Below are 115,343 nucleotides of genomic sequence, written 5' to 3'. Positions count from 1 at the left end.
TTCATATTAGTCATGTTCACGGTAAAATGTTGGACTCCATTGGGGTAAACGGTATCGCGGACATCCTGTCCGTACGGCTAACTAGTCAAAGAAAAGATTACCCGGCCAAGATACCCGCACTACGGGTTTACTTTAATGGCTGAATCTTCAGGTTTTTCCAGCGAACTTTAATGCCCCCCCCGTCGTGAATTTGAAGCGCGATAGACCCGTCGGCAGCGCCAATTTTTTCGTCGTGCATATCGACCATTGGCTGACCGTTCAGAAACGTCTGTACATGGTCACCTTCGACGCGGATACGCATCGTGTTCCACTCTTCTGGCTTCAGAATCGTCTCTTTCTCGTCCGGAATCTGTACTAACCAGCCACGGCCATACGATTCGTACACACCTCCCGTATCGTGGTTTTTGGGGGCCACTTCGACCTGCCAGCCGCTTACTTTAGTGCCTTCGATGGTAGAGCGAAAAAAGACACCACTATTTCCATTGGCTTCCTGTTTGAACTCCAGCGACAGATCGAAGTTTTTGTAGAATTTTTCGGTAGCCAGGTAGCCATATTGCTTATCAGGACCGCTTTCGCAGACGAGTTCGCCATTGTCGACGTACCATTTTTCGGTCCCGTAGATTTTCCAGCCTTTCAGATTTTTACCATTAAACAAGCTGATCGTTTTGGTCGGAGCCATGAACGCCAGTGTAGTCAGCACAAGGCCGAAGACAAGGAGGTGTTTCATTGAGTGTAGAAATTAGAGTTAACGAATGGCCTTACTCAGCTCATTCGCGGTTAAACATACGATAGTCATCGCGTTTCTTCAGCAAACAGACCGAAAACAACTATCGATTTGCCATGATCACGCAGACGGGCGCTGGTACCTTAACCGACTGCCCGGTATAGGTTAGTTTACCGGTTTTCTGATCGCGCTTAAAAATGGTGATGTTGTCGGAATCCTGATGCGCGACGAAGACGAACTCACCTTTCGGATCGATCAGAAAGTTACGGGGTGTTTTGCCCTCCGTTGGCTGATCGCCCACTTTCGTCAGTTTACCATCGCTGCCAATGGTGAAAATAGCCAATCCGTTGTAGCCCCGATTCGATTGATACAGAAACTTACCGCTCGGATCAATGTGAATGTCAGCACTCGTATTTGAATCGGTGAAATCAGCAGGTAGCGTTTTAATACCATCTTGGATGAGGGTCAACTCGCCCGTTTTCGGATTACGCGAAAATACCGCTACCGATGAGCTCAATTCTTCGACCAGATAGGCATACTTCCCATTGGGATGAAACGTGAAATGCCGTGGCCCCGAACCAGGTTTTACCGTTGCGTAAGGCGTCGAGGCTGGTTTTACCGTGCTTGCCTTCACGTCTGTTTCAAAAATATTCAGCTTGTCCGTCGTGAGATCGGCAACATACACAAACCGATTATCGGGCGCGAGTGTAGCCGAGTGTACATGTGCTTTGTCCTGCCGTTGCGTATTTGGACCCGTTCCAGCATCCTGAACGCTATCCGTGGCAACTTTCAGCTTGCCATCAGCACCGATGGGCAACACCGCCAGACTTCCTCCGCCATAATTGGAGACGAAGGCCGTTTTTCCCGTCTGATCGACGCTGATGTGGCAGGGACCGCCCCCAAGCGACGACTGACCATTCATGAATTGCAGTTTACCCGTTGCTTTATCAACGCTGTACGAGCTGACACCACCCAGTTTATCGGCTCCTTCATTTACCGAATACAGGTAATTTCCGGATGGATGCAACGCCAGAAAAGAGGGGCTCTTTGCATTCGATACAGCCTGTAGCTGTTGCATCGTCCCCGCTTTCCGGTCGAACTCAAATACGTAAATTCCTTCACTACCCCGAAGCGAATACGTACCAACATACATAATTTCTTTACCTGACTGGGCTTGCGCAACGGCACTCAGGCCAAGCATTGCGCCTAAAAAACAACGGACTACCTTGTTCATAACTGTGATGATATCTGCGTAATAAGTAAGACTTCCCTGTAAACTACCGATGTTGGTCATACTGATTGACGGGTAGTGTACCGGCGAGTTGTTGCCATTGGACCTCGGTAAGAACGCTACTAGGTTGGTCGTTTAGAATGTCGCTTAACTGTTCACCGGTTCGGATGCCTACCACAGCGGTTGCAACAGCCGGATGACGAAGCACAAACTGAATCGCTGTGGCGGTTGAGTTACGGTCGGCGTCAGACAAAGCCGCAATGGCATCAGCGGCCCTCCGAACAGCTTCAGCGGTGTACGTTAGGTACGGCTTAGCTGGCTTATTGACCAACAGCCCTTTCGCCAGACTCCCCCTCGCCAGCACACTGATTTGATGTTCGTGCAGTAGGTCTAGACTGGTTTCTTCCGGTCGGCGGTCCAGCAGGCTGTACTGCATCATTACGCTGACCATAGCTGAGCGATCGATCCACTGCTGGATAACGTTCGGGCGAATCGACGAGATGCCATACTCCCGGATCTTCCCCTGTTGTTTGAGCAGTTCGAAGGCTTCTATCGTTTCGTCGATTGGGTCATCGAGCGTACCGCCATGAAGCTGATAGAGGTCGATATAGTCAGTTTGTAAGCGCTTCAGGCTTTTCTCGACGGCTTGCAGAATGTAAGCTTTTGTCGGGTTCCAGTCCCAGCCGGAGCCATCAGCCCGCCATTGATTCCCGACTTTCGTGGCAAGCACTACCTGCTGTCGAATACCAGCGAAGGCGTTGCCAACGGTCGTTTCGTTCGCCCCCTGGTCATACAAATCAGCCGTATCGAACAACGTAATGCCGTTCTCAAACGCGCTATGCAACAGCGCGATGTTTTGGTCGCTGCCTGTTTCCAGTGACATACAACCGAAGCTAATCTCGCTGACGATCAGGTCAGACTTTCCTAGTGCGTGACTATTCATATGGTACTGTTTCTCTCAGTTACGTCCATTTATTTTTGAAATTTTGGGGGTTCGGTGAGGAAATAATGCAAAAGAATCAGTTTAGATAAAGAACGTGATTAAAAATGATTACGTAGAATCATTTACCTTTGCAAAACGATTGAGGCTCTGAATTGCTTATATCATTATAACCTAACTTTTCGTTACCTCTCAATATCTTAATCAACTCTATGAAACGTGTTTTGATTGTTTTCGCAGCTGTAGCAATGCTTTCTTCCTGCGGTAGCAAAAAGCGGCTGGCTGAAATCAAATCCCTGCAGGAAGCCCGTGATAAGGCTGTTGCATCCTTAACTGACTGTGATCAGCGTACTGCCGACCTGCGTACGCAACTTTCTGCGAAAGACAATGATCTGCAAGGTAAAGACAAACAGGTAGGCGATTTGCAAGCTCAAATCGATTATCTCAAAAAGACAAACACGAACCTCCTCGACCGGATGTCGGATTTGTCGATCGTCAGCAAGTCGGGTGCTGAAAGTATCAAGAAATCGCTCGAAACACTGAACGAGCAAACCAAGTATACCAATAATCTGAACGCCAGTATCCAACGCAAAGATTCGATGAATCTGGCCTTAGTGATGAGCCTGAAACGGTCATTGGACGATATCAACGATCAGGACGTACAGGTTGAGGTGAAGAAAGGTGTCGTTTACGTATCGATTTCCGATAAATTGCTGTTCAAATCGGGTAGTTACGACATCACACCCCGTGCCGAAACGGTTCTGGGTAAAGTAGCGAAGGTCGTTAATGATCACAAAGAGCTTGATATTCTGGTTGAAGGCCATACCGACGCAGTCCCCATTGCAACGAGCGCTATCAAAGATAACTGGGATCTGAGTGCATTGCGTGCCACGTCGGTGGTACGGACGCTGCAAGCTAAATTCAGCGTAGCTCCTGAGCGCATGACTGCCGGTGGTCGTTCGGAATTTAGTCCGAAAGATGACAACACGACTTCGGTTGGTCGTCAGCAAAACCGCCGGACAGAGATCATCATTACGCCAAAACTTGATCAGTTCTTCAACCTGTTGTCGAGCGGTCAGGCAGGCGGAAGCAAATAAGCATCCATTACGCAGACATAAAAAAAGGCCGGAATCATCGATGATTCCGGCCTTTTTTTTATGTCAATGAGCATTAAGCTACTGTAACGGTAAACGAAGCGGTAAAGACCTGCCCCGGCTCAACGTGCTGAATATCTTCCTTTTCCTCGATAGGCTTTTGTGGTCCTTCGCTGTCAGCGCATCCCAACCAGGGTTCGATACAAACAAATGACGCCCCCGGTTTAGCCCAGATTCCTAAATATGGAAACGCCGGATAATCGACCGTCACCGAATGCTCGTGCCTGTCGCTTCTGATGGCTACCCGGCGGGACGCAAGCTCCTTAAAAACCAGCGCATCCTGATCGAACAGATGTTTTGTCAGTGGCAGACGATTTCCTACGGTCGGTACTGGCTTTGTCTCCCCGTTGAAAAATCCGGCTGCCGATAACATGTGCGTTTCTAGCGGCTCCTTCTGGTCGAACTCGATAAAATAATCTTCGTACGCTTCCCCCGGCAAAAAAGGCACGGCAAATGCCGGATGCGCACCTACAGAAAAATAGACCATCTTCTCGTCTTCGTTGACGACGCGATACGTAATGGTCAGCGTTGAATCGGTCAGTTCGTAGATGATCTGAAAGTCAAACTCATAAGGGAAGTGGACCCTCGTTGCGTCACTGGAATGCAATGAAAAGACCGCGTGTGTAGCTGACGACTCCGTTGTCTCAAAAATCGACTGCCGCGCAAAACCGTGTCGCTCGATGGGATACGTTTTTCCGTCGATCAGCAACTGGTTGTTCAGGCAACCACCCACTACCGGGAACAAGTTGGGCGCGTGCCAGCCCCAAACGTCGGGTGCAGCCTGCCAGAGGTGTTCAATACCGCTTGCTTTGTGCAGGATGGATGTTAGCTCAGCGCCCTTAGGGCGGATGGAAACGCGAAGGTGATCGTTTTCTAAAGTCGTCATATCCTGCAAAACTAAAAAAGCCGCTCAATGTTGAGCGGCTTTTCCTGAATTTGGCTACCACCGGGACTGTGGTTTGTTGCCTTGGTTTAGAACCGGAAGTGCGAGAACGCCTTGTTGGCTTCTGCCATACGGTGCGTGTCATCCTTCTTTTTAACAGCTGCGCCTTCACCTTTTGCGGCTGCGACGATTTCGGCTGCTAACCGGTCTACCATTGTTTTCTCACCCCGCGAACGAGCATACTTAATAAGCCATTTCATGCCTACCGCGACTTTTCGGTCTGCCCGTACTTCGGTTGGCACCTGGAAGGTAGCTCCACCGACGCGACGACTTTTAACTTCAACTGATGGCATGACGTTGTTCAACGCCTTTTTCCATGTATCCAGACCACTTTCGCTGGTGCGTTTGGCAACCACGTCGAGAGCATCGTAGAAAATGGAGTACGCCAGGCTTTTCTTGCCTTCGTACATCAGGTTGTTAACAAATTTAGTTACGAGAACCTCCTTGTATTTAGGATCGGGTAATACGTAACGCTTGGGCGGTTTCGCCTTTCTCATGATTTCTTCAGATTTTTGATCTTACTCTGAACGTAGTCTTTCCAGCGTCCAGTCAGTTTTGATGTATGATGTCCTGTATATGATACATGTAGTTACGCACACATCATACTTCTCATAGCATACATCCTACTTACTTATTTTTTCTTTTTTGCTGGTGGTGCACCTTTACCTCCTTTAACGGGAGCCTGACCTGGTTTTGGCCGTTTTGCACCGTATTTCGAACGGCTTTGCAGACGACCGCTTACGCCAGCCGTATCCAGAGCTCCCCGAACAATGTGGTAACGAACACCCGGAAGATCTTTTACCCGGCCACCACGAATCAAGACGATTGAGTGCTCCTGGAGGTTGTGACCTTCACCTGGAATGTATGCGTTTACTTCCCGACCGTTCGTTAACCGAACCCGGGCAACTTTACGAAGAGCCGAGTTAGGCTTCTTCGGTGTCGTGGTGTACACACGCGTGCACACGCCCCGACGTTGTGGGCAGGCGTCAAGAGCCGGCGATTTCGACTTGAATTCAAGCTTCTCGCGGCCTTTACGCACTAATTGTTGTATAGTAGGCATTCTTTAAATTGTTTACAAAAAACAGTCTTCCCGAAATTTGAGGTGCAAAGATACGGAAAACTGTTTGAATGCCAAAGCACAAACCGACTATAAACGATAAAAGACGCTGGCTATCAGAGATATCAGCCCCTGACCGATACCCACCGATGCCTATCGTCTTCTACTTAGCTCCTTGTCAACTGGTATTAAGCCTGACCAACCGGTCCACCGAAGCCACCAGAGGGAAACTTGAATGTATCCGTAGGATTATTGATATCGCCGTACGCTTCTTCAAACCGGCTTACATTCTCGCGCAGGGCTTCCAATAAGCGTTTGGCATGCTCGGGTGTCAAAATAATGCGCGCTTTTACTTTGGCTTTAGGCACACCCGGCATCAACCGGATAAAATCAAGAATGAACTCACTGTTGGAGTGAGCAATCATGGCTAAATTAGCATATACACCTTCGGCAATTTCTTCGCTCAGTTCGACATCAATAGAGTTGTCGGGGTTTTGTTGTTGGGGAGTCATATCAAGCGCTGTTTTCAGCAAAAGTACAGTAAATAATAGGTTGTACTCGCCAGGTAATCACTATTCTTGCCAGGGTTTAAATAAAAACGTTTCGATCTTACCTTGCTTGTCCTGACTGATATAGAAATCAATTGGCGACAGGGCAAACGTAGCTTTGTAGCGGGCAACACCATCTTTCATACCTTTAGGTTCCATCGATACCCAGTTACCCAATCGCCCGGCAATCTGCCCCGTTACGTCTTTCATTTTTTCCGGCGAGATCTGTTGCTTGAACGAAGCACCCATCAATCCATACAGCGAATCCGGCTGATTCGCATTCATAAACCGCTGTGCGAGCTTGGCTAACGAATCGAGTTTGGCCACTTCCGGACCTGATGCGACAGGGGTTGGCTTAGCGGTTTGTGCCGAAACGGCCAGTGAACATAAGCCAAAAGTGATTAGTAAAAGGAGTCGTTTCATCGTATTAGCGTGTGTTTGTACGTCGTAAAAATAAGCCATTTTCTACGGGTAACCAGACGGAGACCGACGATGTCACTTGTTTTTGGTATAAACGGACTACCAGCTAGCCAAACGGAGGTAATGCCTGCCAACAGGCGGTTCATGATCAAACGGAGGGCTATTTTTATGCGGCAACAGGCCATACATGATTCTGTTTATTCGTATATTTACAGAACAATAAACAATCTATTGGGCTATACGCCAAATGAATACGCAATCTGAATTAATTAGTGGTATTTATAATTACTGTGACGCTTGGTGTGAACGCTGTTTGTTTACCAGTCGGTGTCGAAGCTACCAGATTCAACACGAAACAGGGCTGGCGAAACCACAAACGGCTGGCGACGACCTGATTCAGAAATTGACAGACGCGCTTACTCTCACAAAAAAATACGTCGAGAACCTGACTGGCACACAAGGCCAGCATGCGCTAATGGGCGAACAGGCTCAGGCCCTGGAAACAAAGGTTGTCCGGCAATCTGACTTCAGAAAGCATCCACTGGCGTTACTTGCGAACGATTATCTCCGGCAAACCGGCCTTTGGCTCCCGGTCGGAAAAGACTTACTGGAGGAGGCTGGTCAACGGCAAATAGGCGCGGTTGAGCTGGGCCTGCAAACGCAGGAAGACGCGATGCACCTATTGCATACGCTGAAAGATGCCTGGGAGATGATTCGATGGTATCGAACCTTAATTCCGGTGAAGACACTGGCTGTTCTCCGCGCGCTGGCTGAGCCGGTTACTGATCCGCAGCTTAGCAGCTACCATGCAGGCAAAGCTAAATTGATTCTGGTGAGTATTGATCAGTCGCTGCTGGCCTGGGAAACCATCATTCAGTTTTTCCCGGAAGAGACCGATGATCTGCTCGATCTGATGGCCTTATTGAGTCGGTTACGCCGGGAACTGGAGACATTGTGCCCTGATGCGCGAGCCTTTATGCGACCAGGGCTGGATTAAACAACAAGCGACAAAACCATAGAGACTTTGTCGCTTGTCGGTCAACGTTTCATATATCGCTGCTTATTTTTTCAGGATCACAAACTCGACACGCCGGTTTTTCTGCCGTCCTTGGTCAGTGTCATTGGTCGCGATTGGCTTTGCTTCACCAAATCCCTTGCTGGCAACCCGGTCAGGCTCGATACCCTTGCTGATGAAGTACTCACGAACGGCGTCGGCCCGATCCTGCGATAGTTTGGCGTTTATTTCCTTTGACCCTGTGTTGTCCGTATGCCCCTGTACTTCAATGACCAGCTTCGGAGTTTCGTTGAACGTGTTGACCAGACGATCAAGTTCAGGATTCGACTCGGGGCGCAGTTCGGCTTTCCCTACGTCGAAGAAGATGTTGTTGAGTGGGACGGATCGACCCGCTTCGATCGGAATCAAGTTTAAATCTTTGCCTTTAATTTCCTGGAAGCCCTTTGTCTGGGTCAAATCTACATTGTCACCTTCGGCAATGAAGTCCTTGGCAATGGCTCTCATGCTGTACTTCTGACCGTAGGGCAGCACGATTTTGTATTCTCCCGTAACCGGGTCCGATGTTGCTTCGCCCGCTTCGGCCCCGTCCGGCAAGGTCTGATAAACGATCCGGGCTTCGATTGGCTTGCCCGTTTTCTGATCGATCACTTTTCCACTGATCAACGCCACCGGGTCCGGCCGGGTGGTGGTTCCCTTACCAGCGACCTCATCTCCTCCTCCACCCAGTTTACCGGGTTGGTTCGATGGCTGATCATCGCTAAGTTTCACCCGAATAATATCGCCCTTGCCCAGCGTATTCTTGAAGGTCGTCAGGTACGCATAATCGCCGGAAGCCGCTACGGTGTAGTACGCGTCATAGCCTTCCGTATTCACGTCCGAACCCAGATTGACCGGTTTCGTCCAGTGCTTCCAGGTTTTATCGACCCGTTTGGCCACATAAATATCATTGCTGCCCAGCCCACCCTCGCGATTACTCGAAAAATAGAGCGTTGCCCCATCGGGAGCCAGAAAGGGAGTCGTTTCCGTAAACTTCGTGTTGATCTCTACGCCGAGGTCCATCGGTTTTGTCCAGGAGCCGTCTTTCTGCCGAAAGCTGACGTAGATATCATCTTCTTTACTATTTTTTTTCTCGCTGAAGGCCATTAGCAACACTTTCCCGTCTGCTGACATGAACCCGCAATCGAACTGGCCTTTGCTCATGTTCACGTAATTGGGAATATCCATTTTCTGGGGAGGACTCCAACCGCTGGCCGTACGTTTGCTGAGCGAGAAGCCCCGTGTTTCATAGTTCCCGTTCACGTACTGCCCTTTGATAAGCATCGTATTGCCATCGGGCGTAATGCTGTAGGCACAATTGTATTCATCTTTGTTCAACGGGAACCCCATCCGACGGGCGGGACCCCATTTGTTGCTGGCTACATCCAGGTCTGAATACCAGATATCTTGACTTCCCTTCGTACCATGCGTATTATTTGGATGACTGATCCGGGCAAAATACAGCGTCTTCCCATCCGGCGAAATCATCGGATTGATCTCGTTGTACTCTGAATTCACCAGGTTGCCCAGATTTTCGACTTTGGGATTCGGCGACGCTGCGGTTGAATCACGACCTCGCACGGGTTCGCCCGGCGTGGGCTGACCGGGTTGCCCATTGGCTATCGGAGAGAGTACGGCGATAAAAAGACTGGCAGCAACGATACCGTTGGCATTCATACAACTAGGCGAGGGATAGTGGGGTGTTTTACAGGGAAAACGATCATTGATACCAGTTTTGTATACCGAATAACGTATTGTGGGTTATACTACACTACCCGCAACTTCGCAAAACTTAGCAGCAACACTTTTTCGCCGGCTGTCTCGAACTGAATGGTAGCCTTGCGTTCCGTTCCGTTAATATCAACAGCCTTCACCGTACCAAACCCGAACTTGGCATGTTCCACGCGCTGTCCTGCGGCAAGATCGGAGGTGCTGGTAGGCGCAAAATCGGCGGAGGGCGTATGCGACACCGTTGGTTGCGGAGCCTGCGAACGAGCCGTCTTCTGCGCCAGCGACCGGACAAAATTCATTGAACCGGTCGACGTACTTTCGCTCCGGTCACGTTCTGGTCGATCAAAATCAGACCGACTCGGTGCCGACCGCATCTTCGACATTTTCAGGTATTTTTGATCCATTTCCATCAGGAACCGGCTCTGTTCACACATCTTGAGCCGGCCATAATGGTAGCGCGTTTCGGCGTAGGAGAGTGTCAGTCGTTTTTCGGCGCGGGTAACGGCTACGTAAAACAGGCGTCGCTCCTCTTCCAGATCGTTGCGGCTTTCGAGCATCATCTGGCTTGGGAACAGATCCTCTTCCATACCGACAATGTGGACGTTTTTAAACTCCAGCCCTTTGGCCGCGTGAATGGTCATTAGCGTCACTCTGTCGTTGTCGCCATCGTCCTCTTTTTCGTCGGCGGTGGTCAGCAGCGAAACCGATTGCAGGAACGCACTGAGGCTTTTCTCCTCATTATCAGGATTATCGACAAACTCTTTGATGGCGTTCAGCAATTCCTGTACGTTTTCGTACCGGGCCAGCCCTTCAACCGTTTTATCGTCATACAGCTCCTTCAGCAACCCGGATGCTTTGGCAATGTGCGACGCCACTTCGAAGGCATCTTTCTGATCGAGTAACAGCTTAAAACTTTTGATCAGATCAGCGAATCCTTCAATAGCGATCGACGACCGCCCGGCAATATGTTTACTGATTTCGGATACGATCTCCCAGATTGAATCCTCTTTTTCGGCCGCGATCACGCTGATTTTGGCAACGGTGGTGTCACCAATACCACGCTTGGGCAGATTGATGATGCGTTTGAACGCTTCTTCGTCCTGCTGGTTGACCGTAAAACGAAGGTAGCCGATCAGATCCTTGATTTCTTTCCGCTGGTAGAACGACAGACCGCCAATGATGCGGTACTTGATGCTTACCTTGCGGAGGGCTTCTTCAAAGGCCCGCGACTGGGCATTGGTTCGGTATAGAATAGCAAAATCGTTGTTAACGAGCGACCCGTTCATCTTGGCCTCGAAAATGGCCGACGCCACTAAACGCCCCTCTTCGTTATCCGACGATGCTTTGATCACATCGATCAGCGGTCCATCTTCGTTGTCCGTGAAGACGTGTTTCTCCAGCTGATTTTTGTTGCGCGAAATGATTGAATTGGCCGCCTGCACAATGGTTTTGGTCGAGCGGTAATTCTGTTCCAGCTTCACGATTTTGACGTTCTCCTTGCCGTAATCGCGCTGAAAATTCAGAATATTCTCGATGTTGGCCCCCCGGAACGCATAAATACTTTGCGCATCATCGCCCACGATACAGATGTTCTGGTGAACGGCTGCCAGCTTCCGCGTAATGAGGTATTGAGACACGTTGGTGTCCTGAAACTCATCGACCATCACATGCTGAAATTTGTGCTGGTATTTGTGCAGAATATCGAGGTGGTCGCGAAAAAGCACGTTCGTATTGAACAGCAGATCGTCGAAGTCCATGGCATTGGCCGCAAAGCAACGAAGCGCATATTGTTTGTAGATACGACCAATGTGCGGCATCCGGGCGGCTTCATCGTCGGCCAGAATAACCGCATTATTGATGTAATCGTCCGGACCGATCAGTCGGTTCTTAGCTCCCGAAATCCGACCGAACACGCTGTTGACACGATACACTTTATCGTCCAGCGCCATCTCTTTAATGATGCTCCGCAACAACGACTTCGAATCGTCGGTATCGTAGATCGAGTAATTGCTGGTGTAGCCAATGGCTTTCGCTTCAATGCGCAGGATCTTGGCAAAGACCGAGTGAAACGTACCCATCCAGATGTTACGAGCCTCCGTACCGACAACCGTTTCGATCCGTTTGCGCATCTCACCAGCCGCTTTGTTCGTAAACGTCAGCGACAGAATACGGAACGCGTCCGTACCGCTTTCGATCAGGTGAGCAATACGATAGGTTAGAACGCGTGTTTTACCCGAACCGGCACCGGCTATAATCATCAGCGGTCCATCGCCGTGCATCACGGCTTCCCGCTGGGGGTCATTCAATCCAGAAATATAATCAACCATACAAAGACGTTGGATTCCAGACGCTGGATGCTGGATTTAAGAAAAGTCCAGCTTTGGATGTCCAGCATCCAGTGTCTTTATATAACAATCAAAACTACGAAAAAATTTGGTTAGCGACAGCCCGAAAGGCAACTCGCTCTCGATGTCTTTCGATAGAACAGCGCGCTTTGGATCAACCCAGTTTTGACCGTACGGGCCGTTAACGCAAACAGGCCCCCGATGACCGGGAGCCTGCTTTAATCCTGATAGACGATAACAACGTTATTGCTTCAGTACTTTTACTGTCTGAACCTGCTGCTGCGTTGTTGCCTGTAGTAACAACATATTCGGTCCCGGCTGATTGAGCTGAAAATGCTGCTCTTCGACCGCTTCCACGCGCTCTACCGTCCGGCTTTGTAACAACCGCCCCTGTGAATCCGTCAACCGCAACTCAACCGACTGGCCCTCCGCTCCCCGAATCCGCACGCGAAGCAGTTCCTGAACGGGGTTTCCCAACAGTTGCAGCGAAAGGCCACTCCCTGCCTCTACTACCTCCGACACACCCATCCGCGCCCGACCACAGGCGGCTTTTAAATTCCAGCTATAGGAAACCAGTTGCTCACCCTGACGAGCCATAAGCGTAAAGGGCTGCACGTCCGTAGCCGTACGACTCTCGTTATCTACAAACTGATTCGGATTCGTTGTCCAGTCAGTAATGCCAATCGCTTTGAACTCGACAGGTGAACCATCGCCCCCGCTGGTGTTAAACGAAATAGCACCGGTCGTGCAATCGTAGGTGGGCGCGGCCAAGGTGAGCGGGGCATTTTTGGGTGGCGTGCCCGACGAATCGACTACGGTTAGTGTAAAGGTGCCAGAAGCCGCTAAGCTCTTGGTAATATAGCCGAACAAGTACGATGTTACCGTTACAGTATAGATACCTGGTTTAGTGGGAGCCCCCGAAAAATAAGCACTTACCTCCCCGGTCGACGATAGGGTAGCATCGACAAAGTACAAGCCCGGAGGAGTGTTCGCAGCGTTGAATGAGATAGGGTAAAAACTAGCTCCACGGTGCGGATTGGGATCGGTGAAGTGTTGACCGACGTGATACCTGTCCAGCGCTTTCCCTATCGTTAGCGTAAGATTATTGATGGGCGATACAAGAACCGGCGATAAGGCCGCTGGTACAATGCAATTCGTTCGCAGATCGAAGGTGTAGCTGGCGGTATATCCGCTTTGGGTAGCCTGAATAAGAATCGGCTTGGGATCGTTGCGCAGACCTGCTTCAACAACCCCCGTGTTGCTGGTGACTGATGAGCGGGTAATGCCCGGTGCCGTGTAGGTAATGAGTGATCCATCACCACCCGTAGTGAGGAACGTAATAGCACCGGTCGCACAATTGTAGGTAGGCAGACCAAGTTTTAGCGTGCTTTCATCGGATGGGTCTACTACCTTGATTTTGAACGTAGTGGTGACCGGCTGGTTTGGAAAATACTGCGTGGCTGCGGTTACGGTCACCGTGTAAACACCACTTGTCGTAGGGGAACCCACCAGCGAAACGTTCAGATTATACCGTAAATCGCCGTAGCTGTTTTGCGATATGCCAGCCGGTAATCCCTTCATCGACGCCGTCCACTCCGGAAAATAGCGCGGCTGTCCTGGCGTTGGATCGGTGATGTAATTCGCCAGATTAAAATTCTCCTGTTTGAGCACCTGCCCTACGGTGAATGTCTGATCAGGAAGGGCTTGAGCGAGAACCGGCGGTTTAAATTGATACGCACAAGCGCCTGCTAGATCGAAGGTGTAGCTGGCGGTATATCCGCTTTGGGTAGCCTGAATAAGAATCGGCTTAGGATCGTTGCGCAGACCCGCTTCAACAACCCCCGTGTTGCTGGTGACCGATGAGCGGGTAGTTCCCGGTGCCGTGTACGTAATAAGTGAACCGTTGCCCCCCGTCGTATTGAACGTGATTGCACCCGTAGCGCAGTTGTAGGTGGGCTGCGTCAACGCAAGAGTCGACTGCGCTATACTTCTGATAAATGGCAGACTAATAAGTGTGCCAATCAGCATCAATGACCAACTTTGGCGAATTAATTTTCTGTATTTGTTTATCATAACTGACGGTACTAGTGTAAACTATTTATTGAAAGGGGACGTGATACTGGATAAGCGCTCTTTTTTTTGAAAAACAGCTAAAATTACGTGTACAATTGAGCCATGAAAAGTTATTTATTAAATGATATGTATAACCAGTTACTAATACAGGCAATTAGTGTACCATTATTTCAAAAAATATAGTTTCAGGCTCGAAATTTCCTGGAAGATTTAGCCCTTTCGACTGTTAATCACTCACCACCATGACCAAGTCCGACATCTCAGTAATGCCTCAGTTCTTCGACCGCTATATCAATCTGGCCGAAAACATTGACATCATTGACGCGCTTACCCAAACGGCTTCGTACGCCAGCCTGATTCCGCTCGAAACGCTTGACGCTCTCGGCGATCGTCGCTACGCGCCGGGCAAATGGACAGCCAAAGACATATTACAGCATATCATTGACAACGAGCGCATTATGACCTACCGGGCCATGCGCTTTGCCCGTAACGATAAAACAGCATTACCGGGCTATGACGAAGCGTTATTCGCTCAGTTTGCCAACACCAGCCGACGAACGCTTGCTGATCTGTACGATGAGTATGCCCTTGTTCGCCAATCGAGTAGTTGCTTGTTCAGGAGTTTTGATGACGACATGATGCTTCGCACGGGTGTTTGCTTCGATCAAACCATTTCGGCGTTAGCCCTCGGCTACGTCGTCGTTGGCCACGCGCTTCACCACGCCACCATTATCCGGGAGCGGTATCTGCCCTTGCTCGACCAGTAGTTTGCTACGATTGGCCCAAGCGGGAGCTTGGGCCGTTAACCTATGCATCAAGACCAATCTGGAGCCTGGCTCAGCCAAATCAGCTACGCTTTATTTTGGTAGCATATCAATTGGCCTGCTATCGGTGTGAAGGGGGTACAGCATGATCGTTCTGTACCCCCTTTTTCGTATTTTCGCCAAATTATAACCTGAATCAACATGCTAAAGCAAACGTTCTTCCTCTTTTTTCTAACGGTACAGCTCGTCTGTGCGCAGACTAAAACCAAGGTCCTGGTCACCGATCTCACCCGTATTAAGCAGATTGGTGGCATTGAGGTATCACCCGATGGGAAACAGGCCGTTTACACGGTGACGACGATCGAACCGAATCCTGATCAAAAAGAAGAGTATGAGTACAAAACGCACATTTACCTCACCGGACTTAAATCCGGCGACAGCAAGGCGCTGACGCGCGGGGCCGAATCAGCCCGGCAGGCAGTGTGGTCGCCGGATGGTCAACGCATTGCGTTTGTGCGCACGATCAAAGGGAAAGGTCAGATTTTCATTATGCCGCTCAGTGGTGGCGAAGCATGGCAGCTGACGAACAGTACGTATGGCGCATCGAATCCGCTTTGGTCGCCCAATGGCAAGCAGATTGCGTTTACGAGTGGGGTCACAACGGCGCAAATGCTGACCGATTCGATTCTGAATCCCACGAAAAATGGACCGCTCTGGTCGCTGGAGAAACCAGGTTTTTCCAACAACAACTTCATCAAAACCGACAAAAAGATCAAAGCCAATCCCGACGGTTCGCTGGCCGAGATCCGCGCTTATCTGAACAAAGACGTTGAGGACAAAAAGGCAAAAGTCATCAACCGGCTCAATTTCCAGGGTGAATCGACCACCGAGCCCGACATGACGTTCACGCATATGTACGTGACCGATGTAACGGAGGGGGCAACACCCAAAGCGCTGACGCGTGGCTTCTGGTCATTCCAGGCTGCCAACTGGCTGCCAAATGGGCAGGGGTTGCTGGCCGTAACGGATCGTGATTCGCTCAAACATCCCGACCGGGAGCAGGACAACGCGATTGTTTTCATTCCGGCCAATGGCTCCGGCAACCGGACAGTCGTGCTGGCGGAAGCAGGAAAAAGTTACGGGTCGCCGGAAATCTCACCCGACGGCAAACAACTGGCGTTTCTGGTAAGTCCCTCCGAAGGGGTCAATTTTTCGCAGATTGGGTTAGCTACCTTAACCGGCACCACACCATCGAACAGCCAGCTCGTTACCTTCGACCGGGCAGCCAGTAATCTGACCTGGACGCCCATGCCCACATCGGGCAAAGGCAAAAAGGCCGCAACCGGCTATGCCATTTATTTTACCGCATCGGCAAATGGTGGTGCTCCCCTCTATCGGCTCGACCCGGCAACCAAGCAGATTGCGCAACTCACGCCGTTTGAGAGTGGCGTCACCAATTTCGATATTGTCGGCGATCAGGTGGTTTTTGCCAAAACGGAACTCGCCAATCCATCGGAGTTATACCTGACCAATGCAGAAGCCAAAGCGCAAACGAAACTGAGCAATCACAACGACTGGGTTGCCCAACGGCAATTGAGCACTCCCGAAAAACGGACGTACAAAAACTCGCTCGGCCAAACCGTCGATTATTGGATCATGAAGCCCACCTTTGCTGAAGCTGGCAAAAAGTATCCCCTTCTGCTGAACATGCACGGTGGGCCAACGGCCATGTGGGGACCGGGCGAAGCATCGATGTGGCACGAATTTCAGTACATGTGCTCGCAGGGCTATGGTGTGGTATACGCCAATCCGCGCGGATCGGGTGGGTATGGCCTGAATTTCCAGCGGGCAAATATCAAGGACTGGGGGACCGGACCCGCGGAAGATGTATTGGCTGCGGCCACCGATGCGGCCAAAGAAGCGTGGGTCGATACAAGTCGGCAGGTGATTACGGGCGGTTCCTACGCAGGTTACCTGACAGCCTGGATCGTTGGTCACGATAACCGCTTTAAGGCTGCGTTCGCGCAACGGGGTGTTTATGATCTGACCACCTTCCTCGGCGAGGGGAATGCGTGGCGGCTTGTTCCGAACTATTTTGCCTACCCTTGGTCAGCCGAGGCTAAAGTACTGGATGCCAACTCACCCTACAGTTTCGTGCAGGACATCAGAACCCCTTTGCTGATCAAACACGGTGAGAATGACCTTCGTACGGGACCGATTCAAAGCGAAATGATGTACAAGAGCCTAAAAATTCTGGGACGTCCGGTCGAATACGTCCGGATGCCGGGGGCTACGCATGAGTTGAGCCGTACAGGTAATGTTCGTCAGCGGATTGACCGGATGCTTCGGATCTATGAATTCTTCGAGCGGTACGTTGGCCCCGATGCACAAGGACTCACCCAGAAGTAAACAACAGCCGGGAGTAGGGCAGATTTCCACGGCAACGGCCGACCGTCCGCACTACTCCCTACTGCATTTGAACACGTATGAAAGTCAGTTTCTTTCTTCTAGTTGGGGCACTAAGCTCGTTTACCATTCACGCGCAGTCGGTAACAGATTCGCTACAGGTCAAAAACGCAGCTTGGCGAAACACGCGCGTCGATCGGCACGTTGTCTGGCAGGAAGCACATTTTGATAGCCTGTTTAACGCGAAGCAGAACGTAAATCTGATCGTCCTCAAAAACCGACGGAGACGGCCAACAATAGCTTTTGCGTCGGCGGGCGACAGCTTGAAACCAACGAGTTGGTTCGGGCAAAAATTTAAGGCGCTGCTTACCCTGAACGGCACATTCTTCGATACGAAGAAAGGCGGCTCGGTCGATCTGATCAGAATCGATGGTCGGGTGATGGACACGACGCGCCTGTCGGGTAAAACGATGGTTGAACATCAGCAGGCAGCCATCGTGATTGACCGAAACAAGGTGAGTGTGGTCTTCGGTGGGAATCAACCCGGCTGGGACCGTCAGCTAACCGCAGCGAACGTGATGACAACGGGACCGCTCCTGCTTCGGAACGAAAAACCGCACCCGCTGCTGAAAAACGCCTTTAACGATAATCGCCATCCACGCACTTGTCTTTGTGTAGGACCCGGCAAGCGGGTCCTGCTGGCCACGGTTGACGGTCGCCATGCCAATGCGCAGGGTATGAATCTACACGAACTGACCGATTTGATGCGTTGGCTCGGCTGCCGTGATGCCATCAACCTTGACGGAGGTGGCTCAACGACCCTTTGGATAAGTACCGTTGGGCAGGGCAGTAATGGCGTCGTAAATTACCCGTCCGACAGCAAGCAATGGATTCATACCGGCGAACGACCGGTTAGCAACGTTATTTTGATTCGATAAACCAACTATGAGTAAACACGAAGAGGCTCTTCAGGACGCGCCGAAATTTAAGTACTGGAAAAGTCAGGCGGAGAGCAATGGGCTTACGATCAACGCGATCAACGATTTTTACATTCGGCGACGGCATAATGGCGAAATCTTGTTTGCCATGCTCGAAGTGGATGCCGATACACCGGAAGGCGACAAGATCCCGCCCGCCCTTTTTCTGAAAGGTCACGCCGTTTCAATGCTGGTTTGCCTGATCGACAAGGAGACAAAACAGAAATTTGTCGTACTGGTGAAGCAACGGCGCATTGCCGACGGATCACAAACGTATGAGCATCCGGCCGGAATGGTTGACGCCAGCGACGACCCCAGCGATGTTGCCGCGCGCGAACTTGAGGAAGAGATTGGCCTGAGCGTTACCGCAGCCGAACTGACTAAGCTCAACGCCAAAGTCTGGCATCCAAGCACCGGCACCAGCGACGAGGGCATGCACTTTTTCTATATCGAGAAAGAAATGTCGCGCGACGACATTATGGCTTTTCACCTCAAAAGTATGGGCAGCGAAGCCGAGTTCGAGCGCATAACGAGTGTTGTCGCTACCTTACCCGAGTCACATAAGCTCGTTACAAACGTAAACGGTTTACTACTTAATTTTCTCTACCTGCAACATATCGGCGATTACGAGACAATGAAGTTGTTATAACAGATGGTGTCAGGTTACCGAACTTGACACCATCAAGCCACGTCAAAAATTGAGCGGGTCGAGGTTTTTGAAGTGGCCATTCATGCGAATACGCTGTTTGGTACGCTCCATATCGGACACTACGGGCAGAACCGTGTTGAGGTGCTGAATTAGAAAGAGCTGCCGTTCAGCCTCGGTCTCAAGCGTCAGCAGCTCGTACTCCTGCTCGACCGATAAGCCAACTTTGTGAGCGACTTTATACGAGAAATTCGCGCTGGCCGGGTCATAGTCGTTCTCGATCTGTAGTAATTCGTACAGCTGTTCCAATCGCTCTTTCAGGGGCATGGCGTGTGCGCTAAACCCATCGCCCGGTTCAACCAACTCTACCTCTCCACCAGCATAGAGCTTGCCGGCAACGGGATTCTCGAAGTTGACCAGCCGAAAGACCTTGAGTCCTTTCGATTTAATATCCATCCGCCCGTCGTTATAGCGTTTATGCAGGGTTGTCACGTGCATTTCCGTGCCATAACCGGGTAGTTTATTATTGATAAAGGCTGGAATACCGAACGTACGTTCTTCTTCCAGGCATTCGCTGATGAGCTGGCGATAACGGGGTTCGAAGATATGCAGATTTAAATCTTCGCCCGGATATACAATCAGATTCAGCGGAAACAGCGGTAACGTCTTTTCCATAACGCCGATAAGGTACGGGTTTTCAACCAAAAATTGCGTCTGATTCCAAAAAACGCACATTCCGGCTGCGCGCTTCGGCATAAATTTGATCGGCCAGATAGCCCAGACCGGTCACATCCGACATGCAATCCGTCACGACCACAACCTTTGGCACAAGTTCCGGTGCAAAGTCCAGCATCTGTTTCAGGCTGTTGGCAACGCAGTGTGACTTGGCCTCACCCATCAGGTAAACCGTGTCGAACCGGTCCAGATCGGCAATCAGGGCCGTGTTAAGTTGCGACTCGGGAACAGCCGGATCCGAAACCTGCGCCCGGAAGATGCCAAAATGCTCGGACAAGGGGTGAAGTCCTTTCTGAACAGCTACATAATCGCGTTCGCGTTGCCGTGTCCAGTCTTTCAACGCGTCAAGCAGTGTATCGTGCAAAGCGGCTCCACGAGAACCGATCAGGCAATGCTCAGGCCAAATGAAATGCTGAAACTGCCCACTCGATTCCAGCTCATGCACATACTGCCGTGCCTTTTCACCCGCAAAGCAGGGCACCCAGCGCCCCGCATCTACGTCAGCGGCAGAAATTCGGGTAAAAGGATCGGGATGTTGTCCGTTCTCATCCTGCCAGAACAACGGATGAGCAATGTCGATCAGGTGATGCGTATCGAGCGTTACGATAATATGATCGATCTTGTTGGTATGTTGGCGAATCAGGGCCGCCATGCGATCAACGTCCTGCTCGGCCCCCGGCACAAACAAAGCACCGTCGGGATGACAGAAATCGAACTGTGTGTCGATGATTAAAAAAGCGTTTGTCACAAGTCCGGAATTCTTGCCTGAATTAACTGTCTTTGCGGTGCGGAATCACGGTCCAGTGCTTTACACCGGGTTTGTGTTCGTAGATGATGTCGGTGGCAACGTCTTCCAGATTTTCCTCGTTCGTCGTAAAGAACAAACTTTCGGGATGATCATTATCCTGCGTAATTCTCAATTCGTAATACTCGTTGTGGTGTTCGATGTCGTGTTTCTCGACAAGTTTGTATTGAGTCATAACAGCAATGTAGTTTTGTGAGGTATGATTGACAACAGACAATAAACTTAGGCTTTATAACCCGGTTTTCAACGGGATGTTTAGCCAAGAACAGTGATCATCACGGCTCCGGCCACCATAATACCCGCCCCGATGAGCTTACGAAGGATCCCTTTTTCGTTGAAGAACTGGTATCCGAACAGCACGCTTACCAACGCCGACGTCTGGAACAGGGCGAGCGCATAACCCACCTGCATACCCGCCAGCGCGATGTTACTCGCTACCTGCGTAACACCAACGGTCAGGAATAGAGCGAAGTACGTGCTTTTCTGCGAAACCAGCAGCGTTGCCTGTTCCCGCCAGCGTTCCCGACGGGTAAACCCTATCCAGATGATCGTAAATCCGAAGCCAAACAAGCACCAGTAAAAGAACGCAATGGTTGGCGTTGACAGCACAATGGCTTTTTTTAGGAAAGCACCGTCGATGGCGGAAAATACGAGCGCGGCCAGCCTTAGTCTGACTTCGGGACGCTGGAACAGGCGCCAGGAGAAGCCCGTTTGCGGTTGCTTCGTAGCCAGTACCACATAGCTCCCCACCACGATCAGTAGAACACCCACCAGTCCCCACCAGCGCGGAATCTCGTTCAGCAAAAAGATACCGACGATAAGCCCCACCACCGATTTATAGGCATTGATCGGTCCCAATACCGACAGATCGCCGAGATGAAGCGCCTTGACCAGAAATACGTTACCGATCATGGCAAACAGCCCCACCACCAGCATACACGACCAGAACGCGACCGGTAGCCCGGCGAAGCGAAGCTGTGACCAGAACGCCAGACAAACCAGCGCCAGAAAGCCATACGTAGCTGATATGACAAACAGGGGATCCGCAGCCCGATGAGTGAGCTGTTTCTGAAACACATTCGACAGCGGATTGGCCACAATTCGGATCAGGACGGCGAACGTAGTGACGGTAACAACGGTAAGTAACATAGCATATTCGGCGGCAATCAGGAGAATATACACCCAAATCTCCGAAAATCCAGGTCTTTCGGTTAAACTGTCAACCTTTTTTCAGTATACCACTTTCCTGATTAACAAACGTTTCGTACCTTTGCGGTCTTATTTTTGGACCGGGCCACCGGAGCGGAGGAGATACGAGGTGAACACATTACGCGCATACGACATCAACATTGTCGGTCTTGAAAAGAAACGATACGAGTACGACTTCACGTCGGACGACGCGTTTTTTGCTGCGCTGGACCAGGACCTGATTCCGAAAGGCAACGTTCAGACGCACCTCATTCTGGATAAGTCGGAGACGATGATCCGGCTGGATCTTCACATCACGGGCACTGTTGAGCAAACCTGCGACCGGAGCCTCGATGAGTACGATGAGCTGGTCGACACGCAGCAGACGATGCTGCTTAAGTTCGGTGATCATAATGAGGAGTTGAGCGATGAAATCGAACTTATTGAACGTAACACGGCGACAATCAATGTTGCCCGTTACATCTTCGAGTTCATCATCCTGTCGCTGCCAATGAAACGGTTGCATCCCCGTTTTCGGGATGAGGATGACGGTAGCGACGATGAGCAGAATGGTAAATTAATCTACCGCTCTGATGATGAAATGACTGACGAAAACAACCAGCCGCCGATAGACCCGCGCTGGGCGGCCCTTCGTAAATTGAATGATAATTAATTTGACCGTAGAACTGGCCGTTGCCGCCTTATCAGCACGATAACAACCGCAATTGTCAACTTTACAGCTAGAGCAACTAGACAACTTTATAACTAAACAAAATGGCACACCCCAAACGACGCCACTCCAGCACCCGGCGCGATAAGCGCAGAACGCACTACAAGGCTACGGCCGTAACCCTCTCGACTGATGCCCAAACCGGCGAAGTCCATGAGCGGCACCATGCCCACGTTTTCGAGGGCAACTTATTTTACAAAGGACAAATTATCATTGAGAATTACGCTAAAACAGCCTAATTGTCATTCAGTTATAAAGAGTATTTCGCTGACGTCTTCCTGAAGATGAACGCGAAATACTTTTTTATTGCCCGCCACCTCCCTATTTTTACGCATATTTTTTGCAAGCCAGTTTAGCTGGGAGGTATTGAACAAACGGAGTCAATGAAAATTGCAGTGGACGCAATGGGTGGCGATTTCGCTCCCGAGGCAATTGTAGAAGGGGTTATGATGGCCGCTGCTGAATTGCCGGAAAACGTAACTATCGTGCTGATAGGCAAGCAGTCCCTTGTGCAGGAATTAATCCGCAAACACGGTGCAGAGGCCGTTGCCAATGTTGAATTGGTCAACGCTGATGACGTCATAGAAATGAGTGAGCACCCAACCAAAGCGCTCTCCCAAAAACCCAATTCCAGCATCGGAGTTGGGTTTAAGCTTTTGAAAGACGGTCAGGTCAATGCGTTCTGTAGCGCTGGAAATACGGGAGCCATGCACGTTGGTGCCTTATTCAGCATCAAATCCATCGAGGGCATTCTACGGCCTTGTATAGCTGGTTTTGTACCACAAATTACGGGCGGTTACGCCGTTATGCTTGACATTGGTGCCAATGCTGACTGTAAACCTGAGATGCTGGCCCAATTCGGCGAGGTCGGCTCTATTTATGCCCAATACACCTTTGGCATCGAACGCCCGCGAGTGGCACTGATGAATATCGGCACTGAAGAGCAGAAAGGATCGCTGGTAGCTCAGGCTGCGCATCAGTTGCTCAAAGACAGTCGTAAAATCAATTTCGTTGGCAACATTGAGGGTGGAGATTTCTTCGCCGGAAAAGCAGATGTCATTGTCACGGATGGCTTCACGGGTAACACGATGTTCAAACTGGGTGAGTCGTTCTATACGATGGCCGCCGAGCGGGGTATTCGTGATGGATTTCTGGACAAAACGAATTACGAATCTGTTGGCGGCAGTCCCATTCTGGGCGTTAATGGCAACGTAATCATTGCTCACGGCATTTCGTCGCCATTGGCCATCAAAAACATGATTGGTCTGGCCATCCGACAGGTAGAATCCGACGCGTATACAAAGATTGCACAGGCTCTCAGTTAGTTTACAACGGTCCGCCGTATTGGTTTTGGTCTACAGTTTTCTTAATGGCAGGTAAATAAACCGGAAACTGTAAACCGCACACTTTTCTTACTACCGACTTATGAGTAAAGCTGCCATAACAGGAGTCTACGGCTATGTTCCCGACTATGTGCTGACCAACGCCGAACTGGAGCGCATGGTTGATACAAACGATGAATGGATTACAAGCCGTACGGGCATTAAGGAGCGGCACATTCTGAAGGGCGAGGGTATGGGCTCGTCGCATATGGGGGCAAAAGCCGTGGCAGGTTTGCTCGAAAAATTAAGTATCAAACCCGAAGAAGTCGATCTGCTCATCTGTGCCACCACCACCCCAGACTACGTGTTTCCGGGGACGGCAAACCTGATCTGCGACATGGTTGGTATCCGCAATATTGGCAGTTTCGATATTCAGGCCGCCTGCTCAGGCTTTGTGTATGCCCTGACCATTGGTTCGCAGTTTATTGAAACCGGTAAGTACAAGAAAATAGTTATTGTCGGTGCAGACAAGATGTCGGCCATTATCGACTATACCGATCGCGCTACCTGCGTTCTGTTCGGCGATGGAGCCGGTGCCGTTATGCTTGAACCGAATGAAGACGGATTAGGCATCCTCGATTCGATCATCAAATCGGATGGCGTTGGGCAAAACCATTTGTATCAGAAAGCAGGCGGCAGCCGGTACCCACCCACGCACGAAACGGTCGAGAAACGCTCGCATTACGTTTATCAGGACGGTCCCGCTGTGTTTAAATTTGCGGTTAAGAATATGGCCGATGTCTCGGCGGAGATTATGGAGCGGAATAACCTGGCGGGCAGCGATGTAGCCTGGTTAGTACCACACCAGGCCAATAAACGGATCATCGACGCCACGGCGCACCGCATGGGCATTGAGGCCGACAAAGTTATGATGAATATTCATCGATACGGCAACACCACCGCTGCCACGATTCCGCTTTGTCTGTTTGACTATGAGTCCCAGTTAAAAAAAGGGGACAACCTTGTATTGGCGGCTTTTGGTGGTGGATTTACCTGGGGAGCCGCTTACGTGAAGTGGGCCTATTAATTTTCACAGATGATCTATGATAAAAGTAGGGATAACACCTGTTGCAACTTTATCATACATCATACTTTTACATCATACAATTTCAACATGGCAACGACCGCAGACATCCGCAACGGATTAGTCTTGAGCTTCAACAACGATCTCTTTCAGATTACTGACTTTCAACACGTTAAGCCCGGAAAAGGTGCGGCTTTCGTGCGTACCAAGCTGAAAAGCCTAACAACAGGTCGGGTGATCGACAATACGTTCAACTCGGGCGTAACGGTCTATCCGGTTCGGGTGGAACGCCGAAAATTTCAATACCTTTACAAAGACGAAACGGGCTATAACTTTATGGACCAGGAGTCGTTTGATCAGATAAATATCGACGGCAAGCTCATTGACGGCGCTGATCTGATGAAAGAAGGACAGGAAGTTGAGATTCTGATCAATGCCGAAACGGAGGTTCCGCTTACGTGCGAATTACCACCGTTCGTTGAGCTGGAAGTGACATACGCTGAACCCGGTATCAAGGGCGACACGGCCAATAGCCCCAAAAAGCGGGTTGAAGTGGAGTCCGGTGCTAAAATCATGGTACCTCTCTTCATTGAATCGGGTGAAAAAATTCGGGTCGATACCCGCACACGAGACTACGTAGAACGCGTGAAATAAGTTTTTGAGTGATGAATGACGAGTTCACTACGAAGCTTGTCATTTACCTATTCACAATTCGTACTCATCACCGCTCCGGCGATCCGGTCAGCATTCGAAACCTATGAACACACAAGACATTCAACAACTCATCGATTTCATTTCTCAGTCAGGTTTGGATGAGGTAAATATTGAAACGACCGATCTCAAGATCAGCGTAAAACGGTACGGTGCGGGTGCTCCCGTTGCTGCTCCCACACCAGTTGCGCCAGCACCGGCACCTGTCGCTACAGCTGCAGCTCCCGCACCAGCGCCACAGACTGCAGCAGCTGCTCCGGCGGTTGTTGCTACTCCCAAAGCTGATACGTCGAATTATATTACCATCAAATCACCAATGATCGGTACCTTCTATCGGTCGTCTACACCCGAAACGCCTTCGTTCGTTGAGATCGGTGATAGCGTGACGGAAGGGAAAGTGGTCTGCATTATCGAAGCGATGAAGCTGTTCAACGAAATCGAGTCAGAGGTATCTGGCCGGATCGTAAAAGTGCTTGTTGAGAATGCTACTCCGGTAGAATACGATCAGCCGCTGTTTTTGGTAGAACCTATTTAATTTAATTGGTGAATGAGTGAGTGTGTGATTGAGTGAATAGCTTTTCAGAAGTCATTCACTCAATCACACACTCACTCATTCGCTCATTTAGACCATGTTCAAAAAAATATTAATCGCCAACCGGGGAGAGATCGCGCTGCGGATTATTCGGACGTGCCGCGAGATGGGTATCAAAACGGTAGCCGTGTTTTCGACGGCTGACCGCGACAGTCTGCACGTACGCTTCGCGGATGAGGCCGTTTGCATCGGTCCTCCGGTGAGCAAGCTATCCTACCTAAGTATTCCCAATATCATTTCGGCCGCCGAAGTGACCGGAGCTGACGCCATTCACCCCGGCTACGGATTTCTGTCTGAGAACGCTGAATTCTCGCAGATCTGCGCTGATTATGGCATCAAGTTTATCGGAGCTACCGCTGAGCAGATCAATGGTATGGGCGATAAAGCCACGGCCAAAGCGACCATGCGAGCGGCTGGTGTTCCGGTCATTCCCGGCTCCGACGGCCTGCTCGAATCGATCGAAGAAGGAAAGAAATTATCGGCAGAAATGGGCTATCCCGTCATTGTCAAGGCAACGGCCGGTGGTGGTGGCCGGGGTATGCGGATCATTCGGGCAGAGGATGAGTTCGAAAAAGCCTGGAATGATGCCCGTACCGAAGCCGGCGCGGCATTTGGTAACGATGGCCTATATCTGGAAAAATTTGTTGAAGAACCCCGCCACATCGAAATTCAGATCGTGGGTGATCAGTTTGGTAAAGTATGCCACCTCTCTGAGCGTGACTGTTCAATTCAGCGTCGGCACCAGAAATTAGTCGAAGAAACCCCGTCACCCATTGTTTCGCAGGAGCTTCGGGAGCGTATGGGCGAAGCAGCCATCAAAGGTGCTCAGGCCATTGGCTACGAAGGAGCCGGAACAGTTGAGTTTCTGGTCGACAAGCACGGGGAGTTTTTCTTCATGGAAATGAATACCCGGATTCAGGTCGAACACCCGATTACGGAAGAAGTAACGGATTTCGATTTGATCAAAGAGCAGATCAAGGTAGCCGCCGGGGCCGAAATCTCGGGTCGCAACTACACGCCGAAGCTGTACGCAATGGAGTGCCGTATCAACGCGGAAGATCCAGCCAACGGTTTCCGGCCATCGCCCGGCAAAATTACGGTCCTGCACATACCCGGCGGGCATGGCGTTCGCGTAGACAGTCACGTCTACACCGGCTACACCATTCCGCCCAACTACGATTCCATGATCGCAAAACTGATCGTATCGGGTCAGTCGCGCGAAGAAGTCATTACGCGTATGAAGCGGGCGTTGCAGGAGTTTGTGATCGAAGGCATCAAAACCACGATCCCGTTCCACATTAAACTCATGGACGATCCCAAGTTCAAATCGGGTCAGTTTACCACAGCGTTCCTGGAAACGTTCGATTTTAGTAAGCTATAATAGTTGAGGGGAACAGACTTCCTCGCTATTTGGTATAAAAAAGGGGTGTTTTGCTTTGTATAGCAAGACACCCCTTTTTCTATATTTTTACCCTTCATGAACCATCTGGCGACCGCTGATTACGCTGTTTTTTTCATTTATTTAGTTATCGTCGTTGGTTACGGCTACTGGATCTATCACCGCAAACGGCGGGACGAAGTCAATACAAACGATTTTTTTCTGGCCGAAGGGTCATTAACCTGGTGGGCTATTGGCGCGTCATTAATTGCCTCAAACATCTCCGCCGAGCATTTTATAGGCATGGCGGGCTCGGGTTTTGCGATGGGCCTGGCTATCTCCTCCTACGAGTGGTTCGCGGCCGCTGTGCTAGTGATCGTTGCGGTTTACTTCATTCCGATCTACCTCCGCAATCATATCTACACCATGCCACAGTTTCTGGCGCAACGCTACAGCGACACCGTCAGTACTATTCTGGCCATTTTCTGGCTGGTGGTCTACGTGCTGGTTAACCTAACATCCATTCTCTATTTAGGCGCTATTGCCATTGAGTCTCTGGCTGGTATCTCCTTTACAACCTGCACATTCGGACTGGCTATCTTCGCCATTTTCATCACGTTGGGCGGCATGAAAGTAATCGGCTATACCGATGTCATTCAGGTAGTTGTCCTGATTTTTGGTGGGCTGGTCGTCACGTACCTGGCCTTGCAACTCGTTGCCCAGCAAAGCGGCTCAACCAGCATCTGGACCGGATTAGCAACGCTACGGGAGCAGGCCGACAGCCATTTCCACATGTATTTCCCCAAAGGACATCCCCACTACGACGTTCTGCCCGGTATGGCACTGGTGACGGGCGGTATGTGGATCAACAACCTCTCCTACTGGGGCTGTAATCAATACATCGTGCAACGGGCCTTGGGAGCTGATCTGAAGACCGCACGGAGCGGCATTTTGTTTGCGGCCTTTCTGAAACTGATGATTCCCATCATCGTGGTCATTCCGGGTATTGCCGCGTATGTCCTGTACCAGAGCGGTCCGTTCCGGGCGGCCATGACCGATGCGTCAGGCGTGGTGAAACCCGATCACGCTTACCCCGTATTAATGAATTTACTGCCGGTGGGCATGAAAGGATTGGCATTTGCCGCCCTGACAGCGGCCGTCGTAGCGTCGCTGGCGGGCAAGTGCAACTCCATCTCGACCATTTTTACACTCGATATTTACAAGAAGTTTTTCGACAAAAACGCGTCCGAGCAGAAACTGGTCAATGTGGGTCGTTGGGCGGTGATTGTTGCCTTCGCCATTGCCATTGCGCTGGCTCCCATGCTGCGGTCACTCGATCAGGTGTACCAGTACATTCAGGAATACACCAATTTCATTACACCGGGAGTATTCGCGATCTTTTTGCTGGGTTTCTTCTGGAAACGGGCGACAAACCGGGCGGCTTTGACCGTTGCCATTGCGACGATTCCCCTGTCGACACTACTCAAATTCTGGCCGGAAGTAACCGAGCTATTTGGCATTCAGTCCGACCCGATTCCATTTTTACACCGTACAACGCTGGTATTTTGCATCGATATAGCCCTGATGGTCGTTGTCTCACTGACCGGCTCACTCAACGCAAAATGGCTGATTGTCGATCGTCAGATGTTTCGGGTAGCGCCCTCATTCGTAGCGGGGGCCGTAGGGATCTTTAGTATTTTAGCCGTGTTATACGCTGTTTTCTGGTAATCACAAATGACACGACTCCTCCTGATGGCTCTTCTCGTTGCAACAACGTCGGCTACCGCACAACTACGCGAGCGGCTCGATTCGCTGATGCGAGCGACAACGCAGGCGAATCAGCCGGGTTCGGCGCTGCTGGTTGTCCTTAATGGCCAGGAGGTATACCGGAAGGGGCATGGTCTGGCCAATGTCGACACAAAATCGCTTATAACGCCCTCGACAAATTTCCGGATGGCGTCGGTTACAAAGCAGTTCACAGCTATGGGCGTTCTTCTGTTGGAGAAAGACAAAAAACTATCGCTCGATGACCCACTGGCCCGATTTTTCCCGGAACTCAACGGTTCTGTCAGCCGGAAGGTTCGTGTTCGTAATCTGCTGACCCATTCGTCGGGGTTACTGGATTATGAAACGGTCATGAATCCAAACCAGAAAGAGCAGCTTCTTGACGCCGATGTGCTGGCGTTATTGACGGATCGTGATTCACTCTATTTTGAGCCGGGTAGCCAGTTTCGGTACAGCAATTCGGGCTACTGCTTGCTGGCATTGCTCATCGAACGAGTATCTGGACAAGCTTACGCGTCATTTATTCGGCAGCGCATTTTCGAACCCCTCAATATGACACAATCGGTCGTGTACGAAGTGGGAAAGCCGATTCCAAACCGAGCAATGGGGTATGCCCGTAACAAAGCAGGTAAGTTTGTTTTTTCGGACCAGAGTGTTACCAGTGCGACCAAAGGAGATGGTGGCGTGTACACATCACTGGACGACTATCAGAAATGGAGCGACGCCCTGCGACACCATACGTTGCTGAACCTGACGACCGCATTGGCCCGAACGGGTCAGGCTATCGGCTCCGCACCGGGTAGCTTTTATGGTGATGGCTGGTTTTATCGACAACCGGCAAGCCCTGTTCTATTCCACTCAGGAAGCACGTGCGGATTTAACAACTACGTCGTCGCCATACCGGAGAAACAGGTTCTGGTCGTTTATTTTTCCAATAGGGCCGATAACAAAGCGAATGCCGAAGCCCTATTTCGTATTCTGGGCGATGCCGGGCAACCCGAGCTAACCGACATGCTGGCGCTGGACGATCTGACCCGATAATAACTTCTGAGCTAACATCTGCCCTATCCTACTGGTTAACAGCAATAAATTTGTAGATTTACTGTCAAAATTTTCACCTGGCCATGATCAGCGAAACCGCCCCCCTTACCAGCCTCGATCAGTGGGAAGACGACCTACTGAGCCGCTACCCTGAACCGGAGCACAAATCAAAAGAAGATTACCGAAATTATGACTCACCGGAGCGCGACACGGTTCGGGAGTTCTATCGGCTCAACCATACATACCAAACCTACGATTTTGTTCGGGAGAAAGAGCGCGAATTTCTAAAGTTCGACAAGAAGGAACTACCGGTATGGGGTGCGATGGAGTTTTTGAACACACTCGTCGATGATTCCGATCCGGACACCGACCTCGACCAGCTGCAACACCTTCTCCAGACGGCGGAAGCCATCCGCGCCGATGGTCACCCCGACTGGTTTGTGTTGACGGGTTTCCTGCACGACATGGGCAAAGTTCTGTGTCTGTTCGGTGAGCCGCAGTGGGCCGTTGTTGGCGACACGTTCCCCGTGGGTTGCAAGCATTCCGACAAGATTGTTTATCCCGAGTTTTTCGCCAATAACCCGGATACTTACGACGAGCGTTATAACACAAAATATGGCGTTTATGAGCCGAATTGCGGCTTGCGCAACGTGCATATGTCGTGGGGCCATGATGAGTATCTATACCAGATCATGAAAGATTACCTGCCCGAACCGGCTCTATACATGATGCGGTATCACTCGTTCTACTCACAGCACCGTGAAGAGGCCTATAACCACCTGATGGATGAGCACGATCACGAGATGTTCAACTGGGTGCGTAAATTCAATCCGTACGATCTGTACTCAAAGAGCCCAAAGCCGCCGGTTGTCAGCGAATTGAAGCCTTATTACGAAGCGTTGATTGCCAAGTACCTGCCATCGACGTTGCGGTTGTAAGGATAAATAAGTAACCTTGCTCAGAAAAAGAACTACCTACCGATAAAACACCGTATCGATGTATCTGGAAGAACGTATTGAGCAAGTTGAACGACAAAGCGAAACCACCGCCCGCGCGGTCGCTGACCTGACCGTGGACGTACGGGCTATCCGTCATGACCAGACTGAAGGCTTTAAACAGGTCAATTTGAGGTTTAATACCATCGATGCCCGGTTCGATAAAGTAGAACGGCGGCTGGATAGAGTAGAGACCGATATTGCGGAACTAAAGCAGGATGTAGGCACCATTAAGCAGACCTTGCAGTTGGTTCTGACTTACCTGCACGAGAAATTGCCTTGACATAACCAGAAAGGTCCAACTTTGTGGCTACAATTCATTGAGGCACAAAGTACACAGCTAATCTTTGTGTACTTTGTGCCTTGATTTTTTAATTGCTGTCGATGCTGCTCTTCTTCATCGCTCTCTACCTTTTTTCCAATGTGGCTGTCGGGGCCTGGGCTGCCCGACGTGTGACGAACTCCCAGGATTTTGTCCTAGCGGGTCGGCGATTACCCTTGTTTCTGGCGGCCTCTGTTACGTTTGCCACCTGGTTCGGCTCGGAAACGATAATGGGCGCACCAGCCATGTTTGTAGAAGGTGGTTTGTTGGCCGTTATCGAAGAACCGTTCGGATCGTCGCTCTGCTTGTTTCTGGTCGGCGCTTTTTTCGCCCGTCCGCTTTATCGGTTGAGCATCACCACATTCAGCGATTATTTCCGAATTCGGTTTGGCCGGTCGGCTGAGTTATTGTCAGCGTTGATGGTTATCCCTTCCTATTTCAGCTGGATTTCAGCCCAGCTTGTCGCCATCGGTATCGTCTTAAGCGTTGTCACCGACGTGCCCCGCGAATACTGCATTATTGCCAGTGCAACGATCGTGATGATTTATACACTGCTGGGTGGTATGTGGTCTATTTCGGTCACGGATTTCTTTCATAACCTGATCATTATCCTTGCTTTAGCGGTGCTAGGTGTTATGCTGTGGCAGGAAGTAGGCGGTTGGGAAACCATCCAGAAACGAACCCCGCCTGGATTTTTCCGATTCATTCCCCAGTCAACCGGTAAAGACTGGCTTGCTTATGTGGCGGCCTGGATAACTATTGGCCTCGGCTCTATTCCTCAGCAGGACGTTTTTCAGCGGGTTATGGCGGCCAAAACCGAAAACACCTCGGTTCGAGCTTCTTATCTGGCATCGGGCATGTATTTGACGGTAGCCATGCTGCCCCTCTTCATCGCGCTTAGTGCCCGGTTACTACACCCCGACCTTCCCAAAGACAATCAGCTGATTATTCCGAACATGGTCATGCGCCATGGCAGTATGCCGTTGCAGGTGTTGTTTTTCGGGGCCGTTACGTCGGCCATTCTCAGCGTATCGAGTGGCGCGATTCTGGCGCCGGCCACCGTCTTTGGGGAGAACGTCGTCAAGTTTTTTCGTCCCGACATCAGCGATAAAAATTTGCTGAAAACAATCCGCTGGGCAATCGTTGTCATTACGATCATCTGCGTGCTGATGAGTACTACCCGCGACACGACTATTTTCGATCTGGTTGGTGAGTCGTCAGCGTTTAGTCTGGTTTCGTTATTTATACCACTCGCGGCTGGCATCTACTGGAAGCGCGCCAATCTAACGGGATGCCTTTGGTCAATGACGATAGGCTTTAGCGTCTGGCTTTTTTGTTTATGGCTGAAAACGGAGCACTCGCCAATGCTGTGGGGCTTGCTGGCCAGTACGATTGCCATGATCACAGGAAGCCTGCTCAGCCAATCGGCCCAGCGAACCACACAAGCCGTATAATCCCAGACTTGAATCAATCGATTAATTCGTCTATGGTAAAAATTGCGATCATTAGTGATATTCATGCCAACTTACCGGCCCTCAAGGCTGTGCTGAACGACCTCGGCGAGCGGAAAATAGATCAGGTCTTTTGTTTAGGCGATTTGGTTGATTTTGCGCCCTGGCCCAATGAAGTGATTGAGTTGATCAGACAGGAGCGAATACCGACGCTGATGGGTAACCACGACGAGCGAATTGCATTCAATTACCCCATCGTTCCGCTGGCAAAACACAACGGTTCCGAAACGACGGCCAGAACAGCCGCTATTGATTATAGCCGCCAGGTAATCACACCGGAGAATAAAGCCTTTCTAGCCAGTTTACCCCGGCAATTACAGTTGCGGTTTTCCTTCGCGGATGTATCAATCAATGTCCTGCTGGTACACGCCAGCACACGAGCCATCGACGAATACATCTATGCAAACCACGATCCGGACGATCTGAAAGCAATAATGAGCGAGAAAGAAGCGGATGTGCTGATTATGGGGCATACGCACCGGTCCTACATTCGCGCTCTACCGGACGGGTCAGGTTCGTCAGACAAGAGGTTTTCTAAGGTGGCCATAAACTGCGGTTCGGTTGGTCGTTCGAAAGAAACGAATCCATTTGCAACGTACCTGATCATGACTATCTCGGGCGAAAAAACTGCCTTTGGTCCAGATTCGCTAACATTCGATCTGGTTCACGTCACATATCCCATTCGGGAAACCATCGACAGTATCTATGCCAGTACCATTCCTGATTTTTACGGCGACTACCTAGCCGGAATTACGCAGGATTTCCTCTCTGAAACCAAGGTTTGACTGATCAGTTGGTGAAAAAATCGGTAGACTACCCTCTATCTCATACATCCAGCAATCGCCGGTGGTAGTTGATCTGGCCAAGGTGGTACGTCAGGTGCGTTGTTAGATGCACCAGCAAATAGCCGGTCGTGGTCGTCTCGTCAAAAACGAGAATCGGGTATTCCTCGTCAAGTTGCCCGGCGGTCAGCGAATCAAGTGCGTTATCGACAACATGAATCGTTTCGTCAATCTTAGCGACGAGTTCTGTTCTGGGAATGTTCTTTAGCGAGAATTCAAGCTCGCGGTGCCGGACATAGCCTGTCCCGCCCAGTTCGGCACCAACGTAGGTATTCAGATTTCCGATCAGATGCAGGCAAAGATTCCCGGCGGAGTTTGCAATTCCCCGTTCGATGTGCCAGATGACCGACTTGTCTTTGTAGGCGTTTATCTCCTGCTTCAACCGGTTCAAATCCCGGCCAAACAAGGCTTTAAGCGTTTGTATGAGCATTAGTTCAACGGGTTTATTGTAATCCGGGAGTCGCTACCCAAAGTACTGCTGCTCGATCCGGCCAACGTACCCTAAATACGTGGCTGAACTGAACCACGGCTGAATTTTCAGGCCAATGTTTGGGTAAAGATTCAACTGATCCAGCTCCGCGATCGGTTTCCAGGTCAGTTCGAGCGCGGTTGTTTCGGCAGGATTTAGCGCAGGCTCCCCCTGCAGATTTCGAGCCGCAAAAACGACGTGCAGAACGTCATCGTTTCGCTGGGTCAGCAGCATTTCACCGGCCAGAATCATTTCGCTAACATCGACCGAAACGCCTAGCTCTTCCCTGATTTCGCGGATAACGGTTTCGGTTAAGATTTCACCCCGGTCGGGATTACCACCGGGCAACGCGTAAACATCCTGACCGCCATAGTTGTAGCGCATCAGCAACACTTCGGTTTGGCCAGCATTTTGTCGCCAGATGAGGGCAGACGGACGAACTTTCATAAGAGCAATGTATAAAAGAGCGGTCGTCCTTCCCAATTTTTTGTTGGGAAAGGCGACCGCTGTAAAAAAACTCACGAGCTTCGGCTCCGTAAGCTTCGGGATTAATTCAGTTCACGGGTGGTTTCAAACAGGAACCATACCCGGCGTTCGGTTTCGTCGATGTAATTTTCTAGCAAACTTGCCGTCGCTACGTCTTCCGCATCGTCGCAGATCTGGTGCGTATCGCGCATGTTCTTAGCCATTTTTTTGTTCTCTTCGACCAAGTCCAGTAGCATGTCTTTCGGGGCGACAAAATCCTCATCATTGTCTTTTACCCGTTGCAGCTGCGCAATGTGCGCTACCGAACGAATTGTATTGGCTCCCAGCTTCCGTACGCGTTCGGCCAATGGATCGATCGTCGCGAAAATCTGTTCGGCCTGCTCGTCCAGCAACAGATGGTAATCGCGGAAATGTCGACCCGACATATGCCAGTGGTAATTTTTCGTTTTGATGTATAGTGCGAACGAATCGGCTACTAGTCGGTTCACAGATTCAGCCACCTTTTCACGACCTTTTTCTTTCAGATCAGAAGGAGTGTCCAACACTTCGTTTTGATTTATGGCGTTCATGACTTATTGGTTTTGTATCCAGATTTCTCTACTCAGAAAACCCCATGCACGCCCAATTGTTTGTTAAGATTGTCTTAAAAACGAGCCATTGCTTTCTCTGCTACCGTCTTCCCGATGGATAACGACGAGGTAGCAGCTGGCGAAGGTGCATTGACCACGTTGATCGCCTTATCCGTTTCCAGAATAGCGAAATCATCGAGCAGACCACCCGTACGATCGCAGGCCTGCGCCCGAACACCCGCCCCACCCGGCTCTAAATCCGACTCCTGAATTTCAGGAATCAAGGCCTGCAACGCTTTGGTGAAAGCCGCCTTCGAGAATGACCGATACATCTCCCCCAAACCCGTTTCCCAATACCTAACGGCTACCTTCTGAAAACCCGGCCACGATAGCGTTTCGAACAATTCTTTTAGATTGATATCCGACTTGGTGTAGCCTTCCCGCTGAAATGCCAGCACCGCATTCGGACCGGCTTCTACCCCCCCGTGAACCATGCGCGTGAAGTGAACCCCCAGAAAAGGAAAATTCGGATCAGGGACCGGATAGATCAGGTTTTTGACCAGGTATTCCTTTTGCGGTTTGATCTTAAAATATTCACCCCGGAAGGGCACAATGCGCACATCAACGGCTTCGCGCTGGGTTAGCTGAGCGATCTTATCCGAGTACAATCCCGCGCAGTTAACGACCAGTTTCGTTTCGTAACGGGCTTTATTCGTCACGACAATGCTCATACTCGTGCCCGGTGTTACTTGCTCAACGCGTTCGGCCAGCCGAATTTCTCCGCCTAACAGCTGAAATTTTTCGGCGTATTTATCCGACACCTGTTTATAGTCGATGATGCCCGTCTGTGGCACGAACATCCCCGCAACACCCGTGACGTGCGGCTCGATCTCGCTCATTTCGGCTAACGATAGCTTTTTTAGACCGGTCAGTCCATTGCGCTGGCCCCGGTCATACAGCGTGTCGAGTTGAGGCAGTTCTTCCTGCTTGCTGGCGACGACAATTTTACCACAGAGGTCATACGGAATCCCTTCAGCGTCGCAAAAGTCGATCAGCATGTGATACCCCTGAATGCAGTTGGTTGCTTTCAGGCTGCCGGGCTTATAATAGAGTCCCGAGTGGATAACTCCGCTGTTGTGGCCAGTCTGGTGGCGGGCCACAGCCGGTTCCTTCTCAATCAAAACGACTCTTAGTTGGGGTCGTTGCTGTTTTAGTTGCAGGGCTGTTGCTAATCCCACGATGCCCCCGCCAATAATTACTACGTCTGTCATGCCCAAAATGGCTAAATGCCAACGGCAAAGGTACGGCGTAACCGGCGTTTATTGCTATAAAAGGAACGGAACAAACCAGCAACGTCGCTCCTTCCTATTATTCCTATACGTCAGAACGATTAGCCGGGTAATACTACGTTAATTGCCCCTGTACCCAGTCCAGCCCACGCCCGTAGAGCGCGTGAGCGAAGTGAACCCGATTGTCAAAATCCGCATTGCCAGTACGGCCATCGGCCATGAACTGCTGAACGAGTTGGGCATTGTCCATTGCCTGGGGATTTTCGTACTGTGCATCGCTCTCCGTGCGGAATGATGCAAACGGGGCAGAGTCGCCTTCGAAATGCTGGTGGAACAGATGCCCACGCGGTGTCCGGACCGCACACAATATACCGCTCGACCGACTGGTCGATGGGGAAAGGCTACCTTCCAAACCACGTTTGAGTACGATAGCTGCGTCAAAACCGGCCAGTAGTGCCAGTTCAGCCATTTTCATCTGGTACGTGATGTGAAAAACTGACGTTACCAGGATCTGCGCGTGGCAGGGATTCAAAACTTTTTCCAGCGTAGCCAGAAAAGGTCGCTTTATAATGATGTGCCGGCGATCTACCCAGTGATTGAGCGCTGGCGACAACGCTTTCTGGTCGAGAACCCAGCCGTAGCGATCCAGTGGCGTATCAAGTTCGTGATTGCTTTGCAAAAACTGACAGCCCAGATGCATATATAAATCAAGTGCGTTCAGGGTAAATTTCGGACCACTTGAACGGCCAACCATCGAAACAGCGCCGTAACCGCGTTTCTGAAAAAAATGACCCAACAAAGGCGTGATCAGGTAACTGTTATCGACTCCATCGAACGGTTCGGCCAGTTGTACCAACGGGCGGTCAGCACAACTGATTGGGGCAAATCCAGGCGAAAACGTCTGTTCTGCGGCCTTCATCAGTCCCTGATACTCTTCATTGGTTTCATGCCTGACACGCATGATACTAGCCGCCAATCCCCGAAAGGTTTCACAATCACCACTCCCAAACAGGTAATCGCCTAGTTGATGCGCTTCGCTGACCTGCAAATTATGCCCTCGTACTAATTTTGTGGCTATCGGATGCAAACCAACCGGCAAATCAGGACACACTTTATTGATAAAAAAGGTAGGATGCGAAAAAGCACCCTTTCCGATTACCTCTTCCAATGCCATCTCGGCGGGTGACGGTCCCTTCGCAATCAGTGCACCCAGAAAAGCACCCCGTTGGAGTGGATGCGAGGCTGGATCTTCCAGCGCTGCCCGGCATTCGGCCAGTAGCTCAGGCGTAAGCGGCTTACTACCGTATTTGCCAATGCCAATATGTTTAATACCCCGACCTAGTGCGGTATCGACGGGCGCATCTAAAGCTACATTAACGATTGACATACGATATAAAGGGAGGATATGTGTAAGTTCGTAAAAGTAAGTATAACGTAGTGAACTACTTATGTACGGTCAAATCAAGCGTGTGGCTACCGTTGGCGTCCTTATTTTCTTCTCTAGTCGTTAGACGACCCGTGTGCAATCGATCCTACGTTCGGCTTGTACAGTTTAGTGATCCGGTTTTAGTGATCGACGGCTCTATTGAGTAGGGTAACAATATTCAGCGATAAAAAGCGGAAATTAGTAGGTAATGGTGACAAGGGGACAGCGTTTTATTCACGTTCTGCAAGCAGCCAGTACCACTTTAAATTCGCATACTTTAACTGCTGAATAGATAGCAAATTACAGACTCTTAACTATTACTTCAAAATTTTTTCTACATAGTAGCCATATAAATACATATATTATTTTGCATTTACATTATTTATTAAAATTTCACAAAATGACTTACTATCGTTCTGATCAACAAGCCGCATTATTGAACAAAATAACTACTGATGCTCAAAAATCGTTAAACCAGACAGCGCTCAACTCAACTGCGCTATAAAACACTGTCGCCGGGACATACCACGCCAATTTGAACGTTACTATAGGAAGGCATCGATCCAATTCATGAGATAGCCCTGCCTGTGAACTGACAGAAAGCGTGTGTCCGGATATAGCACAACGTTTCCGGTTCGGCATAAACCCGTTACTTTTACACCTAAACTCTTTTTTCAGCATAGATGGCGGAACGCATCACCTACGGCAAAACGTGGTGGGGACAGCAATGGCTCAACGCGCTGACAAGCATTGACATGGCAAATCGGTTGCCCCGGGGCAAAACGTACGCCAACAAAGGGGCTGTGCAGGGATTGACCATTTCGGATAACCAGATCTCAGCCTCAATCAAGGGGTCAGCCCCCCGCCCTTACCGGACCAAGTTAACGGTACAGTTATTTACCGAAGCGGAAAAGGAAAGCTTCCTGACTGAAATCCGGGAAAATCCAGCCATCTTAGCCCAACTCCTTAATCGCCAGTTACCACCCGAACTTATCGAATTCGCGAATCGGCAGGGAACGCAGCTGTTTCCCCATTCATTCAGGGATTTGATTATGGGTTGTTCCTGCCCCGACGAGGCCGTGCCCTGTAAACACCTCGCGGCCGTTATTTATGTAGTAGCGAACGAAATCGATCGCAATCCATTCCAGGTATTCCTGCTGAAAGGGCTTGATATTCTGGCGGAGTTACAGAAAGGACAGCCCGAATCAGTTGCAGGCAGTATGAACACTGTGCTGTCATTTCACGAAATCGGTACCGATGATTTACCGGATGACGAAGACTGGCGACCAAACGATAAAATTCGCGCAGGCATCGACTTTGCCACGATTCCTCCACTGGCCGATCAGTTGCTGGGCCTCCTATCAACCGATGTGACGTTTACCAAAAGTGACTTTCATAAGTCGCTCAGCAAAGCCTATAAATTATTCAGCAAGCCACTGGCCGAAAAGCCCTTCGTACAGTCGGCATCAGCGGATGAACCGCATCCTAACCCGAGCGACAGCATTGAGCTGCAACTCGATGAGGTAATGAAGGTAAAGAAGATCAGCATGTTCAGCGAGCACGGCGATCCCCGTTCCATTGCCGGGTTCACCATGAGCGATCTGACCAACTGGCTCGATAAACTCACCGAAGCCGACTGGCCGGAGATGAGCGATTCCGTGCGGGCACTCTACCTGACCCGCCAATTTGCCGCGGCCTTACTACGGCGGGGGGCTATCGTCCCACAGTTGCTTCGCGTGGGTCCAACGGAAGATCAGTACCGGGTGCGCTGGCTACCCGCTACCCTGAACGAAACGATAAAAGACCTGACCAGCCAACTGGCAACCCAGATTCCACCAACCCTTTTAACGGTACGCTGGCAAAAAGAATGGCTGGCCTTACCCAATGATCAGCAGGTGCTGACACTCTGCTCGTTGTTTTTGCGTCGGGTCATCAAACCTAATACGATTGAACTCTGGGAACGTTGGCCGCTGGAAGATGCCGACCGTTTGTTCTTCGGCGTTGAAACGTTGCGCTTCGAAGGGTTTGGCCGGAAAGAAATGCCACTGGCCATTCAACTCTGGCTCAACGATTTTTTTCTGACCCACAAGCGGTTCGTTCCGATTCTGGCCGTCGAAGACAGCGAACTCGGTGACGAGTTTCGAATTAGTCTGCTCATTCGCGACCGCGAAGCATCCGATACAGCGGCAACACCCGACCAGCCGATTCCGTTGGCTGACCTACTCACAAAAAAGAAACACGAGCGAATTCGGATGGCCGTTTTGCAGGATTTACTGGTTCTGTCGCGGCACTTCCCCGATCTGGCAAAACTTACTAAAATAGGCGCACCTTCTTATCTGGCCTACTCGCCGGATCAGTTTGTGCAGGTGTTGCTGGAAACGCTCCCCCGAATGCAGTTGCTGGGCATTGCGCTGTGGCTGCCCAAATCGCTGCAACATTGGGTCAGACCACAAGTGGGCGCACGACTCAAAGCCAAAGTCACGGACAAGAGTGCCTTCATGCGTCTGGAAGATATGCTCACCTTCGACTGGCAAATTGCCCTTGGCGACGAGATGGTGGGCATTAAGGAGTTTCAAAAGCTGGTCAGTACCTCGAAGGGCCTTGTCAAAATCAAGGATCAATACGTGCTGATCGACCCGGCGGAGCTGACCAAGCTTTACAAACAACTCGAAAATCCGCCCGAGCTAACGGGCTCTGATTTGCTGAAAGCGGCCCTGGCTGAAGAGTACAAAGGTGCCCGAATTGGCTTATCGGCGGAGGTCAGAAAGCTGGTTAAACAGTTCACGGACAGCGAAGCACAACCACTCCCCGACGCGCTAAACGCCACCCTTCGTCCGTATCAGCAACGCGGGTACGATTGGCTCGTCAAGAACACAAGCCTGGGTATGGGCAGTTTGCTTGCTGACGATATGGGCCTGGGTAAGACCATCCAGATCATTGCCTTACTGCTGAAATTCAAGCAGGAAGGCCGTTTTAAAAAGCAAAAAGGGCTAGTTGTCCTGCCGACAACACTACTCACCAACTGGCAGAAAGAGATTGCCCGCTTCGCCCCCGATTTGAAAGCCCGTGTTTATCATGGGTCGAATCGGAAACTACCCGCCGGTACCGGTAAGGAAAACGACTACGATTTACTGCTGACGACCTACGGAGTGATTCGATCAGACCTCGATACGCTCAAAAAACTGACCTGGGCAACCGTCGTTATCGACGAAGCGCAGAACATTAAGAATCCGGACACCGAGCAGACAAAAGCCGTAAAAGCCCTGAAAGCACCGATCCGCATTGCGCTCAGTGGCACGCCCGTCGAAAACCGGCTGTCGGAGTTCTGGAGTATTATGGATTTCGTCAACAAAGGGTATCTGGGCGGATTGGGTAAGTTCAATGAAGATTTTGGCAAGCCCATTCAGCAGGAGCGCGATCACCAGAAACTTGATTTGTTCCGACGCGTAACGAGCCCCTTCCTGCTCCGGCGGGTTAAAACGGACCGTACCATCATCAGTGACCTGCCCGACAAAATCGAGAACAACCAGTTTTGTTCCCTCACGACGGAACAGGCAGCACTCTATGAGAGTGTCGTGCAGGAAAGTCTGCGATCGATCGAAGAAAAGGATGGTATCGCCCGCCGTGGTTTGGTCCTGAAACTGATGACCGCTCTAAAGCAGATCGGCAATCATCCGCACCAGTACCTGAAGCGTGGCAACAATGCGCCAACGCTTTCCGGCAAAGCAACGCTACTCCTCAACCTGCTCGAAAATATTTACGCCAGTTCCGAGAAAGTACTGATATTCACGCAATATCGCGAGATGGGTGAGCTGCTACAGCAGTTTATTCAACAGGCCTTCGGTACGCAACCCTTGTTTCTACATGGCGGAACATCGCGCTCGGAGCGTGATGAGATGGTGGAGCAGTTTCAGCGCAATCGAAGCGACCACACGTTCATTCTGTCGCTCAAAGCCGGTGGTACGGGGCTAAACCTGACGCAGGCAAATCACGTCATTCACTACGATTTGTGGTGGAATCCGGCCGTCGAATCCCAGGCAACGGACCGGGCATTCCGGATTGGTCAGACCAAAAATGTGCTCGTCTATCGACTGATGAACCAGGGAACGCTCGAAGAGAAAATCGATGCCATGATCCGATCGAAGCGTGAACTGGCCGACCTCAGCGTCAAAACGGGCGAAACCTGGCTCGGTGATCTAAGCGATGCCGAACTGAAAGAACTGGTGAGCCTGGGGTAAGTTTCTCATCTCGGCAAATCACCGCGTTTCAGCGCCTTAACGGCATAATCAGCCGCGCGGGCCGATAGTGCCATGTAGGTCAATGATGGGTTCTGGCAGGGTGACGATGTCATGGACGCGCCATCGGTGCAGAACACATTTTTGACGATATGGTGCTGGTTGAACTTGTTAAAAACCGAATTTTTCGGACTGGTGCCCATGCGGGCCGTTCCCATTTCGTGGATGCTCAGCCCTGGATGTGCCTGACTATCGAAGCCGTTTATGTTCGAAAAACCGGCTTTCTCTAACATCGCAACGGCCTGCTCCTGCGCATCTTTACGCATAAGCGTTTCGTTTTCGCGGTAATGCACGTCCATTTTCAGGACGGGTTGCCCCCATTTGTCGGTTACGTCTTTAGTCAGCGAAACGCGGTTGTCTTCGTAGGGCATACATTCACCGAAGGCATCCAGCGTTATTTTCCAGGTACCAAACTGCGTCGCTTTTTCTTTGAAGTCAGCACCAAAACCGTCTTCATGGCGGGCGTGATCCCAGTTTTCGCGATTCGTATATACTTCAAAGCCGTATCCACGCGTGTACTGCTGTGGCCGTTGGCCAGGTAGGTTTCGGAAACGGGGAATGTATAATCCAGCCGGATGGCGACCATAGTAGGCTTTATCCAGATCGTGGTTATAGTCCGCCGTGGCGCCCACGTGAAAGTGGTGATCCATCAGATTACGACCGAGCTGTCCGCTATCGTCCATGCCGTTTGGAAACCGTTTCGAGGTCGAGTTCAGCAGGATATAGGTCGATCCCAGCGCCGACGCATTCAGGAAGATAACGCTGCCGTAGAACTCATGCCATTGGTGCGTCTGCTCATCAATCACCCGGATCCCGGTAGCCCGTCCCAATTTCTCATCATAAATAATCGAGTTGACGATAGAATGCGGGCGAACGGTCAGGCGTTTGGTTCGACGAGCCGCCGGCAACGTGGCGGATTGCGTGCTGAAATAAGCGCCGTAGGGACAACCGCGCATACACAGGTTACGATATTGACATTTGGCACGGCCCAGGTTCGTCTGCTCCTGCGTAGGCGCGGTCAGGTGAGCCGCCCGCGCCGAGATAACTTTCCGGTCCCCGAACTGCTTATTGATGGATTGCCGAAAATGCTGTTCGACGCAATTATCGGGCATAGCGGGTTGAAACTGTCCGTCGGGCAGGTGCGGAAGACCATCGCGATCACCGGCAATTCCGGCGAACTTCTCGACATAATCGTACCAGGGCGCAATGTCTTTGTAGCGAATAGGCCAGTCGGTGGCAATACCCTCTTTGGCATTCGCTTCGAAATCGAGATCAGAAAAGCGAAACGAATACCGACCCCACATCAACGACTTACCACCCACGTGGTAGCCCCGAATCCAGTCGAACGGCTTTTCTTCGACGTACGGATTGTCCAGATCATTGACAAAATGCTGATGTGTGGCTTCCGTGATGGTGAACCCCGTCCGATTTTGCACTGGGTAGCGTTTCAGTACCTCCGTCGGCATTTCCAGATTATGATGCGGAAAATCCCAGGGATTCATGGTAGCCGTGTGGTAATCTGACACGTGTTCAATCATCCGCCCCCGTTCCAGCAGAAGCACATTCAGTCCTTTCTCACACAGTTCCTTGGCCGACCAGCCGCCACTGATGCCGGAGCCGACAACAATGGCATCAAATTTTTTGCCGGATGGAATCGGCGGCTGCGCGGTTGAATTTGAGCGGTTCATGGGGCTTAGCGTTTTGTTGGAACAGACAAAGTTAACCAATCACGGACGGACTTAGTAGCGCTACTCTTGCAGAAAAGCGGCAATTTCCATACCCCACGCAATGCCGATATGAATCAGCAGTCCGCCCCAGATACTACGCGTGCTCAATGCCAGCACACCCAGTAGATAACCGCCAAACAAAGACGATATTGCTTCGCCCAACGGTCGCCCGAAATGAATGGTACAATACCAGACAATCATGGGCAATACGGCCCCGCGTCCCAGCACCCGACTCATGCCGATAACCAGAAATCCGCGAAACAATAGCTCTGTCGGTACGAAATCCCAGCCGTAGCACAGTTCATAAATCAGCATCGTTACCCATTCGGGTACACCAAAAAACTCGTCAGCGTTCGTGTCGTGGTAGGTTGGATAGGAGGCCAGAAAATCCGGCTGAAAGGACGCCAGTGTAATCAGCGGTATCATCAACCCCAACAGAATCAGATACAGAACCAACCCTTTCCGCTTTGGAGCCATGCCGTAAAAATTCGTCGGATTCCGGTCAACAAGTTTGTAAAATACGTACAGCGGCAGCACGATGGTCAGCACCGACTGGAGGTTATGCAGGCAGTAATAGGCGAACGCGTAAATCTGCCCGTTGAACAGCTGGCGGCTCCATTCGCTATGGGCGTAGAAGCCCGAATAGATCGAATAACAGATGAGTGCCCAGCCACTACGCTGCCAGAATTCCCGGTTTCGCCAGATGTCGGACCGCCGGTGGAAGTGGGTCCAGAGCCAAACGCTGACGTAATATGCCGTGGCGTAGAGCAAAAAATACAACACCGGCCAGCGCGGATCACCCTGAAACGTGTCGATATACGAATCTTCGAGGTCGATGTAGTAATTAACGGACAGTAAGAAAGCAGCCCATAGCGCCGTAGCCAAATAAAGGTCGGGTCGAAAGTCGGTGCGGAGATGATCGCGAAGGTCGCGCCAGAGAGTTTTCACAAAATAGTACGGAAGGAAATTGGTTACGGATCGGCGAATAGACTGCAAAATACCCTTATTTTCGGCGCGTCTTTCGACTTTATAGCACTTAGCAAGATATGTCAAAATTTGTCGATCAGGTAGCGTTCATCACGGGTGCCGGTTCGGGCATCGGTCGGGCAACGGCGCTGGCCTTTGCCAAAGCGGGCGCGCAAGTCGCGGCAACAGATGTTAACGAAACAACTGGTAACGAGACGGTTGCTTTGATTCAAAAACTGGGGGGCGACGCTTTTTTTTCAGTCTGCGACGTCGCGGCTCCGGACCAAATTGACGCGGCCATTGAGCAAACGGTCCACACCTACGGTCGGTTGGATATCGGCATCAACAATGCCGGGATCGGCGGACGGTTTGCCCGATTGCTCGATCAGACACCCGATGATTTCAATCAGCTAATGGCGATCAACGTCGGTGGCGTTTTCTACGGCATGCAAGCCCAGATCAGACAGATGTTGAAACAACCCGAAAATGTCCATCGCGACCGGGGAAAAATTGTCAATGTATCGAGTATTGCGGGCGTTCGGGGCATGGCGATGGGCGCACCGTACAGCGCGTCGAAGCACGCGGTCATTGGCCTGACTAAAACGGCGGCCCTGGAATACGTCAAAAAAAACATCCGCGTCAACGCCGTATGCCCGGTTTATACGCATTCAGCCATGGTCGATGACCTGATCAACGCAGCGCCGAACATGGAAGAACGAATGCGTCGAGTTATTCCTATCGGGCGATTCGGACAACCCGAAGAGATTGCCCAGGCTATTTTGTGGCTCTGCTCCGACGAAAATGCGTTTTGCACCGGGCAGACCATTCAACTGGATGGCGGTATGACGGCGGGGTAATGGGTATCAGTTGCGATTGGCCAACTCCTCGATCGTAGTCGGAACCTCGGGTTCGCCTTTAAAAAAAGTACCTTTTTTGCCCTGCGTCAGTGCCCAGCGGTGTAGCCAGGAGATGCCGCCCTTCCCATAAAAATGATCGACCGATTGATAGGCGGTATCGCTCAAAGCTTTCTCCAGTGACACAAATGCGTAGCCGCGTTCTTTTAGTCTGGCCAGCAACGTATCGAGATAATCAGCGTTGATGGCATTGGCGTGGATCAGCAGCGTCTGCGAAATTGGCCGGTCAAAGAGCGAATCGCTCTGGGCTTCGTAATAGGCCACACAGTTCATCATATAGTCCACATAGGTTTTGCCTACGCGGGCAGCCAGCACCGTATCGTTCACCAACAGCGCGTTAGCATAAGCGCGGGAAAACAGCCAGTCCGAATTGTCGATGGTGACCGGTGCTTCGCGGTAACCACGTCGTTTTAGGAAGGCTTCGAGCGAATCTTTCTTGGCCTGCGTATCCCCTTTCCGCAGGTACGGGTGCCGAAAATAGCGGAAGGGTTTACCGCGCTTTTGCACCAGCCCTTTCGTGATCTGCTCGCCACCAATCACATCAGCCTTTAGTTCGTCGAACGAAACAAGGTTGTAATCTTTATGAGCCAATGTATGATTGCCAAGCTCAAGCCCGGCATCCAGCCACATCGACAACAGCTTGATCCTGTTCGGATCGGGTTGCGAGTTGGTCCGCAGGAAATCGCCGATGACAAACCCGACGGCGGGCACCTGGTAAGCCGTTAGGTGACGTAGTATTTTTCGGGTCAGGTTTTGCTGCGCTTCGGAGCTGGTATGGTATTTCGATACCGTTGGCAAATCATCAACCGTGATGGCCATCTGCTTCTGGCCGTTTACCGTTGTCGCCAGCAGGACGAAAATACACGTCAGTAATCGCATAAGATTCCTTTTCGATAAAGCTACTACTTGAAAGTCAATGGTTACGAATGCCGCAGCCATTCCTCTTCCTTGGTCCGCATCAGCGCTTCTTCCTCGTCGGTTTTGTCACCATACCCGCATAGATGAAGCAGACCATGCGCCAAAACCCGGCGCATTTCCTGCTCCGCCGGAACGCCCAGTTGGGCCGCATTGTCGGCTACCCGATCGACGCTGACAAAGATATCCCCTTCGATTTTACCTTCTTCTTCACTCTGATCGAACGTGATAATGTCGGTGTAATAGTCGTGTTCCAGGTAATCCCGGTTGACTTGCAGGACGTATTCGTCGGAGCAAAAAATATAGTTTAGGTCACCTACTGCGTAGCCCTCCCGTTCGGCCTGTTGTTTGAGCCACTGCCGGGTTGCCTGCTTCTGCGGTAGTTTGTAAGGAACGTCTTCGTTGAAAAACCGAATCATATATACGTATCTTTAGCTAAGCTGTCGACCACCACCCAACCCAAATTAAGGCGTAAAGATAAAGACCAGATCACGATGAATCATGTTAATAGCCTATACCCAATAAGAATCCATCCATGAAAGCGATTTATCTCCCTGGTATACACCAGCCAATTCAGTACGTTGATAGGCCAATGCCCACCGCCGGACCGGGCGAAGTGCTCATCAAGCTCAACGCTGCGGCCCTCAATCACCGTGACCTGTTTATTCAGCAAGGGCTATATCCTGGCATCAAATTGCCTGTCATTCTGGGATCTGATGGTGCCGGGGTGGTCGCCGAGGTTGGCGAAGGCGTGGATTCCGTCTGGCGTGGTCAGGCCGTGATCATCAACTGCGGGCAGAACTGGGGTGAGAATCCAAAATTTTACGGTCCTGATTTTCGCATTCTGGGGATGCCCGACGATGGCACGTTTGCGGAGTACGTAACGGTTAGTGCAAATTACATTTACCACAAACCGGCTCATCTTTCATTCGAGCAGGCGGCTGCCATTCCGCTGGCGGGTGTAACGGCCTGGCGTACGCTCATGACACGCGCGGGGCTGGCCTCCGCTCATAGTGTCACGCCCGAAAAAGTGCTGATCACCGGTATTGGTGGCGGGGCTGCTTTATTCGCCCTGCAATTTGCGGTGGGTGCGGGTGCTGAGGTTTGGGTAACCTCAGGCTCCGACGAAAAACTAGAGCAGGCCAAAAAGATGGGGGCCGCCGGGGGCGTCAATTACCGCGAACCGGACTGGGCCAAACAACTCAGTGCCCAGACCGGCGGTGGCCAGGGTAGCAGCCTGACAAGGGGCTACTTCGACGTTATTATTGACAGTGCGGGTGGCCCAAACTTTGCCCGGTTGGTCGACCTAGCGGCTCCGGGCGGACGCATCGCGTTCTACGGAGGAACGACGGGTAACATTACTGACGTCGTTCCGGCCAAAGCCTTTTTCAAGCAACTGAACATCTTCGGATCGACGATGGGAACCGAACACGAATTTGCGGATATGATCGCCTTCGTAAGCGAAAAAAAGATCGTTCCCGTAATCGATGAGATCTTTTCATTGGCCGATACGGAACAGGCCATGAGTAAGATGAACGAGGGTAAACAGTTCGGAAAGATCATTCTGAAAATCAGCGCATAACGATAAACAACCAGAAATGTTTGACTTATTATTGGTCCACTGAATCATTTTTTATCGAAAGATTTCCAGTTATGACTAGTTATCCACAGAGCGAGTGTGGATAACTAGCGTGTTATACACATTTTGGCAATTGATCACTTTTACCATCGATCGTTCAGCCGGTCGCTTTACCTTTGCGGTCATGACTGAATCGATACTCTCTATCGCCCAAACGTTGACCGATCGTTTAGCGGCCCGGCGTCAGTCTGGCCTGTTACGGCAACTGCGCACCGCCGATGGTCTCGTTGACTTTTGCTCGAATGATTACCTCGGCTTTGCCCGTTCGCCGGTGCTCAGAACGATGATTCAGGAAGCGGATTCAACCCATACACGGTTGCGGACTGGTGCGACGGGATCCCGATTACTGGCTGGTCAGACGCAGCTGGCCGACAGCGTGGAGCAGGAGTTAGCGGCATTTTACCAAACCGAAGCCTCACTGATTTTTAACTCGGGTTACGATGCCAATCTTGGGCTGTTAGCGTGTTTGCCGCAGTCGGGGGATACGCTCATCACGGACGAACTTATCCATGCCAGCATGATCGACGGGGCGCGGTTGAGCTACGCCACCCGGTCTCGTTTTCGGCATAACGACCTGAACGATCTCGAATCGAAACTTCAACAGGCTAGTAACTCGACTCAATCGGGTCAGGTATTTGTCGCCGTCGAATCGGTTTATTCTATGGATGGCGATCAGGCTCCGCTCGGCGAACTGGTCCGGCTTTGTGAGCGATATGGCGCGGCATTGATCGTCGATGAAGCCCATGCCACGGGCGTCTACGGACCAGCGGGTGAAGGCCTGGTGGTGGCGCTGGGGCTCGCCGATCGCGTACTGGCGCGGGTGCACACATTCGGCAAGGGGCTGGGCGTTCACGGTGCGGTCGTGGTTGGTTCGGCCTTGCTTCGTGATTACCTGATCAATTTTGCGCGACCGTTCATCTATACAACTGCCCTCCCACCGCATAGCTTACTGGCCATTCGTTACGCTCATCAGTATGTACAGGCAGCAGCAGACACACGTGATCAATTACAGACGATCATTCGTTATTTCCAGCAGCGCGTAGCGAGTGAGCGGCCGGGAACCAACTGGACAAACAGCCCATCACCCATTCAGTGTCTGCTCATTCCGGGCAACGAGCAGGCCCGACAACTTGCTCAGCAGGCCCAGCGGGCAGGCTTTGACGTGCGGGCCATTCTGAGCCCAACCGTACCGATCGGCCAGGAGCGATTACGGATTTGTCTGCACGCCTTCAACACTGTCGACGAAATCGACCGATTGATTACCGTGTTACCTGTAACTCCCTTACCAAACGAATTATATGCTACCTGATCATTTCCCAACCCAACTTATCGTCGCTGGTATCGGTACCGAGATCGGAAAAACTGTTGTATCGGCAATCCTAGTCGAAGCGTTGCAGGCTGACTATTGGAAACCCGTTCAGTCCGGTGCGTTGACCGATTCGGATACCGAAACGGTTCGTCAACTGGTGAGTAATTCAACGGCGCAATTCCATCCGGAAGCGTATCGACTTACTCAGCCGCTGTCACCGCACGCAGCTGCCGATATCGACGGTATTCATATTGACCTTAATTCGCTTGCTCTACCAAAAACGAGCAATGCACTGATTGTCGAGCTGGCGGGTGGTTTGATGGTTCCGCTCAACGATCATGAGTTGAACATTGATCTGGTTCAGCGACTCGGGCTGCCGGTTATTCTGGTGTCCCGTAACTATCTGGGCAGTATTAACCATACGCTGTTGTCCGTTGAGGCTTGTCGCAGCCGCAACATTCCGATTGCTGGTATTATTTTCAACGGTCCGACGGTTACGACTTCGGAATCGTTCATTCTAACTTATACAAACCTTCCCTGCCTTGGCCGAATCGGGCAGGAACCTACTTTTACACAAGATGTTATCCGAAAATACGCCAACCAGTTTACAGAATTTATCGGAACGCGATAAAGCCGTAATCTGGCATCCATTCACCCAGATGCAGACGGCTCCGCTGCCCATTCCGATTGTGCGGGCGAATGGGTCGGTACTCTACGACGCCGATGGCCGAGAATACCTCGATATGGTTGCCTCCTGGTGGGTCAATCTCCACGGACACGCGCATCCATACATTGCCCAACGGGTTTCGGAACAGTTACAGGTGCTGGAGCACGTCATTTTTGCGGGTTTCACGCATCAGCCCGCCGTCGAACTGGCGGAACGGCTACTCGCGTTGTTACCCGCTAATCAATCGAAAGTTTTCTATTCCGACAACGGATCGACAGCGGTTGAGGTCGCCCTGAAAATGGCGTTTCAGTACTGGCATAATCTGGGTGCACCGCGTTATAAAGTGATTGCGTTGGAAGGAGCGTACCACGGCGACACGTTCGGTGCGATGGCAGTAAGTGGCCGAAGTGCATTCACCGCACCGTTTATGCCGTTTTTGTTCGACGTTGAGTACCTGCCAACGCCCATTGCCGGTCAGGAAGACGCGGTGCTCGACCAGGCGAAGAAACTCTTCACAAACGAAGTCGCGGCCTTCATTGTCGAACCGCTGGTGCAGGGCTCCGGAGGCATGGTCATGTACGAGCCGGGCGTTCTAAACGACTTATTTAGTCTGGCTCGTCAGCACGGAACGCTCGTTATTGCGGATGAAGTGATGACGGGATTCGGGCGAACGGGGAAGCTATTTGCCTCGGATCATTTGCGGGAAAAACCGGATCTAATGTGCCTGTCGAAGGGACTGACCGGCGGAACAATGGCACTGGGTGTAACAACTTGCACCCAGGTGATCTATGACGCGTTTCTGTCCGGCGACAAGAGCAAAACGCTTTTCCACGGCCACTCCTTCACGGCTAATCCCATTGCCTGTACGACTGCTTTAGCCAGTATGGATCTGCTGCTATCCGCCGAAACACAGGCCAGCATCCAGCGGATCAGCGAAAGCCATGCGGCATTTGTTCAGAGACTGCGCACGTATTCAACTGTCGATAACATCCGGCAACTGGGCACGCTACTCGCTTTCGACCTAACGGCGGGTGGCCAAACGTCTTACTTCAATAGCATTCGCGATCAGGCGTATACGTTTCTGCTTGATCGGGGGGTGCTGATGCGTCCGCTAGGCAATGTGCTGTATATGATGCCGCCTTACTGTACCACCGACGAGCAGTTGCAGTACGCGTATGCGCAAGTTGAGAAGCTGTTAGCGAGTTTATAACGAATTAGTGGAGTGAGGGAAGCTGGTCGTATGCCGTGTCTCATAGATACGGCATACGAGCTTCCCCACTCCACTAATTCAACTGTCGGGTCGTGTATTGATCAACGATGTCACTCGGGTGGATTTCGAGAACGTTGGCCAGTACCAGCAGAACGAGCGTTCGGGAAGCAATCCGGCGGGAGATTCCCGCTATCGACGCGAACAGATCGACTGTGATGGTATCGTGTTCGCCGAGATGCTGCATGAGCTTATGTTCTTTCTCACCGTAGTTGAACCGAATGTCGCGATCAGCCTGCTCCCCTTTGAGGATTTCACGCACTTCGCGACTAGCCTGCACCGACTTGTCAGCTACCCGGACATAAACTTTCTTCGTTTCGGGTTCGGCCGGATCGGGAATGATGTAATGCGGACGGGTTGGGCTGGGGGGCACCCGAATCACGAGCACTTCACGTTCGTCGTAGAGTTGAACACGATCGATAGTGTAGCTGATTCGCGGGAAGCAATATTTATTGATGGCCCGGACGAGCAGGTATTCGTCCTCATCGGCGTATTTCAGCCCGACAATCTTTTTGTCGTCGCCGATGCCGATCAGCATAATGCCGCCATTCGTGTTAGCGAAAGCGACCACACCCCGGATAATTTTCTCGGGATGGTTCGTTTTCAGTTTGAACTCTAAATTGCTACCCTCTCCCCGTTTGACCAGGTTTTTAAGCGCCTGATGGTCCATATCTGATGGGTTCATCTGGTTGAGCACTGAATTGGGATAAAGATACGTATTTCCGTGAATCATGCAACTATTCGTTGTGTATCTCTATTTTCCGTTAAAAAGTCAGCTTACTCAAACCAACTTTTCAATAAAACAAACCGTTACTAGGTAGTAATTGGTGACTGAGCGACGCTCAATTACTACTTACCTTTGTCTACTTAAATAACACAAAAATGCTGCTAAACGTTGTCTTGGTGCTAGGGACTTTTCTGTTTATGGAGGGTGTCGCATGGTTCACTCACAAATACGTAATGCACGGTTTTCTATGGGATTGGCACCGCGATCATCACAACCATCACAAAGGTTTTTTTGAGCGAAACGACCTCTTTGCGGTCGTATTCAGCCTGACAGCCATTGGCCTTATCCTCATTGGGGTAGATATTCCAACCTTGAATTTTCTGACCTGGATTGGCGCGGGGGTTACGTTATATGGTCTCTTCTACTTTATATTTCACGATGTTATCGTTCACCGACGGGTGAAGATGAAGATCGACACGAGTGGCCGCTACATGCAACGCATCATGCGGGCACATTACGTTCACCACAAAGTTCACACGAAACAGGGTGCCGAAGCATTTGGATTCCTGTATGCGCCCAAAAAATATGATCGGTCGGTAAAGAACACATCGACAGCAAACGCTGTAAAGGAACAGTAAGTGTATATAATGGCTGGATGATCGTAGTCGCCGGTCAGCGACAGATCATTTGATGTAAAAACGAAAGGCGTAACCCACTCATTGGATTACGCCTTTTAATTTTTGATTTGAAGACTGTCCAGCCGGCTCAGTACTCGTCTTCGTTGAAGAAGAAGTCGTCTTTGGTCGGATAGTCCGGCCAGATTTCTTCGATGCTTTCATACGGTTGGCCGTCATCTTCAAGCTCCTGTAAGTTTTCGACAACTTCCAGTGGGGCACCGGAGCGGATCGAATAATCAATCAGTTCGTCTTTAGTGGCAGGCCAGGGAGCATCTTCCAGGTAGGATGCGAGTTCGAGTGTCCAGTACATAGTGTCTTCAGTATTTAATGACTATTTTTCAATGAGGGTGCAAAAGTAAAAAAACGGTTAATATCCAAGCACTTTTCAGCAAAAATGTTTGTAAACGCCTTTAGACCGGCATTTAGGCCATTAACAGTCATTCCTTACTTTTGTTTTAATCTCCAGGCAAATCTGGTTGCGAAGAGAACTTTCAGTTAAAATACACACTTTTCGCACGAGTCAATGCATTTGCCCTTACTATTTTCTATTTACTTATCGCTTTTTGTTCTTACTCTTGATCAAGTCCAGCATGCAAATTGAAGTTTGTGCTTATTCATTTGACTCCTGCCTGACGGCCCAACGCGCCGGAGCCGACCGTATTGAACTGTGTGGTGGCCTGAGCGAAGGCGGCACCACACCCAGTGCCGGCCTGATTCAACTGGCCCGTCAGCAGCTGTCTATCCAGTTATTTGTGATGATACGCCCACGCGGGGGTGACTTTCTCTATTCAGCGACCGAGCTTGATGTGATGCGAACCGACATCGCAGTTGCCAAATCGCTGGGTGCCGATGGTGTTGTATTCGGTATTCTGCAAGCCGACGGCACTGTCGATGAAGTGACGACCAAAGAACTCGTTGATCTGGCCTATCCGATGCAGGTTACCTTCCATCGGGCTTTTGATATGACCCACGATCCGGTAGAAGCGTTGGAAGCCGTCATTCGTACGGGTGCCATCCGCATACTTACGTCTGGGCAGCATCCTTCCGCCGAGTTGGGTGTGGCTGTACTTCGTCAACTGGCCGAGCAGTCCGCCGGACGAATCGAGATCATGGCTGGCGTTGGCGTTTCGGGCCGGAACGCAGGCCAGTTCACGACCATTGGTCTGGATGCGCTGCATCTGAGCGGTAAAAGCAGTCAGCCAAGTCCTATGATTTATCGTCGGCCCAGCCTACAAATGGCGTCGGCTATACTGGGCGAATACGAACGTATCGAAGCCAGTGCCAACGCCATTCAACGCGTGGTGGAGCAGGTTAAGCCCTGATACCTACCAGAATATTCCGTACAGAACAACGACCAGAAATAAAATCAGGCCAGCACCTATTGCAAACGAAGGGGCGACCTTGAACATACTGGCGTCGATAGCCAGCCCTTTTTCGCCAGGCTTCTGAATACCAAGAACAATCATCACCGCTACGCAGATCAGGAACACAAAGCCCATCGTGTCTAGGAAAGGTATTGTATAGACACCATTCGGGTTTGGTACGGCGAATCCGTATGGGGCCAGAAACTCCAGATTGACCAGGTCGGGCAGTACGAATTTAAAAAACAACGAGAGCAGGAAGCCGCCGACAATGGCAAACATGGCTCCTGCCGAGTTCGTCTTTTTCCAGAAGAAGCCCAGTAGAAAGGCGGCAAAAACGCCCGGAGAAACAAGGCCGGTCATTTCCTGAATAAACTGGAACCCACCCTTCTTGTCGATACCCATGAACGGCGAAATAAGAATCGCCATCAGCATAGCCACCCAGATCGTGATTCGGCCGACCTGAACCAACCGCTGTTCACTGGCTTCCGGCGAAATGTATTTTTTGAAAATATCGAGCGTAAAAATGGTCGAGATCGAGTTGGCTTTACCCGCCAGCGACGCAACCACCGCAGCCGTCAAGGCCGCGAACGAAAGCCCTTTCAAACCAGCAGGCAACAGGTTCAGCAATACCGGATACGCGTGGTCTTTATTGACTTCGCCGGTAGCATCCAGCATTTCCTGGTGAAATAACCCATTCTGATACAAGGTGTAGGCGGCAATACCAGGCAAGACAACGATGACGGGCATCAACAATTTCAGAAAGGCCGCAAAGAGAATACCTTCGCGGGCCGTTTTCAGATCCGCCCCAAGTGCGCGCTGCGTAATGTACTGATTACAACCCCAATAGTTGAGGTTCACAATCCACATACCGCCAATCAGTACGGTTAAGCCAGGAAGGGATGAATAATGCGGATTGCTTTTTTCGAAGATCATGTGGAAGTGATCCGACGACTGGGTAAGCATGATGTCAAACCCATTGAGAATTCCTTCCGTACCATTCTGAGTTGACACCAGATTGATCGCCAGGTAGGTCGTCGCCAAGCCGCCCAGGATCAGGAAGAACACCTGAATTACATCGGTATAGCCAATTACTTTCATCCCCCCCAGGGTAATGATAACCGCAAAAACGGCCAGGCCAATCATACAGGCCGTAAAGTTCAGACCCGAAATGGTCGAAACGGCCAGTGCTCCCAGAAACAGAATAGACGTCAGGTTAACGAGAATGTAGAGGAACAACCAAAAGATGGCCATGATCATGGCTACGGTGTTATTGTAGCGCTGGGTCAAAAACTGCGGCATCGTGAAGATGCGGTTCTTGAGGTAAATGGGCATAAAAAAGACTGCCACCACAATCAGCGTAGCGGCTGCCATCCACTCGTAGGTAGCGATTGCCAAACCCATCGCGAACCCATCACCCGAGGCACCAATGAACTGCTCAGCCGAAATGTTAGACGCAATCAGGGAAGAACCGATAGCCCACCAGGTCAGCGACCCTTCCGCCAGGAAGAAGTCGGTGGTAGACATGTTGGCCGAATGTTTTTTCTTGTAAATCCAGTACCCATAGGCACTAACAATAATGAAGTAAACAAAAAAGACTGTGTAGTCTAATGTTTGGAGTTTTTGCATGATTCAGCAGGGAACAGGAAATCGACGTTAATGGGATTTTTCAGGCCCGAAATATACCATATTCCTGATAGAAAGAGACGAGCTTTTTTGCTGACTCTATTGACAAATGGGCAATAATCTCGCTGTTTTGATCAGGATTACCTAAATCGACGTCTAAAATCAGGTTGTCTTACAAAACAATAGCACGGTTTCCCGCGATAAAGACCCGATCGTTGAAGACCAGTTTCAGCGCCTGTGACAGAACAATTTTCTCCACATCCTTGCCTTCGGTAGCCATGTCAGCCGCCGTATGTCGATGGTCAACGTCTTTCACGTTCTGCGCAATGATCGGTCCTTCGTCGAGGTCGTTGTTAACAAAATGAGCGGTTGCGCCGATAATCTTAACCCCTCGCTCGTAGGCTTGCCGGTAGGGGTTAGCGCCAATAAAAGCGGGTAAAAAGGAATGGTGGATGTTGACAATCCGGTTTGGAAACTGGTTGACAAAGCCGGGGGTCAGCACCCGCATGTACTTGGCCAGAACCAGGTATTCGGGTTCATAAATAGCCAGTGTGCGTAGGATTGCCTCTTCGTGTTCCTCACGGGTTTTGCCTTCGTGTGTAACGTAGTGAAACGGGATACCAAACTTGCTAACCAACGGTTGCAGGCTATTGTAATTACTGACAACGGCCAGAATATCGGCGTCCAGCTCATCAAACGCGTAGCGGATCAGCAACTCACCCAGGCAGTGGTGTTCTTTCGTGACCAGAACGACTATATTTTTCTTGCGCTTTGGATTCAGGCGAAAGGTGATTCCCGGATCGGGAAGTGTGGTTTTCAGCTCGTTCAGGAGGGCAGCACTGTCGAATTCACCTTCGAATTCGGTTCGCATAAAGAATCGCCCCGACGGGCTGACATACTCGTCGTTGTGAATAATATTTAGGCCGTGGCGGAATAGAACGCCCGTTACGTGATAAATCAGTCCCTTGTTGTCGGGACCATCCATCAGCAGAATATGCTTTCTGGAATCTTCCATAGTTCATTCGTAATAAATCGGCTAAAAGTAGTAAATGCCAACTGTTTATTCCTTTATTTTGGGCCATTCGTAGCTATATTATGGTAAATCGACGCCGTTTCCTGTCTGTCAGTTCACTGGCTGGCCTCTTTCCGACACTCTCGTTCAACGCTAGTTTACCGACCCCGAATGAGACTCCCGCAGCCGGGCCAATGGTCATTTCAACCTGGAAACAACCTAAAGCAAACCAGGCAGCCCAGACTGTACTTGATCGGGGTGGGCGGGCGCTGGAGGCTGTCGAAGCCGGGGTTCGCATACCCGAAGCCGACCCCGATGACATGAGCGTTGGCTACGGCGGTCGGCCCGATCGCGACGGTCGCGTAACGCTCGATGCCTGCATCATGGATGAGAAAGGCAACGCGGGTTCGGTCGTCTTTCTGGAACACATCATGCACGCGATTTCGGTAGCCAGAGCCGTCATGGAAAAAACACCGCACGTTATGCTGGCTGGTGACGGAGCGTTGCAGTTTGCGTTGTCGCAGGGGTTTAAGAAGGAAAATCTGCTAACGAAAAAGGCCGAAAAAGAATGGCGTGAGTGGTTAAAAACGGCCAAGTACAAACCCATCGCCAACATCGAACGGCACGACACCATCGGTATGCTCGCGATCGATGATCAGGGCAATATTTCGGGTGCCTGCACCACCAGCGGATTGGCCTACAAAATGGCGGGTCGGGTAGGCGATTCGCCCATTATCGGTGCTGGATTATACGTCGATAATGAGATCGGTGGCGCCTGTGCAACGGGCCTGGGTGAGCTTGTTATGCGGACCTGTGGCTCATTTCTGGTCGTTGAGTTAATGCGACAGGGCCGGACACCCCAGCAGGCCTGCGAGGAAGCAGCCCTTCGAATTGTGAAAAAACAAGATTATAAAGACATTCAGGTTGGCTTTTTAGCTGTAAATAAACAAGGAGAGACAGGCGCATTCAGCATTCAGCCGGGTTTTAATTATACCATATCCAAGAATAAACAGACGCAGGTGTTGGACGCCCGCTCTTATTTGAAATAAACAAGTTTGTCTTTTATTGTTTATAGTATTTGATTGCAGGGCTAAACCACGTGATCTCTACTAATCCACAATATCCCAAAACTATCAGCTAATTTGGAATCGGTATTTTCAACATCAAAGCGGAAGTTACTGCTTGAAATCGCCTGGGAGGTCTGTAATCAGGTGGGCGGTATTTATACGGTCATTCGGTCAAAAGTACCGGCCATGGTCGAAAAATGGGATGATAATTATGTAGCGATCGGCCCGTACTTTCCCCAACGGGCAGCCGCCGAATTTGAACCGATTACCGACTCCGATGAGACCGAGATTGGGCAAACTGTTCGCAAAATGCGACAGATGGGCTACACCGTCGAGTATGGCTACTGGCTAGTTACAGGTCGTCCGCGCGTGGTCTTGTTCGATGTAAACAGCATCGGCCAGGATCAGCTAAACTATATCAAAGGGCAGCTCTGGCAGAATCACCAGCTGTCGACGATGAACGTCGAAGATCTGGTGAATCAGACCATTGCCTTTGGTGAAATGGTGCGGCAGTTTATCACCCTGCTGGCAGCCGATCATTCGCGCCGGGTCGACTTTGTCGCTCACTTCCATGAGTGGATGGCCAGCACCGGCTTGCCCGATCTGCGCCGGGACAATGTCAAAGTAGCCACGGTTTTCACCACCCACGCCACAATGCTTGGCCGCTACCTGGCTCAGAACGAAGCAGGTTTCTACGGCAAACTGCCTTTTTTCGACTGGAAACGGGAAGCCCTGCATTATGGCATCGACACGCAGGCAACGGTCGAACGGCTGGCGGCCCTGCAATCGCACGTATTTACGACCGTTAGTGACGTAACCGCCCGCGAGTGCGAGGTTTTTCTCGGTCGAAACCCGGACCTTATTCTGCCTAATGGCCTGAATATTACCCGATTTGCCGCTACGCACGAATTTCAGAATCTGCACGTTCGGTATAAGGAGAAGATCCATGAATTCGTGATGGGTCACTTCTTCCAGAGTTATTCGTTCGATCTTGAGAAAACGCTTTACTTCTTTACATCAGGTCGATTCGAATTCTCGAACAAAGGCTATGATCTGACGCTCGAAGCCCTCGCCCGGCTCAATTTCCGAATGCGGGAAGCGGGTATGGACATGACGGTCGTGATGTTTATGGTGACCAAACAACCCTACACATCGATCAACCCCGACGTGCTGCACTCACGGGCACTCCTCGACGAAATTCAGGAAACGTGCGAAAGCATCGAGAAACAGGTTGGTGAACGACTATTCCTGGCAGCGGCCTCCAACACCGAGAACACCCTGCCCGATCTAAACAAATTTGTCGACGATTACTGGCGGCTTCGGCTCCGGCGCACAGTCCAAAGCTGGAAAACCAAGCATTTGCCGCCGTTCGTTACGCATAACCTGGTACGGGAAGATGACATGACCCGCTTTATTCAGCAGGCCAATCTGGTCAATAACGAATACGACCGGGTCAAAATCGTTTATCACCCTGACTTTATCGCATCGACCAACCCGCTGTTCGGCCTAGATTATAGCCAGTTCGTGCGTGGCTGCCACCTTGGGGTATTTCCAAGCTACTACGAGCCATGGGGTTATACACCACTGGAATGCGTTGTTCGGGGTATTCCGACCGTTACCAGCGATCAGTCAGGCTTTGGTGACTTCATCATGCAGATCATGCGGGACTACGAAAACCGGGGCATCTACGTGATCAATCGCCGGACGCAGAATTTCAACGAAGCTGCCGACCAGTTAGCCAGTGTGCTGTTCCGATTTGTCCGGATGGCGCAACGGGACCGGATCGCACAGCGCAACCGTGTTGAAAGCATTGCCGAGGTCTTCGACTGGAGCAATCTTCGCTCCTATTACGATACCGCACACGATCTGGCGCTGAAACGCCGAAAACCTTAATTCAATGGCTGGTAGCTGCACCATACGGCAGCTACCAGCTACCCTATAACACACATGATCAGAATTGGCATCATCAACGTTTCAGACCGGGCCAGTGCAGGCGTTTACGAAGATATTCCCGGTAAAGCCGTTGTTAAACTCCTGACCGATTGGTTAACCTGCGACTGGGAACCGGTTTACCGGGTCATTCCCGACGAACAGGATCAGTTGGAAGCCACCATGATCGAGTTGGCCGACGCTGAGGGTTGCTGCCTGGTCGTAACAACTGGTGGTACGGGTCCCGCCCTCCGCGATGTAACCCCCGAAGCGACCGAAGCTGTCTGTCAGAAAATGCTCCCCGGTTTCGGTGAACTGATGCGGCAGGAAAGTCTCAAATACGTACCAACGGCCATTCTATCCCGCCAAACGGCCGGCATTCGCAATCAGACGCTAATCCTGAACTTACCCGGCAAACCGACCGCGATTGGTCAGTGCCTATCCGTCGTGTTTCCGGCTATCCCCTACTGCATCGACCTCATTGATGGCCCTTTTCTGACAACAAACGAAACCATCTTGAAGGTGTTCAGGCCAAAGTCATAGGCCGGATTAGAGCCTTCGTTCAATCACTTCGGAAAGCTCACTTTGCCCATCGAAACCGTTGGAACGCCCTGTCGGTCGCCAAATGACGTTGTGCCACCCGCCAGACTTTCATTGGCCAGTACGGCAAACAACACGGCTTCCTTTGCGTCTCCGTTGATACCCAATTCATTCGTTTGACCAAACGAGCAGGTTGGCAATAATTTCCGGATAGCACCTGTCAGCATCGGGTTGTGCGCACCGCCCCCGCTCATGTACACGTGCGTTTCCGTATCATTGATAACCCGCTGAATGGCACTGGCAATCGTATCGGCGCTGAATTGAACTAGTGTTGCCATCAGGTCAGCGGACGATAGATTAGTGGTCTGGCTACGGGTCTGTGCATCGGTTACATAAGCCACGTTAAATACTTCCGGACCCGTCGTTTTGGGGAAAGGAGCGTCAAGAAAAGGATTCGTTCTCAGCGCTTCGAGCAAGGCAGTATTGACCCGACCGCTGGCTGCTAGTTGCCCATCTTCGTCATACGGTTTGTTTAGCAATCGGCGCGCGTAGGCATCCAGGAGCGTATTGCCCGGACCCGTATCGGTCGTAAACACTTTACTGGCATCTCCATCGGCAGGCAGATAGGTGAAGTTGGCAATCCCGCCCATATTGAGCAAAATACGATTTTCGCCCGGCTCAGAGAACATAAAGTAATCGCCATACACGGCCAAAGGTGCCCCTTCGCCCCCTAATGCCACGTGTTTCTGTCGAAAATCGCTGAACGTAATAATGCCGGTCGTGGCCGCAACATGGTCGCCGTCGCCAATCTGGAGCGTAGCATTCGGGAACTTATCACGCCGGTGCTGGCTTTTGGGAGCATGATAAACCGTTTGGCCGTGACTGGCGATCAGATCGATGGCGTTAGGTTCGATGTTCCAGCCGCGTAGACAGTCACTGATCATTCGCCCGTGAAGCCGACCGACGTACGGATTCAGCACACATAACCGTTCAAAATCAATCGTGCGTTTGGCAAAGATGGTCCGGATTTCTTCCTTGAACTCGTCATCATACGGCACCGTTGTAAATTGCTCGAGCACAACCGCAGTCGCTGGACCGTCGCCTGAGATGCGGCACAGCGCAACGTCGAGTCCATCGAGCGAGGTGCCTGACATTAACCCAATGATCCGACGTTCTGATTTTTTAGCAATATCGTAGAGGTGCTGAATCTGCGCGTTCATAAACTGAGTTAGATTCGATGGTCGATCGATACTGGCGCAGTGCCTTTGCTTAACGACCATCATTACGCGAATAACGCATGAATTTCTGGGGAGACGAACAATTTTCCTTTTTTGAAAGCATTCTATTTTCTGCCCTGGGCCAGCCGGTAGACGTACTGGAAACACAGTTTTTGTCGGGTGGTGACATCAATACGTCGGCCCGGGTATTCTGTTCGGAGGGCGTTTTTTTCGTAAAGTGGAATCACGCTGAACAACGGGACATGTTCGGAACGGAAGCTCTTGGACTCGATTTACTCCGTCAAACGGATGCGTTACACATTCCAACCGTGATCGGCTACGGGCAGGAACTCGACAAATCGTACCTGATCCTCGACTACATCGAGCCGGGTACGCCTGATAAGCAGTACTGGGAGACCCTGGGTCAGGCACTGGCGGTACTGCATTCGCACACCCAGCCAAAATTTGGGTTGAGTTTCGATAATTACATTGGCTCCTTACCCCAGGCCAATACACCAACGGTCAATGGGCTCGACTTCTTTTTCGAGCAACGGCTACTGCCCCAGGCGGGTATGGCACTTTACAAAGGATTGCTATCGAAACAGTCGTACGATGCCCTGTTCCGGCTAAAGACCCGCTTACCCGACCTACTGCCGAACGAACGGCCGGCCCTACTCCACGGCGATCTGTGGTCGGGGAACGTGGTGGTTACCGAAGCGGGTCAGCCGGCGTTGATCGATCCTTCTGTCTACTTCGGATTTCGGGAAGCGGAGCTGTCGTTCACGAAATTATTCGGTGGTTTTACGCAGCGGTTTTACGACGCCTACGACGAAGCATTTCCGCTTCAGGACAATTTCGACGAGCGTGTTGCCATCTATAATCTCTATCCGCTGCTCGTTCATGTGAATCTGTTTGGCTCCGGATACGTTAGCGGAGTGGAACGGGTGTTAAACCAGTTTTAAAAAGTAGCCTGCACCACAATTAGATAGGTCTACGATACAGCTGCCATTCTTTGTTTTGGCGACATAACACCGACAGTCGTACGCTGTCGGATACACTACATGGAAATTACTTCTTTCGAGCAATTCGATCTTAACCGACAGTTGCTCAACGCGATTGCCGACCTCGGCTATACCGAACCGACCCCCATTCAGCAAAAAACCATTCCGCTGAGTCTGGGCAATCACGACGTGCTGGGTATTGCACAGACCGGAACCGGCAAAACGGCAGCCTATCTGTTACCTCTGTTGATGAAGATAAAATACGCCCAGGGTTCCATCCCAAGAGCACTTATCCTGGCTCCAACGCGGGAACTGGTCACGCAGATCAACGAAGCGGTCAGTCAGCTAGGCAAATACACCGGCTTGCGGCACGTCGCGCTGTACGGTGGTCTCGGCCCCAAAACGCAGATCGAGAACCTGCGTAAAGGCGTTGACATACTCGTGGCTACCCCCGGTCGATTCATGGATCTGTACCGTTCGGGTGAGATCAATACGAAAGATATTCGGACGATGATTCTCGACGAAGCTGACAAGATGATGGATATGGGCTTTATGCCGCAGATCCGCTCTATCTTGGAGATCATTCCCACAAAACGGCAGAACCTGCTCTTTTCGGCAACCTTCGGCGGACGTGTAGAGCGGCTTTCGTCGGAATTTCTGGAAGCGCCGATTAAAGTTGAGGTGACACCACAGGCATCGACAGCCGACATGGTCAACCAGGTGCTGTATGAAGTACCGAACTTTCGTACGAAGATCAATCTGCTGGATTACATGATCAGTAAAGACGCCTTCAATCGCGTCATTATCTTCGCCCGATCGAAAACGACCGCTGACAATATTTACAAATTTTTGGCACGAAAAGTGGTCGAGACCGACAAGATTCGGGTCATTCACGCGAACAAAGGGCAGAACACGCGAATGAACTCTATGGATGCGTTCAAAGAGGGAAACATTCAGGTCCTGGTTGCGACGGATGTAGCCGCCAGGGGCATCGATGTGGTTGAGGTAAGCCATGTTATCAACTTTGACGTGCCGCTCATTTACGAAGATTACGTGCACCGCATTGGTCGTACGGGTCGGGCAAACCACACCGGCGAAGCCATCACCTTTATGACTATAGCCGAGGAATACCACGTGCAGAAGATTGAAAAGATCATCCGCATGACCATCCCCCGGCAACCGCTACCCGCTCTGGTCGAAGTCACCGAAACGCCTTTTGACGAACAACAGGCTATGCTGCGTGAAATGGACGAGCAACGGCGGAAAGAAGATCCGACGTTTTTGGGTGCCTTTCACGAAAAAAAGGAGAAAAATACACCGAGTGGAAAGGACCGCCTAAAAGCGAAATCGAAGATGACCGGAGCAAAAAAAACCACTTCTCGGCCTACTGGGCCACGTTCTGGCGCTTCGGCACGAAAATCAGGTGGGCCAACAAGTGGTGCAAAACGCTCCGGGGCAAAGGGAGGCCGTCGGTAGTATCAGCGCAATGTACTAACTTGGATTCCCCATTCGTTTTACCCATAATACCAGCAGTGTGTTAGTCAGTATGAACGTCCGGATGAATCTGGTGCAGTGGAGTTTGGTCATGTTGCCTATCTTATCATTGGCACAGCCCAAACAGCTTGTAACGTCAGCGCGGCCTACTGCCACGCGGGCGTTAAGCAGCACAGCAGCTACGACAGAACGCAATACGGCAAAAGCGGAATCGACGGCGTCGGATAGTGCAACCCCGGAATCGGCAGGTTCAGCGAATACGTTGCCTCTTTTTGGTGAACGACCTAAAACTGCCGCTCAAATCGATCAGGAAATTCATTTTCTGAATGACTGTGACCGAAATTTTGCCAGTCGGCCCGAAGCCAGCGACTTTTTTGCGGCCCGTGGCTGGGACTATGTGATGAAGGGTGATCTGGATACAGCGGCTCATCGCTTTAATCTGGCTTGGTTACTCAACGCGCAAAATGCCGATGCGTATTGGGGCCTGGGCGTGGTCTGTTATCAGAAAGACAATACGACCGACGCCATCCGAATGCTGAAGCGAGGGGTAGCCATCGCGGATACCAATACCGTACTGATGACGGATCTGGCGACTCTCCAGATAAAAAATTATCAGGACAAAGCGGATCCGAGTGATCTGGCCGAAGCGGAGCAGTATTTGCAGAAATCGCTGGCCATCGGTCCGGCGCTGGCTACTTCCTACCAGAAATTATCACTGGTCAATTTTCTGAAGACCGATTACGACAAAGCCTGGGAATACTTTCACCAGGCTTATACGCTCGACTTTTCTATTCTGGATCTGACTTACCTGGCCGATCTACAGGCGAAACGTCCCGACCCAAAAGGCGTATTCAAGTAGTTTGTCCAAATGAGGCTGGAACAGCGTTGTTCTGGCCCGTCTAGTTTTCGGTTTCCTCTTCCTGGATTACCTTTTCTTTGGCCCGCTCGAAGGTCACTTTTCCTTTCTCATCCCACTCCGTAATTGTATAGGGCTCGAAGTCCGTATCCCACTGATCACTGGCGTGTTGGGTGAGTTTTTTGCGCATACGACGACCACTCGGACTAATCGGGTAAAATTCCGTCCAACGCCCAATTTTAACGCCATTGTCGTATTTCCCCTCTTCGGCAAGCAGCCCATTTTCGTGGTAAGCCGTATACGTGCCTTTGACTTTACCGTATTCGATCGGGACAATTTCTTTAACTTTCCGGTGGGTCGAATCGTAATACGTTATCCTCGACTCTGCCGGAACCCCCTTTGCCCACCGCGATTTATCTTTTAACATAAACCGGGCATCGTATTTCTCCCAGCGACCATCTTTCATACCTGCGTAATAAAACCCTTCCTCAACCAAATCACCGTTTTGGTAACGCTTGTAAGGACCATGCAACAGGAGCCCCGTCCCTTCATCTTTTATGATAGAACTGGATACCCGATTACTCCGCTGGTAGTAGCGATACACATCCCGGACATACGGCAGTGGTTTGGCGGCATCGTTATCTTTCAGAATATGAAACTCTTCAACTATGGTCCGGTCACCACTGCCCATTTTCGTATAGGCTTTGATCATGGTCAAGCCTTCATATTCGTTCTTCGATACCTTTTTCTTGTCTTTTTTATCAGATTTTAGCTTCTTTAGGTGTTTTATCTTCAAGCCCAGATCAGGCATACCATCGGAGACGAGCGCATCTTTACTGTCTTTCAAGTTGGTGAGATACTCTTCCTTCTTCTCTTTCAGCGAGGACATTGATGGAAGGCCAAGGGACGATGACACCGAAGAAAACGACATAGCCGACGATCCGGACGGCGCCAGAACTGGCTTCGACGCTGTTGTCAATGATGCGGGTTGTGCAGGTTGAGGCTGGGCAAACAATGTTCCCGTCAACGAAAATAAGACAACAAAAGGAAAACGTTTAAATAATACGGTTAACATAACTAGTGTAAACGATTGGTGCCCTAAGTTTGTTAAGTTTGCAACGCTTGGCTATATAGTATTATTTTGTAAATCCGTTTCCGGTGTAACCGGCATTCTCACATAAATAAAGATCGTGGAAAAACAGGCCCGCATTTACGTTGCCGGACACCGAGGTATGGTCGGCTCAGCTATTGTTCGCAAGTTACATGCCGAAGGGTATGAAAATATAATTGTCCGTACCTCATCTGAATTAGATCTTCGTAATCAGGCAGCGGTAGCCAATTTTTTTGCCGAAGAGAAGCCCGAGTATGTGTTTCTGGCAGCGGCTAAAGTTGGCGGCATTATGGCCAATAATATATACCGCGCCGAGTTCCTTTACGATAATCTATTGATCGAATCGAACATCATCCATAGCTCTTACGAAACAGGGGTGACTAAGCTATTGTTCCTTGGTTCGTCGTGCATCTATCCGAAGCTGGCTCCGCAGCCGCTTAAGGAAGAATATTTGCTGAGTGGCTTTTTGGAATCGACCAACGAGCCATACGCGATCGCTAAAATAACGGGTATTAAACTCTGCGAAGCGTACCGAAGTCAGTATGGCTGTAATTTCATCTCGGCGATGCCGACGAATTTGTACGGTCCCAACGACAACTACGATTTGCAGGGATCGCACGTGTTGCCCGCATTGATCCGTAAGTTCCACGAGGCTAAAATCAATGATCAGCCTTCGGTTGAAATCTGGGGGACGGGTTCACCAATGCGTGAATTCCTCCACGCCGATGACCTTGCCGATGCCTGTTTCTACCTGATGGAACATTACAGCGACGAACTGTTTGTCAACATTGGTACGGGTGAAGATGTTACCATTCGCGAACTGGCCGAAATGGTCAAAGAAACGATTGGCTTCGAAGGCGAACTGCGCTGGAACACCGAAAAACCCGACGGTACACCTCGTAAGCTGATGGATGTTTCGCGGCTTCACGCTATGGGCTGGAAACACACAACCGAGTTACGTGAGGGCATTGAACGTACCTACCAGGATTTCCTTGCCAACGAAGTGTTGTACGTCGAGTAGAGACCGGTCCGCCGGTGCGGCATCATTATGTCTTACGAGCGTCAGCAATGGTTTATTTCGTTGATCATTGCTGACGCTCGTAAGACGTAACCAGTCAGTCCAGTCACCTAAACTATTGCTGACGCGCAGGAGACGCATGGTAATTCGTCTCTACAGTTTATTGGCGGGATTGCCGAATACGGTTGCGTTCGCATCGACGTTCTCCACAACCACTGAGCCCGCTCCCACACGGGCGTTTTTCCCGATGGTCACCCCGGCAATGATCGTTGCCCCTGTGCCAATGAAAGCCCCTTCGCCGATCGTCACGCCACTGTTAATGACGCTCCCGGTTCCTACATTTACGTAATCACCGAGCTTGGCCTGGCTTTCAATAACAGCTCCCGATTGAATAATGCAGTGATGACCGATTTCCGAAAAGGGATTGACGACGGCACGAGCCGCAATCAGGTTACCATGTCCGAGTAAGACCATTTTAGACACAACGGCTGTGTCGTGAATAGCATTGACGGGCTGAACCTTACGCCGTTCGTTGAGTAATTTAACCAGCCGTTTGCGAACGCGCGAGTCGCTGATGGCAATGAACGCTTCGCATTTTTGGCCGATAAGCTTCAGGAAGCCATCATCGTCCGTTTCGCCCAGCACCGTTACCTCCCCAAACTCTTTCCCGTGCAGTTCTTTGTTGTCGTCCAGCAACCCATAAACGACAACGTTATTACGCTGGAATAAATCTAAGGCTGTCAGGCCCAGGCTTCCTGCCCCAAAAATTAGCACCGGATTTTCCATATATGGTTTTGTATTAAGTCAATGTGAATAACTGTCCTACAAGGACATTAAACTTGGCAATTTGGTAACATTAGCATAAATCCTACTTCATACATGGAAGGTAAATTCGTCCATGAAATCAAGTACGCAGTTCCGCACCATTGTACTCTCTGACATTCACCTCGGCACTGCCGGTTCAAAAGCCAAAGAGGCCACTGAGTTTCTGCGCAATTATTCGTGCCAGCGGCTCATTCTCAATGGTGATATTATTGATGGATGGCAGTTGAAACAGTACGGTACCTGGAAGAAGAAACATACTGCTTTTTTTAAGACGGTTTTAAAGCAAATCGTTCATTACAACACAAAAGTCATCTATTTACGCGGTAATCACGACGATTTTCTGGATCAGGTGATGCCCCTTAAAGTGGGACGGAACTTCTGTATACGCAAAGATTATATACTGCTGTCCGGCGACAAAAAATTCTACATTACCCACGGCGACGTTTTTGATTCGATCACCTCACAAATGAAGTGGCTGGCCTATCTGGGCGACATTGGCTACACCTTTCTACTTTGGGTAAATAAGTTTTACAATCAGTACCGCAACTGGCGAGGCTTGCCTTACTATTCTCTCTCCCAGCAGGTTAAGAGCCGAATTAAACAAGCGGTTAGTTACATTTCCGATTACGAGCAAAAACTGACGGAGCTGGCCCGCGCCCGTAACTGCGACGGCGTCATCTGCGGCCATATCCACCAGCCCGCCATTCATGACTATGACGGGATCATGTACATGAACTCCGGCGACTGGGTCGAAACGATGAGCGCACTCGTCGAGGACCATGATGGCAACTGGAGTTTGCTCTACTATACGTCTGACAACGATGAAGAAGAACAGCAGCCAGTGCAAGTTGGCCCAGCACTAAGCATTCAGATCGACTAACCTCACCATCATGCGTGTTTTATTTTTAGTTCAGGGCGAAGGACGTGGCCACTTGACCCAGGCATTGTCGCTGGCTCAAATTCTAACGATTGCGGGTCACGAAGTTGTAGGGGCTCTGGTGGGCGTAACAGCCGAACGAAGCGTACCGGCTTTTTTTAGCGAGAAATTTAGCGCACCGATTACGCCAATCTTCAGTCCAGGGCTGGTTTACAACGCGGGCACCAATGAACTCGAACCAACCAGAACAACGATTCGGGCCATTCGGTCTATCCGTCCCTTCTGGCGCAGTTTGAAGCAGGTGCGTGACCACATCGAAACGAAGCGGCCCGATGTAGTCGTTAACTTCTACGAAATGCTCGGTGGCCTGACGTATGCCTTCCTGCGCCCATCGGTCCCGATGATCTGCATAGCGCATCAGTATTTCGCCTTCCACTCTAACTTCCAGCGGCCTAAAGGACAATGGTTCTATCGGCAGGCGTTCAAATTTAATACACGTCTGACCTGTTTCGGGGCGAAGGAATTGCTGGCGTTGTCGTTCGATAAGCAAGCCGATGAGCCGAGCCAGCGTATTCGGGTCGTACCGCCCCTGTTGCGTCAGGAGATCACGGCTATGAAACCCACATCGGGCGATTTTCTATTGGCCTATGTTACGCAGCCAGGTCTGAAGATCGAGCTGGCAAAAGCGCATCAGGAACATCCGGCGGTTTCGATGCATGGCTTCCATTCGGGCGTCAGCGTTCCCGACGAAGTGACTGACGAAACGTTGACCTATCATGCCATTGATGGTAAACGGTTTCTGGAGTTTATGGCGCGCTGTAAAGCGATCGTTACAACAGCTGGCTTCGAATCCGTTTGCGAGGCCGCTTATCTGGGCAAACCTGCTCTTATGATTCCGCAACCGAACCACTTCGAGCAGTCCTGTAACGCAATCGATGGGCAACGGGCGGGCGTTGGCGTGGCTGCTGACCGATTCGACCTGGATAAGTTACTCAGCTATCTACCGCAGTACGATAGTCAGGTCAGTGAGCGGTTCCGGGCGTGGCATGCTCAGGGTTATTTCCTGTTCCTGGCGGCTTTAAACCGCGCCACAACGCCCAAAAGCAAATCGTCGGGTGGTTTCTTCCTCACCCGCGTCCGGCACCTGCTACGGTCGTAAGCTGGTTAGTCACGATCGCCGTACAGGAACTGCAACGGATCGGGGTAGTGAAACGTGTACGCTATCGCTTCGAGCAGTTTGGCCGGGCTGATGACCTTGTATGGAACCGGCTTCGGTGGCTCAACGAACGTAGGTAAGGCGTATCCAAATTCCGAGCAGCTTTTTCGATAGATCGCTTCCCGGGTCGGATGTAGGGGGGCTGCTGCATTATAAACGCCTGCTGGCTTTTGCTGAACAAGAACGGTCAGAATACCAACGGCATCGTCGGGGTGTAGGTAATTGACCGGAACGCTACCGGTATCGACCGTTTTACCCGCAACGTATTTGCCGGGATTACGATCGTATCCCAGTAGTCCACCACAACGCAAAATAGTAACGGATCGCTCCGGTTCGAGTGTCTGTACCAAACGCTCTGCCATAACCAGGCCCGGTGACGGTGATTGTTCGGGTATGGTGATGTCATCTTCAACAACAACCCGGTTCAGATCGGGGTAAACTGATGTTGAACTGACATAAATCACGTGCTGTACCGTCGATTGCTGAACGGCATCGATTATGTGCTGAATCTGTAAGGGGTGAAAATCGTCACCCGTTTTGGCCGCTTTCGGCGGAATATCGATAACCAGCGTATCCGCTTCCAGCAAAGCAGCCAGATCGCCAATGGGTTCAGGATTGAGCAACAATTGGTGGACGTCGATTTTTTTCTGGCGCAACAATGTTACTTTTTCTGCTGTTGTCGTACTTCCTTTGACGACGTAACCCGCCGATAGGAGTTGCTCGGCCAGGGGTAAACCGATCCACCCGCACCCAATGATTGAAACGATTTCCTGACTCATCAAAACGATATACCAAAACTCAGTGTACGAACGTCCGGTCCTTTCCCCTCCTGAAAAACCGGATTCAGGTCATATTTTACGAACAAATTCGTCCGAACGATACCAATATGGGCCACTAAACCATAGCGAAAATCATTGAGGTAAAAGTTCGCATGGTTACGGTCCTTGTCGTTATCCGGATGCTTGATCTTCGTGTAACTGTCGAGCCGGTAACCGACGAAGCCGCCTAAACCAAGGTGAAACACTTTACGCCCCGCTGTATTGTAAAAACTGACGCGTGGCACAACGGGCAATTGCAGGGCAAAGGTTGTCAGTTTACTTTTCTTGAGCTGTTCCGGATAGGGCACAAAGTCAAGCTGGGTAGCTCCCTTCTGGGCTACGACGTTATTTTCGAACATGTAGTTGTTCCAGGACCCTTCAAGGGCATAATAGAGACTGAATTTTGCCCGCTTGCCATTTATCAGGGTTGGCCGCTGCGAAAAAGCGACAGCAAAATAGCGTGAGCCCAACGGCTTTAGGGAATATACATCACTCGGATAAGCGGCCAGCGTTGACTGGGTCAACAACGTGTTCAGACCAATCTGAAAATCGATGCTCCTCGACCATGAGTTTATGCCCCGGCGTACTGTCGACCGTTTGTACTGCTGCCGGTTTTTTACCGAATCCGAGCGAGTCGAATCGCCTGTCCCGTTCAGAACGATCGTTACCCCGTTTTTCTTTCGCGTAACGACGAGCACAGTATCCTTCAGGAATCGGCTCCCATCCTGCTTCGAAATAGCCGTTTCACCGCCTGATACGGAATCCAGCTTCATGCTCATTTCGCGAACGATCTTATTCAGATCATAGTTGGACAAAGCCTGAATGCTGGCTTTATCAGGCGCGTAGATAACCAGACGAGTGCGGTTAGCAAACCGAATGACCAGTGAATCGGCGGGATGTTCGGGTGCGGCCTGCGCGATAAACGCCGGTAGCAGTAAAATTACCGAAGCAATAAGTTTCAGCATTCGTTTCATTCCTTGGCTGATTTATCTTTTTCAATACTATGCTTCAAACCGCTATAGGCACGACCCAGTAAACCGCCCTCGTTGTCACTGCGATCACCTCTGGCAAACACGTCCCCCTGTTTAAACCGTTTTACCTGCTGCCAGATATTACCCGATTTATTATCTTTCTCCGACTGCTTATCCGCGAGGGCTACGGCCGTTTTCTCCTCGATAGAGACCTTGGCTGCCTGACGGGCTGCGACTAATGCTTCGGGTTCGGCAATGGTCACCACAAGGCCGCGTTCCGTAGCTGGCGCTGGCTTTATGGTAGCAACAACTGGCGGCTCCGATACTGTTGGTTGCACGGGCATAGTGGTCGTTGCGACCAGATCACTCGTTTTTTGTTTGTTCTCAACAGGTTTCGTTTGGGCTACAACGGCTTCGCTCTTTCTGTTTTCTACGTTAGAACCAAAACGTCTAACTGGTGCAACAACATGGTCGTTCTTGCTCTTTATCCGTTCCGACACGGGTTGACTCTGCGCTAGCTGCTCGATTGGTTCGGGCTTGATCGTTTCCTGTTCAACTGACGGCTCCGTTGGTACAACTCTGTCGTTACCAGCTTCTGTAGACATGGCTTTGTTGTCTTTTCCAGTAGGCTGCGAGTCTGGTCGATTCTGTCCATTGACTGGTGTGCTACTGGCAATCTGAGTCGAGTCGGGTTTTAGGCGATCGCCTGATGGCCAGTAAAGCCAGCCAAACAGACACACCAACAGCAGACAGGCCGCTGCTGCCATATAGCTCTGAATCGCGGGGTTACGCCAGAACACGATTTTAGTTTCTGTTTTTTTTTGCCCCATCCTCGCCTGTAGCCTCTCGAAAGCATCGGAGCTAGGTTTCAATGACATATCGCCCAGCTTGCGGGCAAACAAGTCATCAATTGGCTGTCTTTCGGTTTGTTTTTTCATAGTTTCCGGTCTGGTCCCGGCGTCCCGGTTCCTGTTCCATTTTCTTTAAACTAACTTGGAGAATCGCTCTGGCCCGGCTTAATTGTGACTTCGACGTTCCTTCCGAAATATCCAGCATCGTCGCTATTTCAGCGTGGGCGTATCCTTCAATGGCATACAAATTGAATATTGTCCGATAGCCATCGGGTAGTTGATTGACTAACCGAAGCAAATCGTTTTCGTTTATGGCTGTATCTGCCCACACATAATCGGGTTCAACCGCTGCGTCCTCAAGGGGTATCTCCTGCCGCCACTGTTTGTTTTTCCGGAGAAACATGAGCGATTCAGTTACCATGATTCGCCGTATCCATCCCTCAAAGCTGCCATCTTCCCGAAACTGTTCAATTTTGTCAAAAAGCCGCATAAATCCGTCAAGCATTACTTCTTCGGCATCGTCCCGATTGGCGCAATAACGAGTACATACAGTCAGCATTTTGCCCGAAAACCGTTCGTAAACGACCTTGTGAGCGCGGCTTTCGCCCCGCTTCAACGCAGCAATCAACTGCGATTCAGTCGTAAAAAACGGTATAAGTCGAAGCATACTTGTTTAGGTTCGTGGACAAGATGTAATAAACGATAGAGCAGGTTGCATGAACACGAAAAAATAATTCATTTTTGCGCGTTTTCCTCTATCTCCCACCGGTGTAGCCCGAAGGCGACTTATTATTTTATAATGGTTTATGATCGGAGCAAAAAAAAAGGGCTTATTAAAGCCCTTTTACATGTTTGATGCCAGCTACATAATGGAGCCAGATAACGCGTGATATTCGAAAATTTATAGGTGCGATCAAGACCATAACAGGCGCTACGACAGCCGCATAAACCCATCCTTCAGGGTCGCCCGCCAAGTAAAATAGCAGGAAGCCTATGACTAAAGCAAACCCACCTGATATAGCGTAGCTTACATACATCGCACCGACAAAATAGCCTGGTTCAACTTCGTAACGCAATCCGCAATGCGGACAGTGCTCATACATCTCATCAAAACCTTTTGGCGAATAAAAGGGCTTGGTGAACAGTTTGCCCTGTCTACATCTGGGACAAAGCCCGTTTAACACGGCCTGTAATTTCGAGACGTCTTTCATGCTCCTGCTTACTATTTCTATACCATAGATAGCCGATAGACGCGACAATGAGGTAAGGCACCACTAATAAATACAAAATGCCAAAATTCAATTCCGATGCGATGACACTACGGCCATTACTGACTGTACTCTCGACCGTTCCACGACACATGGCACACTGCGCCATCAAGTCCGGAACCGCAACTACCAGCATAACCAGGATTAAAATTACTCTCCAGCTTTTCATAACATTTGTTTAGCTAATGGATGTAATACGGTCTAATCATCAGATAAACGATTACGCCCGTAGTACTAACGTACAACCAGATTGGAAAAGCGTATTTAACGGCTTGCTTGTGCTTTATAATTTGCCCACTAAGCGCAAAATAAACCGCCCGCAAAACAAACCAGACAACAACTACTGACAACACGATGTGCGAAACCAGCAAAAAATAATAGACTGGTCTGATCAACCCCTGCCCACCAAATGGCGTCGATTCATTCGTCAAGTGATACAACACGTAACTAACCAGAAACACAGTACCAAGGGCAAATGCCATCAACATCGTCCGCTTGTGCGCTTCGACGTTTTTCTGCCGAATGAAGTAGAAACCAGTAAGTAACAGTACCGACGTTATTGAGTTAATAGCGCCGTTGATGTGCGGCAGATACGTTGTCCACTCGCCGAGGTTTACCTTTTGCCGAATGCCTAACAGAGTGGCAACAGCTAACGGAATGGCCAGCGACAATATATTGATAACGCGGTTAGCCTTTCGTTCCTGTACAGGTTGCAGCGTTTCCATAATCAGAGTAGTTATTCTTTGCCGTATATATCCAGCAATACACGAATTTCAAGCACTAGCCGGTCAACGTCTTCTTTGTCGGTTCCATCGTAGAACCCTCTGACAATCCCCTGCTTATCTACTAATACCAACTTTTGGCTGTGAATAAAAGTTTCGTCGGGACTAGCGTCTTTTACCCCTTTGTCAACTGCCGGGAGATAATAGCCATGCATAGCCAAATCGTAAATTTCAGCCTTGGTGCCAGTCAGAAAATACCATTTTCCTGGGATAGCCTCATACTTCTGAGCATACGCTTTCAGCTGTTCCGGGCGGTCATGTTCAGGATCTACTGTATAGGATAAAAAAGCGATACTCGGGTTAGCCCGGAATATATCCTGAACTCGGGTAAGTTGTGACGAAACTCGGGGGCAGATCGTTCCGCAACGGGTGAAGAAGAAGTCAGCAACGTAGATCTTTCCCTTTACAACTGACTGATCTATACTTTTGCCGTCCTGGTCGATTAACTTAAACGGGGGAATGCGATTGTAAATGGTATCGGTGATCACCTGTCCATCGGCCAGCGTTACTTTACCCATCAAGGGCTCACCTTTCACCGAATCAATCTTGGGGAGATAACGCGGAAGGGTATAGTGATTTTCTGTACCGAACCGCAGGAATACATAAAATAAAGCCGGGATCAGCAGCGTAGCAAGCAGGATCCCGGCTTTTCGAGTGGCCGTCATACCTTAACGTAATTCAAAAATTGAACCGCCTTCGGTCAATAGGGCAATAAGTAACCACACAATAAAAATTACGGGAACAACGATGGCCCAGATAAGGCTTTTTACCTCGTGCTTAAGGTGCATGAACTCACCAACGATATAGAACGCTTTTATCAACGTCATGATAACGAAGATGGATGTTCTTAAACCGCCAGCTTTCATAAAATAAGCCAGTGTAAATTCGACGGCAGTAATGGCTAGAAGTATCCAGAAGGTTCTCCAGATAACACCCGTATCCGCTGGTGGGATCTCGCCAACTTCATGGGTTCCGTGTGTATGATCAGACATGGTGAAAGGTGATTAAACCAGATAAAAGAAGGTGAATACGAATACCCAAACAAGATCGACAAAGTGCCAGTAAAGACCTACTTTTTCAACCATTTCGTAGTGTCCACGACGATCATATAAACCCGTTGCAGCCCGGTAGAAAATCAGGATGTTCAGAATGACACCGCTAAATACGTGTGTTCCGTGGAAACCGGTTATGAAAAAGAACAAGTCAGCAAAAGCAGGAGGACCGTACTGATTTTCGACCAGATTGGCACCAAAGATCGTACGTTGAATGGTTTGACCGTTAACCAGTTCACTAATGGTTGTACCCGTCTCCGTACCATGGATAAAGTGACTCCACTCCCAGGCCTGACTTCCCAAAAAGGTAAACCCGCCCAGAATGGTCCACAACATATATTTCTCAACATCAGCCCGGTCCATCCGATGTCCAGCCTCAACAGCTAGTACCATTGTAACACTACTGAAAATGAGGATAAAGGTCATGATACCTACGAAGATCAAGGGCAGATCGATACCATGCAGAAACGGTACTGAGTTATAAACCTTTTCCGGGGTTGGCCAATAAAGATTCGAAAACTTGAATACTTCACCAAAAATGGCCGGGTCCCAGGCTGGGTAGCTATACCGAATCAGACCGTACGTCACCAGCAACGCCGAGAACGTGAACGTATCTGAGATCAGGAAGAACCACATCATCAGCTTACCGTAGCTTATCTTCATGGGTTCGACACCACCCATCCAGGTTTTTTTGTCGAACACTTGTCCGGAGTCAGTCGTTGGGGAATCGGTCGTCACAGTAGCCGCCATGCGTCTAGAAAGATTATCAATGAAAATAGACTAGAAAGAAAAACAAATACAACCACAAAATGTCTAAAAAATGCCAGTAACCGGCGGCAATTTCCAGTTGATTTAAGCTCTTTGCGTGAATCCGAAACCTAAATACAGCCACCAAAGAAAAAAGTAACACGATCAGGCCCGAAATCAAATGGAACGCATGCAAGCCTGTAAATATATACATGAACGAGCCAGCCGGATTGCCAACGAAAAACACATTTTGATTGACTAACTCAACCCAACCCTGGAACTGCATATACAAAAAGGCGATTCCAAGTGCAAAAGTAATAGTTATCGCTATCTTCAGACTGCCGAAGTTATCTTTTTTTGCAGCTAGATAAGCCCAGTGCATTGTCAGACTACTCGCGACCAGAACAATTGAACTGTACGAAAAGACGGACGGTATCGTATATTCCATCCAGTTTCCTTCGGCTCTCCGAACCAGATACGCACTGGTCATGGCGGCAAAGAGCATAATAATACTGACGATGAACAGCCAAAGAATAAATTTCTTGGGGTTCATCGAGAGCGTTTCTTCCGGCTCCTCAACAAATTTTATGTCATTTACTAATTCACTCATGGTTCCTTAAACTTTGTCTAACAGGTAAACAATCTGTACAACTGGTAAGTACAGCAGCGAGCCAAACATCATTTGTAAAGCCGCTTTATCCGTACAGGTCCTCATTAAGTGAAACGTTTGTGCCAGGAACAAGATTCCGCCAATCATGGCGACCAATGCCGAATTAATTCCGGTCATTCCCAGCAGATAGGGAAGCCAACCCACAGGAACCAGAAATAAGGTATAAATCATTATCCGGAACGCCGTATCAGCATTTTTACCACTCCCCGGCATCATTTGAATACCTGCCTTTTTGTATTCATCGAATGCTAGCCAACCAATCGCCCAGAAGTGAGGAAACTGCCAGAAAAACTGGATGGCAAATAAAATTCCTGGAGCCCAACCAAAATGATTCGTAGCTGCTACCCAGCCAATCATGGGCGGAAATGCCCCCGGTAACGCGCCAACAAATACCGCTATTTGACCCTTCCGCTTAAGAGGAGTGTAAACAAACCCATACAATAGAAGCGACAGAACTGCCAAGGCAGCAGCACGGATGTTAAACACTTCAACGTACAAATAGCAGCCTATGCTGAACAAGATAAATGCAAAAACAGCCGCTTCGTTTACGGACAGGCGACCCGTAGGCAATGGCCGGACGGCTGTCCGTTTCATTACCTTATCGGAGTCTTTCTCTATGATCTGGTTAATAATGTTAGCAGCGCCAGTTATAGCAATGGAAGCAATTACCAACACAGCAATTTTCCACCACTCTACCCTGTCAGCAGCCAAGCAGTAACCAAACACACCGGAGAAAACGACTGCCAGCGTGAGCTTGAGCTTAATTAATTCAATATATGCCTTGACCTTCGCGTTTACGACGCTGGTGGCAATGGTTTTTTCCATGTTAAGCGTTAAATACCTGTGCCGACTGACTAATTCTCTTTGTCTGAATTAATCCCGGCGTCAACTTCAACCATGCAACAAACTGCAAACCAACAATTACTATCGCTAATAATAAATGAATTGGCTGAGCCAACGCTGGAACTCCCAGATAGGCCATGATAACTCCTGTAGCAATCTCTGCAACGACAAAGGCTACAAGCCAAGTGGCAATAGCTGACAACTGCTCATTTCTATTTACTCGACGAAGCTGATAAATAGTGACAAGCTGTAAAGCCAGCACTACCAAAGAAAATGATCGATGCACATAAAATTGCCAATCAAGGTTCTCAATCCAGCTTTCTCGCTGACTGTAGCCTAGTCGTTTAACAACCTCGTCAAGCGATTCGCGAACGAACGTTCCCAACAGAACCTGACTTAGCGTCAGAACCATTGTTATAAGCAAAAGGAAGTTTACTGTCTTATCGTTATCTTTTGTTGCTTGACTATTGACTTGAGGAGAGCTTGAGCGGGCAAAGACGAATAGTAACGAAAAAACGACCAGAACTGCAAGAAACAGATGCAATGTGATCATGTATTGAGCCAGTTCCGTGGCAACTACCCGAGAACCTAACCAGCCATTAGCGCCGATGAGTAAGAAGGCGGCAACACTTCCGAAAAAGACAGCTTTATCCTTTCTTATATACGAATAAGATGCTAATAAGGTAGCAAAAACGAAAAAGCCAGATAAGACGCCAAGTAGTCGATTTACGTATTCAATCCAAGTCTTAACTGCGTTAAACTGAACTTCGCCTTTCAGTTTGGCCCCGTAAATCTGCTGGTAATTTGGTGGTAATTGAGAAACTTCCGTCGGAGGAACCCAATGACCAAAACACTTTGGCCAGTCAGGACAACCCATTCCAGAGCCTGTTCCTCTAACTATACCCCCCGCAAGAATGAGCAGGTAAATGGTAAGTATCGTCAGAAGAGCAAGACTCTGGAATCGTTGTTCTTTTTTATCAATGAGGTTGCTTGAACTGATCATTCAGGTTTTGTGCCTCAATCTCTCTCTCCAGTGAAATCAACTCATTCTCATGAGGAAGGTTAGATTCCGGAGTTTGGGAATATGGCACGTTTTGGGGGATGAAGTCATCCTTTGCACCTGGTTTGCTATAATCATAAGGCCACCGGTAAACGGCTGGAATCTCACCTGGCCAGTTACCATGTCCTGGAACAACAGGTGTTGTCCATTCCAACGTATTCGACTTCCAAGGGTTCTGTGGAGCCACTTTACCTCTAATCAAGCTATTAACAAAATTATAGATAAACACCCACTGCGCCGTGAACGTGAAAATGGCAGCAAGACTGATAAAGCTATTCATGTCAGCAAAGATATTCTTCGTGAAATCGTAGCTAGTAAATGCGTAATACCGGCGAGGGAAACCTGCAATACCGATATAGTGCATTGGGAAGAACACAAGGTAGATACCAATGAACGTCAACCAGAAGTGGATGTAACCAAGCTTCTCATCCATCATCTTACCAAACATTTTTGGGAACCAGTGGTAGACACCAGCCAGTAAACCAAAAGCAGAGGCAGCACCCATTACCAAGTGGAAGTGGGCAACGACGAAATAGGTATCGTGCAATTGAATATCTAGAGCAGCGTTTCCTAGAATCAGACCGGTCAGACCACCCGATATAAAGAACGACACCAGACCAATCGAGAACAACATGGCCGGGGTAAACCGAATGTTACCACGCCATAGCGTTGTGATGTAGTTGAACGCTTTTACTGCCGATGGAACAGCAATGATCAGCGTCAGGAACATGAATATCGATCCAAGGAATGGGTTCATACCCGTCACGAACATATGGTGCGCCCACACAATGAATGCCAGGAAGGCAATACCCATCATGGACGCAATCATAGCACGGTAACCGAAGATTGGCTTGCGTGAGTTCGTGGCAATGATCTCAGATGTCATGCCCAATGCAGGAAGCAATACAATGTATACTTCAGGGTGGCCCAGGAACCAGAACAAATGCTGAAACAAAATAGGACTACCACCCACATTCGGCAATGCTTCACCTTTGATATAAATTTCAGACAAGTAAAAGCTTGTTCCGAAGCTACGGTCAAAAATGAGCAACAACGCTGCCGAGAGTAGTACTGGGAAAGAGATCAAACCAAGAATCGCCGTCAGGAAGAAAGCCCAAATTGTCAGCGGTAATTTGCTGAATGACATACCACGAGTCCGTAGGTTGATAACCGTCGTAATATAGTTGATACCACCTAGTAGTTGAGACACAATGAACATTGCCATACTCACCAACCAAAGCGTCATCCCTAGTTCAGATCCCTTATGCGCTTGTGGTAACGCACTGAGTGGTGGATAAACTACCCAACCGCCAGCAGCAGGACCCGTTTCGATAAACATCGAGAATAACATGATAACACTGGCCAGAAAGAAGAACCAGTAGGATAACATGTTTAGAAAACCCGATGCCATATCACGCGCACCGACCTGTAATGGAATCAAAAAGTTTGAAAAAGTACCACTCAAACCAGCTGTCAATACAAAGAACACCATAATAGTGCCGTGCATAGTCACCAGGGCCAAGTAGAAGTCCTGATCAAGCTTACCTGCCTCGTTGATCCAGCCGCCCAGAATAGGTCGCAGGAACTCTAACTTCATGGCAGGAAAACCTAATTGAAGCCGGAACATAACCGACAGACTAATACCAATTATTGACCATATGATACCCGAGATCAAATATTGTTTGGCAATGGTCTTATGGTCTTCCGAAAAAATGTATGTTCGCCAAAAACTCTGCGGCTCGTGGTGCTCATGTTCTTCGACATGGGCTACGGTCGCCGGATTAGCTGAAGCAGTCGCCATAGTATTTGGTTTGTTGGAGTTTGTAAATTAACGAATCGTAGCTTTAGCTACAGATAGACCACCACCTTGTTTAACAGAAGCCGTTGCACTATCCGATGGAGCTGCCGCCCCGTCAGCTGGTAAATACTTTGCAGCTTTTGCTTTTAAATTAGCAGGAATGCGCACAGCCAAATCCGGTGTTGATGTCAACAGTGGTTTTTGATCTTTACACCAGGCTTGGTACGACGCTTCATCCTCTACAATCAGACGTATACGCATCGAGAAGTGGCCCTGACCACATACTTCCGTACAAGCAATCTCATAACCGAAGTTCTGGTTACCCGTAATATTTCTCATTTCGTCGGTAGTTTTATCAGCAACGAACCAGAAACGTGTTGGCATACCTGGTACAGCATCCATCTTAACCCGCAGGTGAGGAATAAATACGCTGTGCAATACATCACGAGCGCGGATCTTCAATAACACTGGCTTATTGACCGGAATATGCAATTCGGACGTAGAGACGAAGTCATCAAAAGACGACTCATCTGTGTAGTCGATACCCGTTTCGTTATTATTGTCGATCAGTTTGTAATTGTAAGAACCAAGTTTGTTGTTGTCAACACCTGGGTACCGTACAATCCAGTTAAACTGTTTGCCTACAATTTCAAAAACTTGGGCATCCGCCGGTGCTTCTGACATGATATCACGCCATGCCCGCCATCCGGTAAATACCAGAATAGCCATCACAATTGCCGGAACCACGGTCCAGATCAACTCCAGTTTGTGGTTCTCAGGATAATATGCTGCCTTACGTCCTTCTTTGTGTTGATACTTCCACGCAAAAATGAACAGCAGAGCGTTAGTGACGACAAAAGCGATAACGATAATTGCCATCGACAGCCAGAACAGGAAGTCAGTACGACGACCATGCGGGGAAGATGCTTCTGGCAAGAAAAACTGCCGTGCATACATGAAAGACCAGACAGCACCGATCAAGCCGGCAACAAAGAAAATCATGAACATGATTCCGTTGATCTTGTTGCTCAAGCCAATACGGCCTTCTACTGCTGGCCCATTTGCGTTCTTCACAACGGTTGCTATCCGGGATATGACCAGCACGGCCAAACCTAGAAAAACTACCGATAACAAAGCGATTATGTAAACCATGTTGTAAGCGTGTTATTGATTAAATGTCGTGATGTAACGCTTCTTCAAGCATTGGGTGATTTTTCGGAACTAAGTTGGCTTTCGTCAACTGCGAGGAGAGCGACCAGATAAAGCCACAAGCAAAAATCAAGATCATTCCGAATTCAATCGGCCCAAAACCACCGTGTTCGCCTACAGTACCCGGCATTATGTTGGTATAGAAGTCGAAATAGTGACCTATGATGATGCCCCATGCTGCGATCTTAAGAAAGATGTAAGTCCGCTTCGAATCCCTTGTCATTAAAACAAGGAATGGAAAAACAAAGTTTAGAAAGATGTTTATAAAAAACGGAGCTTTATAGATGCCTCCAAAACCGCTGAAACGCTCACGATAATAGATCGTTTCTTCCGGTAAGTTGGCATAATAAATGAGCATAAACTGAGCAAACCACACGTACGTCCAGAAGATACTGAAAGCAAACATGAACTTACCTAAATCCTGTAAGTGACTTTCATTAACCCACTGCATATAGCCGCGTTCTTTGAGCGTCACTACGGTGAGTGTGATTATTGCTAAGCCTGTAACGTGCCAGCTTGCCAACGTATACCAGCCAAACATCGTGCTGAACCAGTGCGTATCGATCGACATGACAAAATCCCAGGCCGAAGTAGATGACGTCACGCCAAATACTAAAAGAAAGGCTACACCATATTTGATGCTCTTTTCATAGTACGACGTGCCACCGTACAGATCTTCCTGAAGCGAGAAGGTCCGCAACCGCTGCCATAGAAAATACCAAAGGCCAAAGTAAACCAAGATACGACCTAAATAGAAGGGCGTATTCAAAAACCCTTTTTTGCCATTGATAATAGGATCAAATTCAGGACTGGTTTTGTCATACAAGCCAGGATGCGTCCAGTGAAAAAGGTCATGGCCAGCAATAAAAAACGTAGCCAGTATTGCAACCAGCATAAACGGCAGATACGCAGGCATTGCCTCAGGAACCCGTTTGAAGGCAACTGACCAGCCCGCTTGAGCTAGGTAGTTGTATGACATGAAGAACATGCCAATAACAGACGCTCCCGTAAAGTAGATAGCATTTAGCCAGACGTTTGCCCAGATCCGTGTAGTCCACTTGTACTCGTGGTGTCCGCCACCTTGTGCTTCATGTGCTCCGGCAGCATGTGCAGCTGCGTGGTGTTCATGCGAACCAGCACCTGATGCCAGAAGATACGCGCCGATTGCTACCAGCGCGACCCCTGCTCCGATGCCGATCAACAATCGACGCTTGGATTCCGCAGTAAATTCAAATTCTTCGTCTAAGGACGGTATTGCGTGAGCCGATGCCATTCTTACTTAGTAGTTAGTAGTGGGAAGCTATTGGATAATTATATCATGAAACTGATCATTCACCAATAACTGCACTCCTGAATTAATTTATCCTTGTTGCAATTTGTGTACGTACTGCACAATCTTCCACCGGTCTTCAGGCGTAATCTGTGAGCCGTGGGGCCACATACGTCCTTTACCATGCGTAATTACGTGGAAAATATGGCCGTCGTTCATTGTTTTGTAGGCGTCTGTTGAGTAGTTGGGAACCCCCTTGTACTCCTTCCCGACCAGTCCGTCTCCTTTGCCTGTTGCCCCATGACAGTGCGAGCAATAACGGGTATACATTAGTTGCCCGTCGGCCATCGACTTCTCCGTTTCAGGAATTGGATTTGTCAGCGTCCGCTCGGCGATAGAAATACTGTCGGCGGGGATGTTGTAGATCATCAAATCTGTTGATGCACTATCACCACCGAACGTAGTATGGTAGTTCGGGCGAGAAACGGTACCTTTTGCAGGAAGACGCATATTCAGACCGTTTTCCCGAACATTGACTGTATTAGGGCGAATCTGACGATAAGGTTCGTAGCCAACAGCGTCATACATGTTTGGAGCAAACTCAAGACCTGTGCTGTTATGGCCTCTTTTGCAGGATGTTCCTCCAAATAGCAATCCAACAATAGCCAGCGCGGTAAAGCTTGTATGTTTAGTTATCATTCTCATTCTGACCATTAGAACTGCTTAACGTTAACTTCGGCAGCACCTGATTTTCTCAGAATCTGCTCTATATCACCTTCGCCGATGTTGTTTTTGCTCAGATCAATCGCCATCGCAAATTTATTGTCGGTAGTTCTCAGGTCATACATTAAAGGTTTCACTGTTGGGCCAAGACCATTCGATACCAGGAAGGTACCAACCATACCCAGAGCACAAAATAGTACTGTTAATTCGAAGATAACAGGTACGTAGATGACCGGAGAATATGAGTCCTTACCACCTACGATCATTGGCCAGTCGAAGCTTTCTGTGTAAGCAGTTAGCAAAAGTGCCGTCGTTGTACCTGATAAAGCAAACAGGAAAGCAGCGATTCCAAGTCGTGAGCGCGGATGTCCAAGAGCAACATCCAGACCGTGAATCGGAAATGGAGAATACACTTCGTGGATACGTACGCCCGCCTTTTTAATATCTTTAACGGCAGTTAGCACGACATCGTCATCATCGAAGATCCCTACTAAAAACTTACCGTTACCATTTACGTCTGACATGATCAGTGATTATTGTTTGTGGTTATAGTCCGAAGTTTGCTATATCTGCTATAGTGATCCACAAACTTCGGACTGCCCGGTTTTTCCGCTCGAATTAGTTTATTCTACGTCTTTGTTAAACGTTGGATTGGCAACTCGCTCGCCTTTCGCCACGCCTGACACCGAAACTGGTAATTTTTCAGAAGACGACTTAATGATCGTTTTGACCTCAGCCATGTTCACTACTGGCAAGAACTTGGCAAATAGCAGGAACAATGTGAAGAACAAACCAAACGAGAAAATATAATCGCTTATATCAAACAGCGTTGGGTGGAACATAGCCCAGCTCGATGGCAAGTAATCACGGTGCAGTGAAGTAACGATAATTACAAACCGTTCGAACCACATACCGATGTTTACAACGACCGATAGCGTAAACGTCCAGACGATGCTCCGGCGGATAGCCCGTGACCAGAAAAGCTGTGGCGTAATTACATTACAGGTCATCATCGCCCAATAGGCCCACCAGTACGGTCCGGTTGCCCGGTTGATGAAGGCGTAGCTTTCAAATTCAACTCCAGAATACCAAGCGATGAAGAACTCAGTTAAGTAAGCAACCCCTACGATAGAGCCAGTAAGCGTGATGACTTTATTCATCGACTCAATGTGCTCTAATGTAATGTAGTCTTCCAGTTTAAACACGACCCGAATGATCAGAACTAGGTTCTGTACCATCGCGAAGCCCGAGAAAATAGCACCGGCAACGAAGTAAGGTGGGAAGATGGTTGTGTGCCAGCCTGGAATTACGGACGTAGCAAAGTCCATACTTACAATGGTATGTACCGATAATACCAGTGGAGTTGACAAACCAGCCAGGATTAAGCTCATGTATTCGTACCGAGCCCAAGTTTTAGCCGAACCGTTCCAGCCTAACGAGAAGGCTCCGTAGATGTAACGGGACACTTTGCTGCGAGCCCGGTCACGAATCGTGGCCAGATCAGGCAATAAACCCATGTACCAAAATACCAGCGAAACCGTAAAGTACGTGCTGATGGCAAATACGTCCCAAACCAGCGGGGATTTGAAGTTTACCCATAGCGAACCGAATGTGTTTGGCAACGGTAGCGCCCAGTAAGCCAGCCAGGGCCGACCCATGTGCATCAGGATAAACGTAGCCGCGCAAATAACGGCGAAGATGGTCATAGCCTCTGCTGCCCGGTTTACGGCAGTCCGCCATTTCTGACGGAACAACAGAAGAATAGCCGAGATCAGCGTTCCTGCGTGACCGATACCAACCCACCATACGAAGTTTGTGATATCCCACGCCCAGCCAACGGTTTTGTTCAAGCCCCATACACCAAGGCCCTCCCACCAGGTCCAGAACACGCAGGCGGTTCCGTAAAGTAGCACAATCACCGAGATGGTAAAGGCAATCGTCCACTCGCGAGTGGGGCTTCCCTCAACCTGTCTGCTGATATCCTCCGTCACGTCGGCGTAGGTCTTACCACCGGTGACAAGGGGAGTTCTTACGGCTGATGTTACATGCGACATATACTTACTTAATTTTCGATTTTTCGATGTACGTTATACGATTTGTGTTGTTACGATGTTTTTATAAAATCATAATAACTCAAGCCGTAATCCTATTTATGCCTGCGATTCCTGACGAGATGCCTGTTTAGGTTCTTCGTCTTTGTTCCGAATTTTGGTCAGGTACGAGATTTGTGGTCTCACGTTAATCTCTTCAAGCACGTGGAAGGCCCGGCCTTGCAGCTCTGTTTCCAGCGTTTGCGCAATCGTACTTTCCGGATTGTTCATGTCGCCGAAAATAATGGCGTTTGTTGGACAAGCTTGTGCACAGGCCGTTTGAATTTCGTCTGGCATTGGCCGACGACGCTCTTTTTTGGCTGTGAGTTTGCCTTCCTGAATCCGCTGCACGCAGAACGAACACTTTTCGATTACTCCACGTGACCGAACTGTTACATCCGGGTTAATGACCATTTTACCAAGATCATTATTGAAGTGGTAATCAAAGTTATCGTTATCGAAATACTTGAACCAGTTAAAGCGACGAACTTTATACGGACAGTTGTTAGCGCAATAACGTGTACCAATACACCGGTTATAGGTCATCTGGTTGAGACCTTCCGTACTGTGGGTTGTGGCCAGAACCGGACAAACCGTTTCGCAAGGAGCATTGCTGCAATGTTGGCACAACATCGGCTGAAACGTTACTTCGGGATTAGCCGATGCAACTTCCAGTTCTTTCACGTCCTCGGGATCGGCATCGCTGCTGTAGTAGCGGTCAATCCGAATCCAGTGCATCTCACGTCGGTTGATAACCTCTTGGCGACCAACAACCTGGATATTGTTCTCGGCCTGGCAACCAATTACGCAGGCACCACAACCGATGCAGGAGTTAAGGTCGATGACCATACCCCACGAGTGGTTTGGCTTACCGTAGCCATTCCAAAGAGAAATATCTGTTGACGCTTTTGGCCCTTCGGACGTTACGACTTTAGGCTCATACCGACCTGCTTTCGGGTTCTTCTGATATTCAGCAAGTATTGACTCCTGAAGAACAGCTTTCCGACCCATCACCGTATCGTGCGTTTGCGTCTGCGCAATCTCGTGCGAACCGCTAGTCTTATCTACTTTCGCCGTGAAAGCGGAGTAGTTCACGTAGCCGTTTGTAATTGAAGCAAACGGGAATGCGTTTTTACCAACACCATTGGCTGATTTACCTCCCTTTTCGCGGCCGTAACCAATGGCTACCGAAACAGTGTTGTCTGCTTGACCTGGCTGAATCAGAACCGGCAGTTCGATTGACTTGCCACCGACACTAACTGTCACCAAATCATTCTGGGCCAGTCCCATGTCGTTAGCTGTCTTTTGCGACAGAGCGGCATAATTATCCCAGCAAGCCTTCGTTACAGGATCGGGCATTTCTTGAAGCCAAGGATTGTTAGCCGTCGAACCTGTTCCAATGCCTACTGTTTCATACAGTGCCAGCTCCATGCCCGTTGTGGGCTTGTAGCGCTGTGCAATGCCAGAAGCCGCTTGCGCAATGTTTCCGGCAAAGGTAGCTCCTCCCACAGAAGCGGTAGCCGAATTTGGTTCAAATACGCCATCGTGCAGACTTTTTATCCAGAATGCATCGAATGAGCTAAAACCAGAAGCCTGAGGATATCGGTTGGTGCGCCAGAAGTTTTTCAGGTATGTCTGAAAATCACTTGGCTTGCCCGCCCATGTCAGTAAGCTTGATTGAAACTGACGGGTTTTGTAGATGTTTGTAATAGCCGGTTGAGTCAGGCTATAGACGCCTTGTTTTGGTTCAGCATCATTCCAGCACTCCAGAAAGTGGGGGGCAGGAGTAATGTATTTACCCAGCGATGCCGTCTCGTCAGCACGATCAGCGAACGAAACTGATAATGCCAATTTAGGCAACGCTTCCGCTAATTCAGCACCACGAGGATGATCGTACACTGGGTTAGCACCGAAGAACAATGCAGCACCAACACGACCCGCTTTCGCTTCATCAATGAAGGCGCTCATCTGCTGGTCGTTACCCTGACGATAATTAACCGGCGCATTGATATCAATTGTCGTACCGTAGCTACCCAACAGGTTGTTAAGTGCATTGACGACAATTTGTACGTTTGGATCGTTTGATCCTGCCACTACCAGCGCTTTACCACGTGAACGAGCTAGTTCATTGGCGGCTTTGTCGAGGTTAGGTACATTGACCGATGCCGTACTGATGGCAGTTCCGCCCAATTTAGCCGCTACTTTATTATACAAGGCAGCAACAACCAGACCTTCCTGCGATGGCTTGATCGCCGTACGGTAATCAGCATTAGCACCCGTCATCGACAAGCCCGTCTCAAACTGGTAATGCCGCGACATGGTTTTTTTGCCTCCGCCTACAGCACCGATTTTCCGACCCTGTGCGTACGGGCGCATGTATTCGATTGGTGCGATCCATGTTCCTAGAAAGTCAGCCCCGACACTAACAATTGTCTGTGCTTTGCTGAAATCGTAAGAAGGAATAACGGCTTTACCAAACGAAGCCTGATTCGCCTGTACAATACCGAACGCGGAGTTGGCATCATACATAATGTGGCGGGCCGTAGGATATTTAGCAACGAAGTCAGTAATAACGGCTTTGGTCGCCGGACTTAAGATCGTTGATGTGACGATCCGAATTGCTCCACCCCGTGCCGCAACTGAGTTCAGCTGACTGACAATTTCCCGGTCGGCGGTAGCCCAATCGATGTCTGCCTCGCCCCGCTTTGGGCCCTTCAGTTTATCAATGTCGTACAATGACAAAAGCGATGCCTGAACCCGAGCCGTAGTGCCCCCTTTCGAGATGCTAGACATGGGGTTACCTTCAATCTTAATGGGCCGTCCTTCGCGTGTTTCAACCAGAATAGCAGCGTAATCGCCCCCATCCGTGTATGTTGACGCGTAGTAGTCCGAGATAGAAGGAAATGTAAATTCCGGTTTGTTGATGTACGGAATTGCTTTATGAACTGGGGTTTCGCAGGCAGCCAGTGTTACAGCGGCCATCCCAAAGCCCATTACTTTTAAAAAATCACGGCGTTGGGTGTTTGAACCACCGAGCAAACCATCAAGGTCATTCGATGAGTCTCCCAGGTCAGGATTCGCAAACTCGCTGTTCGCGTTCTTTACAAACGTTGCATCGTTGCGTAATTCTTCAACCCCTTTCCAATACCGTTTGGTCGTATTTTCTTCCATGCGTGTTGTAATCGGTAAGATACCTAATGGTTGAACCAGCTTATTACAGACAAACCGATTGGCTCAGCCTGCATAGCCTGGTGGATTAATAGTGGCATTTAGAACATTCCAGACCGCCGATATTAGCTACTTTAAGCGGCTCTTTACTTTCTTTACTGTGAAGAGCAACTAACTTATCGTAGTAGGCATTATCTTTTGTGTTGACTTCCGTTTTACGGTGACAGTCAATACACCAGCCCATCGTCAATGACGAGCGCTGCTCGACCACTTCCATTTTTTCGATATCACCGTGGCAAGTCTGGCATTGTACGTTACCGACATTTACGTGTTGCGCATGGTTGAAATAAGCCAGATCAGGCAGATTATGAACACGAATCCACTCAATGGGGCGATTTTGTTCAATAGCTGTATAGATTTTCTGAATCTCAGGCGATTCCTTTTTGATCACGCCGTGACAGTTCATACAGATGTTAGCCGCAGGAATGGTAGCACTCTTTCCTTTATTAACACCTGTGTGGCAATAGTTACAATCGATTTTGTACTGTCCAGCGTGAAGCTTATGTGAGTAAGCAATCGGTTGTTTCGGCGCGTAGCCTTGTTGGATACCAATGCTGTAGGCTCCATCGAGTGTTTCTTTGGTAGCAACCAGAAGGAACAACCAAATGACAATCGAGCGAAGTGTCGAGTTGTTGAAAGCCCCTGACAGACCATCCTTCAACCGTTGACCGAATGAAGAAACCGGTTGTGCACCGTCGACTGTAACCGGCGATACTGCTTTCGATAGTATGGTTACAATTACCAGCAATACACCCAATACGAGTAGCATAACGACGAGCAGCGCAACCAACACGACAGTGAACAGTTCAGAAGGGCCACCGGAAGTACCACCTTGTCCTGATCCTGCACCATTAGTATTTTTGCTACCAGCCTCATCACCAGCTACAGCAGCCTTTTGCGGGCTACTAGCTTGATCGATATACGCCAGGATTCCATCAATGTCAGCATCCGACAAACTTGGAAAACTAGACATTTGTACTTTACCGTTGGCGTTAAAAACCTGGTTCGCATACGCATCGCCCGACGCAATTACTGCCGACGAATTCCGAATCCATTTGTGCAACCATTCTTTACCAGGAGTCCGGCTCTCAATTCCTTTCAAACCAGGACCAACGACTTTCTCATCGGTTACCGCGTGGCATTGCGCACAGTTGTTGGTAAATAGCGTTTTTCCTTTTTCAGCATCACCACCACCGCCCGCAGCTGGCGTAGCTGCAGCCGTAGCACCGCCCGCAGCCGCAGATGAGTCCTGCGCCTTCAACTGGCCGCCATTAATAAACAGCGCCAGCGACAGGGCCATAGCCCCGCAAAACTTAGACAAACGACTCATTGTTAGACATCTATTCATTAAGTTGATCAACATAATCATCACCGACTTTTCATAGGTCCACAAAAGTACGACACGAACGCTGTATAGGCAAAAGTTGGTGTTTAGTTATTTTGTGTTCTCGATTTTATTTATATTGTTTCTAATTAAGAAAGGCAAATCTGTTCTTTTTATGCTAAGCGAACTTCGCTAAACCATATAAACAGCATAAAAAAAGCCATTCGGCCGATCCTTTACACAGATAAGGCCAAATGGCAATTATTAATTATATTCTACAGATGAGAAGGGAGGTTCCGAGCGGATTCGAACCGCTGTACGAGGTTTTGCAGACCTCTGCCTAGCCACTCGGCCACGGAACCTTGTAAGACCGAAAGCGGGATAGCTCCTGGATTCGGGAGTGCAAACATACGGGTTTATCTCTTGTTTTGAAACTAGTGTCGCAAAAAAAATCCCCTGAACCTTCCGATTCAGGGGATTTAAATCCAAAAACAGCGTCAGATTAGTTGCGGCCTTCCAGCTGCTCCTTCAGAGCAGCCAATGCATCAAGGTCACCCAACGTTGCGCCACGATCCGCCTGGTTTGAAGTCGAAGTCGGTTTAGCAGCAGCCGCTTTTGGCTTCTGTTCTTTTACCGGCTCATTTTTCTCCTGCCACGTTTTCGTGTGCGACAACATAATGCGTTTCTCTTCTTTCGAGAACTCCGTTACTTTGAAATCAAGCGTTTCACCAACTTCAGCGAAGGTGCCATCTTCTTTACCAAGATTCTTCAGAGATGAGAAACCTTCGATACCATAAGGCAGTTCGAGCGTCGCCATCTTGTCGTTCTTGCTAATGATCGTGCACCGGTGAATCGTACCAACTGCGAATACGGTTTCGAACGTATCCCATGGGTTTTCTTCGAGTTGTTTGTGACCCAGCGCCAGACGACGGTTTTCGATGTCCAGTTCCAGCACAATAACTTCGAGGTCTTCACCAACTTTGATGAAGTCTGAAGGATGTTTTACCTTCTTGGTCCACGACAGATCCGATACGTGTACCAGACCATCGATACCCTCTTCCAGTTCAAGGAATAGGCCGAAGTTGGTTAGGTTACGAACCACACCTTTATGCTTGGTGCCGATCGCGTATTTCGTACGCAGTTCTGGGCGAGTCCAGGGATCTTCGGTCAGTTGTTTGATGCCCAGCGACATTTTGCGGTCACTACGGTCCAGCGTCAGCACTTGAGCTTCTACTTCATCACCAACTTTCAGGAACTCCTGTGGATTGCGCAGGTGCTGCGACCACGACATTTCGGATACGTGGATCAGTCCTTCTACGCCCGGCATGATTTCCAGGAACGCACCGTAATCGGCTACGTTTACAATCTTGCCTTTTACTTTCGAACCAACCTGGATATCCTGCTCTAAAGCATCCCATGGGTGAGCCTGAAGTTGTTTCATGCCCAGTGAGATACGCTTTTTGTCTTCGTCGAAGTCCAGAACAACCACGTTGACCTTCTGGTCGAGGTGTAACACTTCGGATGGATGGCTGATACGACCCCACGAGATGTCCGTGATGTGCAACAGACCATCGACACCACCAAGGTCGATGAATACACCGAAGTTGGTCATGTTTTTGATCACGCCTTCCAGAACCTGACCTTTCTCGAGGTTGTTCAGGATTTGAGCGCGTTGTGCTTCGAGGTCTTTCTCGATCAGGACTTTGTGCGAAACGACAACGTTATCATTTGCATAGTTGATCTTAACGACTTTAACCTCCATTTTCTTACCAACGAAAATATCGAAGTCACGAATCGGCTTCACGTCGATCTGTGAACCTGGCAAGAACGCTTCAATGCTGAAAATATCAACGATCAGACCACCCTTCGTCCGGCGCTTAACGAAACCATCGATAACGAGATCTTCGTCCAGAGCACGCTGGATTTTCTGCCAGGCTGTGATCACTTTCGCTTTCTTGCGCGAAAGAACAAGCTGACCGTTCGGGTCTTCCTGATTTTCTACGTAAACTTCAATTTCATCACCCATCTTCAGGTCCGGCATATCCCGGAATTCGGAAGCTGGAACCAACCCGTCCGACTTGAAGCCGATGTTGAGCAGTACCTCACGGTCCGTAATCCCAACGACGGTTCCCATCACTACTTCTTTCTCTTTAACCTCCGACAGGGTGTTGTCGTACAGTTCTAGCATCCGGTCACGCTCTGCGTCCGAATAGCCACTTCCGAATCCTTTGTTGTCTGCCCGGTCCCAATCAAATGCCGGCAGTTCGCGTTGCTGCGTTTTGCTCATAAAAAATGTTTCCCTGACCCACTCAGTACATCAGTCCGTGGGTCAATGGCGGACTGACTTTTGGTTTAAAATAAAGTTCCTTGAAAAAGGACTGCAAAGATAGCAATTGCTTCGTTAAAAAAGTTTCGGCGGTGGCAAAAGTCTTTGAAAAAGAGAGCACAACGAAAAGAACAGGACCAAACGGCAAGAAAGACAGATGCACCGAGTACACTCTTTCTTACTGTTTGGTCCTGTTCGCCCGCTTCTTTCGAAACTGTTATTGGAATGCTTTTTCTTTCTTGCTTAAAAAGGGCATCCAGCTTTGTTCGAGCGATCCCGAAAACTCGCGTAGAAAAACCAGGAAGGTCGGTTTGAAGGGCTTCTGCCGCAATTTAAGATTGGCCTCTTCGGGTGTATAGTCCCCTTTCCGGGAGTTGCACCGTTTGCAGGCGGTAGCGAGGTTGTCCCAGCTGGTTTTACCCCCCCGTGATTTTGGCATGACGTGGTCGAGTGTCAGATCTTCCGTTGTTCCACAGTACTGGCAATGGTGACCGTCACGCTTAAAGATATTCTGCCGGGTGAGCATAACGCCCTTGTACGGCAGACTTACGTATCGATGTAACCGGATAACCGACGGCATCGGGAACTCCGCAGAGACGGTTCGGAGCGTGAATTGCTCGGATTCGGCGACGAGTTCGGCTTTATCTAAAAAAACCAGCAAAAATGCTTTAGGAACGGAGCAGATGCTGAGTGCACTGTAATCTTGGTTTAAGACTAATACTTTCCTGCCCATATCGCGTTTAGATGCCTCTGTACGGTAGCAAGTTACAGAGTTATCCACATATCGGCAAGCATTGTGGAAAATTTACTAATCTGTGAATATACACCCGTCAGCCATTGACAATCATCTTCTTCTACTAAATCGATAGATTAGTTATATCCGGATGAGTAGGCGAGTCTGTCGACCTTAGTAGCGTTCGCGCTGCATCTCTCGTGTTACGTCGCGTTCTTTAATGCTGTCGCGCTTATCGAACAGCTTTTTACCTTTCGCCAGCGCAATGTCGATTTTGGCAAAACCACGCTCACTGGTGAACATTCGGACGGGAACAATGGTCAATCCCTGATCCTTTAATTTTTCGGTAAGCCGCTTGATCTCCCGCTTTGTCAGCAGCAGTTTCCGATCACGCAGCGGGTCGTGGTTGTAGTGAGTTCCTTCGGTATACAGCGAAATATTCATCTGACGAATAAAGAGTTCGTCATTATAAATCAGGCAATAGGCGTCCTGTAAGTTTACCTTTCCCTGTCGGATCGATTTAATTTCGGTACCCGTCAGGATAATACCCGCCGTGAACGTTTCTAAAAACGAATATTCAAACGATGCCCGACGATTCCGGATATCAACCTGTTTAACAATAGAAGCAGAGGCCATGGAACAGTATATACGACTTGAGGCTATCCAAAAACACCAGATGGCATCAAGTCAGGTAAATAGTCCGGCGAGGGACTGAAAGTAGTTTGGTAAGACCAAGAACACCGGAAATTGATCAGAGGTTTGCCAGTGCTAAGAAAATTACGTCGTCTGGCACGGGTATAATCATCCGATAAACAGCGATAATGACTGGCATCTAACAGAAACCGCACCGGTCGCCAAATGAAGAACATCTGGTGGCCGATGCGGTTTCTATTGCTAATGGCAGTAGCCTGTTGTCTGCTACTATTTTTTCGTTTGCTTCTCCTTGTATTCTTTGTTCAGACCGGCAAGTACCTTACTGGTCTGGTCACCGGATGGATCGGCAAAGAGGATGCCCCCCCCTTTCGTATAACCCAGCACGAACTCATATTTGTTCTGGGCATTCTGTTTCTTGAGGTAGTCGTAGATCTGGTCGTATAACTGCTTGTTCTTCTCCTGCTCTTCGGCAGCCAGATTTTGCGCAGCCCGCTCCCGGTATGCCATAATATCCTGTTGCTCTTTCTGTAGAGAAGCCTCCGTAGCGCGACCCTGCTCCTGCGTCATGGTAGCCGCCCGTTGCTGAAAGAACGCTACTTTATTTTGCAGATTACGCCCCTTAGATGTCAGGTCGTTTTCAAGTTGGAACCGCTTGCTTTCCAGCACTTTCTGCGTATCCTTGAAAAAGTCGTATTTGGTCAGTAAGGAATCGACATTAACGTAGACAATCGATCTACCCTTTGCCTCGGCAGGAACCGTCACAGACGAAGCCGTTTCGGGCTGGCGATCTTTAAAATGAAGGTAATACAGAACAGCTACGGCAATCGCCAGGACGACATTTAGAATTAATGAGGCATTCTTCACAGGAAAATAGATTGGTTAGTTGCAAGTTTATCCTACAAATGTAGGGGATTTACCAGTTACGAAGCACCATTTACGGTTGATTTACGGTTGCCTGCCGAACAAAGAATCCTGACAAGCCGGCAAAACCGCCCACCAGACCGCTCACCAGAGCGGTTACCAGCATGGGCAACACGGCATTCGTTGTCTTGAAGAGCAATTGACCCATTCGACCCGTAAAAATTCCATCGGTACGCAGATGAATGAGCAGTGCGTAAGCCAACCAGACTAAGGCAACACCCGCAAAACCGTACAGAAAGGAGCGTCCGGCACTTGGACTTCGCCAAAGGCAAATCAGGAACGCGACGATTGCCAGACTCCACCAAGGAAGTATGAGTTGAGCCACTAAACTAATCAGGGCAATAAGCAGAATCTGTATCATAGGCGTAATGCGGCTGGAAAGCCGCACCATTATTTTATTACCAGCGGGTTTCCACCGCATTACTTGAGTGTCATTTTCCGTTTGATTCGGGGATTTTTATCCTGCGCCGATTGCAGATAGACCAGTTCGGTCAGTTGTCCGGTTCGCCACATTTCGATCATGTTCTGATAATGGGGACTTCCCGGATTACCCGACTGACCACCCGGATAGACGCCATATGCTTTGGGAGCCGGACCTAGTTCCACAACCATCCGCCAGGACGGACCAGTCCGTTCGGTCGTGGCATTGACGATCCCGCTTCCTCCGCCAATCTGCACATTCAGAACGCTGAACGCATCCAGGCCAGGCACCAGATGCCGGATAGCGGTGGCTTTATGCGTTCCCCAGGCCCAGGTTGGTCCAATGGGTCCATGCTTTTTGGCCAGCGTATCGCAAGTCGTCTGGAAGCTACTTGTCAATATATCCACCATTGTTTCAGGCGTTGGTGTATTGACGTTATCGAACCAATGCGCTTTCGGTTCCTGCTCGATGAGGTGTAGTGTCCGGTCGAAGCTTGGTTGGCGAGTCAGCAGAGAATCACCCCGATCAAATTCGTCTTTCCAGATCGCGTCACTTAACTGCCGATTCCATTCGGTGAAAATAGTAGCGCCAACAGCACTTGTGTCATTCTGGTAACTCCAGCTTTTCAAAATGGCCAACGCTTTGGCCTGATCACCTGTCAGCGATGATCCCTTGATTGCAGGCAACAGCTTCGGCAGAGCCATGGCCGCCCGTAAATTATGCAGATCGTTTTGCAGTTGACGCATACTGTCGGTCGTGATGCGTTGCATGGCAGTCAGACGCTGGTTGATCCGCATACCACGCTCGGCGGGGGCAAACTGCCAGTTTATATAGTAGGGATAGCTTGGATCGGTCGAGAACTGGTTGGCCGAACTGACAAATCCTCTCGGCGGATTCTTGACGCGCGGGTTTTGGCTTGGTGGAATCCAGCCCTGCCAGTCATGCGCGGGATTCGTACCGTCGAGCAGAAATTTACCCTGTTCTTTCCACTTCAGCGGAAACTTTCCGTTCGGTGAAATAGCAATGTCTTTGTGAACATCGGCAAACACAAAGTTCTGAGCCGGTGCGCCATAATAAGCCAGCGACTGCACGTAATCATCATAATTTTTGGCCCGGTTCAGGAGGTAATAACAACGAAGTTCATCCGTAGGCTCATGCGCAATCCAGCGAGCCGCATAACCCGACGGAATATTCGCCCGAAAGCCCTTCTGACCGCTCTGGTTTACGATTGGGCCATGATGGGTGTAGTAAACCGTATCGATCATATCGGCCTGCCCCTTCACCTTGATCACTTCGAGTCGTCGCCGGACGGGTTTCCAGACACCGCCGTGAAAGTATTCCTGTTTGGTCGCATCCCGAAAGCGGATTTTGTAGAAGTCCAGCACGTCGGCACCCACATTGGTTACCCCCCAGGCAATGTCTTTATTGAAACCAATGATAACCCCCGGCGACCCTGGCAACGATACCCCACACGCGTTCATCGTGGGCGAAACCAGCTGAATCTGATACCAGATCGAGGGTAAGCTAAGTGTTAAATGCGGGTCATTGGCCAGAATAGGATAACCCGTAGCCGATTTTTGCGCACCCACAGCCCAGTTATTACTACCAATAGCCGGATCATGAGCAGGCCAGTTCAACGCCAGTGAGTTGTCGGTAGACGCAGAGTCGGCCGATTTTGGAATCGGCAATGGCTTGAACTCCCATTTCGTACCGGTCGGAATAATGGGATCCTCGTGATCAGGATAGTCGGGAAAAAGATCATTGGTGATAGCCGCTCCGAATTTTTTCCGGACATTGCTCATTTGCAGATCATCAGCTCCGCTCGCCAGGGTGCTGGTCATGGCTTTTAGCAGCAGCGCACATTTTAAAGGCGACCACGGCTCGGGGGCATAACCAAGCAATTTGTACTCAATCGGATAGTCGGCCGGTTTGAGTTTGTTTATCCAGGCATTGACCCCGGCAGTGTAAGCCTCTACAATTTGTTTTGAAGTTGGATCGCTCATCATCGCTTTCAGGGCACGTTCAGCGCCATAGACCATGCCAATTTCTCGGTTGAATCGATCGAGCGGTAAGGCTCGTTCACCGACAATTTCGGCAAGGCGACCCGAAGCTGCATGCGTCTGAAATTCCATCTGCCAGAGTCGATCGCGAGCGGTCAGATAGCCCTGAGCGAAGTACACATCATAATCGTTCTGGGCAAAGACGTGCGGCACCGCCATATCATCGAAGACAACGGTAACGGGCGCTTTGGCCCCTTCTACTGTTAGTTCCTCATCGGACGTAGCCACCGATTCGGCATTTTGCCAGAAGCCGACAAAGGGGCTCAGCAACGGGCCAAACGCCGGAATGCTACCCCAGGGGCGGTTCAACGCCCAAATAAATACCAGTGTGATCAACGAAAGAACAATAGCTTTTGCGTAGCGCATGAACGGGAATAAGCAATGGGAGGGAATATCTTTTACAATTTTACTAGTACATCCACCAAATAAAAAGTATTCTTTTCCTTATCGCGACAAATCTTTCTACATTTACTCCAAATTATAGGTTCGCAGCCTGAGTGCACCCATTTGTCGCATACCGGCATACGCTTTCACGAAACTACCGAACCCGGATTCGGAACACTGTTTTAGCGATAGTACCATTATCTGTACAGTATAGCTAGTCAATATATGAAAGATCTGGTTCTGGCTGAAGATACTCTTCAGGATGTTTATCCAAAGCAGTGGACATCACGTGAAGAAGTCGGTGAATCGCCATTGCGTGATCCTGCTCTCGCCAAAGCGCTGCGGTATCAAACGATCAATACACTCCGCGATGAGAAGCAGACTATCCTGCGCCATCTGGGTCTTCAGTCGCCTGAAGAAAGACTGGCTCTGAGCGAATATGGGTCCGTTGTGCTCACTGGCCTCCGTCAGCTTTCAGCCCAGCGTCGCCTGGTGTTTCTTCTACGTTCTGACAGAGGGCTGACCAATGAGGAAATAGCCTCGCGACTCCAGATTTCTGTCGTCATGGTAAACGCGCAGTACTACCACGCCTGTCGCTTCTTACGTGATTATTTACGGCAACACGCGGGTATCGAAGCCATGATCGTGTGGTTGGCCGTATTCGTCAATTAGCCGTATCCTGTTTCATTTTCTGGTCATGATGTACACGCCCCGCTTCGGGTGGTGTATGGAATTTCTATGGCTCTTCTGCCCGGCAACAGGCCTACGTTGTGCACGATACCGGTCCCGGTTCGTAGAAAAAAGATCGAACTAAAAAAGAAAGTGTACTTTTGAGCGTTCCATCCGGCCAACGGTATGCGTGTTAACGTTCTACTTATTTGCATGATTGCCACCGCCTTTACCTCGTCATTACCTACAGGGTTCGATGTGCAGGGGCACCGGGGATGCCGGGGGCTGATGCCCGAAAACACCATTCCGGCCTTTCTTAAGGCGCTCGACCTTGGCGTAACCACGTTAGAGCTGGATGTCGTTATCAGCAAGGATCGACAGGTCGTTGTTTCGCATGAACCTTATTTCAATGCCGCTTACAGCATAGCGCCCGACGGAAAGCCGGTCGATAAGAAAGACCAGAAAAATCGGGTGCTCTACCTGATGAACTACGCCGACATCAAGCAATACGACGTCGGCTCAAATGGTAATGCGGCCTATCCGGAACAGGAGAAACGCAAAACGTATAAGCCTTTGCTGAGTGAGGTTATCGAGCAAGCCGAAGCGTATCGGAAGTCAAAAAATCTGTCTGACTTTTCGTATAATATAGAAATCAAGAGTGAACCGTCGGAGTATAACAAAAGCCAGCCCGAACCCGCCGAATTCTGCGCACTCGTTCAAGCCGTAATCAGCCAGCAATTAAAAGCCGAACGTGTTGTTATTCAAAGCTTTGACTTCGCTACGCTTCAGTACTGGAAACAGCAGGCCGATGCTGGACAATACCCTACCGTTCGCTTGGCCGCTTTAGTCGAAAACCTGCGCAGTCCTGACAAGAACCTGGCTGAACTGGGTTTTAAGCCCGCTATCTACAGTCCCTACTACAAACTGTTGAGTCGCGATAGAATTGCCCGGCTTCATGAGCAGGGAATCAAGGTCATTCCGTGGACGGTCAACGAACCAGATGCTATGAAACGCCTGATAGACTGGGGTGTTGATGGCCTGATCACCGACTACCCTAATCGGGTCGGTAGTTTGTAAACTAACTACTGCTTTTGTAAGTTTCTACCTCTATCCTACCGACGTAGGTTAGCTTATGCGTGTTTTAACGGTATGACCTTCCTCAATACTACGCTTAAATGGCTCTTGCAACGACGTATTCCACGCATCGAGGCAATGATGAAACACCCAGGCCCGGTGCAGCAAACGGTATTTGAGCAACTCATTCAGGCAGGCCGCCAAACCGAATGGGGCAAAAAGCACGATTATCAGTCCATTTGCACGATTGCCGACTTTCAGAAACGGGTTCCCGTGTCAAGCTATGAGGACCTGTATCCGTACATAGAACGGGTGATGAAAGGTGAGAACAAGGTGCTTTGGCCGTCGCCCGTGCGCTGGTTTTCAAAATCGTCAGGTACGACCAACGCCCGCAGCAAATTTATCCCCGTTACGACCGAATCACTGGACGAAAGCCACTTTAAGGGGGGTAAAGACATGATGGCTCTCTATGTAGCCAACAACCCCGATACCAAAACCTTTGAGGGCAAAGGATTATCCATTGGTGGTAGCCTGCATCAGAATCCGCTGGGTACGAACAGTGCCGCCGGTGATGTGTCGGCTGTGGTCATGAAAAATCTACCGACTTGGGCGCAGGTTATCCGCACCCCATCGATCGAGGTTGCACTCATGGACGAATGGGAAGCCAAGATGGAGCGTATGGCCGAAATCACGTCGCAGGAAAATGTGACCAGTATGCTCGGCGCACCAACCTGGGGATTGGTATTGATCGACAAAATTCTGGCCCAGACCGGCAAATCAAACATTCTGGATGTGTGGCCGAACTTTGAAGTGCTGATTCATGGTGCCGTTAATTTTCAGCCGTATCGGGAGTTATTTCAGCACCAAGTCTTTCCATCCAGCGCGGTACGTTATCAGGAAGTATATAATGCGTCGGAAGGTTTTTTTGCCATTCAGGATGATCTGTCCCGAACGGGCGAAATGCTGCTAATGCTTGATTACGGCATTTTCTACGAGTTTGTGCCCTTCCACGAAGCCGATCAGCCCTTTCCGCAAGCGCTAACGATCGACGAAGTGGAGCTGGATAAAAATTATGCGTTGGTCGTATCGACCAACGGGGGACTCTGGCGTTACAAAATCGGTGATACGGTTCGATTCACGTCACTTTACCCACACCGGCTCAAGGTCAGTGGACGCACCAAGCACTTTATCAATGCGTTCGGCGAAGAGATTATCGTCGAAAACGCCGAAGCAGCCATCACACGGGCCAGCGAAGCCACGGGAGCGGTTATCTCGGATTACACGGCAGGGCCGGTTTACATGAGCAACGGAGCCAACGGCTGTCACGAATGGGTCATTGAATTTTCGCGTGAGCCCGATAACCAGCAACGATTCAACCAAATTCTGGACGAGACACTGCGGGAAATCAACTCCGATTACGATGCCAAACGGTACAACGAAATGGTGCTGAAACGGCCTCGGATTCACGTTGTGCCCCGAGGAACGTTCTACGCCTGGATGAAACAGCGCGGGAAGCTAGGCGGTCAGCACAAAGTACCCCGACTGGCTAATTCGCGGGAGTATCTGGATGATATTCTGGGCCGGGTCCTGGAGCTGTAAGTTATTCGCCTACTATTTGCTGCATTATCGGTTTGTCTCTGAAAGCCAATGAAACTGTCGCTCGGCCAGTTGAAAACGCCGATTCTGCCGCTTGAGCGATACCTGAACCGAATCGTTTCTGATTTTCCCCTGCAACAGGATGTGGTTGGTGTCGGGCATGGTGTATTGCATCGTGAACAATGCTGCCGTATCGTTAGCAAACTTCTTAAAAGCGATTCTCCGGTTGAGCGAGTCGAGCGAATAGCTGAAATAGCCCCGACGGTAGCGTTGTCTGAACAGTGTATCGGCCGTTTCAATACTCCCTGAATTACCAGTCTCAAACACGACATTCTGCCAGCGTAAACTATCAGCTGCGCTTCCCTTAAACTGATCCACGGCAAAAAAACCGGTAGCTAGCTTCGTCGATGCCGATTCACCGTCTGGTCCGAAAGCGCCATGGTACGAGCGGAGTAAAGGTGTTACCAGAAAAAAATAAACGAAGGCAATTTTCAACCCCAGTTGTGTCCTCCGCATCCACTTTTTGGGTAGCGTAAAGCGCACAGCAGGTTGGGTCGGTTTGTTAAAAATAAAAAAGTTGAGTAACCGCTTGGCATCGCCGATCAACAGGAAATTACTGAATAGGAACAGGTGAATGGAAAACAGCTTGACAGGAATGTCATAGCAGAGATTCATCATCATGACGTTGAGAAATACGCTTGCCGCAACAAACGCGCCTAACGTGCTGGTCCGTCTGAACAGAAGCAGTAGTCCGGCTACGACCTCGACAGCCCCTGAAAAAAATTGATAAGGTGTCGAATAACCGATAAAATACCACGAAAAACGCATCGGCAGCAAATCGCCCAACGGCGTAGCCAGCGCACTTAGCGACGGAAATATCATCTGCAATCCGAACAACTTGATAATGCCGTAACCCAACGCCGTCATCGCTACGTAATACCGGACAAGCACCAGCAGCCAGTAATAAGCCAAATCATAATTTTTGCGTCGGTCGACTAGTGTCCAGATGGCTGTACCGATAATGGACGCCAGCAAGAAAAAGCACAACTGCGCGTAGCCATACGATGTATCTCCACTCCCATTCAATGGAACCAGTACGTCCTTTACGTGGAAAATGTGCGTGTTAGAAAGCGTGACGAGCCAGTTCTCAGCTAGGCCATAGTACTCACTGATCAGATTTAGGCCGGGAAAATCGCCAACCCAGGTCCAGAGCGTCGTGTACAGAACCAGGTAGATACAGAAAAAACGAAACAGCACGTTACGCCACCAGGACCATTGGTCGGTGGAGAAGACAGCAGCAATTGTCATAAACGAATACGGTGGCTTAGAGAAGGTTATAGGACTGTAGCCAAATATAACCGAAAGGCGCTAATTACCCTCGTACCAGTTTATTAGCGGTCAAAAAATGGTAGGTCATTACCTCCTTTGCTGCGTTAAGCACAACTTGTTTTTCCACTTCGCAAACAAATAATTCATGGTCGCCCCCGTCGGCGCTGTGCATCACCCGGCATTGTGCGTACCCGATTGCTTCTGTCAAGTAAGGACAACCGCGATCATCAAGCGCGTAAGGCAGGTTTTTAAACTTATTGATACGCTTGCCAGGCGTGGTTCTACCTGTCTGTTGGCCGAGCTTCCGAATCAGGCGAGCCTGGTCCGTTGCCAGTAGGTTTACGTTTAGGATACCGCTTTCTCGTACCAACTCGATGGTGTAATCGACTTTGTACAGTGCTACGACCAGCACCTTGGCTTTCATGTCTGTCTGCATGAGCCAGCTTACGATATTGGCGTTGTACTGCTGCTCGGGCGTACCGACTCTGGCGACAGTGGTGATACTGTGAATATCGTAATTTTTATATTTCAGCAGGCGTTTTGGCATGTGATTCGTTGGCGATGAGTGGTCACTGGTCGTTAGTGAACATTGCGGAACAGGAGGTTGTTCTTTGGCTGTAGTCGCACTAACTTTGTTAAGCATAAAAGGCTGATTACCGACCACTTTCCATGAAATCGTTCGATATTCCTGACTATTACCGTAGCAGTATCATCACGCCCCTGAAAGAATTTCGGCGGAAACGAGATAAACTGAAACGGGATTTTACACCCACTCTTCTTGATTTCGGTCCGGTTCGGTTGCTGATTGCCCGGCATTTCGGCTTTTGCTATGGTGTCGAAAATGCTGTTGAGATTGCGTACAAAGCCATTGCGGATAATGTCGGTAAACGAATTTTTCTTCTGAGTGAGATGATTCACAACCCCGATGTCAACGCGGATCTGCTGGATCGGGGTGTGCGGTTTATTATGGATACCAAAGGCGGTCAGCTCATTCCGTGGTCTGAGCTGACGCCCGACGATGTTGTGATCATTCCGGCATTTGGCACCACGTTAGAGACTCAGCATAAACTGGCCTCTATTGGTTTAGACGTCGAAAAATACGATACCACCTGCCCGTTCGTCGAAAAAGTCTGGAACAAAGCCGGACAAATCGGGCAGAAAAATTATACGGTTGTTGTTCATGGGAAGCCAAATCATGAAGAAACCCGCGCGACGTTCTCCCACAGCAAGGAGTCGGCTCCAACGGTTATAGTCAAGGACATGGCTCAGACAAAGCGCCTGGCGACATACATCACCGGCGAGTCCCCAACCGAGCAGTTTTATGCGGAATTTGCAGGTCAGTATTCCGATGGTTTCGACCCAACCCGCGATTTGCAGCGCGTGGGTGTTGTGAACCAGACCACAATGCTGGCGTCGGATACGCAGGGTATTGCCGATTACCTGAAGCAGGTGATGATTCAAACGCACGGTCTTGACGACAATGCACCAGCGGATCAGGTTGATCGCTATTTCGCCAACACCCGCGACACACTCTGCTATGCAACCAATGATAACCAGGACGCAACCTACGCACTGTTGACCTACCCGGCCGATTTCGCTATCGTAGCTGGTGGGTACAATTCATCCAATACCTCACACATCGTTGAGCTTTGCGAGGAAAAACTGCCGACGTACTTTATTGAATCGGAACAAAAAATTCTGTCGGCTAACCTGATTCGCCATTACGACGGCCACGCCAAACAGGAGATTGTAACCGAGAATTTTATTCCGCGCCTGGGTTCACCAACTGATGAGCCAGTTACCATCTTGCTGACGTGTGGTGCTTCCTGCCCGGATGCTACGGTAGAAGGAATCCTGCTAAGATTAGCCAGTTTCTTTCCGGACGCTCAACCGATCGAGAAAGTGCTGGCCAGCGTTATGGCATAACGTGGGCGGTCGGCCGCGCTACTTATTAGCGGACTTTGACCGTAACTTCTCTACTCTCGTTGTGCAATCGGTCAACAGCGGTGACGACATACACGTATTTCTTCTTCGGATCAGCGGTTTTATCCACAAAACGTGTCGTCGCTTCACCAACACACTGCGCCACAATATGGCGGGGGTCATCCAAACGTAAAAGCGGTCGACGCCCCTCAAATCGATAAACGACATAATAACTGGCTCCATCACCATCCAACGCTTCGGCAGGTTGCTGCCAAAATAACTCCACCCCTTCGGCGGTATCTGCCACTTTCAAATCGCGGGGGGGCAACGGTGGAATGCTATCCAGCCAGGTCATTGTCGGCACAAGGGCCGGGTATCGATAGAAATTAGACTGGAGCGAATCGCGGATAGCCATTGGATTGGTTTTCAACGATTTTGCGCTAAAAAATACGCTGCCCTGCACTGTTCGCTGCTGCCGGATGTAGCGCATCTGATCAGGAAATTCTGTTACCTTACCCCAGCCCGGATCGCGCTCCGAACCCCGCCCAACCCGGTACGCGGCATGACCGATATACAAATGACACTTTCCACTATTCCGTATCCACCAGTCGATCAACGATTTGTAAGGAACCCGGCTAAACTCGGTACTAAAGTAAACCTGTGGTACGATGTAATCGATCAATCCTTCACGAACCCATTTCCGGGTATCGGCATACTGTTCATAGTACGACTGCCCACCGTTGGTCGCTGACCCTTCGGCATCACTGCTTTTATTTTTCCAGATTCCGAAGGGGCTGATACCGAATTTTACCCACGGTTTGTTCTCCCGGATCGAGTCGCGTAGCTCAACGACGAGTTTATTGACATTGTCGCGTCGCCAATCCTCTTTTTTCATCCCGTTGAAGTTGGCCCGGTACGTGCTATCGTCGCGCAGGGTTTGTCCAGCTATGGCATAGGGATAAAAATAATCGTCGAAGTGAATGCCATCAACATCATACTCCCGCACCACATTCGCCACAATGCTGGCGATGTAAGACCGCACCGCAGGCACGCCCAGATTGAATAACTTGCGACCACCGTAGGTAAGAATCCATTCTGGTTTACGGTAAATTATATTCGTCGGCGCAACACTGGCCAGTTTGCTAAACGTAGCCCGGTCAAGATTGAACCACGCATGAAACTCCATACCCCGTTGATGCGCCTGCTCGATCATAAACTCCAGCGGATCGTAAAATGGCTCTGGAGCGAGCCCCTGCTGCCCTGTTAACCACTCCGACCACGGCTCCGAACTCTTGGCATAGAAGGCATCGGCTGCCGACCGAACCTGAACAACAACCGCGTTGATCCCCATCTGCTGTTGCTGATCGAACATCTCGATCAACTCGCGCTGCTGGCTGGCAACGGGCAACCCTTTCTTGCTGGGCCAGTCGAGGTTATCAATCGTTGCGATCCAGACCGCCCGGAATTCGCGCTTGGGTGGTACAGGTCCCTGTTCAAGGGGTGTTTGTTCGTCGATCTCGTCGGCTTCGTCTATGCCTTTATTCGCTGTTGGCACCACAACGGTTGTACCGGTTGGTTTCGATGGGGCTGGCTTCTCCGTGGTGGGCTTTGGCGGAGCGGGCTTAGCTATTGGTGGCCGTCGGGCTGCAACCGGAGGCCGTCGCGTAACAACGGGTTCCGGACGACGGCAACCGTCCCAGAGCAAGGCGAGAAAAAAGAGCGAAAAGAAGGCAATCGAACGCATTTGGCAAAACAGGTTAATTGCCAAAAATAACGATAGTAAGGCAGACCTGCGTTTACTGCCCAGTCGTTTTTTGGTGTTTACCGATTGCCCGGCAGGCGTCACTGCAATAAATAACGTTTTCCCAGTCGCGTTCCCACTTTTTTCGCCAGGCGAACGGCCGATTGCAAACCGGACAGATTTTGGTCGGTAGGTCTGATTTTTTGCGCATTTTCATTAAAACAAAACTCTTACTCAACTCAGTAGGTTTTGCTTGTATGAAATTATCCGAAAAAATCCAGTCATTGACTGATGTCGATATTGACCGTATTGTTGAAATGGCCTGGGAAGACCGGACACCGTTCGACGCCATAGAAGCTCAGTTTGGCCTGTCGGAACAGGATGTTATTACGGTGATGCGTCGGGAACTGAAACCTAGCTCGTGGCGTCGGTGGCGAGCCCGCGTTCAGAACCGGGCAACCAAACATACGGCCCTTTCGGCGGTTGACGACGCCCGGTTTAAGTCAAATAGGCAACGACTGGTAACATTTAATAATATAACCGGACGATAAATGTCAGATTTGGTATCTTATAGAATTCCTTTACTTTTGTGCCGCTTAACTGAGCTATGAGCAATATTTCTTCTGAAATTTGCAAAATGCCAATATCTTTTTAGATTATTTTTGCTTAAAAGATATTAGTTTTACCACCTCCTGAAACAAAGTTTTTATCAGACCGATTTGAGTATGAGCCATAAATTAGATCAGATAGATCGCAACGTATTAGAAATTCTGCAAGCCAACGCCAAAATTACCAACGCTCAGCTTTCTAAAGAAATAGGACTTTCCCCGGCTCCCACCCTGGAGCGCGTTAAAAAACTCGAAACATCGGGCATCATTCAAAGCTACCATGCTCAGCTGAACCGCGAGAAGGTAGGTCTTGGTGTCACAACGTTCGTTATGGTCACGCTTGTTGGGCACAAGAAAGAAACCACGATGTCATTCGTTAACCGGGCCAACGAAATTCCAGAAATAATTGAGTGTCATCACATTACAGGTTCAGGTGATTTTTTACTCAAAGTAATCGCGAAAGACATTGCTTCCTACCAGGCGTTGATGCTTGATGTGATCAACGAGATCGATGAAGTTGCCAGTACACAGACAATGGTGATCATGTCTACGTTCAAGGAAAGCAAAGTATTGCCAATTCCCTGAACTGTACTAAAAGCAAAAGGCCAGCCGTCGCATCCAAATCTGGACTGACGGCTGGCCTTTTGCTTTCTGACGAGTTTAGTCTCTTCGCTTTCTCCGTTCCTGCCGGCGCGATTTCTTCGACTCATCCATCGCTTTTTTAGCCTCCTTGTACTGGCTTGACTTCCGCTCTGCTTTATCGATCACTTCCTTAAAGTAAACCTGAGCTTGGTCGTAGTTCTTTTCTTCGGTGGCAATTTTCCCCAACGCCAATACCGACGACCAGTAATAACCGGCATCCAGCGCGTTGGTCTGTTTAGCAAAATCGATTGATTGCTGGTAATACTTCTTGGCTTCCGGCAGATTTTTGTGAAACAGTTGGTTGATGTAGGCCAGTATATAGGCAGCGGTTCGGCCACCAACGCCTTCGTAACCGGATTGTGTACGCCCTACCTTCTCCAGAATGTCCTTCGATATACGCTCTGCGTCATTCAGTCGCCCGGTCACAAAGGCCGAACGAGCATAGTACCGCTCAAAAAACGGGTTGTCAGGGTATTGTTCGGCCATATATTTGGACATCTCATACGCCTTGTCGTATTGATTCTCCATACTGTATATCTGGACCAGAAAGTAGCGCGCTTCCACCCGCGTATAGAATGCCGTATTGGCCGTTTTTTCCAGTTCCTTGATACCAGCTGCCTTGTTTCCTTTCGGAAAAAACATCAGAATGGGCTTCAGCAACGGGTAATTTTCCGGAATCCACTGGGCATAATAATCATACATACCGTCGCCGAACAGCAATTCAGGGCTGAAATCAGCGTTGCCTTTGCATTTTTCGAAATACTTCAGGGCGTTCTTACCGGCAAAGGTCGCCTTTGTCCATTTCTTCCGTTCCGAATACAGCCGCCCTTTAAACGCGTAGGCTGCCGCCAGAAAAAATGAGGCTTCCAGTTTGTTGTCGCTGTCGTCGTATAGTTTTTCCGCCAGCGTAATGGTCGTGTCCATCAGCGAGATACAGCGGTCGTCATAATCGGTTACGTCCGTATTAGGCACAATTTTCCACCACTCGGCCAGCCCCATCAGGAAGTAAGGCATTGGATGTTTTGGATACCGCAGCCGCAACCATCGAAACTCTTTGTCAGCTTCGTAAAACTTGTAATTATACATCAGGTTGATAGCCTCCGCCGATTCGATCTGAACGCCGGGGTGCTTCAACAAACCATCATATTTCTTATCAAACGCCGACGGATCATACAGTTGGGCCTGTGCTATGGCAGCCAATCCAATGAGCCATACCGTCAACAATGCTTTTCTCATTCGTCAATTCGCTTTATTACGCTATATCAACGCAATCTGTCTTCAGTACGTTTGCCGATGTTTATTTTTTGGCGATTTTTTGTCTGCGACCTGTGCATGGGCGTATCTTTGACGCTACGCAGACGCAGACATGATAACAATCAAAGACAAAACCTTCGTGCCATTCATTAGTGCTGAGGCTATTCAGACGCGCATTGAAGAACTGGCCGAACAAATTAATCAGGAATACGCCGACAAATGCCCATTGATCGTGGTCGTGCTGAACGGGGCCTTTCTGTTCGCTGCCGATCTGGCCAAACACCTGACAATTCAGTGCGAAATCACCTTTATCCGGGTAGCTTCCTATACCGCTACGGAATCGACCGGGCAGGTTAAGCAGATTTTAGGCCTGAACGACTCTATCGAAGGGCGCGATCTGATTGTTGTCGAAGATATTGTTGATACGGGCCTGACCCTGTTCGAAGTCCGTGACCAGCTTCTGGCAAAAGGACCATCATCAATCGCGATTGCTACCTTGTTATTTAAGCCCACTGCGTTGACGAAGCAGCTTGATCTGCACTACGTCGGCTTTGAGATCGAAAATCGGTTTGTACTGGGCTATGGCCTTGATTACGACGGACTGGGCCGCAACACACCCGGTATTATGGTGTTGGCCTGAATTACTTGTAGTCGACACGAGAACAGATAAGGCACCTTGCCCAATTCGACTACACGCTCCTCCCCCCAATACTTCTGCGTCTACCGGTCTACTTCGCCCATCACAACGTCGATCGATCCGATAATGGCGACCAGATCGGCTAACATGGCCCCTTTGCTGATCTCGCCAATGACCGACAGGTTATGAAAGCAGCATGACCGGGCCTTGCACCGAACTGGCACATCAGACCGGCCATCGGTCCGGAAAAAGAATCCCAGTTCACCTTTTGCACTTTCGGCGCGGGCGTAAAAATCCATTGCTTTCGGGCGGATCTTCTTGGGCACCACGGCCTGAGGGTCATAATCACGCGTCCGTTTGTAATCCGTCGTGAGTTTGTCAAGGCATTGCTCAATAATCCGAATCGACTCGTGACATTCCAGGACACGAACATTGTTGCGATCCCAGCAATCACCGACTGTACCCATTTTACCCTCCCCGATTGGAATATCGAAATCAAGTTCGGGGTAAATGGAATAGCCATCGACCCGGCGCAGGTCATACCGTAATCCCGATCCACGGAGCATAGGCCCCGTACAGCCGTAATTGATTGCAACAGGCAAGGGTAGCACGCCTACGTTAGCTGTCCGTTTTATGAAAATCTCGTTCTCAATTACCAAACTCTGTAATTCGATCAGTTTGGGCTTCAGATATTTGACAAATTCCTGACAACGTTCCTCAAACCCTACTGGCAAATCATAGAACAGGCCCCCGACCCAAATGTAATTATAGAGCATTCGAGCCCCACTCACCCACTCCAGCAGCCGTTGTATGTGTTCCCGGTCGCGCATGAGCCACAGAAACGGCGTATAGGCACCAATGTCGAGCGCATAGGTACCGATGCCAACAAAGTGAGCAGCGATTCGATTTAGTTCGGCAACCAGCACCCGGATGTATTCGGTTCGTTTGGGAATATCGTTTTGAATACCCAGCATTCGCTCAACGCCCATAACGAACGCGTGTTCGCTGTTCATGGCCGCCAGATAATCGAGCCGATCGACGAATGGAATGGTCTGATTGAAAGGCAGTTCCTGCGCGTGTTTTTCAAAACAACGGTGCAGATAGCCGAGATGCGTGACAACATCGACAACAATTTCACCGTCCGTAACCACTTCAAGCCGCAAAACGCCGTGTGTTGAGGGGTGCTGCGGTCCCATATTTAGAATCATTTCCCCTTCACCGAGCATTTCGGGCCGATAAACACTGGGGTCCGATGCCCGAAAATGACCGGGTGAATACTCGTATTGAATTGTTTGCGTGGTCATGTTTTTTACCAGACACGCGCTTTCTGTTTAGTGCCCGGCGGTATCAAAGGTCGTAATTCACTCCTCGAATGCCAAACGATCAGCGAGCAATGGCTAACCTACTACAAATCATCACTTTTTCTCGAATAAGTATTTGCCGAACAAAACTAATTTCGTACCTTTGCGCTCCTTATCGAGAAAACGAACTTTAGCAATGGCAAAGAAAGGCGCCAATAGAATCCAGGTTATTCTGGAATGCACCGAGCAGAAAGACAGCGGTGTACCCGGTATGTCCCGGTACATCACCACGAAAAACCGGAAGAATACGCCGGCTCGTATCGAGCGGAAGAAATACAATCCGTTCCTTAAAAAAGTAACGCTGCATAAAGAAATTAAATAAGTTTTTAGTTTTGTATTCATATCGGGCAAAAGGTCCCGACCTAGTTGGTAGCGTCTAACATACTGACTATATTGAATAATAAACTACAAACTGTAAACTACAAACTGAGCAATGGCAAAAAAGGTAGTTGCAACCCTGAAAACGAAGGATAACGGCAAAGCATTCGCTAAGATTATCAAAGCCGTTAAATCGCCTAAAACTGGCGCGTATACCTTCAAAGAAGAAATGGTTCCGGTTGATGAAGTTCAGTCTGCGCTGAAAAGCTAGACGCTGTTGCTATCAACTTTTTGAACAAGTACGTCAGAACGTCCCACGGTCTTAATTGGCCTAGTGGGACTTTTTGTGTTAAAAAACAGTTAGCCAGTTATCAGGCTGATTTATGCAATCAGCGTACTCTTTTTCTGCCCCCATTTCACAGACTATATCATGGCTTTATTCGGCTTATTCTCCAAAGAAAAGAAAGAAACGCTCGACAAAGGCTTAGAAAGAACGAAAGACAGTTTTTTCTCTAAACTGGGTCGCGCCGTGGTCGGCAAATCGACCGTTGACGAAGAAGTACTGGATGAACTCGAGAATGTCCTGATCTCGTCGGACGTTGGCGTTGAAACTACGGTGAAGATTATTCGTCGGATCGAGGAACGAGTCGCCCGTGATAAATACATGGGTACGGACGAACTCGATCGTATCCTGCGTGAGGAAATTGCCGGTCTGCTTTCCCAAAATAATACCGAAGACGTTAGTGATGACTTTTCCCTGCCCCCTGGTAAGAAACCGTATGTCATTATGGTAGTCGGCGTCAATGGAGCAGGTAAAACCACAACCATTGGCAAGCTGGCGGCTCAATTCCACAAACGGGGTAAGAAAGTCGTGCTGGGCGCGGGCGATACGTTCCGGGCTGCTGCCGTCGATCAGCTCAAGCTCTGGGGCGACCGGGTGGGTGTGCCGGTTATTTCGCACGGTATGAATACCGACCCCTCAGCGGTTGCGTTCGATGCGGTCAAGACAGCCACGGATATGCAGGCCGATGTGGTGATCATTGATACCGCCGGCCGTCTGCATACAAAGGTCAATCTGATGAACGAGCTGACCAAAATCAAACGGGTTATGCAGAAGGTTACTCCCGATGCGCCCGACGAAGTGCTGCTGGTACTGGATGGCTCGACGGGACAAAATGCGTTCATTCAGGCAACCGAGTTCACAAAAGCAACGGAGGTTACGGCTTTAGCCATCACGAAACTGGACGGAACGGCCAAAGGTGGTGTTGTCATTGGCATTTCGGATCAGTTCAAGATTCCGGTCAAATACATTGGCGTTGGTGAAAAGATTGACGATTTGCAGACGTTCAACAAGATGGAGTTTGTCGATTCGTTCTTCAAAAAATGAGTCATGGCTTATCAGTTATCATTCTCCGATAAGGCATTAAGAAGTCTTAAGAAAATCCCGAACTCAGATACGAAAAAAATTATCTCCGCACTCGAACAACTAGCCCAAGACCCACATAGCAAGACAAGCGTAAAACGGCTGACAAATCATCCGGATGCTATTTTTCGACTACGTGTAGGTGACTATCGGGTTCTGTATGATAAGCATGACCAAATTCAAATTATCGCGGTGATTGATATTGGACACAGAAAAGATATCTACGAATGACACTAAACGCTCAGATTATTCAATCAGAAGGAAAGCCGAAATTCGCGGTGATCGCTTACGAAGAATACGACGCTTTACAAAAGAGTTTAGCTTCGTTTGATAGCCTTGAAGACTTTCTTGATTATGCTCATGCTCTAAAAGTAAAGAGCGAAACAACGTCATGGCACTCGCTGGACGAAGTAAAGCGAGAACTTGGGTTATGAAAAAGGCTGCTCTCTGGCTTTCTGGCTTGCGATTAATGCTAGTTGTCGTTAGCGTATTACTAGCATGGTATTCATTTACCGCTTTGGCTCAGAGACCAGCTCGTCAAAAAGCAACCAGTCCCGCTGTAAAGCAGGGAATCTGCGGCACCGTCGTTGAGAAGCGCGGCAACCACATGCCCAGCGTGGGTTCGCCCGGCTTAGATTCGCAGAAGGCAACTCCAAGCGGTACTCCTGTCGAGCGGGAAGTGCTTGTTTTTCCGCTGCTGAACATGAACCAGGTTGATGCGGGGGATAACGGATTCATCAATTCGGTTCGGGATGCTAAACCAGTCAAGACCGTGCGATCCGATAAAAACGGGAAATTCTGCGTCGATCTCCCTATTGGACGCTATTCCGTGATGGTGCGCGAGCCGAAAGGATTGTATGCAAACCTGTCAGACACGCAAAACAATATATTTCCGGTTACCGTCCAGAAAAACCGTCAATCCGCGATTACAGTAGAAATTACCCACCAAGCTGTCTTTTAGGCAGATGGAAACGTTTTTTATACTGTTCGTTCTGATCTTCGTGCCCTTCATCTGGTATATCAATCGGGCCATTACGTACACGAGCGACACCGTCGGCGAAAATGCACCGCTGCAACGGGAGCGCACGTACCAGTTTTCGGCGTCTCAGTATTTCGGTACGTTGATAAAAGTACTAGAAGCCCAATTACTAATTATGATGCCTGTGCTTGCGGTCATTGTGGTACGCGCAGGCATTCGTCAGGAGCTATACGTCTGTTTTCTGCTGGCCCCTTGCTTCCTGATCTTTGCAGGGTATCTACTCTTTTACTTTTACTTCGACTGGCAGTACTGGATCATTACCCGACATGTAACGCTCACATTAAACCCCGACGACCAGAGCATCACGATCGATAGCCCCGCTCGGTACAGTGTGCTTACCCCCAACACTGTCGTTCGGATCGAACATCATTTGCAAAAAATGGATAACCCAAAAAATCCGCTGGCTGGTTATGGGTACTATTTATTTTACGAAGCAGACGGACAGATTACCCAGTTGAATAATATCTTTATCAGTCATATAGGCCACGTCGAGTTCATAGAACGCTTCTTCGGCCATGTTCCGCAAGCACTTATCTGGCACCGATTGGCATGGGCAACCGATGTCAAACCCGTCGAAATGCCGGACTCACCGAACTTTGCTTCTCAAAATCAGCGTTAGTTAGTACTGATGCTCTGAAACTTATAGATCCGTTTTGAAAACGAAAGGAATACGTACCAATAAAATCAACATCGTTACGCTTGGGTGCTCGAAGAATCTGGTCGATTCGGAGGTGCTGTTCACGCAACTCAAGGGTAACGGTATGGATGTGACGCACGAATCGAAAAAAGACGACGCCAATATTGTTGTGATCAATACGTGCGGTTTTATCGACAATGCCAAAGAAGAATCTATCAACACGATTCTCCGCTACGTGGATGCAAAAGAAGCCGGAATCGTCGATAAAGTTTATGTAACGGGCTGTTTGTCCCATCGCTACAAGGACGAGCTTGAGGTTGAAATGCCCACGGTCGATGCCTGGTTC

The 115,343-nt window shown here is 49.7% G+C and carries 114 protein-coding genes and 1 tRNA gene (1 of these 115 only partly in view); 51 read left to right on the top strand and 64 right to left on the bottom strand.

Translation table 11 applies throughout. The annotated features are described in order from the left end of the window. Positions 1-127 precede the first annotated feature (127 nt). The 3 genes from GK091_RS17745 to GK091_RS17735 form a co-directional block, all read right to left on the bottom strand. Positions 128-727, bottom strand: coding sequence for a 3-keto-disaccharide hydrolase (locus tag GK091_RS17745; protein WP_164041238.1), 600 nt, complete (start codon positions 725-727; stop codon positions 128-130). 100 nt (positions 728-827) lie between these two features. Beyond that, a complete protein-coding gene (locus tag GK091_RS17740; protein ID WP_164042873.1) occupies positions 828-1,958 on the bottom strand; it encodes a lactonase family protein in 1,131 nt (376 codons plus the stop codon). 43 nt (positions 1,959-2,001) lie between these two features. After that, positions 2,002-2,898: an aldo/keto reductase gene (locus GK091_RS17735; RefSeq protein WP_164041237.1), complete on the bottom strand. Its 897-nt coding sequence runs from the start codon at positions 2,896-2,898 to the stop codon at positions 2,002-2,004. Positions 2,899-3,107: 209 nt separating this feature from the next. Between GK091_RS17735 and GK091_RS17730 the strand changes: the two genes are divergently transcribed. Further along, positions 3,108-3,992: an OmpA/MotB family protein gene (locus GK091_RS17730; protein ID WP_164041236.1), complete on the top strand. Its 885-nt coding sequence runs from the start codon at positions 3,108-3,110 to the stop codon at positions 3,990-3,992. A gap of 73 nt (positions 3,993-4,065) precedes the next feature. On the opposite strand, the gene GK091_RS17725 is transcribed toward GK091_RS17730, so the two are convergent. The 5 genes from GK091_RS17725 to GK091_RS17705 form a co-directional block, all read right to left on the bottom strand. Continuing rightward, a complete protein-coding gene (locus GK091_RS17725; protein WP_164041235.1) occupies positions 4,066-4,935 on the bottom strand; it encodes an aldose 1-epimerase family protein in 870 nt (289 codons plus the stop codon). An 86-nt stretch (positions 4,936-5,021) separates the two neighbouring features. Beyond that, the gene (rpsG, locus tag GK091_RS17720) at positions 5,022-5,489 is read right to left on the bottom strand and encodes a 30S ribosomal protein S7 (RefSeq protein ID WP_012928933.1); all 468 of its coding nucleotides are present in this window, start codon (positions 5,487-5,489) and stop codon (positions 5,022-5,024) included. Positions 5,490-5,623: 134 nt separating this feature from the next. Continuing rightward, positions 5,624-6,052, bottom strand: coding sequence for a 30S ribosomal protein S12 (gene rpsL, locus GK091_RS17715; protein WP_164041234.1), 429 nt, complete (start codon positions 6,050-6,052; stop codon positions 5,624-5,626). 185 nt (positions 6,053-6,237) lie between these two features. Further along, complete coding sequence (locus GK091_RS17710; protein ID WP_164041233.1) at positions 6,238-6,561, bottom strand: DUF3467 domain-containing protein; 324 nt, start codon at positions 6,559-6,561, stop codon at positions 6,238-6,240. A gap of 60 nt (positions 6,562-6,621) precedes the next feature. Then, on the bottom strand, positions 6,622-7,020 hold the full coding sequence (locus GK091_RS17705) for a DUF3887 domain-containing protein (protein WP_164041232.1): 399 nt from the start codon (positions 7,018-7,020) through the stop codon (positions 6,622-6,624). Between the two features lie 244 nt (positions 7,021-7,264). Here GK091_RS17705 and GK091_RS17700 point away from each other — a divergent pair, with 244 nt between their 5' ends. After that, on the top strand, positions 7,265-8,014 hold the full coding sequence (locus GK091_RS17700) for a hypothetical protein (RefSeq protein ID WP_164041231.1): 750 nt from the start codon (positions 7,265-7,267) through the stop codon (positions 8,012-8,014). Between the two features lie 63 nt (positions 8,015-8,077). On the opposite strand, the gene GK091_RS17695 is transcribed toward GK091_RS17700, so the two are convergent. The 3 genes from GK091_RS17695 to GK091_RS17685 form a co-directional block, all read right to left on the bottom strand. Next, positions 8,078-9,745 carry an OmpA family protein gene (locus tag GK091_RS17695; protein WP_164041230.1) on the bottom strand — a complete coding sequence of 556 codons (1,668 nt, stop codon included), beginning with the start codon at positions 9,743-9,745 and terminating at the stop codon, positions 8,078-8,080. A gap of 89 nt (positions 9,746-9,834) precedes the next feature. Further along, positions 9,835-12,126 (bottom strand): ATP-dependent helicase, encoded by a 2,292-nt coding sequence (locus GK091_RS17690; RefSeq protein WP_164041229.1) that lies wholly within the window; start codon positions 12,124-12,126, stop codon positions 9,835-9,837. 261 nt (positions 12,127-12,387) lie between these two features. Continuing rightward, the gene (locus GK091_RS17685) at positions 12,388-14,217 is read right to left on the bottom strand and encodes a hypothetical protein (RefSeq protein WP_164041228.1); all 1,830 of its coding nucleotides are present in this window, start codon (positions 14,215-14,217) and stop codon (positions 12,388-12,390) included. Between the two features lie 242 nt (positions 14,218-14,459). Here GK091_RS17685 and GK091_RS17680 point away from each other — a divergent pair, with 242 nt between their 5' ends. The 4 genes from GK091_RS17680 (at position 14,460) to GK091_RS17665 (ending at position 19,013) form a co-directional block, all read left to right on the top strand. Then, a complete protein-coding gene (locus GK091_RS17680) occupies positions 14,460-14,984 on the top strand; it encodes a DinB family protein (protein WP_164041227.1) in 525 nt (174 codons plus the stop codon). Between the two features lie 198 nt (positions 14,985-15,182). After that, positions 15,183-17,390, top strand: coding sequence for a S9 family peptidase (locus GK091_RS17675; protein WP_164041226.1), 2,208 nt, complete (start codon positions 15,183-15,185; stop codon positions 17,388-17,390). A 77-nt stretch (positions 17,391-17,467) separates the two neighbouring features. Then, positions 17,468-18,325, top strand: coding sequence for a phosphodiester glycosidase family protein (locus GK091_RS17670; protein ID WP_164041225.1), 858 nt, complete (start codon positions 17,468-17,470; stop codon positions 18,323-18,325). A 7-nt stretch (positions 18,326-18,332) separates the two neighbouring features. Further along, on the top strand, positions 18,333-19,013 hold the full coding sequence (locus tag GK091_RS17665; RefSeq protein ID WP_164041224.1) for an NUDIX hydrolase: 681 nt from the start codon (positions 18,333-18,335) through the stop codon (positions 19,011-19,013). A 42-nt stretch (positions 19,014-19,055) separates the two neighbouring features. Here the strand turns inward: GK091_RS17665 and GK091_RS17660 are convergent, their stop codons facing one another. The 4 genes from GK091_RS17660 to GK091_RS17645 all read right to left on the bottom strand — a co-directional run bounded on the left by GK091_RS17660 (position 19,056) and on the right by GK091_RS17645 (position 21,699). Next, the gene (locus GK091_RS17660; RefSeq protein ID WP_164041223.1) at positions 19,056-19,685 is read right to left on the bottom strand and encodes an LON peptidase substrate-binding domain-containing protein; all 630 of its coding nucleotides are present in this window, start codon (positions 19,683-19,685) and stop codon (positions 19,056-19,058) included. A gap of 22 nt (positions 19,686-19,707) precedes the next feature. Next, entirely contained in the window at positions 19,708-20,493 is a 786-nt protein-coding gene (locus GK091_RS17655; RefSeq protein WP_164041222.1) for an isochorismatase family protein, read from the bottom strand. A 22-nt stretch (positions 20,494-20,515) separates the two neighbouring features. Next, on the bottom strand, positions 20,516-20,725 hold the full coding sequence (locus tag GK091_RS17650; protein ID WP_164041221.1) for a hypothetical protein: 210 nt from the start codon (positions 20,723-20,725) through the stop codon (positions 20,516-20,518). Positions 20,726-20,805: 80 nt separating this feature from the next. Then, the gene (locus GK091_RS17645; RefSeq protein ID WP_164041220.1) at positions 20,806-21,699 is read right to left on the bottom strand and encodes a DMT family transporter; all 894 of its coding nucleotides are present in this window, start codon (positions 21,697-21,699) and stop codon (positions 20,806-20,808) included. 169 nt (positions 21,700-21,868) lie between these two features. Between GK091_RS17645 and GK091_RS17640 the strand changes: the two genes are divergently transcribed. The 13 genes from GK091_RS17640 to GK091_RS17580 all read left to right on the top strand — a co-directional run bounded on the left by GK091_RS17640 (position 21,869) and on the right by GK091_RS17580 (position 33,994). Beyond that, positions 21,869-22,411: a YceD family protein gene (locus GK091_RS17640; protein ID WP_164041219.1), complete on the top strand. Its 543-nt coding sequence runs from the start codon at positions 21,869-21,871 to the stop codon at positions 22,409-22,411. 101 nt (positions 22,412-22,512) lie between these two features. Next, positions 22,513-22,707: a 50S ribosomal protein L32 gene (gene rpmF, locus GK091_RS17635; RefSeq protein ID WP_162388958.1), complete on the top strand. Its 195-nt coding sequence runs from the start codon at positions 22,513-22,515 to the stop codon at positions 22,705-22,707. 144 nt (positions 22,708-22,851) lie between these two features. Beyond that, positions 22,852-23,793: a phosphate acyltransferase PlsX gene (gene plsX, locus GK091_RS17630; protein ID WP_164041218.1), complete on the top strand. Its 942-nt coding sequence runs from the start codon at positions 22,852-22,854 to the stop codon at positions 23,791-23,793. A 100-nt stretch (positions 23,794-23,893) separates the two neighbouring features. Then, complete coding sequence (locus GK091_RS17625) at positions 23,894-24,877, top strand: beta-ketoacyl-ACP synthase III (RefSeq protein ID WP_164041217.1); 984 nt, start codon at positions 23,894-23,896, stop codon at positions 24,875-24,877. An 87-nt stretch (positions 24,878-24,964) separates the two neighbouring features. After that, positions 24,965-25,528 carry an elongation factor P gene (efp, locus tag GK091_RS17620; RefSeq protein ID WP_164041216.1) on the top strand — a complete coding sequence of 188 codons (564 nt, stop codon included), beginning with the start codon at positions 24,965-24,967 and terminating at the stop codon, positions 25,526-25,528. Between the two features lie 103 nt (positions 25,529-25,631). Further along, positions 25,632-26,120 carry an acetyl-CoA carboxylase biotin carboxyl carrier protein gene (gene accB / locus GK091_RS17615; protein ID WP_164041215.1) on the top strand — a complete coding sequence of 163 codons (489 nt, stop codon included), beginning with the start codon at positions 25,632-25,634 and terminating at the stop codon, positions 26,118-26,120. A gap of 94 nt (positions 26,121-26,214) precedes the next feature. Beyond that, the gene (gene accC / locus GK091_RS17610) at positions 26,215-27,558 is read left to right on the top strand and encodes an acetyl-CoA carboxylase biotin carboxylase subunit (protein WP_164041214.1); all 1,344 of its coding nucleotides are present in this window, start codon (positions 26,215-26,217) and stop codon (positions 27,556-27,558) included. A 96-nt stretch (positions 27,559-27,654) separates the two neighbouring features. Continuing rightward, complete coding sequence (locus GK091_RS17605) at positions 27,655-29,283, top strand: sodium:solute symporter family transporter (protein WP_164041213.1); 1,629 nt, start codon at positions 27,655-27,657, stop codon at positions 29,281-29,283. Positions 29,284-29,289: 6 nt separating this feature from the next. Continuing rightward, positions 29,290-30,381, top strand: coding sequence for a serine hydrolase domain-containing protein (locus GK091_RS17600; protein WP_164041212.1), 1,092 nt, complete (start codon positions 29,290-29,292; stop codon positions 30,379-30,381). An 83-nt stretch (positions 30,382-30,464) separates the two neighbouring features. Further along, positions 30,465-31,319: an inositol oxygenase family protein gene (locus GK091_RS17595; protein ID WP_164041211.1), complete on the top strand. Its 855-nt coding sequence runs from the start codon at positions 30,465-30,467 to the stop codon at positions 31,317-31,319. 58 nt (positions 31,320-31,377) lie between these two features. After that, a complete protein-coding gene (locus GK091_RS17590) occupies positions 31,378-31,659 on the top strand; it encodes a hypothetical protein (protein WP_164041210.1) in 282 nt (93 codons plus the stop codon). A gap of 101 nt (positions 31,660-31,760) precedes the next feature. After that, positions 31,761-33,152, top strand: coding sequence for a sodium:solute symporter family protein (locus GK091_RS17585; protein WP_164041209.1), 1,392 nt, complete (start codon positions 31,761-31,763; stop codon positions 33,150-33,152). Positions 33,153-33,184: 32 nt separating this feature from the next. Further along, positions 33,185-33,994: a metallophosphoesterase family protein gene (locus tag GK091_RS17580; protein ID WP_164041208.1), complete on the top strand. Its 810-nt coding sequence runs from the start codon at positions 33,185-33,187 to the stop codon at positions 33,992-33,994. A 40-nt stretch (positions 33,995-34,034) separates the two neighbouring features. Here GK091_RS17580 and GK091_RS17575 read toward each other — a convergent pair whose 3' ends face one another. From GK091_RS17575 to GK091_RS17555, 5 genes are all read right to left on the bottom strand, one after another. Continuing rightward, a complete protein-coding gene (locus GK091_RS17575; protein ID WP_164041205.1) occupies positions 34,035-34,481 on the bottom strand; it encodes a DinB family protein in 447 nt (148 codons plus the stop codon). 33 nt (positions 34,482-34,514) lie between these two features. Then, the gene (locus GK091_RS17570) at positions 34,515-34,967 is read right to left on the bottom strand and encodes an NUDIX domain-containing protein (RefSeq protein WP_164041203.1); all 453 of its coding nucleotides are present in this window, start codon (positions 34,965-34,967) and stop codon (positions 34,515-34,517) included. A gap of 101 nt (positions 34,968-35,068) precedes the next feature. Next, the gene (locus GK091_RS17565) at positions 35,069-35,575 is read right to left on the bottom strand and encodes a Dps family protein (RefSeq protein ID WP_164041201.1); all 507 of its coding nucleotides are present in this window, start codon (positions 35,573-35,575) and stop codon (positions 35,069-35,071) included. Positions 35,576-35,649: 74 nt separating this feature from the next. Beyond that, positions 35,650-36,846: an L-2-hydroxyglutarate oxidase gene (gene lhgO, locus GK091_RS17560; protein ID WP_164041199.1), complete on the bottom strand. Its 1,197-nt coding sequence runs from the start codon at positions 36,844-36,846 to the stop codon at positions 35,650-35,652. 133 nt (positions 36,847-36,979) lie between these two features. Further along, complete coding sequence (locus GK091_RS17555; RefSeq protein ID WP_164041195.1) at positions 36,980-38,251, bottom strand: anthranilate phosphoribosyltransferase; 1,272 nt, start codon at positions 38,249-38,251, stop codon at positions 36,980-36,982. Between the two features lie 722 nt (positions 38,252-38,973). Between GK091_RS17555 and GK091_RS17550 the strand changes: the two genes are divergently transcribed. Next, positions 38,974-42,528 (top strand): DEAD/DEAH box helicase, encoded by a 3,555-nt coding sequence (locus GK091_RS17550; protein WP_164041192.1) that lies wholly within the window; start codon positions 38,974-38,976, stop codon positions 42,526-42,528. A gap of 5 nt (positions 42,529-42,533) precedes the next feature. Here GK091_RS17550 and GK091_RS17545 read toward each other — a convergent pair whose 3' ends face one another. Then, the gene (locus tag GK091_RS17545) at positions 42,534-44,273 is read right to left on the bottom strand and encodes a GMC oxidoreductase (protein WP_164041190.1); all 1,740 of its coding nucleotides are present in this window, start codon (positions 44,271-44,273) and stop codon (positions 42,534-42,536) included. Between the two features lie 60 nt (positions 44,274-44,333). After that, on the bottom strand, positions 44,334-45,260 hold the full coding sequence (locus GK091_RS17540) for a CPBP family intramembrane glutamic endopeptidase (RefSeq protein WP_164041188.1): 927 nt from the start codon (positions 45,258-45,260) through the stop codon (positions 44,334-44,336). 98 nt (positions 45,261-45,358) lie between these two features. Between GK091_RS17540 and GK091_RS17535 the strand changes: the two genes are divergently transcribed. Then, entirely contained in the window at positions 45,359-46,135 is a 777-nt protein-coding gene (locus tag GK091_RS17535) for an SDR family NAD(P)-dependent oxidoreductase (protein WP_164041186.1), read from the top strand. 6 nt (positions 46,136-46,141) lie between these two features. Here GK091_RS17535 and GK091_RS17530 read toward each other — a convergent pair whose 3' ends face one another. Together GK091_RS17530 and ybeY are read right to left on the bottom strand one after the other, a co-directional pair. Next, positions 46,142-47,071, bottom strand: a complete 930-nt coding sequence (locus GK091_RS17530; protein WP_164041184.1) for a polysaccharide deacetylase family protein — start codon at positions 47,069-47,071, stop codon at positions 46,142-46,144. 41 nt (positions 47,072-47,112) lie between these two features. Then, positions 47,113-47,526 (bottom strand): rRNA maturation RNase YbeY, encoded by a 414-nt coding sequence (gene ybeY, locus GK091_RS17525; protein ID WP_164041182.1) that lies wholly within the window; start codon positions 47,524-47,526, stop codon positions 47,113-47,115. A 116-nt stretch (positions 47,527-47,642) separates the two neighbouring features. Between ybeY and GK091_RS17520 the strand changes: the two genes are divergently transcribed. The 4 genes from GK091_RS17520 (at position 47,643) to bioA (ending at position 51,932) form a co-directional block, all read left to right on the top strand. After that, the gene (locus tag GK091_RS17520; protein WP_164041180.1) at positions 47,643-48,689 is read left to right on the top strand and encodes a zinc-binding dehydrogenase; all 1,047 of its coding nucleotides are present in this window, start codon (positions 47,643-47,645) and stop codon (positions 48,687-48,689) included. A gap of 181 nt (positions 48,690-48,870) precedes the next feature. Beyond that, complete coding sequence (locus tag GK091_RS17515; protein ID WP_164041179.1) at positions 48,871-50,055, top strand: aminotransferase class I/II-fold pyridoxal phosphate-dependent enzyme; 1,185 nt, start codon at positions 48,871-48,873, stop codon at positions 50,053-50,055. Continuing rightward, entirely contained in the window at positions 50,045-50,686 is a 642-nt protein-coding gene (gene bioD, locus GK091_RS17510; protein ID WP_164041177.1) for a dethiobiotin synthase, read from the top strand. The genes GK091_RS17515 and bioD overlap by 11 nt, the downstream gene beginning before the upstream one ends. After that, positions 50,634-51,932: an adenosylmethionine--8-amino-7-oxononanoate transaminase gene (gene bioA, locus GK091_RS17505; protein ID WP_164041174.1), complete on the top strand. Its 1,299-nt coding sequence runs from the start codon at positions 50,634-50,636 to the stop codon at positions 51,930-51,932. The genes bioD and bioA overlap by 53 nt, the downstream gene beginning before the upstream one ends. A 73-nt stretch (positions 51,933-52,005) precedes the next feature. Here the strand turns inward: bioA and GK091_RS17500 are convergent, their stop codons facing one another. Further along, positions 52,006-52,674: an AlbA family DNA-binding domain-containing protein gene (locus GK091_RS17500; RefSeq protein WP_164042871.1), complete on the bottom strand. Its 669-nt coding sequence runs from the start codon at positions 52,672-52,674 to the stop codon at positions 52,006-52,008. Between the two features lie 197 nt (positions 52,675-52,871). On the opposite strand from GK091_RS17500, the gene GK091_RS17495 reads away from it, so the two are divergent. Further along, on the top strand, positions 52,872-53,354 hold the full coding sequence (locus GK091_RS17495) for a sterol desaturase family protein (RefSeq protein ID WP_164041172.1): 483 nt from the start codon (positions 52,872-52,874) through the stop codon (positions 53,352-53,354). 127 nt (positions 53,355-53,481) lie between these two features. Here the strand turns inward: GK091_RS17495 and GK091_RS17490 are convergent, their stop codons facing one another. Then, positions 53,482-53,703, bottom strand: a complete 222-nt coding sequence (locus GK091_RS17490; RefSeq protein ID WP_009284883.1) for a DUF2795 domain-containing protein — start codon at positions 53,701-53,703, stop codon at positions 53,482-53,484. 280 nt (positions 53,704-53,983) lie between these two features. Here GK091_RS17490 and GK091_RS17485 point away from each other — a divergent pair, with 280 nt between their 5' ends. Continuing rightward, positions 53,984-54,715 (top strand): copper homeostasis protein CutC, encoded by a 732-nt coding sequence (locus GK091_RS17485; RefSeq protein ID WP_164041169.1) that lies wholly within the window; start codon positions 53,984-53,986, stop codon positions 54,713-54,715. A 3-nt stretch (positions 54,716-54,718) separates the two neighbouring features. Here GK091_RS17485 and GK091_RS17480 read toward each other — a convergent pair whose 3' ends face one another. After that, complete coding sequence (locus GK091_RS17480) at positions 54,719-56,383, bottom strand: sodium:solute symporter family transporter (protein WP_164041167.1); 1,665 nt, start codon at positions 56,381-56,383, stop codon at positions 54,719-54,721. Positions 56,384-56,552: 169 nt separating this feature from the next. Beyond that, positions 56,553-57,395, bottom strand: coding sequence for a formyltetrahydrofolate deformylase (gene purU, locus GK091_RS17475; protein WP_164041166.1), 843 nt, complete (start codon positions 57,393-57,395; stop codon positions 56,553-56,555). Positions 57,396-57,475: 80 nt separating this feature from the next. Here purU and GK091_RS17470 point away from each other — a divergent pair, with 80 nt between their 5' ends. From GK091_RS17470 to mog, 3 genes are all read left to right on the top strand, one after another. Then, positions 57,476-58,441: a N(4)-(beta-N-acetylglucosaminyl)-L-asparaginase gene (locus GK091_RS17470; RefSeq protein WP_164041164.1), complete on the top strand. Its 966-nt coding sequence runs from the start codon at positions 57,476-57,478 to the stop codon at positions 58,439-58,441. 93 nt (positions 58,442-58,534) lie between these two features. Further along, entirely contained in the window at positions 58,535-60,352 is a 1,818-nt protein-coding gene (locus GK091_RS17465; RefSeq protein WP_164041161.1) for a glycosyltransferase, read from the top strand. A 54-nt stretch (positions 60,353-60,406) separates the two neighbouring features. Further along, positions 60,407-60,931, top strand: a complete 525-nt coding sequence (gene mog, locus GK091_RS17460) for a molybdopterin adenylyltransferase (RefSeq protein ID WP_164041157.1) — start codon at positions 60,407-60,409, stop codon at positions 60,929-60,931. Positions 60,932-60,954: 23 nt separating this feature from the next. On the opposite strand, the gene GK091_RS17455 is transcribed toward mog, so the two are convergent. Beyond that, positions 60,955-62,148: an anhydro-N-acetylmuramic acid kinase gene (locus GK091_RS17455; RefSeq protein WP_164041155.1), complete on the bottom strand. Its 1,194-nt coding sequence runs from the start codon at positions 62,146-62,148 to the stop codon at positions 60,955-60,957. A gap of 77 nt (positions 62,149-62,225) precedes the next feature. Between GK091_RS17455 and GK091_RS17450 the strand changes: the two genes are divergently transcribed. From GK091_RS17450 to GK091_RS17440, 3 genes are all read left to right on the top strand, one after another. Continuing rightward, positions 62,226-63,107 carry a fructosamine kinase family protein gene (locus GK091_RS17450; RefSeq protein WP_164041154.1) on the top strand — a complete coding sequence of 294 codons (882 nt, stop codon included), beginning with the start codon at positions 62,226-62,228 and terminating at the stop codon, positions 63,105-63,107. A 99-nt stretch (positions 63,108-63,206) separates the two neighbouring features. After that, the gene (locus tag GK091_RS17445) at positions 63,207-64,622 is read left to right on the top strand and encodes a DEAD/DEAH box helicase (RefSeq protein ID WP_164041150.1); all 1,416 of its coding nucleotides are present in this window, start codon (positions 63,207-63,209) and stop codon (positions 64,620-64,622) included. 70 nt (positions 64,623-64,692) lie between these two features. After that, positions 64,693-65,499, top strand: a complete 807-nt coding sequence (locus GK091_RS17440) for a tetratricopeptide repeat protein (RefSeq protein ID WP_164042870.1) — start codon at positions 64,693-64,695, stop codon at positions 65,497-65,499. A gap of 40 nt (positions 65,500-65,539) precedes the next feature. On the opposite strand, the gene GK091_RS17435 is transcribed toward GK091_RS17440, so the two are convergent. Beyond that, positions 65,540-66,571 (bottom strand): toxin-antitoxin system YwqK family antitoxin, encoded by a 1,032-nt coding sequence (locus tag GK091_RS17435; protein WP_246202308.1) that lies wholly within the window; start codon positions 66,569-66,571, stop codon positions 65,540-65,542. Between the two features lie 115 nt (positions 66,572-66,686). Here GK091_RS17435 and fcl point away from each other — a divergent pair, with 115 nt between their 5' ends. After that, a complete protein-coding gene (gene fcl / locus GK091_RS17430) occupies positions 66,687-67,628 on the top strand; it encodes a GDP-L-fucose synthase (RefSeq protein ID WP_164041147.1) in 942 nt (313 codons plus the stop codon). A gap of 150 nt (positions 67,629-67,778) precedes the next feature. Here the strand turns inward: fcl and GK091_RS17425 are convergent, their stop codons facing one another. Next, entirely contained in the window at positions 67,779-68,411 is a 633-nt protein-coding gene (locus GK091_RS17425; protein ID WP_164041145.1) for an acetyltransferase, read from the bottom strand. Positions 68,412-68,523: 112 nt separating this feature from the next. On the opposite strand from GK091_RS17425, the gene GK091_RS17420 reads away from it, so the two are divergent. Continuing rightward, complete coding sequence (locus tag GK091_RS17420; protein WP_164041143.1) at positions 68,524-69,330, top strand: UDP-2,3-diacylglucosamine diphosphatase; 807 nt, start codon at positions 68,524-68,526, stop codon at positions 69,328-69,330. Positions 69,331-69,340: 10 nt separating this feature from the next. Next, positions 69,341-70,486: a glycosyltransferase family protein gene (locus GK091_RS17415; RefSeq protein ID WP_164041140.1), complete on the top strand. Its 1,146-nt coding sequence runs from the start codon at positions 69,341-69,343 to the stop codon at positions 70,484-70,486. Positions 70,487-70,491: 5 nt separating this feature from the next. Here GK091_RS17415 and GK091_RS17410 read toward each other — a convergent pair whose 3' ends face one another. The 27 genes from GK091_RS17410 to GK091_RS17280 all read right to left on the bottom strand — a co-directional run bounded on the left by GK091_RS17410 (position 70,492) and on the right by GK091_RS17280 (position 98,728). Further along, a complete protein-coding gene (locus GK091_RS17410) occupies positions 70,492-71,322 on the bottom strand; it encodes an NAD(P)H-binding protein (protein WP_164041138.1) in 831 nt (276 codons plus the stop codon). After that, positions 71,322-72,326: an outer membrane beta-barrel protein gene (locus GK091_RS17405; RefSeq protein ID WP_317166318.1), complete on the bottom strand. Its 1,005-nt coding sequence runs from the start codon at positions 72,324-72,326 to the stop codon at positions 71,322-71,324. The genes GK091_RS17410 and GK091_RS17405 overlap by 1 nt, the downstream gene beginning before the upstream one ends. 5 nt (positions 72,327-72,331) lie before the next feature. Continuing rightward, on the bottom strand, positions 72,332-73,270 hold the full coding sequence (locus tag GK091_RS17400) for a hypothetical protein (RefSeq protein ID WP_164041132.1): 939 nt from the start codon (positions 73,268-73,270) through the stop codon (positions 72,332-72,334). Next, positions 73,239-73,850 (bottom strand): RNA polymerase sigma factor, encoded by a 612-nt coding sequence (locus GK091_RS17395; RefSeq protein WP_164041130.1) that lies wholly within the window; start codon positions 73,848-73,850, stop codon positions 73,239-73,241. Before GK091_RS17395 ends, GK091_RS17400 begins: the two co-directional genes overlap by 32 nt. A 166-nt stretch (positions 73,851-74,016) precedes the next feature. Beyond that, positions 74,017-74,394 carry a DUF983 domain-containing protein gene (locus GK091_RS17390; RefSeq protein ID WP_164041128.1) on the bottom strand — a complete coding sequence of 126 codons (378 nt, stop codon included), beginning with the start codon at positions 74,392-74,394 and terminating at the stop codon, positions 74,017-74,019. Positions 74,395-74,633: 239 nt separating this feature from the next. Beyond that, positions 74,634-75,176: a DUF420 domain-containing protein gene (locus GK091_RS17385; RefSeq protein WP_164041126.1), complete on the bottom strand. Its 543-nt coding sequence runs from the start codon at positions 75,174-75,176 to the stop codon at positions 74,634-74,636. An 11-nt stretch (positions 75,177-75,187) separates the two neighbouring features. Beyond that, complete coding sequence (locus GK091_RS17380; RefSeq protein ID WP_164041123.1) at positions 75,188-75,898, bottom strand: SCO family protein; 711 nt, start codon at positions 75,896-75,898, stop codon at positions 75,188-75,190. A gap of 3 nt (positions 75,899-75,901) precedes the next feature. Next, positions 75,902-76,225, bottom strand: a complete 324-nt coding sequence (locus GK091_RS17375) for a cytochrome C oxidase subunit IV family protein (protein ID WP_164041122.1) — start codon at positions 76,223-76,225, stop codon at positions 75,902-75,904. A gap of 12 nt (positions 76,226-76,237) precedes the next feature. After that, positions 76,238-77,035, bottom strand: a complete 798-nt coding sequence (locus tag GK091_RS17370) for a cytochrome c oxidase subunit 3 (RefSeq protein ID WP_164041120.1) — start codon at positions 77,033-77,035, stop codon at positions 76,238-76,240. A 16-nt stretch (positions 77,036-77,051) separates the two neighbouring features. After that, positions 77,052-77,642, bottom strand: coding sequence for a cytochrome c oxidase subunit 3 (locus tag GK091_RS17365; RefSeq protein WP_164041118.1), 591 nt, complete (start codon positions 77,640-77,642; stop codon positions 77,052-77,054). 6 nt (positions 77,643-77,648) lie between these two features. After that, positions 77,649-78,527 (bottom strand): heme o synthase, encoded by an 879-nt coding sequence (gene cyoE / locus GK091_RS17360; RefSeq protein WP_164041116.1) that lies wholly within the window; start codon positions 78,525-78,527, stop codon positions 77,649-77,651. A 1-nt stretch (position 78,528) separates the two neighbouring features. Next, positions 78,529-79,548, bottom strand: coding sequence for a COX15/CtaA family protein (locus GK091_RS17355; protein WP_164041114.1), 1,020 nt, complete (start codon positions 79,546-79,548; stop codon positions 78,529-78,531). Further along, on the bottom strand, positions 79,523-81,406 hold the full coding sequence (locus tag GK091_RS17350; protein WP_164041112.1) for a cytochrome c oxidase subunit I: 1,884 nt from the start codon (positions 81,404-81,406) through the stop codon (positions 79,523-79,525). The genes GK091_RS17355 and GK091_RS17350 overlap by 26 nt, the downstream gene beginning before the upstream one ends. A 27-nt stretch (positions 81,407-81,433) precedes the next feature. Next, a complete protein-coding gene (locus GK091_RS17345; protein WP_164041110.1) occupies positions 81,434-82,555 on the bottom strand; it encodes a cytochrome c oxidase subunit II in 1,122 nt (373 codons plus the stop codon). A gap of 19 nt (positions 82,556-82,574) precedes the next feature. Further along, on the bottom strand, positions 82,575-83,885 hold the full coding sequence (locus GK091_RS17340; RefSeq protein ID WP_164041108.1) for a quinol:cytochrome C oxidoreductase: 1,311 nt from the start codon (positions 83,883-83,885) through the stop codon (positions 82,575-82,577). Positions 83,886-83,972: 87 nt separating this feature from the next. Next, on the bottom strand, positions 83,973-84,581 hold the full coding sequence (locus tag GK091_RS17335; protein WP_164041106.1) for a c-type cytochrome: 609 nt from the start codon (positions 84,579-84,581) through the stop codon (positions 83,973-83,975). Positions 84,582-84,595: 14 nt separating this feature from the next. After that, the gene (locus GK091_RS17330; protein ID WP_164041104.1) at positions 84,596-85,129 is read right to left on the bottom strand and encodes a DUF3341 domain-containing protein; all 534 of its coding nucleotides are present in this window, start codon (positions 85,127-85,129) and stop codon (positions 84,596-84,598) included. Positions 85,130-85,228: 99 nt separating this feature from the next. Beyond that, positions 85,229-86,659, bottom strand: a complete 1,431-nt coding sequence (nrfD, locus tag GK091_RS17325; RefSeq protein WP_164041102.1) for an NrfD/PsrC family molybdoenzyme membrane anchor subunit — start codon at positions 86,657-86,659, stop codon at positions 85,229-85,231. Positions 86,660-86,755: 96 nt separating this feature from the next. Continuing rightward, positions 86,756-89,866: a TAT-variant-translocated molybdopterin oxidoreductase gene (locus GK091_RS17320; RefSeq protein WP_164041100.1), complete on the bottom strand. Its 3,111-nt coding sequence runs from the start codon at positions 89,864-89,866 to the stop codon at positions 86,756-86,758. 85 nt (positions 89,867-89,951) lie between these two features. After that, a complete protein-coding gene (locus tag GK091_RS17315; protein ID WP_164042865.1) occupies positions 89,952-91,286 on the bottom strand; it encodes a c-type cytochrome in 1,335 nt (444 codons plus the stop codon). 252 nt (positions 91,287-91,538) lie between these two features. After that, positions 91,539-91,609: transfer RNA gene (locus GK091_RS17310), tRNA-Cys, on the bottom strand. A gap of 140 nt (positions 91,610-91,749) precedes the next feature. Further along, a complete protein-coding gene (gene rpsA / locus GK091_RS17305; protein WP_164041099.1) occupies positions 91,750-93,534 on the bottom strand; it encodes a 30S ribosomal protein S1 in 1,785 nt (594 codons plus the stop codon). A gap of 256 nt (positions 93,535-93,790) precedes the next feature. Next, positions 93,791-94,306 carry an HNH endonuclease gene (locus GK091_RS17300; RefSeq protein WP_164041097.1) on the bottom strand — a complete coding sequence of 172 codons (516 nt, stop codon included), beginning with the start codon at positions 94,304-94,306 and terminating at the stop codon, positions 93,791-93,793. Between the two features lie 174 nt (positions 94,307-94,480). Continuing rightward, a complete protein-coding gene (gene smpB / locus GK091_RS17295) occupies positions 94,481-94,942 on the bottom strand; it encodes an SsrA-binding protein SmpB (RefSeq protein ID WP_164041095.1) in 462 nt (153 codons plus the stop codon). Positions 94,943-95,227: 285 nt separating this feature from the next. Beyond that, positions 95,228-95,824, bottom strand: a complete 597-nt coding sequence (locus GK091_RS17290) for an OmpH family outer membrane protein (RefSeq protein WP_164041093.1) — start codon at positions 95,822-95,824, stop codon at positions 95,228-95,230. A 70-nt stretch (positions 95,825-95,894) separates the two neighbouring features. Next, positions 95,895-96,242, bottom strand: coding sequence for a hypothetical protein (locus GK091_RS17285; protein ID WP_164041090.1), 348 nt, complete (start codon positions 96,240-96,242; stop codon positions 95,895-95,897). Positions 96,243-96,301: 59 nt separating this feature from the next. Beyond that, positions 96,302-98,728, bottom strand: coding sequence for a penicillin acylase family protein (locus tag GK091_RS17280; protein ID WP_164041088.1), 2,427 nt, complete (start codon positions 98,726-98,728; stop codon positions 96,302-96,304). Between the two features lie 243 nt (positions 98,729-98,971). Here GK091_RS17280 and GK091_RS17275 point away from each other — a divergent pair, with 243 nt between their 5' ends. The 3 genes from GK091_RS17275 to GK091_RS17265 all read left to right on the top strand — a co-directional run bounded on the left by GK091_RS17275 (position 98,972) and on the right by GK091_RS17265 (position 102,088). Continuing rightward, entirely contained in the window at positions 98,972-99,418 is a 447-nt protein-coding gene (locus GK091_RS17275; RefSeq protein WP_164041086.1) for a sigma factor-like helix-turn-helix DNA-binding protein, read from the top strand. A 183-nt stretch (positions 99,419-99,601) separates the two neighbouring features. Beyond that, the gene (locus GK091_RS17270; protein WP_317166317.1) at positions 99,602-100,492 is read left to right on the top strand and encodes a glycerophosphodiester phosphodiesterase; all 891 of its coding nucleotides are present in this window, start codon (positions 99,602-99,604) and stop codon (positions 100,490-100,492) included. 72 nt (positions 100,493-100,564) lie between these two features. Continuing rightward, positions 100,565-102,088, top strand: a complete 1,524-nt coding sequence (locus tag GK091_RS17265; protein ID WP_164041083.1) for a GH3 auxin-responsive promoter family protein — start codon at positions 100,565-100,567, stop codon at positions 102,086-102,088. 24 nt (positions 102,089-102,112) lie between these two features. Here GK091_RS17265 and GK091_RS17260 read toward each other — a convergent pair whose 3' ends face one another. Continuing rightward, complete coding sequence (locus GK091_RS17260; protein ID WP_164041081.1) at positions 102,113-103,393, bottom strand: hypothetical protein; 1,281 nt, start codon at positions 103,391-103,393, stop codon at positions 102,113-102,115. 64 nt (positions 103,394-103,457) lie between these two features. Further along, entirely contained in the window at positions 103,458-103,961 is a 504-nt protein-coding gene (locus tag GK091_RS17255) for a flavin reductase family protein (RefSeq protein ID WP_164041079.1), read from the bottom strand. 122 nt (positions 103,962-104,083) lie between these two features. Between GK091_RS17255 and GK091_RS17250 the strand changes: the two genes are divergently transcribed. Then, complete coding sequence (locus GK091_RS17250) at positions 104,084-105,340, top strand: 4-hydroxy-3-methylbut-2-enyl diphosphate reductase (protein ID WP_164041077.1); 1,257 nt, start codon at positions 104,084-104,086, stop codon at positions 105,338-105,340. Positions 105,341-105,365: 25 nt separating this feature from the next. Here the strand turns inward: GK091_RS17250 and GK091_RS17245 are convergent, their stop codons facing one another. Next, positions 105,366-107,081: a glycoside hydrolase family 10 protein gene (locus GK091_RS17245; RefSeq protein WP_164041075.1), complete on the bottom strand. Its 1,716-nt coding sequence runs from the start codon at positions 107,079-107,081 to the stop codon at positions 105,366-105,368. 52 nt (positions 107,082-107,133) lie between these two features. Continuing rightward, positions 107,134-107,289, bottom strand: coding sequence for a DUF2256 domain-containing protein (locus tag GK091_RS17240; protein WP_449448590.1), 156 nt, complete (start codon positions 107,287-107,289; stop codon positions 107,134-107,136). Positions 107,290-107,335: 46 nt separating this feature from the next. Between GK091_RS17240 and GK091_RS17235 the strand changes: the two genes are divergently transcribed. Beyond that, positions 107,336-107,629 carry a TIGR03643 family protein gene (locus GK091_RS17235; protein ID WP_164041071.1) on the top strand — a complete coding sequence of 98 codons (294 nt, stop codon included), beginning with the start codon at positions 107,336-107,338 and terminating at the stop codon, positions 107,627-107,629. A 174-nt stretch (positions 107,630-107,803) separates the two neighbouring features. Next, positions 107,804-108,271 (top strand): Lrp/AsnC family transcriptional regulator, encoded by a 468-nt coding sequence (locus GK091_RS17230; RefSeq protein ID WP_162388905.1) that lies wholly within the window; start codon positions 107,804-107,806, stop codon positions 108,269-108,271. A 75-nt stretch (positions 108,272-108,346) separates the two neighbouring features. Here the strand turns inward: GK091_RS17230 and GK091_RS17225 are convergent, their stop codons facing one another. Next, positions 108,347-109,564 (bottom strand): tetratricopeptide repeat protein, encoded by a 1,218-nt coding sequence (locus tag GK091_RS17225; RefSeq protein ID WP_164041069.1) that lies wholly within the window; start codon positions 109,562-109,564, stop codon positions 108,347-108,349. Positions 109,565-109,694: 130 nt separating this feature from the next. Between GK091_RS17225 and hpt the strand changes: the two genes are divergently transcribed. Continuing rightward, positions 109,695-110,222 (top strand): hypoxanthine phosphoribosyltransferase, encoded by a 528-nt coding sequence (gene hpt / locus GK091_RS17220; protein WP_164041067.1) that lies wholly within the window; start codon positions 109,695-109,697, stop codon positions 110,220-110,222. An 80-nt stretch (positions 110,223-110,302) separates the two neighbouring features. Here the strand turns inward: hpt and GK091_RS17215 are convergent, their stop codons facing one another. Further along, positions 110,303-111,523 carry an NADH-quinone oxidoreductase subunit D gene (locus GK091_RS17215; RefSeq protein WP_164041065.1) on the bottom strand — a complete coding sequence of 407 codons (1,221 nt, stop codon included), beginning with the start codon at positions 111,521-111,523 and terminating at the stop codon, positions 110,303-110,305. A gap of 193 nt (positions 111,524-111,716) precedes the next feature. On the opposite strand from GK091_RS17215, the gene rpmG reads away from it, so the two are divergent. The 8 genes from rpmG to rimO form a co-directional block, all read left to right on the top strand. After that, the gene (gene rpmG, locus GK091_RS17210; protein WP_012929817.1) at positions 111,717-111,902 is read left to right on the top strand and encodes a 50S ribosomal protein L33; all 186 of its coding nucleotides are present in this window, start codon (positions 111,717-111,719) and stop codon (positions 111,900-111,902) included. Positions 111,903-112,013: 111 nt separating this feature from the next. Next, positions 112,014-112,169, top strand: a complete 156-nt coding sequence (locus tag GK091_RS17205; RefSeq protein WP_080238052.1) for a DUF4295 domain-containing protein — start codon at positions 112,014-112,016, stop codon at positions 112,167-112,169. A gap of 159 nt (positions 112,170-112,328) precedes the next feature. Then, entirely contained in the window at positions 112,329-113,285 is a 957-nt protein-coding gene (gene ftsY, locus GK091_RS17200) for a signal recognition particle-docking protein FtsY (protein ID WP_164041063.1), read from the top strand. Between the two features lie 3 nt (positions 113,286-113,288). Beyond that, positions 113,289-113,552 (top strand): type II toxin-antitoxin system RelE family toxin, encoded by a 264-nt coding sequence (locus GK091_RS17195; RefSeq protein WP_164041061.1) that lies wholly within the window; start codon positions 113,289-113,291, stop codon positions 113,550-113,552. After that, on the top strand, positions 113,549-113,755 hold the full coding sequence (locus GK091_RS17190; RefSeq protein WP_164041058.1) for a type II toxin-antitoxin system prevent-host-death family antitoxin: 207 nt from the start codon (positions 113,549-113,551) through the stop codon (positions 113,753-113,755). Before GK091_RS17195 ends, GK091_RS17190 begins: the two co-directional genes overlap by 4 nt. Beyond that, entirely contained in the window at positions 113,752-114,282 is a 531-nt protein-coding gene (locus GK091_RS17185) for a hypothetical protein (protein WP_246202306.1), read from the top strand. The genes GK091_RS17190 and GK091_RS17185 overlap by 4 nt, the downstream gene beginning before the upstream one ends. A gap of 4 nt (positions 114,283-114,286) precedes the next feature. Then, positions 114,287-114,979, top strand: coding sequence for a hypothetical protein (locus GK091_RS17180; RefSeq protein ID WP_164041056.1), 693 nt, complete (start codon positions 114,287-114,289; stop codon positions 114,977-114,979). Between the two features lie 34 nt (positions 114,980-115,013). Continuing rightward, a protein-coding gene (rimO, locus tag GK091_RS17175; protein WP_164041054.1) for a 30S ribosomal protein S12 methylthiotransferase RimO crosses the window boundary here: on the top strand, positions 115,014-115,343 show its beginning. It continues 981 nt past the right edge of the window; only the first 330 of its 1,311 coding nucleotides appear in the window; it begins with the start codon at positions 115,014-115,016; its stop codon lies beyond the right edge, outside the window.

The organism is Spirosoma agri (assembly GCF_010747415.1).
In the GTDB taxonomy this organism is placed as follows: domain Bacteria; phylum Bacteroidota; class Bacteroidia; order Cytophagales; family Spirosomataceae; genus Spirosoma; species Spirosoma agri.
This window is presented reverse-complemented; position numbering and strand designations above follow the sequence as displayed.

What these genes read in the sequence shown, in the direction of transcription:
- GK091_RS17745 (WP_164041238.1), bottom strand. Translation starts at nt 727, where the DNA reads ATGAAACACCTCCTTGTCTTCGGCCTTGTGCTGACTACACTGGCGTTC.
- GK091_RS17740 (WP_164042873.1), bottom strand. Translation starts at nt 1,958, where the DNA reads ATGAACAAGGTAGTCCGTTGTTTTTTAGGCGCAATGCTTGGCCTGAGT.
- GK091_RS17735 (WP_164041237.1), bottom strand. Translation starts at nt 2,898, where the DNA reads ATGAATAGTCACGCACTAGGAAAGTCTGACCTGATCGTCAGCGAGATT.
- GK091_RS17730 (WP_164041236.1), top strand. Translation starts at nt 3,108, where the DNA reads ATGAAACGTGTTTTGATTGTTTTCGCAGCTGTAGCAATGCTTTCTTCC.
- GK091_RS17725 (WP_164041235.1), bottom strand. Translation starts at nt 4,935, where the DNA reads ATGACGACTTTAGAAAACGATCACCTTCGCGTTTCCATCCGCCCTAAG.
- rpsG (WP_012928933.1), bottom strand. Translation starts at nt 5,489, where the DNA reads ATGAGAAAGGCGAAACCGCCCAAGCGTTACGTATTACCCGATCCTAAA.
- rpsL (WP_164041234.1), bottom strand. Translation starts at nt 6,052, where the DNA reads ATGCCTACTATACAACAATTAGTGCGTAAAGGCCGCGAGAAGCTTGAA.
- GK091_RS17710 (WP_164041233.1), bottom strand. Translation starts at nt 6,561, where the DNA reads ATGACTCCCCAACAACAAAACCCCGACAACTCTATTGATGTCGAACTG.
- GK091_RS17705 (WP_164041232.1), bottom strand. Translation starts at nt 7,020, where the DNA reads ATGAAACGACTCCTTTTACTAATCACTTTTGGCTTATGTTCACTGGCC.
- GK091_RS17700 (WP_164041231.1), top strand. Translation starts at nt 7,265, where the DNA reads ATGAATACGCAATCTGAATTAATTAGTGGTATTTATAATTACTGTGAC.
- GK091_RS17695 (WP_164041230.1), bottom strand. Translation starts at nt 9,745, where the DNA reads ATGAATGCCAACGGTATCGTTGCTGCCAGTCTTTTTATCGCCGTACTC.
- GK091_RS17690 (WP_164041229.1), bottom strand. Translation starts at nt 12,126, where the DNA reads ATGGTTGATTATATTTCTGGATTGAATGACCCCCAGCGGGAAGCCGTG.
- GK091_RS17685 (WP_164041228.1), bottom strand. Translation starts at nt 14,217, where the DNA reads ATGATAAACAAATACAGAAAATTAATTCGCCAAAGTTGGTCATTGATG.
- GK091_RS17680 (WP_164041227.1), top strand. Translation starts at nt 14,460, where the DNA reads ATGACCAAGTCCGACATCTCAGTAATGCCTCAGTTCTTCGACCGCTAT.
- GK091_RS17675 (WP_164041226.1), top strand. Translation starts at nt 15,183, where the DNA reads ATGCTAAAGCAAACGTTCTTCCTCTTTTTTCTAACGGTACAGCTCGTC.
- GK091_RS17670 (WP_164041225.1), top strand. Translation starts at nt 17,468, where the DNA reads ATGAAAGTCAGTTTCTTTCTTCTAGTTGGGGCACTAAGCTCGTTTACC.
- GK091_RS17665 (WP_164041224.1), top strand. Translation starts at nt 18,333, where the DNA reads ATGAGTAAACACGAAGAGGCTCTTCAGGACGCGCCGAAATTTAAGTAC.
- GK091_RS17660 (WP_164041223.1), bottom strand. Translation starts at nt 19,685, where the DNA reads ATGGAAAAGACGTTACCGCTGTTTCCGCTGAATCTGATTGTATATCCG.
- GK091_RS17650 (WP_164041221.1), bottom strand. Translation starts at nt 20,725, where the DNA reads ATGACTCAATACAAACTTGTCGAGAAACACGACATCGAACACCACAAC.
- GK091_RS17645 (WP_164041220.1), bottom strand. Translation starts at nt 21,699, where the DNA reads ATGTTACTTACCGTTGTTACCGTCACTACGTTCGCCGTCCTGATCCGA.
- rpmF (WP_162388958.1), top strand. Translation starts at nt 22,513, where the DNA reads ATGGCACACCCCAAACGACGCCACTCCAGCACCCGGCGCGATAAGCGC.
- plsX (WP_164041218.1), top strand. Translation starts at nt 22,852, where the DNA reads ATGAAAATTGCAGTGGACGCAATGGGTGGCGATTTCGCTCCCGAGGCA.
- GK091_RS17625 (WP_164041217.1), top strand. Translation starts at nt 23,894, where the DNA reads ATGAGTAAAGCTGCCATAACAGGAGTCTACGGCTATGTTCCCGACTAT.
- efp (WP_164041216.1), top strand. Translation starts at nt 24,965, where the DNA reads ATGGCAACGACCGCAGACATCCGCAACGGATTAGTCTTGAGCTTCAAC.
- accB (WP_164041215.1), top strand. Translation starts at nt 25,632, where the DNA reads ATGAACACACAAGACATTCAACAACTCATCGATTTCATTTCTCAGTCA.
- accC (WP_164041214.1), top strand. Translation starts at nt 26,215, where the DNA reads ATGTTCAAAAAAATATTAATCGCCAACCGGGGAGAGATCGCGCTGCGG.
- GK091_RS17605 (WP_164041213.1), top strand. Translation starts at nt 27,655, where the DNA reads ATGAACCATCTGGCGACCGCTGATTACGCTGTTTTTTTCATTTATTTA.
- GK091_RS17600 (WP_164041212.1), top strand. Translation starts at nt 29,290, where the DNA reads ATGACACGACTCCTCCTGATGGCTCTTCTCGTTGCAACAACGTCGGCT.
- GK091_RS17595 (WP_164041211.1), top strand. Translation starts at nt 30,465, where the DNA reads ATGATCAGCGAAACCGCCCCCCTTACCAGCCTCGATCAGTGGGAAGAC.
- GK091_RS17590 (WP_164041210.1), top strand. Translation starts at nt 31,378, where the DNA reads ATGTATCTGGAAGAACGTATTGAGCAAGTTGAACGACAAAGCGAAACC.
- GK091_RS17585 (WP_164041209.1), top strand. Translation starts at nt 31,761, where the DNA reads ATGCTGCTCTTCTTCATCGCTCTCTACCTTTTTTCCAATGTGGCTGTC.
- GK091_RS17580 (WP_164041208.1), top strand. Translation starts at nt 33,185, where the DNA reads ATGGTAAAAATTGCGATCATTAGTGATATTCATGCCAACTTACCGGCC.
- GK091_RS17575 (WP_164041205.1), bottom strand. Translation starts at nt 34,481, where the DNA reads ATGCTCATACAAACGCTTAAAGCCTTGTTTGGCCGGGATTTGAACCGG.
- GK091_RS17570 (WP_164041203.1), bottom strand. Translation starts at nt 34,967, where the DNA reads ATGAAAGTTCGTCCGTCTGCCCTCATCTGGCGACAAAATGCTGGCCAA.
- GK091_RS17565 (WP_164041201.1), bottom strand. Translation starts at nt 35,575, where the DNA reads ATGAACGCCATAAATCAAAACGAAGTGTTGGACACTCCTTCTGATCTG.
- lhgO (WP_164041199.1), bottom strand. Translation starts at nt 36,846, where the DNA reads ATGACAGACGTAGTAATTATTGGCGGGGGCATCGTGGGATTAGCAACA.
- GK091_RS17555 (WP_164041195.1), bottom strand. Translation starts at nt 38,251, where the DNA reads ATGTCAATCGTTAATGTAGCTTTAGATGCGCCCGTCGATACCGCACTA.
- GK091_RS17550 (WP_164041192.1), top strand. Translation starts at nt 38,974, where the DNA reads ATGGCGGAACGCATCACCTACGGCAAAACGTGGTGGGGACAGCAATGG.
- GK091_RS17545 (WP_164041190.1), bottom strand. Translation starts at nt 44,273, where the DNA reads ATGAACCGCTCAAATTCAACCGCGCAGCCGCCGATTCCATCCGGCAAA.
- GK091_RS17535 (WP_164041186.1), top strand. Translation starts at nt 45,359, where the DNA reads ATGTCAAAATTTGTCGATCAGGTAGCGTTCATCACGGGTGCCGGTTCG.
- GK091_RS17530 (WP_164041184.1), bottom strand. Translation starts at nt 47,071, where the DNA reads ATGCGATTACTGACGTGTATTTTCGTCCTGCTGGCGACAACGGTAAAC.
- ybeY (WP_164041182.1), bottom strand. Translation starts at nt 47,526, where the DNA reads ATGATTCGGTTTTTCAACGAAGACGTTCCTTACAAACTACCGCAGAAG.
- GK091_RS17520 (WP_164041180.1), top strand. Translation starts at nt 47,643, where the DNA reads ATGAAAGCGATTTATCTCCCTGGTATACACCAGCCAATTCAGTACGTT.
- GK091_RS17515 (WP_164041179.1), top strand. Translation starts at nt 48,871, where the DNA reads ATGACTGAATCGATACTCTCTATCGCCCAAACGTTGACCGATCGTTTA.
- bioD (WP_164041177.1), top strand. Translation starts at nt 50,045, where the DNA reads ATGCTACCTGATCATTTCCCAACCCAACTTATCGTCGCTGGTATCGGT.
- bioA (WP_164041174.1), top strand. Translation starts at nt 50,634, where the DNA reads ATGTTATCCGAAAATACGCCAACCAGTTTACAGAATTTATCGGAACGC.
- GK091_RS17500 (WP_164042871.1), bottom strand. Translation starts at nt 52,674, where the DNA reads ATGAACCCATCAGATATGGACCATCAGGCGCTTAAAAACCTGGTCAAA.
- GK091_RS17495 (WP_164041172.1), top strand. Translation starts at nt 52,872, where the DNA reads ATGCTGCTAAACGTTGTCTTGGTGCTAGGGACTTTTCTGTTTATGGAG.
- GK091_RS17490 (WP_009284883.1), bottom strand. Translation starts at nt 53,703, where the DNA reads ATGTACTGGACACTCGAACTCGCATCCTACCTGGAAGATGCTCCCTGG.
- GK091_RS17485 (WP_164041169.1), top strand. Translation starts at nt 53,984, where the DNA reads ATGCAAATTGAAGTTTGTGCTTATTCATTTGACTCCTGCCTGACGGCC.
- GK091_RS17480 (WP_164041167.1), bottom strand. Translation starts at nt 56,383, where the DNA reads ATGCAAAAACTCCAAACATTAGACTACACAGTCTTTTTTGTTTACTTC.
- purU (WP_164041166.1), bottom strand. Translation starts at nt 57,395, where the DNA reads ATGGAAGATTCCAGAAAGCATATTCTGCTGATGGATGGTCCCGACAAC.
- GK091_RS17470 (WP_164041164.1), top strand. Translation starts at nt 57,476, where the DNA reads ATGGTAAATCGACGCCGTTTCCTGTCTGTCAGTTCACTGGCTGGCCTC.
- mog (WP_164041157.1), top strand. Translation starts at nt 60,407, where the DNA reads ATGATCAGAATTGGCATCATCAACGTTTCAGACCGGGCCAGTGCAGGC.
- GK091_RS17455 (WP_164041155.1), bottom strand. Translation starts at nt 62,148, where the DNA reads ATGAACGCGCAGATTCAGCACCTCTACGATATTGCTAAAAAATCAGAA.
- GK091_RS17450 (WP_164041154.1), top strand. Translation starts at nt 62,226, where the DNA reads ATGAATTTCTGGGGAGACGAACAATTTTCCTTTTTTGAAAGCATTCTA.
- GK091_RS17445 (WP_164041150.1), top strand. Translation starts at nt 63,207, where the DNA reads ATGGAAATTACTTCTTTCGAGCAATTCGATCTTAACCGACAGTTGCTC.
- GK091_RS17440 (WP_164042870.1), top strand. Translation starts at nt 64,693, where the DNA reads ATGAACGTCCGGATGAATCTGGTGCAGTGGAGTTTGGTCATGTTGCCT.
- GK091_RS17435 (WP_246202308.1), bottom strand. Translation starts at nt 66,571, where the DNA reads ATGTTAACCGTATTATTTAAACGTTTTCCTTTTGTTGTCTTATTTTCG.
- GK091_RS17425 (WP_164041145.1), bottom strand. Translation starts at nt 68,411, where the DNA reads ATGGAAAATCCGGTGCTAATTTTTGGGGCAGGAAGCCTGGGCCTGACA.
- GK091_RS17420 (WP_164041143.1), top strand. Translation starts at nt 68,524, where the DNA reads ATGAAATCAAGTACGCAGTTCCGCACCATTGTACTCTCTGACATTCAC.
- GK091_RS17415 (WP_164041140.1), top strand. Translation starts at nt 69,341, where the DNA reads ATGCGTGTTTTATTTTTAGTTCAGGGCGAAGGACGTGGCCACTTGACC.
- GK091_RS17410 (WP_164041138.1), bottom strand. Translation starts at nt 71,322, where the DNA reads ATGAGTCAGGAAATCGTTTCAATCATTGGGTGCGGGTGGATCGGTTTA.
- GK091_RS17405 (WP_317166318.1), bottom strand. Translation starts at nt 72,326, where the DNA reads ATGCTGAAACTTATTGCTTCGGTAATTTTACTGCTACCGGCGTTTATC.
- GK091_RS17400 (WP_164041132.1), bottom strand. Translation starts at nt 73,270, where the DNA reads ATGAAAAAACAAACCGAAAGACAGCCAATTGATGACTTGTTTGCCCGC.
- GK091_RS17395 (WP_164041130.1), bottom strand. Translation starts at nt 73,850, where the DNA reads ATGCTTCGACTTATACCGTTTTTTACGACTGAATCGCAGTTGATTGCT.
- GK091_RS17390 (WP_164041128.1), bottom strand. Translation starts at nt 74,394, where the DNA reads ATGAAAGACGTCTCGAAATTACAGGCCGTGTTAAACGGGCTTTGTCCC.
- GK091_RS17385 (WP_164041126.1), bottom strand. Translation starts at nt 75,176, where the DNA reads ATGGAAACGCTGCAACCTGTACAGGAACGAAAGGCTAACCGCGTTATC.
- GK091_RS17380 (WP_164041123.1), bottom strand. Translation starts at nt 75,898, where the DNA reads ATGACGGCCACTCGAAAAGCCGGGATCCTGCTTGCTACGCTGCTGATC.
- GK091_RS17375 (WP_164041122.1), bottom strand. Translation starts at nt 76,225, where the DNA reads ATGTCTGATCATACACACGGAACCCATGAAGTTGGCGAGATCCCACCA.
- GK091_RS17370 (WP_164041120.1), bottom strand. Translation starts at nt 77,035, where the DNA reads ATGGCGGCTACTGTGACGACCGATTCCCCAACGACTGACTCCGGACAA.
- GK091_RS17365 (WP_164041118.1), bottom strand. Translation starts at nt 77,642, where the DNA reads ATGAGTGAATTAGTAAATGACATAAAATTTGTTGAGGAGCCGGAAGAA.
- cyoE (WP_164041116.1), bottom strand. Translation starts at nt 78,527, where the DNA reads ATGGAAAAAACCATTGCCACCAGCGTCGTAAACGCGAAGGTCAAGGCA.
- GK091_RS17355 (WP_164041114.1), bottom strand. Translation starts at nt 79,548, where the DNA reads ATGATCAGTTCAAGCAACCTCATTGATAAAAAAGAACAACGATTCCAG.
- GK091_RS17350 (WP_164041112.1), bottom strand. Translation starts at nt 81,406, where the DNA reads ATGGCGACTGCTTCAGCTAATCCGGCGACCGTAGCCCATGTCGAAGAA.
- GK091_RS17345 (WP_164041110.1), bottom strand. Translation starts at nt 82,555, where the DNA reads ATGGTTTACATAATCGCTTTGTTATCGGTAGTTTTTCTAGGTTTGGCC.
- GK091_RS17340 (WP_164041108.1), bottom strand. Translation starts at nt 83,885, where the DNA reads ATGGCATCGGCTCACGCAATACCGTCCTTAGACGAAGAATTTGAATTT.
- GK091_RS17335 (WP_164041106.1), bottom strand. Translation starts at nt 84,581, where the DNA reads ATGATAACTAAACATACAAGCTTTACCGCGCTGGCTATTGTTGGATTG.
- GK091_RS17330 (WP_164041104.1), bottom strand. Translation starts at nt 85,129, where the DNA reads ATGTCAGACGTAAATGGTAACGGTAAGTTTTTAGTAGGGATCTTCGAT.
- nrfD (WP_164041102.1), bottom strand. Translation starts at nt 86,659, where the DNA reads ATGTCGCATGTAACATCAGCCGTAAGAACTCCCCTTGTCACCGGTGGT.
- GK091_RS17320 (WP_164041100.1), bottom strand. Translation starts at nt 89,866, where the DNA reads ATGGAAGAAAATACGACCAAACGGTATTGGAAAGGGGTTGAAGAATTA.
- GK091_RS17315 (WP_164042865.1), bottom strand. Translation starts at nt 91,286, where the DNA reads ATGTTGATCAACTTAATGAATAGATGTCTAACAATGAGTCGTTTGTCT.
- rpsA (WP_164041099.1), bottom strand. Translation starts at nt 93,534, where the DNA reads ATGAGCAAAACGCAGCAACGCGAACTGCCGGCATTTGATTGGGACCGG.
- GK091_RS17300 (WP_164041097.1), bottom strand. Translation starts at nt 94,306, where the DNA reads ATGGGCAGGAAAGTATTAGTCTTAAACCAAGATTACAGTGCACTCAGC.
- smpB (WP_164041095.1), bottom strand. Translation starts at nt 94,942, where the DNA reads ATGGCCTCTGCTTCTATTGTTAAACAGGTTGATATCCGGAATCGTCGG.
- GK091_RS17285 (WP_164041090.1), bottom strand. Translation starts at nt 96,242, where the DNA reads ATGATACAGATTCTGCTTATTGCCCTGATTAGTTTAGTGGCTCAACTC.
- GK091_RS17280 (WP_164041088.1), bottom strand. Translation starts at nt 98,728, where the DNA reads ATGCGCTACGCAAAAGCTATTGTTCTTTCGTTGATCACACTGGTATTT.
- GK091_RS17275 (WP_164041086.1), top strand. Translation starts at nt 98,972, where the DNA reads ATGAAAGATCTGGTTCTGGCTGAAGATACTCTTCAGGATGTTTATCCA.
- GK091_RS17270 (WP_317166317.1), top strand. Translation starts at nt 99,602, where the DNA reads ATGCGTGTTAACGTTCTACTTATTTGCATGATTGCCACCGCCTTTACC.
- GK091_RS17265 (WP_164041083.1), top strand. Translation starts at nt 100,565, where the DNA reads ATGACCTTCCTCAATACTACGCTTAAATGGCTCTTGCAACGACGTATT.
- GK091_RS17260 (WP_164041081.1), bottom strand. Translation starts at nt 103,393, where the DNA reads ATGACAATTGCTGCTGTCTTCTCCACCGACCAATGGTCCTGGTGGCGT.
- GK091_RS17255 (WP_164041079.1), bottom strand. Translation starts at nt 103,961, where the DNA reads ATGCCAAAACGCCTGCTGAAATATAAAAATTACGATATTCACAGTATC.
- GK091_RS17250 (WP_164041077.1), top strand. Translation starts at nt 104,084, where the DNA reads ATGAAATCGTTCGATATTCCTGACTATTACCGTAGCAGTATCATCACG.
- GK091_RS17245 (WP_164041075.1), bottom strand. Translation starts at nt 107,081, where the DNA reads ATGCGTTCGATTGCCTTCTTTTCGCTCTTTTTTCTCGCCTTGCTCTGG.
- GK091_RS17240 (WP_449448590.1), bottom strand. Translation starts at nt 107,289, where the DNA reads ATGCGCAAAAAATCAGACCTACCGACCAAAATCTGTCCGGTTTGCAAT.
- GK091_RS17235 (WP_164041071.1), top strand. Translation starts at nt 107,336, where the DNA reads ATGAAATTATCCGAAAAAATCCAGTCATTGACTGATGTCGATATTGAC.
- GK091_RS17230 (WP_162388905.1), top strand. Translation starts at nt 107,804, where the DNA reads ATGAGCCATAAATTAGATCAGATAGATCGCAACGTATTAGAAATTCTG.
- GK091_RS17225 (WP_164041069.1), bottom strand. Translation starts at nt 109,564, where the DNA reads ATGAGAAAAGCATTGTTGACGGTATGGCTCATTGGATTGGCTGCCATA.
- hpt (WP_164041067.1), top strand. Translation starts at nt 109,695, where the DNA reads ATGATAACAATCAAAGACAAAACCTTCGTGCCATTCATTAGTGCTGAG.
- GK091_RS17215 (WP_164041065.1), bottom strand. Translation starts at nt 111,523, where the DNA reads ATGACCACGCAAACAATTCAATACGAGTATTCACCCGGTCATTTTCGG.
- rpmG (WP_012929817.1), top strand. Translation starts at nt 111,717, where the DNA reads ATGGCAAAGAAAGGCGCCAATAGAATCCAGGTTATTCTGGAATGCACC.
- GK091_RS17205 (WP_080238052.1), top strand. Translation starts at nt 112,014, where the DNA reads ATGGCAAAAAAGGTAGTTGCAACCCTGAAAACGAAGGATAACGGCAAA.
- ftsY (WP_164041063.1), top strand. Translation starts at nt 112,329, where the DNA reads ATGGCTTTATTCGGCTTATTCTCCAAAGAAAAGAAAGAAACGCTCGAC.
- GK091_RS17195 (WP_164041061.1), top strand. Translation starts at nt 113,289, where the DNA reads ATGGCTTATCAGTTATCATTCTCCGATAAGGCATTAAGAAGTCTTAAG.
- GK091_RS17190 (WP_164041058.1), top strand. Translation starts at nt 113,549, where the DNA reads ATGACACTAAACGCTCAGATTATTCAATCAGAAGGAAAGCCGAAATTC.
- GK091_RS17185 (WP_246202306.1), top strand. Translation starts at nt 113,752, where the DNA reads ATGAAAAAGGCTGCTCTCTGGCTTTCTGGCTTGCGATTAATGCTAGTT.
- GK091_RS17180 (WP_164041056.1), top strand. Translation starts at nt 114,287, where the DNA reads ATGGAAACGTTTTTTATACTGTTCGTTCTGATCTTCGTGCCCTTCATC.